Here is a 113929-nt window from a genome sequence, read left to right on the forward strand (position 1 = left end):
GTCGAGGCCGACGCAGACCAGCGAGTCGGCGTCTTGCCAGCGTCGCTTAAGGGCAGAAATGAAGCTCATCGATGACCTGGCCTTTGCCCTTGCTCGTCATTCCCGCGTAGGCGGGAACCCAAGGACGTTTGTCTGTTCGTGTGGGCGTCGTGCCCGTGACCGCGAAGGGCGACGTCCATGGATCCCCGCTTTCGCGGGGATGACGACGTTACGACAACAGTGACAGCAGCAACAGCTGGATTCCCGCCTTCGCGGGAATGACGAGCAACAACAACAGTCGTACAACCAAGCAATTGCCAAAGTCCATGGATCCCCGCCAGGAGCGCGCGGGGATGACGCAGTGGCAAAGGCCTTCGCGCTATGCGCGAAGGCGCCACTGCGTCACTTCAGTGCCTTGAAGCGCAGGCGGTGCGGCTGCGCGCCCTCGGCGCCGAGGCGACGCTTCTTGTCTTCCTCGTACTCGCGGTAGTTGCCCTGGAAGAACTCCACGTGCGAGTCGCCCTCGAAGGCGAGGATGTGCGTGGCGATGCGGTCCAGGAACCAGCGGTCGTGCGAGATCACGAAAGCGTTGCCGGGGAACTCGAGCAGCGCGTCTTCGAGCGCGCGCAGGGTTTCGATGTCGAGGTCGTTGGACGGTTCGTCGAGCAGCAGCACGTTGCCGCCCTGCAGCAGGGTCTTGGCCATGTGCAGACGGCCACGCTCGCCGCCGGACAGCGCGCCGACCATCTTCTGCTGGTCCTGGCCCTTGAAGTTGAAGCGACCGATGTAGGCGCGCGACTGGATCTCGATGCCGTTGATGTTGAGGATGTCGAGGCCGCCGGACACTTCCTGGAACACGTTGTGGTTGCCGGTCAGCGCGTCGCGGCTCTGGTCGACGTAGGCCAGCTTCACGGTCGGGCCGGTCTCGATCGTGCCCGAGTCCGGCGCTTCCTTGCCGATGATCATCTTGAACAGCGTCGACTTGCCGGCGCCGTTGGGGCCGATGATGCCGACGATCGCGCCGGGGGGCACGCTGAAGCTGAGGTCGTCGATCAGCAGGCGGTCGCCGAACTTCTTGCTGACGTTCTTGAATTCGATGACCTTGTTGCCCAGGCGCTCACCCGGCGGGATGAAGATCTCGTTCGTCTCCTGGCGCTTCTGGTAGTCGACCGACTGCAGCTCGTCGATGCGCGCCAGACGGGCCTTGCCCTTGCTGCGGCCGCCCTTGGCGTTGCTGCGGGCCCACTCGAGCTCCTTCTGGATGGCCTTCTGGCGCGACTTTTCCTGGTTCTCTTCCTGCTTCAGGCGTTCGTCCTTCTGCACCAGCCAGTCGGTGTAGTTGCCCTTCCACGGGATGCCGCGGCCGCGGTCGAGTTCGAGGATCCACTCGGCGGCGTTGTCGAGGAAGTAGCGGTCGTGGGTGACCGCGACCACAGTGCCGGTGTAGCGGGCGAGGAACTGCTCCAGCCACTCGACCGATTCGGCGTCGAGGTGGTTGGTCGGTTCGTCGAGCAGCAGCATGTCGGGCTTCTGCAGCAGCAGCTGGCACAGCGCGACGCGGCGCTTCTCGCCACCGGACAGGTTGCCGACCACCGCCTCCCACGGCGGCAGGCGCAGCGCGTCGGCGGCGACTTCGAGCTGGTTCTCCAGCGTGTGCGCGTCGCCGGCGGCGAGGATCGACTCCAGGCGCTGCTGTTCGGCGGCGAGCTTGTCGAAGTCGGCGCCGTCCTCGGCGTATGCGGCATACACCGCGTCCAGCGCCGCCTGCGCGTTGATGATCTCGCCCACGCCCACTTCCACGGCCTGGCGCACGGTGTGGGTCGGGTCGAGCTGCGGTTCCTGCGCCAGGTAGCCGACCTTGATGCCGGTGGCAGGGCGTGCCTCGCCGGTGAAGTCGGTGTCCACGCCGGCCATGATCTTCAGCACCGTCGACTTGCCCGCGCCGTTGAGGCCGAGCAGGCCGATCTTGGCGCCCGGGAAGAACGACAGCGAGATGTCCTTGATGATCTGGCGCTTCGGCGGCACGACCTTGCTGACGCCGTTCATGGTGTAGATGTATTGCATGCGGACTCCGAAACCGGGGCGCGCCGAGCCCGGCCGGATGGCCTGGGTCTGGGCGGATAAGCCGGCGATTATCCCGTACGGGGGCGGCCGGTGCCAGCGCGCAGGTTGAATGGCGCGCCCCTTGGCTGCGAGCCGTCGCCGGATGGGTTGCGGGAGCCGGCCAGTGCGTAGCCCGGGTGAGCGGAGCGCACCTGGGCGGTGGGTGCTGCCTTACCCGGCCTACGCGCTCAGATCCAGATGATGAACGCGACCACCAGCGCCACCAGCAGGTACTTGAGGGCGTAGTAGAGGGACTGGCTGCGCTCGCGCAGCGCCTTGGCCTTCAGGCGCAGGACATAGAAGTACTTGAACAGGTGGTTGATGCCGCCGGTCTTGTCGCCCTCCATGTTGGGCGAGGCGCCGGCGGCGATCAGGTGGCGGGCGATCAAGCGGTTCAGCGCCTGCGCCCAGCGGTAGCGCATCGGCCGCTCGACATCGCAGAACAGGATGATGCGGTTGTCGGCCGAGTCGTTGCGCGCCCAGTGGATATAGGTTTCGTCGAACATGGTCCACTGGCCGTCGCGCCAGCTGTAGCGGGTGCCGTCGACGTCGATGAAGCAGGCGTCGTCGTTGGGGGTGTCCAGGCCCAGGTGCAGGCGCAGCGAGCCGGCGAAGGGGTCGCGGTGCGGGCGCAACTCGCCGCCGGGCGGCAACTCGGTGAACATCGCCGCCTTGACGCTGGGGATGGCGCGCAGCAGCGCCGTGGTGCGTGGGCACAGCTCGGCCGCGGACGGGTGGGCCTCGTCGTACCACTTCAGGTAGAAGCGCTTCCAGCCGCGGCGGAAGAACGAGTTGAAGCCGACGTCGTTGTAGCCGTCGGCGGCCTTGATGTGCTGCAGCTCGCGCAGGCGCCGGGCCTCGTCGCGGATATCCGGCCAATGGGCGCGCAGCGGCTCCAGCTCGGGGAAGTGCTGGCCCGGCTCGGCGATGAAGGCCGTGGTTGGCACGCGCGAGAACGCGTACATCAGCACATTGACCGGGGCCATGAAGGTGGAGTGGTCAAGCAGCTGCCGGCCGAGGCGGTGGCGCACCTTGCCGCGGTAGTGCACGTAGACCGCGCTGGCGAGGAACGCAAAAACGATGACCCATTTCACGGTCGGGGTTCCCTGTGGGGTGGGGAAGGCGGGGTCGCTGCCGGTGCAAGGCGTGACGGCAGCGGGTTGCTCGCCGCATTTTAAGCCCTGGGCTACCATTGCAGGCCTGACTGCGCCTGTTCGTGGCTGCCGGTCCCCTTCTCATCCTCCCCGAGGTTCCGCGAATGTTCCCCAGCTCTGCCCGTATCGCCGGCTACGACGACGAACTCGCCCAGGCCATCGCCCACGAGGCGCGCCGCCAGGAAGACCACGTCGAACTGATCGCCTCGGAGAACTACGCCAGCCCGCGCGTGATGGAGGCCCAGGGCAGCGTGCTGACCAACAAGTACGCCGAAGGCTACCCGGGCAAGCGCTATTACGGCGGCTGCGAGTACGTCGACATCGCCGAGCAGCTGGCGATCGACCGCCTCAAGCAACTCTTCGGTGCCGACTACGCGAATGTGCAGCCGCATTCGGGCTCGCAGGCCAACCAGGCCGTGTACCTGGCGCTGCTGCAGCCGGGCGACACCATCCTGGGCATGTCGCTCGCGCACGGCGGCCACCTGACCCACGGCGCCAAGGTGAATGTCTCCGGCAAGCTGTTCAACGCCGTCCAGTACGGCGTCAACGACCAGGGCCTGATCGACTATGACGAAGTCGAGAGGCTGGCGCTGGAGCACAAGCCGAAGATGGTTGTCGCCGGTTTCAGCGCCTATTCGCAGCAGATCGACTGGGCGCGCTTCCGCGCGATTGCTGACAAGGTCAATGCGGTCCTGTTCGTCGACATGGCCCACGTCGCCGGCCTGGTCGCCGCCGGCGTCTACCCGAACCCGCTGCCGCACGCACACGTGGTCACCTCGACGACCCACAAGACCCTGCGCGGCCCGCGCGGCGGCTTCATCGTCGCCCAGGGCGCCTCCGAAGATATGGTCAAGAAGCTGCAAAGCATCGTCTTCCCGGGTATCCAGGGCGGACCGCTGATGCACGTGATCGCCGCCAAGGCCGTCGCCTTCAAGGAGGCGCTGGAGCCGGAGTTCACCACCTACCAGCAACAGGTCGTCAAGAACGCGCAGGCAATGGCCGAGACCATCATCAAGCGCGGCTACAAGATCGTTTCCGGCGGCACCCAGAACCACCTGATGCTGATCGACATGATCGGCAAGGGCGTCACCGGCAAGGCCGCCGAGGAGGCGCTGGGCAAGGCACACATCACCGTCAACAAGAACGCCGTGCCCAACGACCCGCAAAAGCCGTTCGTGACCTCGGGCCTGCGCATCGGCACCCCGGCGGTGACCACGCGCGGCTACCAGGAAGCCGACTGCGTCGAGCTGGCCAACTGGATCTGCGACGTGCTCGACGCGCCGAATGACGACAAGGTCATCGCCGGCGTGCGCGAGAACGTGACCCAGCAGTGCCGGAAGTTCCCGGTCTACGGCTGAGCTGGACCCATGACGTACGTCATCGCATTGATCGGAGACCGCGACGATGCGGTGACAGCTCATCGCGCGATACCCCGGGCGCTGGAATTGGCGGCCGCGGCGTCGGGCATCCAGCTCGTCGCGAAGTGGCTGCCTACCGACAGCATTCGCACGGATGGTGATCTCGCCGGGTACGACGGCTACTGGTGTGTTCCTGCCAGTCCGTACCGGAGCATGGACGGCGCGTTGCGCGCGATCGGTTACGCGCGCGTGCAGCGCAGGCCGTTCCTGGGCACCTGCGGTGGTTTCCAGCATGCGGTCGTCGAGTACGCGCGTTCGGTGCTTGGCTGGTCCGATGCTGATCACGCCGAGACCGCGCCCGGGGCGGCGCGCGCCGTGATCGTGCCATTGGCGTGCTCCCTGGTCGAAGTCGCCGAACCCGTGATCTTGCGTCCGCAGACGCGCATTGCCGACGCCTACGGAGTGGCGAGGATCGAAGAGGGCTATCACTGCCGTTTCGGCCTGGGTGCGACGTTCCGTGAAGCCGCATTCGCCGACGGCTCGCTGCGCGTGGGCGCCGAGGACGACCACGGCGATGTGCGAGCGATCGAACTGCGCGACCACCCGTTCTTCGTGGCCACGCTGTTCCAGCCCGAGCGCGCTGCATTGCGCGGTGAAGTGCCTGCGCTGGTGCGTGCGTTCGTTGGTGAGGTGGTGCGTCGCGCCGAGGTGCTCGACAACACCGTAGCTGCGGTGACCTGATGCATTGCCCCTTCTGCCAGCACACCGACACCCGCGTGATCGACTCGCGCGTGTCCGACGACGGTGCCACCATTCGCCGTCGCCGCGTCTGCGAGGCCTGCGGCGAGCGCTTTTCCACGCTTGAAACGATCGAGCTCAAGCTGCCGCTGATCATCAAGAGCGATGGCCGCCGTGAGGCGTTCGACGCACGCAAGCTGCGCGTCGGCTTCGACCGTGCGCTGCAGAAGCGGCCGGTCTCGGAAGAGCAGATCGAGGCAGCGGTGCGCGCGGTGGTGCACCAGCTGCGCATGACCGCCGAGCGCGAACTGGCGGCGCGCCGGGTCGGCGAGTTCGTGATGGCCGAGCTGCGCAAGCTCGACCATGTCGCCTACGTGCGCTTCGCCTCGGTCTACCGCGCGTTCCAGGACGTGGCCGATTTCCGCGAGGAGCTCGATCGCCTGGAAAGCGACAACGCCGGCGAGGGCCAGCTGCCGTTGCTGGAAGGCGAGCCAGAGCCGAGCGTCCGGGCGAGGAAACGCTGATGGCCTTTTCCGCGACCGACCACGCAATGATGGCGCGCGCCCTGCGCTTGGCCGAGCGCGGCGCCTACACCACCAAACCCAATCCGATGGTCGGTTGCGTGCTCGCGCACGCGGATGAGGTCGTCGGCGAAGGTTGGCACCAGCGCGCCGGCGAGCCGCATGCCGAGGTCTTCGCGCTGCAGGCGGCCGGCGACCGCGCGCGCGGTGCGACCGCGTACGTGTCGCTGGAGCCGTGCGCGCACACCGGCAAGACCGGCCCCTGCGCGGATGCATTGATCGCCGCCGGCGTGGCGCGGGTGGTTGCGGCGATGCGCGACCCGTTTCCGCAGGTGGACGGCGCCGGCTTCGACAGGCTGCGCGCGGCCGGCATCGCGGTCGAATCCGGGCTGATGGAAACGCAGGCGCGCGCGATCAACCGCGGCTTTCTCTCGCGCATCGAGCGCGGCCGGCCGTGGCTGCGGGTCAAGCTGGCGACCAGTCTCGACGGCCGCAGCGCGCTGGCCAACGGCGAATCGAAATGGATCAGCGGCGAGGCCTCGCGCCAGGACGTGCAGAAGTGGCGCGCGCGAGCCGGCGCCATCGTCACCGGCGCCGGTACCGTGCTCGCCGACGACCCGTCGCTGACCGTGCGCCTGGGCGATGGCACCGCGGCCTCACAAGGGGATTTCGTCGCGCCGCTGCGCGTGGTGCTCGACCCGGGGCTGGCCACGGTCGCGCGCGGACGGGTGCGCGAGGGCGATGCGCCGACGCTCTACATCCACGCGCCCGACGCCAAACCGCCGCGCGGGATCAGCGCGCAACTGGCTGCGGTGACGGTGCGCGAAGGCCGCTTCGATCTGGACGCCGTGCTGCGGCTGCTGGCCGAGCGTGGCGTCAACGAGATCCAGCTCGAGGCCGGCGCGACCCTGGCCGGCGCGTTCCTCGGCGCCGGGCTGGTCGACGAGGTGCTGCTGTACGTCGCGCCGGTGCTGCTGGGCGAGCGTGCACGGCCGATGTTCGACGGTCTGGGCATCGACACGATGGCGCAGAAGCTGAAGATGGCCATCGTCGAGTCGCGCTACATCGGCTCCGACGTGCGCCTGCTGCTGCGCCCGGAAACCGAATGAGCGGCGCCGGCTTGAAGGATTCGGGGTCGGGCGCGGTGTTCAAGGATCATTTCTCCGGCATCGCCGATGCCTACGCGGCGGCGCGGCCGGAATACCCGGACGCGCTGTTCGACGCCATCGCGGCCGTCGTGCCCGCCTCGGCGCGGGTGTGGGAGCCCGGTTGCGGCAGCGGCCAGGCCACGCGCGGCCTCGCCGCGCGCTTCGCCCACGTGCATGCGACCGATCCGAGCGCGCAGCAGCTCGGGCCGCATTGGGCCCACGCCGGCGGTGGCAATGTCAGCCTGGCGGTCGAGCCGGCCGAGCGCACCGACCTGGCCGATGCCAGCGTGCAACTGGTCGCCGTGGCGCAGGCATTGCACTGGTTCGATCGGGACCGGTTCTTCGCGCAGTGCGAGCGAGTGCTGACGCCGGGCGGCGTGCTGGCGGCGTGGGGTTATCCCGATTTCCTGGCGCCGGAGGGCATGGCCGGGCCGGTGGCGGCCTTCCGCGCCCAGATCGAACCGCATTGGCCGCCCGAACGCGCCCAGGTCGACGCCCGCTACGCCGGTTACGCCTGGCTGTTCCCGGCCCTGCCGGCACCGGCGTTGTGGCTGGAGGCGGACTGGACGTTGCCGCATTTCCTGCGCTACCTGGCCAGCATCTCCGCCAGCGCGCGCTGCCTGACGCAGACCGGCGACGACCCGGTCGCACGCCACGCCCCGGCACTGGCCGCGGCCTGGGGCGATGCCGACGACGCCCGGCGGATCCAGTGGCCGTTGTTCCTGCGCCTGCGGCGCAAGCCTGGGTAGGCCTCGCCTGCGCGGCGCCGCCGCTGACGGGGGTAAGGCCAGCCTGGCCTGTGCAACACAGCGTCCGCCCAGTGCCCGGGCCGTTGCCGACCCCAGTGCTAGAATTCGCGGGCCGGCTTGTCCGGCATTCCAACGCAACGTCTTCAGGGCGGGGTGCAACTCCCCACCGGCGGTAGGTGCAGGCCTTGGCCTTCACGAGCCCGCGAGCGCCTCCGGCTCCGCCGGAGGGTCAGCAGATCCGGTCCGATGCCGGAGCCGACGGTCACAGTCCGGATGAAAGAAGACGGCTTCGCATGGCTGCGATCTCGCAGTCGGCCCGGTGACGGGCCGTGCCATGCGCTGGCCTCGTGCCTTGAGGCGTTTTTCGCTCATCCAATGCGGGAAACGTTTCATATGCAGGTTCCTCTGCCAAACACCGCACATCCCTGTGCGGGGATTCAAACACAGGCCGCGCTTGGTGCGGAACTCCGCTGCATCCGAAATGCGGAGGCGTGCTGATGTTCACCGGCATCATCGAAGGCGTCGGCCGCCTGGCCATCATCGAAAACCGCGGCGGCGACGCGCGCCTGACGGTCGAGGTCGGCTCGCTGCCGTTCGAATCCGTCCAGCTCGGCGAGAGCATCGCCGTCAACGGCGTGTGCCTCACCGTGGTCGCGTTCGATGCGGTCTCGTTCGAGGCGGACGCGTCCAACGAGACGCTGTCGCTGACCACGCTGGGCGGCCTGCGTGCTGGCGCACTGGTCAATCTGGAGCGCGCGATGCGCCCGAACGACCGCCTCGGCGGGCATCTGGTCAGCGGCCACGTCGACGGTGTCGGCCGGGTGCTGGGCGTCCACGACGACGCCCGTGCGCAGCGCTGGCGTTTCCAGGCGCCGGCGCCGCTGCTGCGCTACATCGCCAAGAAGGGCTCGATCTGCGTCGACGGCGTCAGCCTGACCGTCAACGAAGTGGACGACGAGGGCTTCGAGGTCGCGTTGATCCCGCACACCGTGTCGCACACCGCGTTCGCGCAGACCCAGGTCGGCGATGCGGTCAATCTGGAAATCGATCTGGTCGCGCGTTACGTCGAGCGGCTGCTGGCAGGAGAACCCCGCGCATGAGTTTCGCCACCATTCCCGAGCTGCTCCAGGAAATCCGCGCCGGGCGCATGGTCGTGATCGTCGACGACGAGGACCGCGAGAACGAGGGCGACCTGATCATGGCCGCCGAGTTGGTCAAGCCGTCGGACATCAACTTCATGGTCACCCACGGCCGTGGCCTGGTGTGCCTGCCGCTGACCCGCGAGCGCTGCGGCCAGCTCGGCCTGGGGCCGATGGTCCGCGACAACACCGCCCAGTACAAAACCAATTTCACCGTCTCGATCGAGGCGGCCGAGGGCGTCACCACCGGCATCTCCGCCTACGACCGCGCCCACACCATCCGCACCGCGGTGCGCCCGGACTCCAAACCCGCCGACCTGGCCCAGCCCGGCCACATCTTCCCGCTGGCGGCGCAGCCCGGCGGCGTGCTCAACCGCGCTGGCCACACCGAGGCGGCGGTCGATCTGGCCTTGCTGGCCGGCTTGGAGCCAGCCGGCGTGCTGGTCGAGATCCTCAACGCCGACGGCTCGATGGCGCGACGCCCGGAGCTGGAGGCGTTCGCCACCGAGCACGGCCTCAAGATGGGCTCGATCGAGGCACTGATCCGCTACCGCCTGGAAACCGAGCATACGGTCGAGCGCGTCGATGCGCGACAGATCGAGACCGAGCATGGGAATTTTCAGCTCGTCAGCTACCGTGACCGTCTCAGCCATGCGCTGCATTTCGCCCTGGTCCGCGGCGATGCCGATGCGGCGGTGCCGACGCTGGTGCGCGTGCAGGTGCTCAATCCGCTGGCCGATGCGCTGCATTGGCGGCGCCCGGACTTCGGCCCGGCGGTGGGCGATGTGCTCGCGGCGATCGCCGGCGAAGGCCGTGGCGCGCTGGTGCTGCTGGCCGACCACGCCGATGCCGAGGCCCTGCTGGCGCGCGTGCGCGCCCCGGTGCCGGCCGATGCGGACGCCGCGTCGGCGCCGGGCCACGCCCTGGCCGAGTGGCGTCGCAACGGTGCCGGCGGCCAGATCCTCGCCGACCTTGGTCTGGGCAAGTTGCGCGTGCTGGGCACGCCACGCAAGCAGATCGGCCTGGCCGGCTTCGGCCTGGAAGTGGTCGAGTACGTAGAACTGCCGCACTGAAACTTCCCCCCGAACCCCCTCAGCCCCTTTGGTCAGGGGGCGATTCGCGCGAAGCGCGAATGGGGTATGGAAGCGCATGGGCGGACCCAAAGTTTTCGCAGCCAACTTTGTGGGGAACCCCCGGCGCAGCCGGGAGGCTCCCCCGGGTTAAAATGCCCAACCTTTCCGAAGAACACCCCATGCCCCACTACGAAGGCGACCTGCGCAGCCCCGATGGCGCACGTTTCGCGATCATCGCCAGCCGCTGGAACCCGCGCATCACCGATACGCTGGTGGCTGGCGCGCGCAAGACCTTCGCCGACAACGGCGTCACCGAAGCGGCGATAGACGTGATCCGCGTGCCCGGCGCGTGGGAGCTGCCGGTGCTGGCCGCGCGCCTGGCCGCCGGCGGCCAGCACGCCGCGGTGGTCGCGCTGGGCTGCGTGGTGCGGGGCGACACCCGCCATTACGAGCACGTTGCCGACTACTGCGCCGAAGGCCTGATGCGGGTGTCGCTGGATTATGGCCTGCCGGTCGCCAACGGCGTGCTCGCGGTCGAGCGCCACGAGGATGCCGAGGCCCGCGCCGGTGGCAGCCACGGCAACAAGGGCGAGGACGCGGCACTGGCTGCGCTCGAAATGAGTCATCTGCTGGAACAACTGCCATGAACCGTCGTCGTCAGGATGGAATCGACCCCGTGGCCCGCTCGCGTGCGCGCCGCCGTGCATTGCAGGCGGTGTATGCCTGGCAGCTGTCGGGTAGCAACGTGCGCGACGTGATCGCGCAGTTCGCCCACGAGCAGGCGCACGAAGTCGCCGACCTCGAGTACTTCGAGGACCTGGTGCGCGGCGTCGACCAGCATTACCGCGAACTCGACGAAGCGCTGCAGCCGTTCCTCGACCGCGACATCGACCAGGTCGACCCGGTCGAGCGCGCCGCGCTGCGCATCGCCGCCTACGAGCTGCGCCTGCGCCCGGACGTGCCGTACCGCGTCGTCATCAACGAGGCGATCGAAACGGTGAAGCGCTTCGGCGCCGAGCACGGCCACACCTACGTCAACGGCGTGCTCGACCACGCGGCCGCGGCATGGCGGTCGGTGGAAGTGCAGGCGCCTCGCGGCAAGTGAGCTTTGCTGCTTCTCCCGCAGGCGGGAGAGGGGAGAGGGATGAGGGGTGAGGGGTGAGGGCAAGGCAGAGGGCAGCGAATTGTCGGAATTCGACCTCATCGAGCGCATCCGCGCACGCGTCGCCAGCCGCGAGGACGTGATCCTCGGCATCGGCGACGATGCCGCGTTGCTGCAGGTGCCGGCCGGCCGCCAACTCGTCGTCGCCACCGACACGCTCAACGTCGGCGTGCATTTCCCGGCCGGCACCGCTGCGGCCGACATCGGCTGGAAGGCGTTGGCGGTGAATCTTTCCGACCTCGCCGCGATGGCCGCGGAACCGGCCTGGTGCACGCTGTCGCTGTCGTTGCCGGACGGTGATCCGGCCTGGCTGGAGGCGTTCCTGGACGGGTTCCTGGCCCTCGCCGCCGAGCACCGCGTCGCCCTCGTCGGCGGCGACACCACGCGCGGGCCGCTGTCGATCGGCGTGACCGTGCATGGCTTCGTCGCGCCCGGCCGTGCGCTGCGCCGCGACGGCGCGCGCGTCGGCGACGACATCTGGGTCACCGGCACGCTGGGCGATGCCGCGGCGGCGCTGCAGCAGTGGCGCGCGGGCGAAGGCGGCGATGCCGCACTGCGTCTCCGCCTGGATCGTCCGGTGCCGCGCTTGGCCGCCGGGCAGGCGCTGGCGGCGGTGGCGCATGCCGGCATCGACATTTCCGACGGCTTGATCGCCGACCTGGGGCACCTCGCCCGCAGCAGCGGCGTGCGCGCCGAAGTAGACCTCGAGGCGCTGCCGGCGTCGAGCGCGTTGACCGCGGCGTTTGAGGCGCCGTCGCGGCATGGCCTGCAGGCCACCGGCGGCGACGACTACGAGCTGTGTTTCATCGCGCCGACCGCCGCCTTGGAGGCCATCGAGCGCATCGCACGGGCCACCGCCACGCCGATCACCTGGATCGGCCGCATCGTCGCGGGCGAAGGCGTGCGCGTGTTCGATGCCGACGGCGCCGAATGGCAGCCACCACGCCACGGCTACGAGCATTTCGCCTAGCGCGCACTGCGTGCATCAAGAATGCCTGCGCGCGACATCGCGCGCGCGGCGGATCAGTCCGGCAGCAGTTTGCCGGGGTTTAGGATGCCGTCCGGATCGAACGCCGACTTCACTGCCCGCATCAACGCCAGCGTCGGCGCATCGATCGCCTGTGGCATGAACTCGCGCTTGGCCAGGCCGATGCCGTGCTCGCCCGAGAGCGTGCCGCCCAGTGACAACGTCAGCGCGAACACGCGCGCCATCGCCGCATGCGCGCGCGCGTCCTGCGCGGCATCGGCCGGGTCGTAGAGCAGGTTGACGTGCAGGTTGCCGTTGCCGGCGTGGCCGAAGCAGACGATCGGCAGGGCGAACTCGCGCGACAGCGCCTGCACGCCGTCGACCAGGTGCGGGATGCGCGACACCGGCACCACCACGTCCTCGTTGATCTTGCCCGGCGCCAGCGTGCGCAGCGACGGCGACAGCGCCTTGCGCGCGGCCCAGAGTTTCTCACGTGCGGTTTCGTCGGCGGCATCGTCGAGCGAAATCAGGCCATGAGCCTGTCCTGAGCCTGTCGAAGGGCCGTCTGCGGCGCGCATCAGTGCTTCGATCGCCGACGGCAGGGTGGCGACATCGCCGTCGGCCTCGATCATCAGCAGCGCGCCGGCCTCAAGCGGCAGGTCGGCGCCGCCGACATCGCGCGCCAGCCGCACCGCGGCGGCGTCCATGAACTCCAGCATCGACGGCGTCACCGGTTGCGCCATCAGCCGCGCCACCGCCTGCGCGGCGCTGGCGACGTCGCGGTAGATCGCGCGCAGTGCGCGCCGGGCCTGCGGTGCCGGCGTCAGGCGCAGGCTGGCCTCGACGATCAGCGCCAGCGTGCCTTCACTGCCGACCAGCAGCCGCTGCAGGTCGTAACCGGTCGCGCCCTTGGTGGTGGCGGTGCCGCAGTGGATCAGCTCGCCGGTGCCGGTGACCGCGGTCAGTGCCAGCACGTTGTCGCGGCTGGCGCCGTACTTGACCGCGCGCGGGCCGCCGGCGTTGCAGGCGAGGTTGCCGCCGACCGTGCTGTAACCGGCGCTGGTCGGGTCCGGTGGCCAGAACAGTCCGTGCGGTTTCAGCGCCGCCTGCAGTTCGCCATTGAGCACGCCGGGCTCGACCACCGCGCAGCGGTCGCCGGGGCGGATGGCGAGGATGCGGTTCATGCGCTCGAACGACACCACCACGCCACCGTGGACCGGCACCGCAGCGCCGGTGGTGTTGGTGCCACGGCCACGCGCGATCACCGGCGCGCGTTGTGCGCGGCAGGCGCGCACCAGCGCGATGACCTGCTCGCGCGTTTGCGGCAGGGCGACACCGTCGGGCAACGCCTCGCGCCGTGAGTTGTCGTAGGCGTAGGCCAGGCGTTCGCTGGGATCGGTGCGCCAGCCGTCGCCAAGCAGGGCGGCCAGTTCGGCGTGCAGCGAGGACGACAGCGTGCTCATCGCGATGAGGATAACGCGTGATTGCAGCGATGCATGCAGCGTGTGCCGAGTGCTGCACCGCTGGTGAGCGGCCCCGCGGCGTGGGTGACGAGCATGGACATGCGCTCAGACGTCGTCGGCGCGGAACGCGTCACGCAGCCAGTGCAGCCGCGGTGCCTGCGGATCACCGTCGGCTTCGATCACATCGAAGCGGCACGCGGCCTGCGCGTACTGGCGATGGCTGGCCAGGAAGGCGAGGGCGGCCTGCACCAGTTTGCGTCGTTTGTGCACGTCGACCGAGCCGGCGCCGCCACCGAAGCGGGCGTCGCGCCGGTAGCGCACTTCGACGAATACCAGTGCGGCACCGTCGAGCATGACCAGGTCGAGCTCGCCGAAACGGTAGCTGGCGTTGGCGGCGACCTCGCGCAGGCCTGCTTGCAGCAGGTGCTGGCGTGCGGCGGCTTCCACCGCCGCGCCCCGGTTGCGGCGATCAGCGACGAGCGGCATCCGGCAGCGGCACGGCGACGCCGGCGCTGAAGGTCGACCACGCCGGCGTGCGTTGCACGTAACCGAAGCCGTCGATGCGCAGCGTGCCGGTGGCGCCGGCGACCTGGCCATTGGTCGAGGTCGCCAGGTGCTGGAGGTAGGCGGTCAGCAGCCAGGCGTCGTAACCGAACGCGAACAGACGCGCCGCCGCGCCCTTGGCGGTCGACAGCTGCGTGCCGGCGCTGGCCGCCGACGGCAGTCCGCGCACGCCGCGCGTGGTCCAGACTTCGCTCGGGAAGGCGATGCCGTCGAGCACGCGATCCTCTTCGGGCTTGCCCGTGCCCGACAGCAGTTGCGCAGTGGCCACGCGCGGCTTGCCGGCCAGGCCGGCCAGGGCCAGCTTCGGCATCAGCGTGCGCGCGACGCCGCCCCGCACCGCCAGGAACACGGCATCGACGCCGCCGTCCTTCTGCGCGAACGGCGCCAGGTCGGCGGTGCCTTCGCCGACCACGTCGGTGACGCTGGCGCCGCGGTCGGCCAGGCGCTCGCGCAGGCTGGCGACCGCGCGACGCTGGCTGTCGTCGTCGCCGGCGATCGCCAGCACGCGACGGGCGTTGAGGCCGAGCAGGTACTCGGCGGCGGCGATGCCTTCGTCCTCGGGCGACAGCGAGAAGCTGGCGTTGCCCGACGGCGGCGCGGCGTCGTCGCGGTTGAGGGCGAGCACCGGCACCGGCAGCGCGCCCTTGCCGAACAAGGCGCCAACCTCGTCGCGGCCGAGCGGGCCGACCACGAAGTCGTTGCCTTCGATGGCGGCCTTGTCATAGGCGGCGAGGGTGCCGCCGGCCGTGCCGGCGGTGTCGTAGAAGCTGACGTCGGGGCGGCGGCGCTGCTCGCCGTAATAGCCGGCGAGGAAGCCGTCGCGCACCGGCGCGGCCGCAACTGCCAGCGTGCCGGACAGCGGCAGCAGCACCGCCAGCTTGACCGGCGGGCGGTAGCCGTCGCTGTCGGCGGGTGGGCGATTGGCAGCGTCGAACTTCCAGGCGCTGCGGTCGAACGGACGCGGTAGCGGCAGGCCGCGGCGCAGCAGGGCCTGGCCGATGTAGTTGTAGAGCGGATCGCCGGCGGCCATGGCGCCGGCCTCGCGCGTGAGCGTGGCATTGTCGAGCTGCGCCAGCAGGCGCTCGATCTGGCGATCGTTCTCGCTGCGTGCGGCGCCGGTCAGGGCGACACCGTTGCGGGCGAGGGTGCCGGCCTGCGCGACCGCCGGATTGTGGCTGGCCGCGGAGGTGGCGGTGCCGGGCCTGGTCGTGATCGCACTGCAGCCGCCGAGCAACGCGGCCGTCAGCGCCGCGCTGAAGATCCATTTCATCGCGAACCGGTTGGTGGCAAAGCTCATCGGCATGCATCCGCCGCAGCGCGGCGTTCCTTGGGGACCGGTTAGGATTCTACCCGGCCACCACGCGGAAGCACGATGCACACCAGGACGCCCCCAGCCGTCACGTCTCCCACTGCGGGCACCCTGCACATCGTGGCGACGCCGATCGGCAACCTCGGTGACCTGTCGCCGCGCGCGCTGGAGACACTGAAGACGGTGTCGGCGATCTGCGCCGAGGACACCCGCCACACGCGTCAGTTGCTGTCGCACTTCGGTCTCGAGCGGCCGTTGCTGGCCCTGCATCAGCACAACGAGGAGGCGCAAGCGGCGCAGTTGGTTGCGCGGTTGCAGGGCGGGGAGTCACTGGCATTGGTGTCTGACGCCGGCACGCCGCTGGTCAGTGACCCGGGCTTCCGCCTGGTGCGCGCCGCCCGCGCCGCCGGCCTGCGCGTCTCGCCGGTGCCCGGGGCCTGCGCCGTGATCGCGGCGCTGAGCGTGGCCGGGTTGCCGTCGGACCGGTTCGTGTTCGAGGGCTTCCTGCCGGCCAAGGCCTCGGCGCGGCGCGAGCGCCTGGCACGGCTGGCGACAGAGTCGCGCACGCTGATGTTTTACGAGTCGGCGCACCGCATCGAGGAGTCGCTGGCTGATCTGGCGACCGCGTTCGGCGACGAGCGTCCCGCCGTGCTCGCCCGCGAGCTGACCAAATTGTTCGAGACCGTGCTTGACGGCCCTCTCGGCGAACTGCGCGCACGCGTCGCCGCCGACGCCAACCAACGCAAGGGTGAGTTCGTGATGATCGTCGAGGGTGCCGGTGACGACGCCGACGCCAAGGTCGTCGAAGGCAGGCGCCTGTACGCCAAGCTCAGCGAGCACCTGCCGCCGTCGACCGCGGCCAAATTGGCCGCCGAGCTGAGCGGGGCGCCGCGCAAGGCGCTGTACGGTTCGGATTGAATCTGCCGTGCAGGTCGTCTGCAGCCACAGGTCGGCAGCCAGGTCAGCAGAGGCACTCGACGAAGCGATAGCCCCCTTTAGTAAAGGGGCGCCGCGACAGCGGCGGGGAATTGGAGAGAGCTGAGCGGGGCCCGAAGTTTGCGTAGCAAACTTTGGGGTTTATTCAACGCGAAGCGGTAGAATAAACACGGCGGAGTCGGCCAGGCAGTCGCGTCATTCGCATTCATTTCGGTGGATGCGGGTGCCGAGGAAAGTCCGGGCTCCACAGGGCACGGTGCCAGGTAACGCCTGGGCGGCGCAAGCCGACGGAAAGTGCAACAGAAAGATACCGCCGAACGATCCTTCGGGATGCGTGGCAAGGGTGAAATGGTGCGGTAAGAGCGCACCGCGAGCCTGGCAACAGGCCGGCACGGCAAACCCCACCGGGAGCAAGACCAAATAGGGAGACAATGCCGCGGCCCGCGGTGTCTCCGGGTAGGTTGCTTGAACGTATCGGTGACGATGCGTCTAGAGGAATGACTGTCCACGACAGAACCCGGCTTATCGGCCGGCTCCGCCGCTTCATTTGGCGCATTGGCGCCAAATGAAGCCCCAGGATGCGTTCCGCATCCCGGGCCCCGGGCTGCTCGCCCCAAATCCCCACCACTGTCGCGGCGCCCCTTTACTAAAGGAGGCTGTCCTCTTCTGAGAGCGCTCTTTGTGGTTCAGCCGATGGCCGTGCCGGCGGCCGATCCGCTCCTGCCTGCACAACTGGCCGCTGGTGGAGGTGGATTCGTCCGCGGTGTGCCGGTAACCGTTAAGCCTAGGGCGCCATTTTTTGTGACGGATTTGTGAAAATCACGCAGTGTTGGTGGCGCGACATGCCGCGGCGGCGTTTTGGTGGAAGTTGTCTGAGCGGCGTGTGTCGGGTCAAAAATCTCAAAATATGAGACGAAACAAAGGCTAGTGGATAAGTCTTGAATAAGACTGTGAAGTTTGCTGCAAGCCATTGATGCAACAAGTGAAATTCATCCGGAAAACTTGTTGACAACCTTGTGGGGCGTGCCTAAGGTGGGTATCTGAGGGAAAACCGGGTTTTTTGTGGTTTTCCCGTGGCGAAGCCATCCGCTTAGAGATGGCCAGACACAGGTGCACGATGTTCCAAGGCGAGACCGCCATCACGATCGACGACAAGGGACGGCTGGCGGTGCCCACCGCCTACCGCGATGTCGTCGCGCGCGAGTGCGGCAACCGCCTGGTCATCACCTACAACCCGTTCGAGTCCGGCTCGCTCTACCTCTACCCGCTGGCGGCCTGGGAGCGTCTGCGCGACCAGGTCAACGCGCTGCCCAAGGCCAAGGCGGTCAACCGCAGCATGCAGCTCAAGCTGGTCGGCGCGGCGGCGTTCGTGGAGCTCGACGGCAACGGCCGCATCAGCATCCCCGCCAGCCATCGCGCCGCGGTCGGGATCGAGAAAAAGGCCGTCCTGCTGGGCATGGGCGACAAATTCGAATTGTGGAGCGAGCAAGCGCATCACGCGCAGATCCGTCAGACGATCTCTGACGACGATCTGAGCGACGAGCTGCTCGACCTGCAGCTGTGACGGTGGGTGGCATGGAGCGCGGAGCGCTCTCCGGCCACCTTCCCGTGATGTACGCACAGGTGCTGGACGGCCTGCGCATTGTCGGGAATGGAACGTACCTGGATGGCACGTTCGGGCGTGGCGGTCATGCGCGCGGCGTGCTCGCGCAACTCGGCGCCGGAGGCCGGCTGCTGGTGATGGACAAGGATCCCGAAGCGATTGCCGTGGCCGAACGCGAGTTCGGTGCGGACGCGCGCGTGGCGATCTTCCGCGGCAGCTTCGCGCAGCTGGCGCAGTGGCAGGCGACCGCCGCCGGCCTCGACGGCGTGCTGCTCGACCTCGGCGTGTCCTCGCCGCAGCTCGATGTCGCCGAGCGCGGTTTCAGCTTCGGCAAGGACGGTCCGCTCGACATGCGCATGGACCCCGACAGCGGGCTCAGTGCGGCGCAGTGGCTGGCCACGGCCGATGAGCGCGAGATCGCCGACGTGCTGTGGACCTACGGCGAGGAGCGGATGAGTCGCAAGATCGCCCGCACCATCGTCGCCCGCCGCGGCGAGCAGCCGCTGCTGCGCACCGCGCAACTGGCCGAGCTGATCGCGCAGGTGATGCCGCGCGGCGACAGCAAGATCCATCCGGCCACGCGCAGCTTCCAGGCGATCCGCATCTTCATCAACCGCGAGCTGGCCGATCTCGAGATTGGGCTCGACGCCGCCCTTGCGTGCCTGAAGCCGGGTGGGCGGCTGGCGGTGATCAGCTTCCATTCGCTGGAAGACCGCATCGTCAAGCAGTTCATCGCACGCCACAGCAAGGCGCCGCCGGCCAACCGCCGCATGCCGGTCGAGCAGGCATTCACGCCGACGCTGCTCGCGCTGGGCGGCGCGCAAAAGGCGCAGGCCGACGAGACCGCGCGCAATCCGCGTGCGCGCAGCGCGGTGCTGCGTGTCGCCGAGAGGTTGCCGGTATCCGGGCAGGAGGTGGCCGCATGAGCCTGCGCCTGCTGCTGACCATGCTGGTGGTGGCGAACGTGGTCTCGGCGCTGGCGGTGGTGCACGCGCGTCACCAGCATCGCCAGTTCTTCGTGCAGCTCAGTCGCCTGGAGCGTGCGCGCGACGAGCTCAATATCGAATTCGGCCGCCTGCAACTGGAGCAGGCGACCTGGGCCGAGAGCAACCGCATCGACCAGGTCGCGCGCGACCGCCTCGGCATGAAGTTTCCGGAAGGCGCCGAAACCGTGGTGATCCGGCCATGAGCGGTCGTCCGCATTCCGGTCGCGGCGCCAAGGCGGGCACCCGCAGCGGTCCGCTCGACCGCGTCTTGGCCTTGCGCGAGCGTTTTGGCGGGTCCACGAACGGTTCGCGCGCGGCCGGCAAGTCGCGCGGCCACGCCTTCAACCTGCGCAATCGCTTGCTGCTGGTTGGCGGCGCACTCGGATTGTGTTCGCTGGCGCTGGTCGGCCGCGCCTTCGATCTGCAGGTGATCAGCAACGACTTCTACCGCCAGCAGGGCGATGCGCGTGCGCTGCGTGAGATTCCGATCGCGACCTCGCGCGGCATGATCACCGACCGCAATGGCGAGCCGCTGGCGGTGTCGACCCCGGTCGAGTCGGTCTGGGGCAACCCGCAGGAACTGCTGAAGAACCCGGCGCGCATCCCGCAGCTGGCCCGCGCCCTGGGCGTGTCGAGCGAGGACCTGACGCGCAAGCTGACGCAGCGCTCGGGCAAGGAATTCTTGTACCTCAAGCGCCGCATCAACCCGGACCAGGCGCGCAAGATCCTTGCCCTCAAGATCCCCGGCGTGTTCGCGCAGCGCGAGTTCCGTCGCTTCTACCCGCAGGGTGAGGCGATGGCGCACATCCTGGGTTTCACCAACATCGACGATCGCGGCCAGGAAGGCCTGGAGCTCGCTTTTGACGACTGGCTGCGCGGCCAGCCCGGCGCCAAACGCGTGATCCGCGACGGCGCCGGCCGCATCATCGAGAGCGTCGACCTGGTCAAGGCGGCCGAGCCCGGCCACGACCTGACCCTGACCATCGACCGCCGCATCCAGTACCTGACCTTCCGCGAGCTGCGCGCGACGCTGCAACGCACCGGCGCAAGCAGCGGCTCGGCGGTGGTGCTCGATGTCGCCACCGGCGAAGTGCTGGCGATGGCCAACCTGCCGGCCTACAACCCCAATGCGGTCGGCCTGGGCAACCCCGACACGCACCGCAACCGCGCGGTCACCGACGTGATCGAGCCGGGTTCGACGATGAAGCCGCTGACCGTGGCGGCAGCGCTGGCGGCCGGTGTGATCACGCCACGCACCACGATCGACACCAACCCGGGCTGGATGCCGAACGGCCGCTATCGCACGTCCGACTTCCGCAATTACGGTGTGCTCGATACCACCGGCGTGATCACCCACAGCTCCAACGTCGGTGCCGCCAAGATCGTCGCCAAGCTGCCGAGCCAGGGCTATTACGACTTTCTGCACCAGTTCGGTTACGGCCAGAGCACGCGCAGCGGCTTCCCCGGCGAGTCCTCGGGCGTGCTGATGCCGCCCAGCCGCTGGAGCGGAACCACCAAGCAGGGCATGTCCTACGGCTACGGCCTGTCGGCAACGCCGCTGCAGATCGCGCAGGCCTACGCCGCGCTCGGCAACGGCGGTCGCCTGATCACGCCGACCTTTGTCAAGGGTGAGCGTCACGAGCCACGCCAGGTGCTCGATCCTGCGATCGCCGGCGAGGTCATGCGCATGATGCAGACCGTGACCGAGACCGGTGGCACCGCCACGCAGGCGGCGATCCTGGGTTACCACGTCGCCGGCAAGAGCGGCACCGCGCGCAAGTTCAACAACACCGGCGGCTATTCGCGCCGCTACGTGTCGTTCTTTGCCGGCGTGGTGCCGGTGCAGAACCCGCGCTTCTCGATGGTGGTGGTGGTGAACGACCCGGACCCGGGCACGGGCTACTACGGCGGCCTGGTCTCCGCGCCGGTGTTCAAGAACGTCATGGAAGGCGCGCTGCGGCTGATGGACGTGGCGCCCGACGACATCGACACCTGGCTGGCGGCGCAGGCCGCCGCCGAGGCCAAGCGCGCCAAGGCCAACGGCGGCAAGCCGTCCGGCGCGGTGCTGCCGGCGGCGGCGCACGCGGTGGCGCCAGCGCCGGTGTCGGTCGGCGTGGTGGCGACACCGGGAGTGCCGCAATGAGCCGCCTGATGCAGCTCGCCGAGCTGCTGCCCGACGTGGCCGGCATACCGCCGGAACTCACTATCACCGGCCTCGTGCTCGACAGTCGCGCCGTGCGTCCCGGCAATGCCTTCGTCGCCATCGCCGGCTTCGGTGCGCACGGGCTGAAGTTCGTCGACCAGGCGCAGGCCGCCGGTGCAGTAGCCATCCTGTTCGAGCCGCCCGCCCCGCAGGACCTGCCGGCACCGACAGGCGCCATCGCCGTGCCGGGCCTGCGCGCGCGCCTGGGGGCCATGGGCGACCAGTTCCACGGCCGCGCCACCGCGGCGATGACCGTGGTCGGTGTCACCGGCACCAACGGCAAGACCTCGACCGTGCAATTGCTGACCCAGGCCTGGCATCTGCGCGGCATCGTCAGTGGCAGCGTCGGCACGCTCGGCGCAGGGCTGTACGGGCAGGTCGAGCCGACCGGCTTCACCACGCCGCTGGTGCTGCAGACGCACGAACTGCTCGCGCGGATGCGCGACGACGGCGCGCAGGCCATCGCGATGGAAGCCAGTTCGCACGCACTCGACCAGGGCCGGGTGGACGGCGTGCATTTCGATGTAGCGGTGTTCACCAACCTCACCCGCGATCACCTCGACTACCACGGCGACATGGCCACCTACGGCGCCGCCAAGGCGCGGCTGTTCGCATGGCCGGGGCTGAAGGCGGCGGTGATCAATGTCGACGACGCGTTCGGTCACCGGCTGATCGGATCGCTCGGCCACGGCATCCGCGCGTTCGGCCTCAGCTCGCGTGGCGCTGCAGCCGCTAGCCTGCGCGCCGAAAACCTGCGCCTCGACAACGCCGGCATCGGTTTCGACCTGATCACCGACGACCAGGCACACGCGGTGACATCGCCTTTGCTGGGTCGCTTCAACGTCGACAACCTGCTGGCGGTCGCCGGCGTGTTGTACGCGCTGGGCGACGCGCCCGGGCAGATCGCGCAGACGTTGTCACAGCTGCAGCCGATCCACGGACGCATGAATCGGCTCGGCGGCGACGGCGACATGTCCGGTAAGCGCCGGCCGCTGGTGGTGATCGATTACGCCCACACGCCCGATGCGCTCGAGCAGGCGCTGACCTCGTTGCGCGATCACTTGTCCGTGCCTGCCTCCACGAAGGTGGGCGCGCGCTTGATCTGCGTGTTCGGCTGCGGCGGCGACCGTGATCGCGGCAAGCGCCCGCAGATGGCGGCGATTGCCGAACGCCATGCCGATGTGGTGATCGTTACCGACGACAACCCGCGTTTCGAGGACGGCGATGCCATCGTCGCCGACATCCTGACCGGATTCGCCACGCCGGAACGGGTGACCGTGCAGCGCGATCGCGCCGCGGCCATTGCCCGCGCGGTCGGCATGGCTGGTCCCGACGACATCGTGCTGGTGGCCGGCAAGGGCCACGAGCCCTACCAGGACGTCCGCGGCGTGCAATACCCCTTCGATGACACCGACGTCGCACGCGCGGCGCTGGAGGCGCAACCATGAAACCGCTGCGCGTGGCCGAGATCGCACGCATGACCGGCGGCCGCCTGCATGGCGAGGACCGCATGGTGGACGCCATCACCACCGACACCCGGGCGTTGCCGCGCGACGGGGCCGTGCTGTTCGTGGCTCTCAAGGGCGAACGCTTCGACGGCCACGACCATGTCGCCCAGGCCGCCGCGGCGGGCGTGGCGGCGGCACTGGTCTCGCGCGAGGTCGACGTCCCGGTGCCGCAGGTCGTGGTCGCCGACACCGAGCGTGCGCTGGCCGATTTTGCCGCGGCCGTGCAGCGCGAGCGCACGGCCCGTGCGGACAGGGCCAAGGTCATCGCAATCACCGGCAGCAGCGGCAAGACCAGCGTCAAGTCGCTGCTGCTGTCAATTCTGCAGCGTGCCGGCCGCGCCTATGCCACGCCGGGCAACCGCAACAACGAGATCGGCATGCCACTGGCCGTGCTCGACGCGCCCGAAGACGCGCAGTTTGCGATCTACGAGATGGGCACCGGCAAGCCGGGCGACATCGCCTACCTCACCGCGATCGCGCGCCCGGATGTGGCCTTGGTCAACAACGTCGCGCCGGCGCACCTGGAACGCATGGGCAGCCTGCTGGCCATCGCCGATACCAAGGCCGCGGTCTACGACGCGTTGCCGCCGCAGGGCGTGGCGGTGATCAATGCCGACGACGCCTTCGCCCCGTACTTTGGCGAGCGCGCACACGGCCGCCAACTGATCCGCTTCGGCCTCGACAGCAGCGCCGAAGTGAGTGCGCGCGACATCCGCGGCGACAGCGACGGCTCGCAGTTCGTGCTCACCACGCCGCAGGGCGAGGCCGCGGTCTCGCTGGCCATGCCGGGCCGTCACAACGTGCGCAATGCGCTGGCCGCCGCGTCGCTGGCGCTGGGCGCCGGCGTGTCGCTGGACGTGATCGTGGCCGGTCTCGACGCCGCGCAGGCTGTCGCCGGGCGCCTGGTCACGCACCGCCTCGACAGCGGCGCGGTGTTGATCGACGACAGTTACAACGCCAACCCCGGTTCGCTGGCGGCGGCGATCGACACGCTTGCCGAGTCGATCGGACGCGACGGCACACGCGAGGCCTGGCTGGTGCTCGGCGACATGCGCGAGCTCGGCGCCGACGCCGAAGCGATGCACGCCGAAGCCGGGCGCCGAGCCCAGGGCGCCGGCATCCGCCGCCTGTATGCGCTCGGTGCGCTCAGCGCGGCCACGGCGCAGGCGTTCGGCGCGGGCGCCACGCATTACGACAGCCACGCCGCGTTGATCGAGGCACTGCGCCGCGATCTGGGCGACGGCGTGCGCGTGCTGGTGAAGGGGTCGCGTGGCAGCGCGATGGATCGGATCGTGACCGCGCTGGTGCCGGAAGGATCGGGCACTGCGGAAAAGGGGAACCCCCATGTTGCTTGAACTCGCGCGCTGGTTGCAGGGGCTCGAAAACTTCTTCGGGCTGTTTGCCTACCTGACCTTCCGGGGCATCCTCGCGGCGCTGACCGCGCTGGGGCTGTCGCTGTGGTGGGGGCCGGCGGTGATCCGCCGCCTCGGCCAGCTCAAGGGCGGCCAGCCGATCCGCAAGGACGGCCCGCAGTCGCACTTCTCCAAGGCCGGCACGCCGACCATGGGCGGTGCGCTGATCCTGTTCACCGTGATGGCCTCGGTGCTGCTGTGGGGCGACCTGCGCAACAAGTACGTGTGGGTGGTGCTGCTGGTGATGCTCGCCTTTGGCGCGATCGGCTGGTACGACGACTGGATCAAGATCGTCCGCCGCGACCCGAACGGGCTGAAGTCGCGCTGGAAGTACCTGCTGCAGTCGATCTTCGGCCTGGGCGCCGGCCTGTACTTGTGGTTCTTCGCCGACGTGCCGACGGCCACGACCTTCTACGTGCCGTTCTTCAAGTCGATCGCGCTGCCGCTGGCGGGGATTGGTTTTGTCGCCATTGCCTACTTCTGGATCGTCGGCTTCTCCAACGCGGTCAACCTGACCGATGGTCTGGACGGCCTGGCGATCATGCCGACCGTGCTGGTCGCCTGCGCGCTGGGCATCTTCGCCTACGCCTCCGGCCACGCCGAATTCTCCAAGTACCTGCAGATCCCGGCGGTGCCGGGCGCGGGTGAGCTGGTCGTCATCTGCGCGGCGATCGCGGGTGCGGGCCTGGGCTTCCTGTGGTTCAACACCTACCCGGCGATGGTATTCATGGGTGACATCGGCGCGCTGGCGCTCGGTGCGGTGCTCGGCACCATCGCCGTGATCGTGCGCCAGGAACTGGTGCTGGTGATCATGGGCGGCATCTTCGTCATCGAGACGCTGTCGGTGATGATCCAGGTGGCCTCGTTCAAGCTCACCGGCAAGCGCGTGTTCCGGATGGCGCCGATCCACCACCACTTCGAGCTCAAGGGCTGGCCGGAGCCGCGCGTGATCGTGCGCTTCTGGATCATTTCGGTGGTCCTCGTCCTCGTCGGCCTGGCGACCTTGAAGATCCGCTGATGACAGACTCCGCGCGCCAGGCAACGCGACTCGACGCGATCGGCGGCCACTTTGATCCGTGGCTGCTCGGCATCTCGTGCGCGTTGGCGTGCCTGGGCGTGGTGATGGTGGGCTCGGCCTCGATCGGCGTCGCCGATGGCCATGACGTCGGCCCGTTCTATTTCCTGACCCGCCACGTCGTGTTCCTCGCCGTCGGTGTGGCGATGGCGGCCTGGGTGATGCGCACCGAGCTCAAGACCGTCGAGCAGCACAACCAGTGGCTGCTGCTGGTCTGCTTCGTGCTGCTGATCGCGGTATTCATCCCGGGGATCGGCAAGAGCGTCAACGGCGCGCGGCGCTGGCTCAACCTGGGCGTATCCAACTTCCAGGCGGTCGAAGCGGTCAAGCTGCTCTACATCGTCTGGCTGGCCAGCTACCTCAAGCGCTACAGCGAGGAGGTCACTGCCACCTGGGGCGCGATGCTCAAGCCGATCGGCGTCGCCGTCGGTCTGGTCGGGTTGCTGCTGTTGCAACCCGACTTCGGTTCGTCCTCGCTGATCCTCGCGGTCACCGCGGGCATGCTGGTGCTCGGCGGCGTCAACATGCCGCGCATGTTCGGCCCGGTCCTGGTGGGCCTGCCGGTGCTGGCGATCATCGCGATCGCCGAGCCCTACCGCATGATCCGCCTGACCTCGTTCCTGGATCCGTGGAAGGACCCGTTCAACAGCGGCTACCAGCTGACCAACGCCTTGATGGCGGTCGGTCGCGGCGAATGGCTCGGCGTCGGCCTCGGCGCCTCGGTGCAGAAGCTGTCGTACCTGCCGGAAGCGCACACCGACTTCATCCTGGCGGTGATCGCCGAGGAGTTCGGTTTCCTCGGCGTGTGCACGGTGGTCGCGCTGTACGCCGGGCTGGCCGGGCGTGCGTTCTGGTTGGGGCTGAAGTGCGTGGAAATGCGCCGCCACTTCGCCGGCTACTGCGCGTTCGGCATCGCCCTGTGGATGAGTTTGCAGAGCTTCGTCTCGATCGGCGTCAACCTCGGCCTGCTGCCGACCAAGGGTCTGACCCTGCCGATGGTGTCCTACGGCGGCTCCAGCGTGATCATGACCTGCGCCGCACTCGGCCTGCTGCTGCGCGTGTCCTACGAACTCGATCGCGCCCAGCGCCAGGTCGCGCGCGTGCGCAACGAGTCGACGCCGTCGACCGGCGCGGCGCCGACCAGTCCGCCGCTGCCGCCGAGTGCGTCGTCGGGCCGCGCCAACGACGGCGTGCGTGGCACCAGCCGCCTGCGCCAACGCGCCGAGCCTTCTCTGGGGAGGCTCGCATGAGCATGTCGCCTTCTCTCGGGAGGACCGCATGAAGGTCGACCTGGCCCAGACCGATTCCGACCTGCATCCGGTGATGATCCTCGCCGGTGGCACCGGCGGGCACATCTTCCCCGGCCTGGCGGTCGCGCATGCGCTCGGCGCGCGTGGCGTGCCGGTGTTGTGGCTCGGGGCCGAGGGCGGCATGGAGACACGGCTGGTGCCGCAGCACGGCATCGCCATCGACACGATCGCGGTGCGTGGCGTGCGCGGCAAAGGCATCGCCGCGCTGCTGGCGGCACCGTTCCAGTTGATCGGCGCGGTGCGCGCCGCGCGGCAGACGCTGCGCCAGCGCCAGCCGCGCGCGGTGATCAGCTTCGGCGGCTATGCGGCGGGGCCGGGCGGCCTGGCCGCACGGCTGGCTGGCATTCCACTGTTCGTGCACGAGCAGAACCGCGCGCCGGGCATGACCAACCGCGTGCTCGCGCGCCTGGCGCGGCACGTGCTGACCGGATTTCCGGACACGTTTCCGGGCGCGCGCGAAGAGGTCGTCGGCAACCCGGTGCGTGCGCAGATCGCCGCCGTGGCGCCGCCGGCCGAACGCTTCGCCGGCCGCAGCGGGCCACTGCGGGTGCTGGTGCTCGGCGGCAGCCAGGGCGCGCGCGCCTTGAATGCGGCCGTGCCCAAGGCGATCGCCGGCCTGCGTGGTCGCATCGATTGCGAAGTGCGCCACCAGTGCGGCGAGAAGCTGCGCGAAGACGCCGAGCGTGCCTACGCGCAGGCTGGCGTGACCGCATCGGTCGAGCCGTTCATCGCCGACATGGCCGCCGCCTACGCCTGGGCCGACCTGGTGGTCTGTCGCGCCGGCGCACTGACCTTGGCCGAGCTGTGCGCGGTCGGCGTCGGCAGCGTGCTGGTGCCGTTCCCGCAGGCGGTCGACGACCACCAGACCAAGAACGCGCAGTTCCTGGTCGACCGCGGCGCGGCACAGCTGTTGCCGCAGGGCGTCGGCGCCGACGGCCGTGATCTGGCCGAACGCCTGTCGGCCACCATCGAAATCCTCGGCGAACGCGCCGGCCTGCTGCAGATGGCGCAGGCCGCGCGTGCGCTCGCCAAGCCCGACGCGGCCGAGCGCGTCGCCACCATCGTTCTGGAGCAAGTTGAATGAGCACGGCCCTGCGTCGCCGCCTGCAGCATACCGGCGACCTCGCCAAAGCGTTCCCGCGCGTGCACTTCGTCGGTATCGGCGGCGTCGGCATGAGCGGCATTGCCGAAGTGATGTGCACGCTTGGCTACCAGGTGTCGGGGTCGGACAACGCCGACAACGCGGTCACCCGTCGCCTGGCCTCGCTAGGCGTCACGGTCAACCGCGGCCACGCCGCCGCCAACGTACTCGGCACCGACTGCGTGGTGGTGTCCAGCGCGATCAAGCCCGACAACCCGGAGCTGATGGAAGCGCGTGCGCAGCGCATCCCGGTGGTGCCGCGCGCGGAGATGCTGGCCGAGCTGATGCGCTTCAAGCGCGGCATCGCGGTCGCCGGCACCCATGGAAAAACCACGACGACGTCGCTGACCGCCAGCGTGTTGGCCGAGGGCGGCATCGACCCGACCTTCGTGATCGGCGGCCAATTGCTCGCCGCCGGCGCCAACGCGCGCCTGGGCACCGGTGACTGGCTGGTCGGCGAGGCTGACGAGAGCGATGGCAGCTTCCTGCGCCTGAACCCGCAGATCGCCATCGTCACCAACATCGACGCCGACCACCTGGAGAACTACGGCGGCGACTTCGCCAAGGTCCAGGCCGCGTTCGAGGAATTCATGCACCGCCTGCCGTTCTACGGCCTGGCGGTGCTGTGCATCGACGATGCCGAGGTCGCCGCGCTGGCACAGAAGACGCCGCGCCACGTGATGACCTACGGCCTCGATGCCATCGCCGACGTGCGTGCCGAGGACGTGGTGCAGCACGGGCCGAACATGTGCTTCACCCTGTGCCTGCCGGACGCGACGCGCACGCCGGTGACACTGGCACTGCCGGGACGCCACAACGTGCTCAACGCGCTGGCCGCGGCCGCGGTCGGCTGGCAACTCGGTGTCAGCGCCGAGGCGATCGCGCGCGCGCTGCAGGCCTTCGCCGGCATCGGTCGCCGCTTCAACCTGTTGGCGCAATTGCAGACGGCCAAGGGCGCGAGCGTGCAATTGGTCGACGACTATGGCCACCACCCCAAGGAGCTCGAGGCGGTGTTCGCCGCGGCCCGCGGCGGCTGGCCGGACAAGCGCCTGGTGGTCGCGTTCCAGCCGCACCGCTACAGCCGCACGCGCGACCTGTTCGACGAGTTTGCCGCGGTGCTGTCGAGCGTCGATGCGCTGGTGCTGACCGAGGTCTATCCGGCCGGTGAAGCGCCGATCGCCGGCGCCGACGCCAAATCACTGGCGCGTGCGATCCGTGCGCGCGGCCGTATCGATCCGGTCGTGGTGGCCTCGGCCGCGGAATTGTCCGCGGTGCTGCCGGACGTGCTCAACGACGGTGACCTGCTGCTGATGATGGGCGCCGGTGACATCGGCTACGCCGCGCAGCAGATCGCCAGCAACGGTTTCCCGGGAGAGTCCAGGTGAGTGTGCAGTTTGCTCCGCTCCGCGTCACCGATCCGGCCGTGTTCGGCCGGGTCGCCGTGCTCATGGGTGGCACAAGCGCCGAGCGCGAGGTGTCGCTCGATTCCGGCCGCGGTGTGCTCGAGGCACTGCGCTCGCGCGGCGTCGACGCATTCGCAGTCGACGGCATCGCGGCACTGATCGAAGCCATTCGCGCCGGCAGTGTCGATCGCGTCTTCAACATCCTGCACGGCAACAAGGGCGGCGGCGAAGACGGCGTGTTGCAGGGCGTGCTCGAGGCACTTGGCGTGCCCTACACCGGTTCGGACGTGCTCGGTTCGGCGCTGACCATGGACAAGATCCGCACCAAGCAGGTGTGGATGGCATCAAACCTGCCGACGCCGCGCTACAAGCGCATTGCCCCGGGCGAGGACGTGCACGCGGCGGCGCGCGAACTCGGCCTGCCGGTGATCATCAAGCCGTCCAGCGAAGGGTCGAGCGTGGGTATCTCGCGCGTGCTCGAGGACGCCGGCATCGACGAGGCCGTGGCTCTGGCCGCGCGCTACCCCGGCGAGATGCTGATGGAGCAGATGATCATCGGCGACGAGCTGACCGTGGCCGTGCTGGTCAACGGCAGCGGCCACACCGCGCTGCCGTCGATCCGCATCGTGCCCAAGGGCGAGTGGTACGACTACCACGCCAAGTACATCGCCGACGACACCCAGTACTTGTGCCCGGGCCTGGACGGTGCGGCCGAGGACGAGATCCGCCGCCTGGCGATCGCGGCCTTCGTCGCGGCGGGCTGCAAGGGCTGGGGCCGCGTCGACGTGATGCACGACCGCAGCAGCGGCCAGTTCTACCTGATCGAGGTCAACACCGCGCCGGGCATGACCAGCCACTCGCTGGTGCCCAAGGCGGCGCGTCAGGTCGGGATCGAGTACGACGAGCTGTGCTGGCGCGTGCTGGAAGCGACCGTGGCAGGAGGTGCTCTGGGGTGAACGCCATGCTGCGCCTCGTCGGGTGGATCCTCGCGCTGGCCCTGGTCGCGTTGCCGGTCGTGGCCGTGCTCAACGGCTGGGTCGGTGCGAACCAGTGGCCGCTGCAGAAGCTGCGCGTGACCGGACAGTTCGAGCGCGTGGATGCGGCGTTGCTGCAGAAGACCTTGCTGCCGTATGCGCGGAGCGGCTTCTTCGCGGTCGACCTGGCGGCGGCGCAGGACGCGGTGGCGCGGTTGCCGTGGGTCGAAACCGCGCAGGTGCGCAAGCGTTGGCCGGACGTGCTCGAGGTGAGCGTGGTCGAGCACCGGCCGTTCGCGCGCTGGGGCAAGGACCGGCTGCTGTCGCAGCAGGGCCGGCTGTTCCCGTCGAAGGGCATCGAGGTGCCCAAGGGCTTGCCGCAGCTGGGTGGCCCCGACACCCGCGTGGCCGAAGTGGTGGCGCTCTACAACGAGTCGCGCGCGCTGTTCACGCCGATCGGGCTGGACGTGCGCGCGGTCGAGCTGGACCCGCGTGGCAGCTGGACGCTCGGCCTGGGCAACGGCGATGCCGCCGAACGCATGCAGGTCGTGGTCGGGCGCAGCGAATCGCGCGCACGGTTGGGCCGTTTCGTGCGGTTGATGCCGCAGTTGTTGGCGCAGCGCGTGCAGATGCTGGTGCGCGCCGACCTGCGCTACACCAATGGTTTTGCACTGACGTGGGCGCCGATGCCGGCACCGGCGGCGGTGCCGCAACAGCAGCAAGGACAGTCATGAGCGTATCCGTATGAACCGCAAGGGTGACAAGTCGCTGATCGTCGGTCTCGACATCGGCACCTCGAAGGTGGTGGCGCTGGTCGGCGAGTACTCGCCGGATAACGGCCGGCCGGGCACCCCGATCGAGGTGATCGGCATCGGTTCGCACGAATCGCGCGGCCTCAAACGCGGCGTGGTCGTCGACATCGAGTCGACGGTGCAGTCGATCCAGCGCGCGATCGAGGAGGCCGAGCTGATGGCCGGCTGCGAGATCCGTTCGGTCTACGCCTCGATCTCGGGCAACCACGTGCAGTGCCGCAACTCGCAGGGCATCGCCCCGATCCGTGACGGCGAGGTCACCTACGGCGACCTCGATCGCGTGCTGGAAGCGGCCAAGGCGGTGGCCATTCCGGCCGACCAGAAGATCCTGCATGCGATCCCGCGTGACTACGTGCTCGACGACTCGCAGGAAGGCATCCGCAACCCGGTCGGCATGACCGGCGTGCGCCTGGAGGTGCATGCGCACCTGGTGGTGTGCGCGCAGTCGGCCGCGGCCAACATCAGCAAGTGCGTGCAGCGCTGCGGCTTGCAGGTCGACGACCTGATCCTCAGCGTGCTCGCTTCCAGCAATGCGGTGCTGACCAGCGACGAGCGCGAGCTCGGCGTGGTGCTGGTCGACATCGGTGCCGGTACCACCGACATCGCGGTGTTCGTCGGCGGCGCCATCGCGCACAGCGCGAGCCTGCCGATCGCCGGCGACAAGGTCACCGAGGACATCGCGCACATGCTGCGCACGCCGACGCCGGAGGCCGAGCAGATCAAGGTCCGCTACGCCTGCGCGCTGGCGCAGATGGCCACCGCCGAGGAAAGCATCCAGGTGCCGTCGGTCGGCGACCGCCCGCCGCGGCGGATGCCGCGCCACTCGCTGGCGCAGGCGGTGCAGGCGCGCTACGAGGAAATCTTCGAAATGATCCAGGCCGAGCTGCGCCGCAGCGGCTTCGAGCAGCACGTGCGCGCTGGCATGGTCCTGACCGGCGGCGCCGCGAAGATGGAAGGCGTGGTCGAACTGGCCGAGGAAATGCTGCAGATGCCGGTGCGTGTCGGCATCCCGCAGCACGTCACGGGACTGGGCGAGGTGGTCGGCAATCCGGTGCACGCCACCGGCGTCGGCCTGTTGCTGATGGGCAGCCAGATCGAACACCCGCGCCGGCCGGTGATCTCCACCGGTCGTGCCGGCAGCTTCTTCAACAAGCTCAAGAACTGGTATCGCGGCGAGTTCTGACCGTGCACACGGTGCGAACCGCCACGAGGTGTACGGAATCGACGCGGCGGATGCCGACGCCGGTTTCCGGTCCGGACAGGGAGTTCGGGCCATGCGGGCAGGCGAGGCGACGACGAAGGGTTCCAGACGTTTTTTTGGCAACACCAGCACTTCGGAAGACACAGCACATAACTAGCAACACATAACGAGGGCGACGACATGGCACATTTCGAACTGGTTGAAAACATGGCCCCGAACGCGATCATCAAGGTCGTGGGCGTGGGCGGCGGTGGCGGCAACGCCGTGGCGCACATGGTCAGCGGCAGCGTCGACGGCGTGGAGTTCATCACCGCCAACACCGACTCGCAGGCGATCAAGAACTGCGGCGCCAAGCTGCAGCTGCAGCTCGGCAGCAACGTCACCAAGGGCCTGGGCGCCGGCGCCAACCCGGAAGTTGGTCGTCAAGCCGCCTTGGAAGACCGCGAGCGCATCATGGACGCGCTGACCGGCGCCGACATGGTCTTCATCACCGCCGGCATGGGCGGCGGCACCGGCACCGGCGCCGCGCCGGTGGTGGCGCAACTGGCCAAGGAGATGGGCATCCTGACCGTGGCCGTGGTCACCAAGCCGTTCCCGTTCGAGGGCCGCCGCCGCATGCAGGTCGCGCTCAAGGGCATCGAGGAACTGAGCCATCACTGCGACTCGCTGATCACCATCCCCAACGAGAAGCTGATCACCGTGCTTGGCCGCAACGCCACGATGATCCAGGCGTTCCGCGCCGCGAATGATGTGCTGCTCGGCGCGGTGCAGGGCATCGCCGACCTGATCGTGCGCCCGGGCCTGATCAACGTCGACTTTGCCGACGTGCGCACCGTCATGTCCGAGATGGGCCTGGCAATGATGGGCACCGGCTCGGCGCGCGGCGACGACCGTGCCCAGGCCGCGGCCGAGTCGGCGATCCAGAATCCGCTGCTCGACGACGTCAACCTGTCCGGCGCCAACGGCATCCTGGTCAACATCACCGCCGGTCCGGATTTCACCATGGCCGAGTTCGACGAGGTCGGCCGCACCATCGAGAACTTTGCCTCGGAAGACGCGACCGTGGTCATCGGCACCGTGCTTGACCCGGACATGCAGGACGAGGTCAAGGTCACCGTGGTCGCCACCGGCCTCAATCGCGTGGCCTCCAAGCAGTCGCTGCGTGGCCATGACCGCGACAGCGGCTTCGAAAGCCAGCGCCGCCCGCAGGTGCAGCTGGTCAACACCCAGGTCAAGCGCGACGGCACCACCGGCCTGCCGATCGACGACGGCTTCGGCGGCCCGGTGATCCCGAGCTTCGGTGGCAGCCTGCGGGCCCCGTCGCGCGGCAGCGAACCGGCGGTCCCGGCCGTGGCCGACTTCGGCAGCGACAGCAGCTACCTCGACATACCGGCGTTCCTGCGCCGTCAGGCCGACTGACCGGTCCGTTCGTCCGTCCTCATCGCCCCGGGCTCCGGCCCGGGGCGCTTGGGTCGGCCGGTCCCGCCACGCGGGCCGGCCGACCGGTTTATTGGCCCGTGGCCGTCGGCGGGACAGTGACCGGTTTCCGTTAAGGTTCAGCGATCCCGGTGGTATTCTTCCCACCCGTTCAGGCGAGAACGATTTGCATCCGCCTGTCCACGCACCCACATAACCACCGAATAATCAGGTCGCCCGATTTCGATGTTGCGCCAGCGCACTCTCAAGAACGTGATCCGCGCCACCGGCGTGGGCCTGCACAGCGGCGAGAAGGTCTTTCTCACCCTGCGTCCGGCCGCGGCCGATACCGGCATCGTGTTCCGCCGCGTCGACCTCGACCCGGTGGTGGAAGTGCCTGCCCGCGCCGATCTGGTCACCGAGACCACCCTGTGCACCGGCCTGAGCTGCGGCCCGGCCAAGATCCAGACCGTCGAGCACCTGATGTCGGCGCTGGCCGGCCTGGGCATCGACAACGTCATCGTCGAGCTGTCGGCGCCGGAAGTGCCGATCATGGACGGCTCGGCCGGCCCGTTCGTGTTCCTGCTGCAGTCGGCGGGCATCGCCGAGCAGGAGGCGCCCAAGCGCTTCATCCGCATCAAGCGTCCGGTCGAGGTTCGTGATGGCGACAAGGTCGCCCGCTTCGAGCCGTACGACGGCTTCCGCCTCGGCTTCACCGTGCAGTTCGATCATCCGGCGATCCCGACCGCGCAGTCGCGCGCGCAGGTCGAGTTCTCGACCGCCAATTACATCCAGGAAGTCAGCCGCGCGCGCACCTTCGGCTTCATGCGCGACCTGGAATACATGCGCGAGCGCAACCTCGGCCTGGGCGGCTCGATGGACAACGCGATCGTGCTCGACGAGTTCCGCGTGCTCAACGACGACGGCCTGCGCTACGCCGATGAATTCGTCCGCCACAAGATCCTCGACGCGATCGGCGATCTGTACCTGGCCGGACACCCGATCCTCGGCGCCTACGAGGGCTTCAAGTCCGGCCACGCGCTCAACAACAAGCTGGTGCGTGCCCTGCTGGCCGAACGCTCGGCCTGGGACGAGGTGACGTTTACCGAACCCGACGCCGCCGAGCCGGTCGTCTACGGTGCTCCCGCCACGGCCTGAGCCGGGCCGCGGATTCAGGTCCGCAGCAAGCGTTTACACGAAATGGGCCCTCGTCACAGACGTGAATGCTGCGTGACGTCTTAACGTTTTAATAACGTTTAATTTCTGAAATATTTCTAACCCTTTAACAATTTCAAGAGGTTAGGCCTTTAGCATGCCCCGACCCCGGCCTTCCGGCGGCTCACGGCATCGACCATGCCAGTGACCCGACGCAGGTCAGGAGGCGTCTTCCGGTCCGGAGTGATCGGGGTCTTTCAGGGACGCCAAAGCGGCTTGCAGGGCTTGTTGGGCAACCGCTGACATGGGTTTGGCTTTCCGGTGGGATTGCGCGGGGGCAGTCGCCGGTGCTGTCGTTTTGACGATGAGTTCAGCCGCATCCAGCCCGACGGAACGGGCCGCGTCGAGCAGTTCCGGAGCGACGAGCCGCAGTTTGGCTCGCCACACCGGAGCGTCGACGACAAACACGAGCCTGCCGCACTCGTAGTTGGCCAGCCGCGCATGCGCGGCCAACGGGGACGGCAGGTGAGGACGTAACCGTCGGTCCAGTTCGTCGAGCCAGAGTGCGCGGCGGATCGGGCCCCCCGCCGGTTCCGCGAGCAGCGCATCGAGCGCGGCCCGTGGGGTCGAAGAGTGGGGTCGGGGCAACCTGGGCTTGGAATCAGACATCGGACATATGACCTATCCATCCATCGTAAACAAAACCCGTGCCCAGCTGGCGACTTGGTTGCAGCAGGCCGGGTATTGGGGCGGGCAGCGGCCCGCTCTGGCCATCGCGCTGTTGCTGGGCACCGGGCTCGCGGTCGGCGCCGGTGCAGGCATCGCCGACAACGCGCTGTTGCGCGGTAAGGGCGAGCGCCAGCAGGCCCTGATCGACGCGACCCGCCGTGACGCCCAGCGCGAGATCAACGCGCTGGCGGCACGCATGGGCGAGTTGCAGGCCGAAGCCAACCGGCTCAACGCGCTCGGCGAGCGCCTGACCCGCATCGGCCAACTGCAGGACGGCGAATTCGACTTCGACAAGCCGGTCGGTATCGGCGGTGCCGGCCCGGTGCGCGACATGGCCAAGACCGAGCTCGACGCGGGCATGGCCGTCCTGGGCCAGCAGTTCAAGGCCTCCGGCGAGCAGCTCTCGGTGCTCGAGGCGCTGCTGTTCAACCGTCAGCTGGACATGAATGCGGTGCCCGGGCGCGAGCCGATCGCAGGCAGCTACATCACCTCTGGCTTCGGTGGCCGTGCCGATCCGTTCAACGGCGGCCATGCCAACCACAAGGGCATCGATTTCAAGGCCAATGTCGGCGACCCGGTGCTGGCAGTGGCCGACGGCGTGGTCAGCTACTCGGGCGGGCGCTCGGGTTACGGCAACGTGGTCGAGGTCGACCACGGCAACGGCTACGTGACCCGCTACGCCCACAACTCGCGCCTGACCCGCAAGGTCGGCGAGCTGGTCCGCGCCGGCCAGGAGATCGCCAAAGCCGGCTCGACCGGTCGTTCGACCGGCGCCCACGTCCATTTCGAGGTCTGGGAAAACGGCCGCGTGGTCAACCCGCGCAACTTCCTGAGCCAGCAGTCGCCGCTCAAGCTCGAGATCAAGGGCTGATCCAACGCAGCGGTTGAGCGCTGCGTCGCACTCTGGGCCAGCGCAGGGCGCAAGCCGCGCGCCCGTGGCTTGCAAGCACCTGGCCTCGCCCCCACGCTACAATCGGCGCGGCCAAAGACCAGGCTCGACATGATCGGGGCGCACGGCGCCCCGATCTCGTTTCTGGATTCCCCGTTTTCTATGGATTGCTCGGGGAACTTGCCGGCGGTCGCGCGTTCTTAACGCGCCTGCCCGGCGTTTTCCCGATCCGCTTCACGGACCCGTACCCGCTCATGCTCAACAGCCTGCTTACCCGCGTTTTCGGCAGCCGCAACGACCGCCTGCTGCGTCAACTGCAACGCTCCGTCATCAAGATCAACGCGCTCGAGCCGGAGATGGAGAAACTCTCCGACAGCGAGCTGCAGGCCAAGACCCCCGAGTTCCAGAAGCGCATCGCCGACGGTGAAGCGCTCGACAAGCTGCTGCCGGAGGCATTCGCGGTCTGCCGCGAGGCGTCCAGGCGCGTGCTCGGCATGCGCCATTACGACGTGCAGCTGATCGGCGGCATGGTCCTGCACCTGGGCAAGATCGCCGAGATGCGCACCGGCGAGGGCAAGACCCTGGTCGGCACGTTGCCGACCTACCTCAATGCGCTCGAGGGCAAGGGCGTGCACGTGGTCACCGTCAACGACTACCTGGCGCGGCGTGACTCGGCCTGGATGGGCAAGCTCTACAACTGGCTGGGCCTGTCGGTCGGCGTGGTCTACCCGGGCATGCCGCATAGCGACAAGCACGCCGCCTACGCCAGCGACATCACCTACGGCACCAATAACGAGTTCGGCTTCGACTACCTGCGCGACAACATGGCGCTGTCGAAGGAGGACCGTTTCCAGCGCGGGCTGCATTACGCGATCGTCGACGAGGTCGACTCGATCCTGATCGACGAGGCGCGCACCCCGCTGATCATCTCCGGCCCGGCCGACGAGTCGCCGGAGCTGTACATCAAGGTCAACCGCATCGTGCCGCAGCTGACGCGGCAGGAAGTCGAGGACGGCATCGGCGACTACTGGGTCGACGAGAAGGGCAAGCAGGTGCATCTGTCCGAGTCCGGCCAGGAGCATGCCGAGGAGCTGCTGCGCAAGGCCGGCATCCTGCAGGGCGAGGACGACAGCCTGTACGGCGCCAACAACCTCAGCGTCGTCCACCATCTCAACGCGGCGATGCGCGCGCACGCGATCTACCAGCGCGACGTCGACTACATCGTGCGCGACGGCGAGGTGGTGATCGTCGACGAGTTCACCGGTCGCACCCTGGCCGGGCGCCGCTGGTCCGACGGCCTGCACCAGGCGGTCGAGGCCAAGGAAGGCGTGCCGGTCCAGCGCGAGAACCAGACGCTGGCCAGCATCACCTTCCAGAACCTGTTCCGCATGTACAAGAAGCTGTCCGGCATGACCGGCACGGCCGATACCGAGGCCTACGAGTTCCAGAGCATCTACGGCCTGGAAGTGGTGGTGATCCCGACCCACCGGCCGATGGTGCGCAAGGACAGCGCCGACCACGTGTTCCTCAACCGCGCCGGCAAGTACCGCGCGGTGCTCAACGAGATCAAGGACGCCAACGAACGCAAGCAGCCGGTGCTGGTCGGTACGACCTCGATCGAAGTGTCGGAGATGCTCAGCCAGCAGTTGCGCGAGGCCGGCGTGGCGCACGAGGTGCTCAACGCCAAGCAGCACGAGCGCGAGGCGACCATCGTCGCCCAGGCCGGCCGCCCCGGCGCGGTCACCATCGCCACCAACATGGCCGGCCGCGGCACCGACATCGTGCTTGGCGGTTCGCTCGAGAACGAACTGGCCGAACTGGAAGCCGCCAACGGCGACCAGCCGGTCGACGAGGTCACCCGCGCGCGTCTGAAAGCCGAGTGGCAGGCACGCCACGAGGCGGTCAAGACCGCCGGCGGCCTGCACATCGTCGGCACCGAGCGCCACGAGTCGCGCCGCATCGACAACCAGCTGCGCGGTCGCGCCGGCCGCCAGGGCGACCCGGGCTCGTCGCGCTTCTACCTGTCGCTGGAAGACAACCTGATGCGCATCTTCGCCGCCGACTGGGTGCAGCGGATCATGGCGCGCATGGGCCTGAAGGAAGACGACATCATCGAAAGCCCGCTGGTGACCAAGCAGATCGCCAACGCGCAGCGCAAGGTCGAGGCGCACAACTTCGACATCCGCAAGAACCTGCTCGACTTCGACGACGTCAACAACGACCAGCGCAAGGTGATCTACGGCCAGCGCGACGAGTTGCTCGAGGCCGAGACCGTGCAGGACAACGTCGAGGGCCTTCGCGAAGACGTGGTCGCCGACACCGTCGCCCGCTTCGTGCCGGCGAACTCGATCGACGAGCAGTGGGACCTGCCGGGCCTGGAGGCGACGCTGGTGGAGGAGTTCGGCGTGCAGTTGCCGCTGGTGCAGATGGCCAAGGACAGCGACGAGCTCGACGCCGAGACCATCGAACAGCGCGTACAGGACGCGGTGCGCAATCACTTCGCCGAGCGCGAGACGCAGCTTGGTGCCGAGACGATGCGCCTGCTCGAGAAGCACATCATGCTCAACGTGCTCGACCAGAGCTGGAAGGAGCACCTGGCGCGCATGGACTACCTGCGCCAGGGCATCCATCTGCGCGGGTACGCGCAGAAGCAGCCCAAGCAGGAGTACAAGAAGGAAGCCTTCGAGCTGTTCAGCGACATGCTCGACAAGGTCAAGCGCGAAGTAGTGACGCTGCTGGCGCGCGTGCGCATCCGTAGCGAGGACGAGATCGTGGCGATGGAGGCGGCCGAGCGCGCCCAGGCCGAGGCGCAGGCGCGGCAGCTGCAGTTCCAGCACGCCGACGCCGGCGGTTTCGGCGCCGACGAGGAGGCCACGCAGGTGTCCGAGGCAGCCTTTGCCAACGTCGGCCGCAACGATCCCTGTCCCTGCGGCAGCGGCAAGAAGTACAAGCACTGCCATGGGCAGCTGGCCTGAAAGCCGTGATTCGTGATTCGTGATTCGTGAAGAGTGACTCGTGAACAGCAAAGGCTGCCATTCCGAGCGCAGCGAGGAACCTGCTTCATCATCGCCAGGTGAAAGGCAGCGCGAGGCCCGGGATGGCGCCGCGAACGAATCACGAATCACCCATCACGAATCACGCTCCGTCGAAGTCGTCGCCGGCGTCATCCGCGACCTGCGCGGCCGCATCCTGCTGGCGCGGCGTACCGAAGGCCGCGACCTGGCCGGGCTCTGGGAGTTTCCGGGCGGCAAGCGCGAGCCGGGCGAATCGCCCGAGGCCGCCTTGATGCGCGAGCTGCACGAGGAGCTCGGCATCGATGTCGAAGTGGGCGCGTCATTGATCACCGTGCCGCAGGCCTACCCGGACAAGCGGTTGCGCCTGGACGTGCGTCAGATCGCGGCCTGGCGTGGCAGCGCGCGCGGCCGTGAAGGCCAGGCGCTGGCCTGGGTGCCGCCGGCCAAACTCGACCGCTATGCGATGCCGCCGGCGGACCGCCCGGTGGTGGCGGCCCTGCGCCAGGCGCCGTATTACCTGGTCACGCCGGAGCCCGGCGATGACGACGCGCGGTGGCTGCAGCAACTCGAACGCACCTTGGCCACGGGCATCGACCGGGTGCAGCTGCGCGCGCCGTCGTTGCCGCGTGACCGCTGGCGGGCGCTGGCCGGCCGTGCCGTCGCGCTGTGCCGCAAGGCGGGCGTCGAGGTGCTGGTGAACGGCGATGCCGATCTCGCCGATGAGTTGGGAGCGGGCCTGCATCTGCGTGCGCTGCAGTTGGTTGAGTACGCGCAGCGTCCCGTGCCGGCCAGCCGGCCGCTGGCAGCCTCCTGCCATGACGCCGACGAGCTGCGTGCTGCGCAGGCGTTGGGCTGCGATTTCGCCGTGGTCGGCGCGCTCAAGCCGACGGCCAGCCATCCGGGCGCCGTCGGCATCGGCTGGGACGGATTCGCCGCCTTGCGCGAAACGGTGTCGCTGCCGCTCTACGCGATTGGTGGCTTGCTTCCGGGTGATCTCGACGAGGCGCGCCGCCATGGCGCCCAGGGCATCGCCGCGATTCGCGGCCTGTGGCCGACGGATTATTGATCCGGCCGAACTTTGCTTCATGTAGGAGCGGCTTCTGACGCGAATTTTTCGCGTGTGTACGGGGTGCCAAAGCTCGCGGCTGAAGCCGCTCCTACAACGATTGATTTGAAGGTCGGATCAATAGGCGGCGTCAGCGGCCAGGGCGCGGTAGCGACGGTCGAGGGCGACCACGTGCGCCTCCAGTGCCGCCAAGGGGCCGTCGTTGACGATGACGTCGTCGGCGATCGCCAGCCGCGTCGTGCGCGTGGCCTGGGCGGCGATCATGCGTTCGGCCAATCCGGCATCGACGCCGTCGCGCTGCATCACGCGCGCGCGCTGCACCGCGGCGGGGACGTCGACGACCAGGATCCGTGCCAGCCACGGGTAGGCCTCGCGGCCGCCGCCTTCAGCCAGCAGCGGGATTGCCGCGATCGCGTAGGGGCCAGGCGCGGCCCGGCAGGCTTCGCGCAGGACGAGCCGCACGCGCGGGTGGACGATGGCCTCGAGCCGCCGCCGCGCGGCCTCGTCGCCGAACACATGTCGACGCATCGCCGCGCGGTCGAGGCTGCCATCGGCGGCCAGCACGTCGACACCGAACGCCGCGACGACTTCGGCCAGGCCGTCCGAGCCCGCGGCCACCGCCTCGCGCGCGGCCACATCGGCATCGGCCACGACCACGCCGAGCGCCTCGAAGCGGCGCGTGACTTCGCTTTTGCCGGACGCCACGCCGCCGGTCACGCCGATGATGAAGGCACTCATGTCCGGTACGCTCGCAGTCGGGTTCGTCCGCTGCGTAGCGTAACGAAGTCGGAGCGCACCGGAGCGCTCAGGTCACGCCCGGTGCGGGTGTTATTCCAGACCGGAGAAGCGCAGGTAGGCGCCGACCATCTGCTCACCCCAGAAGAACGCGATCCAGCCGGCGATGGCCAGGTAGGGGCCGAACGGAATCGGCGTGGCACGGTCGCGGCCCTTCATCGCCAGCCAGATCGAGCCGACGATGGCGCCGACCAGCGACGACAGCAGGATCGTCGGCAGGATGCCCTTGAGCCCGGTCCACGCGCCGATCGCGGCCAGCAGCTTGAAGTCGCCGTGGCCCATGCCCTCCTTGCCGGTGATCTGCTTGAACAGCCACCACACTGCCCACAGGCTCATGTAGCCGGCGACGGCACCGAGCAAGGCCGGCTTGGCGCCGAAGTAGAGGTTGTCAGAGGCCGCGATCAGGCCCAGCCACATCAGCGGCAAAGTCAGCTGATCGGGCAGGAGTTGAGTGCGCAGGTCAATGCCGGACAGTGCGATCAGGAAACAGGTGAACACGATCGCGCCGAAGCCCTGCCAGCCGAAGCCGAAGCGCCAGACGCAGGCCATCACCAGCAGCATCGTCAGCAACTCGACCAGCGGGTACTGCGGCGAGATCGGCGTCTTGCAGTTGCGGCAGCGCCCGCGCAGCGCCAGGTAGCTGAACACCGGGATGTTCTCGTACCACGACAGCTGGTGCTTGCAGTGCGGGCAATGCGAGCGCTCGACCACGATCCCGGGCGGCGGCGGGTCGTAGGCCTCGGGCTCGCCGAGCACCTCACGGCTGTCACGCTGCCACTGCCATTCCAAGCGCTTGGGCAGGCGCAGGATGACCACGTTGAGAAAACTGCCGACCAGCAGGCCGAGTCCGGCCGCCAGCGGGTAGCCGATGGCGGGGTTTTGATCGAGGAATGCCATGTGCGGGATTGTCGCTTATATGCGCTTGCCGATCAGCCAACCGTGGCAGCAAGCTTGAAGATCGGCAGGTACATGGCGATCACCATGCCGCCGACGATCACGCCCAGGAACACCATGATCAGTGGTTCCAACAGGCTGGCCAGTGCGTCGACGGCGTTGTTGACCTCCTGCTCGTAGAACTCGGCGACCTTGAACAGCATGGCATCGAGCGCACCGGCTTCTTCGCCGATCGCGGTCATCTGCGTCACCATGTGCGGGAACAGGTTGACCTGCTTCATCGCCATGTTGACCGGGTAGCCGACTGCAACGTCGTCGCGGATACGGCGCACCGCGTCCTCGTAGACCACGTTGCCGGTGGCGCCGGCGACCGTGTCCAGCGCTTCCACCAGCGGCACGCCGGCCTTGAAGGTGACGCCGAGCGTGCGCGCGAAGCGGGCAATCGCCGAGTTGTGCATGATCTGGCCGATCACCGGAATCTTGAGCGTGATGCGGTCGAGGAAACGGGCGAAGTTGACTGAGCGGTTCTTGGCCATGATGAAGGCCACCACCATGCCGACTGCGCCGAGCAGGATCACCCACCACCAGCTGACCATGAAGCGGCTCAGTGCCACGATGAGTTTGGTGAAGGCTGGCAGGTCGGCGCCGAAGCCCTTGAAGACCTCCTCGAATTGCGGCACCACGAACACCAGCAGGATCGAACTGACGATCAGCGCCACCGCGATCACCATCGCCGGATAGAACATCGCCTTCTTGATCTTGCCCTTCAGGGCTTCGATGTTTTCCTTGTAGGTGGCGACCGTGTCGAGCACGGTTTCGAGCACGCCGGCCGATTCGCCGGCCTTGACCAGGTTGCGATAGAGCTCATCGAACTGCACCGGGTGCTTGCACAGTGCCTCGTACAGCGATGAACCGCTCTCGACATCGGCACGTACGGAGTTGACCAAGGTCGACATGCGCGGGTTCTTGTTGCCGTTGGCGATGATCTCCATCGAGCCCACGATCGGCACGCCTGATTTCATCATGGTCGCGATCTGACGGCTGAACACGGCGATGTCGAGCGGGGTAATGCGCTTGCCTGCGGCGCCAAACAACGGCTTGCCCTTGGGCTTGACCACCTTGGGTGTGATGCCGAGACGGCGCAGTTCGGCGCGCAGCATGTTGGCGCTCTTGGCCTGCTGCTCGCCCTTCATGACCTTGCCGCGCTTGTCGGTGCCCTCCCAGACAAACATGTCCTGTGGGTTGGGGCGACGGACGGTGGTGGATTTGGTGGCGGTGCGGGTCGCGGACATGGCTTAGTCCTTGGTTACGCGGTTGATTTCGGCAAGACTGGTAACGCCGTTCTTGACTTTCACCAGCGCCGACTGGCGCAGGTCGCGGACACTGGAGCGTTGCGCGGCTTCGGCGATCTGCATCGCATTGCCGCCGGCCAGCACGATCGCTTGGATCTCATCGCTCATCGGCATCACCTGGTAGATGCCTGTGCGGCCCTTGTAGCCCTCGGTGCAATCGCTGCAGCCGACCGCCTCATAGATATTCAGTCCGTTGGCGATCTCCTCGTGGGAGAAGCCTTCGGCCAGCAGGGCATGCTCGGGCAGATGCACCTCACGCTTGCAGTCGTGCAAGCGACGGGCCAGGCGCTGGGCGATGACCAGGGTCACGCTAGACGTGATGTTGAACGGCGCCACGCCCATGTTCATCAAACGCGCGATGGTCTGCGGCGCGTCGTTGGTGTGCAGGGTCGACAGCACCATGTGGCCGGTCTGGGCGGCCTTGATGGCTATCTCGGCTGTTTCCAGGTCGCGGATTTCGCCGACCATGATCACGTCCGGGTCCTGGCGTAGGAAGCTGCGCAGCGCAGCGGCAAAGGTCATGCCGCGCTTGACGTTCATCTGCACCTGGTTGATGCCAGGCACGCGGATTTCGACTGGATCCTCGACCGTGGAGATGTTGCGCTGTTCGTCGTTGAGGATATTCAGGCCGGTGTACAGCGACACCGTCTTGCCTGAGCCGGTCGGGCCGGTCACCAGCACCATGCCGTAGGGCTTGGCCAGCGCCTGTTCGTACAAGGCGCGCTGGTCATCCTCATAGCCGAGCTTGTCGATGCCAAGCTTGGCGGCGCTGCCGTCGAGGATACGCAGCACCACCTTCTCACCGAACAGCGTGGGCAGGGTGCTGACACGGAAGTCGATCTGCTTGGTCTTGGAAATATTGAGCTTGATGCGGCCGTCCTGCGGCACGCGCTTCTCGGCGATGTCGAGCTGCGCCATCACCTTAAGGCGGGCGGCGATGCGCGCCTGCAGGTTGGGCGGTACCTTGGTGATCTGCTTGAGCAGGCCGTCGATGCGCAAGCGCACCCGGTATTCGGTCTCGTAAGGCTCGAAGTGAATGTCGGAGGCGCCGCGACGGATCGCATCGACCAGTACCTTGTTGACGAACTTGACCACTGGCGTGTCGTCGGTCTTGACGTCGACGCCGCTGTCACCGGACAGATCGGCATCGCCACCGGAAGCGTCGAGCGTGTCTAGGCCTTCGTCACCGCCGACGGTATCGGCCAGTGCGTCACTGGCCTCAAGCCACAGTTCGATGCTGCGCTGCAGGCGGTCCTCGTCCAGGAGGATCGGCTCGATCACCAGATTGGTCTGGAACTTGACCTCGTCCAGTGCCAGCGAATTGGTCGGGTCGGCGATGCCGATGAACAGGCGGTTGCCACGCTTGAACAGCGGCAGCACCTGATGCTTGCGCACCAAGGCCTCACTGAGCAGCTTGATGGCCGACTGCTTGGGGTCGAAGGCGGTCACGTCCAGCAGCGGCACGCCAAACTCGATCGAGTTGGCGGCAGCCATCTGGGACGAGCTTACCAGTCGTTTTTCCGCCAGGTAGGTCGCGATCGGTTGCCGTTGGCTGCTGGCCGCCGCGAGCGCCTCGCGCGCGGCGGTGTCTTCCAGGGCGCCGTCCAGCACCAAGCGCCGGGCAATGCCGGTGATCCCCACCAAATTGGCAGTGGCGATGGCGCTCATGAAGCCCCCTGAATTTCCCCGCCCCGACTGTACCGCAAACCCTCATCCGCGCGTATGGACGGGGCGCACGTTTGCGCGCCGCGGGGCTGGTTCGAGCCTGGCAGGGACGACGGGGGCTTGCGCTCAGCCCGATCCGCCGGCGCAGAAAAGCGACCCGTGCACCTTACCGAGTACCCGCCTATGACCTACCCTGTCGCAAAAGGGGGGTGAATGCGTATTTCAGTGGTGTTGCCGGCCAAGAACGAGGCCGAGGGACTGGCGGGGACGCTCCCGGCGCTGCGGGCGAGGTGGCCGCAGGCGGAGGTCGTGGTCGTCGACGACGGCTCGACCGATGCCACGGCGGCTGTTGCCACAGAGCATGGCGCTCGCGTGCTGTCGTCCCCCTACTCGATGGGCAATGGCGCTGCGATCAAGCGCGGCGCACGGGAGGCCACGGGGGACGTGATCGTATTCATGGACGCTGACGGTCAGCACGATCCAGCCCATATCGAACTCTTGTTGAGCAAGCTGGACGAAGGCTACGACATGGTCGTGGGCGCCCGGGATGACTCCGGCCAGGCCAATCTGCACAGAGGATTGGCCAATCGTCTGTACAACCGGCTGGCCAGTTGGATGACCGGCCATGCCATTCTTGACCTGACCTCCGGGTTCCGTGCGGTGCGCGCGGACAAGTTCCGTGAGTTCCTGCATCTGCTACCCAACGGCTTCAGCTACCCGACCACCAGCACCATGGCGTTTTTCCGCAGTGCCTACCCGGTGGCTTATGTGCCGATCCCGGTGGCCAAGCGCGTCGGCAACAACAGCCACATCCGCCCCATCAAGGACGGCATCCGCTTCCTGCTGATCATCTTCAAGATCGCGACGTTGTATTCGCCGTTGAAGCTGTTTGCGCCTGCTGCTGGTGCATTCTTCCTGCTGGGCATGGGCTATTACGGATACACCTTCTTGGTGCAGCATCGACTCACCAACATGAGCGTGCTGCTCTTCAGTGCCGCGGTCATCGTGTTCCTGATCGGGCTGATCTCGGAGCAGATCACATCCTTGACGTTCTTGTCCGTCAGGTCCGGCGCGCAAACAACCAAGGGCGATTGAATGTCGGCGCAGCACGGCCCTCCTTCAGTTCATGGTAGAGGCATCGATCCGCTGCTTGGATGGTTGCCAGTGGATCATTCATGGGTGCCATCCGTAAGGTACCTGCTGCGCCGCGCCCGTGTTCTTGATAAGACACGTGCTTTGTCACCCGGCCGTTTGCTTGAGGTGGGCTGTGGCGCGGGCTCGTTGCTTGCAGAGCTGGTTGCCGAAGGGCATCAGGGCACCGGGCTGGAGACCTCCGAAGCAGCGCGGCGACTTGCTTTCCACTCGCTGTGCGAGTTCGCCGGTGGTGAGATTGCAATCGAATCAGAGGAGAGCGATGACTGGGAGGCCGGCTTCGCGACCATTCTTGCGTTGGATGTGCTCGAGCACATCGAGGATGACGTGGTAACACTGAAACGCTGGTTTTCCTGGCTGGCGCCGGGAGGGCATATATTGCTTTCGGTCCCGGCTCATTCACGTCGCTGGGGGAGTGGTGATATCTGGGCAGGTCATTTTCGCCGATATGATCGTGGCGCGTTAGTGGATGTGGTGCGCGCAGCGGGGATGGAGATAACACACATCGAGTGTTACGGATTCCCGGTGGCGAATCTGACCGAGTGGCTAGGTGAGCGCCACTATCGCAAGGCGCTGCAGGAGCGGGAGCGGAACGGCGCCTTGGAGCGCGAATACGGCAACTCACGTAGCGGGATCGAGCGTACCGTGTATCAGCGTGTCTTCGCTGGCCTCTCGTCACCGCTAGGGCGCGCTTTGCTGCACATCGCCTTGTTCCTGCAACGGATGACGATCGGGACGAACTGGGGCAGCGGTTACATCGTAGTCGCGAGGAAGGCATGAGGCTTGGAATTCGCGCGCTGGGCTTCGCCATCGGTGGTGGCCTGCTGCTCTATTTCCTCTATTTCTGTATCGTTTCGTTTGATTGGGATTCCCTGCGCCACTTCGCCTCATGGACGACATGCCTCGCCTTGGGTGGCGCAACGCTCCTGTACTGCGCAGTGGTCCCTCTTTCGGCGATGGCCTGGGGGCGCTTGCTTCCCTTTGGGCGGCGGCGGTCCTTCATTGAGTTGTGTGGAGTCATGGGGGCTACGCAGCTGGCCAAGTATGTGCCGGGGAATGTCGCGCAATTCGCGAGCCGGTCAGCTCTGTCGATTGGCCGAGGCATGTCAATGCCTGACTTCATCGCGTCGGTGGCGGTGGAGACGCTGCTCGCTGTTCTGGCTGGAATGATCATCGCAGTTTGCGGGGTGGTCTTCGGCATCAGGCTACTCATGGTGCCACCTTGGCTTGAATTCTGGCTGCCTTGGGTCGTGGCGGGATCGGCTTTGGTCATTCTTGCGATGCCAAAACTGCTCGCCGCTTTCGACGGTCCAATGAGGTCTTGCCGGGTGTTCTCGCCCTTGGTCCACTTGAAGGCCTCGCTGCCGGGCTTCACGGTGCAGGTATTCGCACTGGCCACATACTGTCTCAACTATCTGTTGATCGGGTTCGGGCTGCTCCTGATTTCTAGGAGTACGGGCCTGCAATTCGGGTACGCGGAGCTGACGGTTGCCTTCACGGTTTCCTGGCTTATCGGGTTTCTTTCGCCAGGCATGCCGGCGGGCATCGGCGCCCGCGAGGGTGCGATGGCGTTGGCGCTCGGCTCGTCCACCTCGGGGGGCGGTGGGCTTGCAGGCATCGTGCTTGCGATGCGGTTGGCCACGGTAGTTGGCGATCTGATCTGGTTTGCAGTGGGCGGCTGGCTACTTTCAAAGCATGGGGGGAGGCATGAGTAATTTGCCGCTAAGTGGCGAGCGCGTGATCGAGGCATCGTATCGTGATGATCCGGGGCGTTATGCCATCTACCTCTTGCACGTTGCCAGCTACCGTTTCGCCGAGGCATACGCGAAGGGAAAGCGTGTGCTCGACCTTGGATGTGGAAGTGGATACGGTGCCGCGATGATGGCTGAAGTTGCGACCAGCGTTGTCGCTGTTGATATATCTGAAGACGCAATCCGGTTTGCGTCAGAGCAGCACGCCAAGCCGAATCTCGTGCATCGTGTGATACGGCCCGACGTGCCACTTCCATTCGAGGATGGGGCTTTTGATACCGTTCTTTCATTTCAGGTGATCGAGCATGTACGTGATGATGTTGGATACCTCGCCGAGGCGCGGCGTGTTCTGCGTCCAGGAGGGGCTCTGATTGTCATCACGCCCAACCGTGCGGTTCGTCTGCTTCCATCGCAGCGCCCATGGAACCGTTGGCACCTGCGTGAGTACAACGCGGCGGGCCTGGCAAGGTTATTCCCGACGGGCGGATGCACACTGGACATGCGATTCATGAGGGCGGAGGGAGAAATCGCTCGTGTCGAACTCGCGCGCTACCGGAAGCTCAAATGGCTCACATTGCCGGCTACGCTGCCTGTTATCCCCAATGTGGTTAGAGTTTCGGCGCTCAATGCCATGCATGCGGTTTCCGCGGCCAAGCCCGTTGCTGCCAAGTCCACTGTGGAAGGTGGCTTCGGGATGGACGTTGACACGATCAGTATTGGCCACGACGAGTGCGACGCGCTCAATCTGGTCGCTATTGCGCACGCTCTACTTTGACGCTGATGGAATACTCAAGTCCCATCCGCGTACTTCGGGTGGCCGGCCTGCGGGCGCAGGGGGGCGGTTACCCGAATGCCAGCAGGACTCTGTCGATCTTGGATGCAGCAGGGGTGGATCTGGTCGATTGCGGCATGCCGCTTCCAAGGGGGTTGCATCTGTGGCGGCTGCGAACCCTCAGCCCCCTCGGACAGCTACGGCAGATGATCGGTATTGCCCTGGGTAATGCGGTCTGTTTGCTACGGATGATGCTGTCCTGGCGGGGGCGTGGAACTGCGGTGTATGTGCCATACCCTGCCATCTTCGTGCTTTGGATGCTCTCATGGCTGCCGCGTTCAATCCGGCCGCGCTGTATCGCAGATGCGTACATATCCATGTGGGATGCCAGCTTCCGCGACCGATCCGCCGGGGAAGGTGGCATTGTTGCGCGCATCGTTCGGGCGTTCGAGGCGCGTGCGCTGAGGGCCGCATCAGTCGTGCTCGTCGACACGGTGGCGAACAAACGTCATTTCGTCGAGGACTTTGAGGTCGACCCGGCGCGGGTCCATGCGTTCCCCCTGGCGATCGACGAGGCCAGGTTCCTCGCGATTCCAGCGGCAACGGACGATGGTGGGCGTGAGGTGCGTGTGCTGTTCGTCGGCACACTGATCCCACTCCACGGCGTTGACAAGATTCTCGCGGCAGCAAAAGAGTTGGCCGGCACACATCCTCGTGTGCGATTCCGCATTATCGGTGATGGGCAACTGGGCACGATGATCGAGCGATTCATTGCCGATCATCCGCGGGCCAAACTTGAGTGGATTCGTGAATGGTGCGACTTGGGGCGCATCGCCGAGGAGATTGCGCAGGCCGACATCTGCCTGGGGGTGTTCGGGGGGGGGGGCAAGGCCGCGCGAGTGCTTCCGTTCAAGCTCTACATGTATTTCGCCGGCGGGAGGCCGGTCATCAGCCAGGAGAAATTGTCGGTACCCGATGGTGCCCCCTTGCCTCCGGTCATTGCCGTCGACCCTTCAGTGTGTGGGAGCATTGGAGACGCGATTGTTCGACTCATCGAACAGGGAGCTCCCGCGCGTCATGAAATGGGTCGGCAGGCGCGCGAGTACTACAAAGCCTGGTTGAGCAATACAGAGGTGCTTCATCGTTGGGAGAGTCTGCAAGCTGATCGCACCAGCTAGGGAGAAGTGGGAGCTTGCATCAGCCCCAATTGCTGCGCGCGCGCATGCACCGCCTCTGCTTCTCGGTGTCGTCCGTCCATCACCAATGCTGCCACGAGCGCGGCCGCGTACTGTGCATCAGCGTGGTCCACTGCCCTGACGAACATGATATCCGCGAGTTCCTGGTCACCCAGGTGGGTGAGGGCGTAGTTGGCATACTGCACATAGAACTGCGGAGGCATCTCGCGACGCCTCAGCATGGTCGAGTAAGCTTCTGAGAGGCGTTGATCGTCCAGCTCAATGCCTTCGTATCGCTGTTTCATCAAGCCGGCGACGGCACTGATCTCCTGCGAGCCGATGGGGCGGGTGGCGAGCTTGTGGATCAGTTGCTGCCACCAGCGATCCTCGACCGGCTCACCAGTGGTGGCAGCCATGATGATCAGCCCTTGCTCGAGGAGCGGCGATGCGTTTGGTAACTTGGCGCCGCGCTCGAACTCATCGCGCGCAAGCAAGAAGAAGCGGGATTTGGGATCGCCTTCGGAAAGATTCAGGTACTCCGTTCCCAAGTCGCTACTTGCGCGTGGAGATTCGGGCGAGCGAGCCACGAAATCCAGCGCAAGATGCAAGGGGTTACCCCAGGCCGCGGAGCGGATTACGGTCAAGCCAATGGATGCAACCAGGACCGCGCCGATAGCCACATGCTTGATGGTCGGGCCATCGCGGGAGGGGATGCGTCGAATGACATCCGCGCACGCCAAGAGTACGCCCAGGAGAGCGAAGTAGTTGCGGTGCTCGAACGCGAGTTCCAGGTTGAAGACATTGCTGGTAATGAGGTGCGCGCCAAGGAACCAAAGTATTCCGAGAGAGAAGAGTGGTGCGCGCTTGCGCATGACCCATGCGCCCAAGCTCAGTGCTAGCAGGAGCATCGCGCCGAACAGCGTGCTAAGCGGGCTGATGAGGCTGTGCGAGGGGACAAGCGTATCGTAGTAGAACTTCAGGCTCGAGGGCAGTGGCAGAAGAATCTGACCCATATACATGGGCAGGATGCGGAACTGGGTCAGTACGCGCTCGTAGGTATTGAAGTCGCGGTTGATGAAGGCATCAGCCGATGAAAAATGTGGAATGACGACAAAAAGGAAGAGCAGCACGGCAGCCGTCGCACCGGTGCCGTATCCCAACTGGAGTACACGGGTCATGCGTTTTGAGGCTGCGCCGAAGTGCAGGATTGTCAGTTCGAGAGCCAATGTGTATGCCGGCAGGAGTGCGGCTGTTTCCTTGCTGGACAGGCCCGCCAGCATAAGCACGCCAGTAGCTGCGATCCATGGCCACCCGTTGAGGCCCGCAATTTGACGCTCGCGTCCATGCAGATAGCAGATCAGGCCCAGAACCACGAAGGTCAGCGAGAGGGTTTCCATGCGCTGCACGATGTACAGCGCGGAGGACACCTGCATGGGGTGAACCGACCACAACAGGGCCACACAGAACGCCCCGATCAGATTCCTCCTGGACCGCCCCCATGCCATGGAGAGTAGGCGTGTAGTTAGCCAGAAGACCAGCAGTGCGTTAAATGCATGCACCAGCAGCCCGGAGAGCTTGAAACCCCATGGGTCCTTGCCATGCATAGCGTGGTCGAGCGCGAAGGAAATCGTGGCCAGCGGCCGGCCGTATCCGCCGGCGTCATAGGACTTGGCCGCTGTCCGGATCGCAGCAAGGTCGAGCCGTTCCGGTTGCACGCGCGGATTGGTGACGATGTTCGGGTAGTCGTCCAGCAGGAACCCGCCGCTCAGGCCGGGCCAGTAGGCCAGCAGCGTGATAATCAGCAACGCCAAGGAAAGCAGCAGTTCGTTACGGTACTTCGGCATGACGATGAAAATCGACTCCCCGGGCCCGGGTGCCCGGGCCGCTACAAAATACGTGTGTTTCAGCTGCAGCCATCCGGCCGGTATTTGGTCGGAATCGAGGCATCCATCCTGCAGCCCCAGGCGCCACTGCCGTTACGCGCGATTTCAATCGTCTTTCCGGATATCCTCGGATTGCCCTTGAGCGCGCAGCGGATGTAACCGGTAGCACCCGGCGTCATCTTGATCTCGCATCGTGGCGTGGACTTTTGCAGGCCAATTTCTTCGACGTTGAAAGTCGTCCGGCTGTTGGCCACGACCTGGGTCTCGAACGTCGAGCGCCCGCCGCTGATCTCCGACAGGCCTGCCGTGACCTGGCTGCGAATGGCGTAGTCCTGGTAAGCCGGCAGAGCGATCGCGGCCAGGATGCTGATGATCGCCACCACGATCATCAGTTCGATGAGAGTAAAGCCCTTATTGTCGCGCATGTCTGCCCCCTGCAGAGTCCTTAGCATTTAGCAAGCACTTTTCATGCCAACGCGTGCCGTGACAGACGCATAAAAAAAGAGGAGCGGTTGCCCGCTCCTCTCTTCATGCGACATTTTGCCGGCTATTACTTCGTGCAGCCGTTCGGCAGGTACTTGTCTTCGAGGCCCGGCACCGAGCACTTCCACTCGCCACTGTTGTTGCGGGTCAAGGTGACAACCTTGCCCACGACCTTCGGGTTGCCCAGCAGGGTGCACTTGATGGTGCCGGTCGCGTTTCCGGCCACTTCGACACCCGGGGTCGGGTTGCATCGAGTGGTGCTGGCCTGCAGGCCAACCGAGGCAGGGCCGGAGAACTGGGTCGAGCCGCGGTTGATCTTCTCTTCAAACGCCGTCACGCCGCCACGGACGTCGGCCAGGCCGGCGGTGACCTGCGAGCGGGCCACGTAGTCCTGGTAAGCCGGCAGCGCGATGGCGGCCAGGATGGCGATGATCGCGACGACGATCATCAGTTCGATCAGGGTGAAGCCTTGCTGGTTGTTCTTCATGGTGTTTCCCCTAGGAGTGTTGAACTTCACGTGCCTGCGGGCCGGCTTTCCGGTCCTCGGGCTGCCGTGCTCGCTGCACGTGCAGGAAAGTACACGCATAAGGCGTGCCAAGCGTGCTTTCCGTGAATACGTTTTCTGAACTGGCGAGCCGATCACGCTAAGTGTCAATTCCGGACGGGGTCGCAGTGACGCTTTGGGTCATGTTTAAAAAGTTGATGTGACGCTGTTCGTCACCATTGGGCGGGCGCAGTGATCAAGGCAATCAACCATGCCTGGGGCTGATTGGCGAGCTTCTCACGCTGCGGCCTCAAGGGGTTCCCGATCGGAACGATCGGCCCAGGTGACAATCAAGTGGCCGCCTGAGCTTTGTTACTTCCGGAGTCTTTGGAGCAGGCTCGAAACAACGGCTCGGTTGTATGTCGCTATCGCGTGGATAGGGGCGGGAGCCGCGTCTTTGCTTTCAAGGGATCAATTCGCTGGATCTTCGATCCCCAGCCATCGGGCATAGCCCGATGGCGCTCAACGCCGCGCGAGCCAATGGTCTGCAGGCAGCGACGCATCGCTCCCGCCTTCGCGGGCATGACGAGCAAAACCCAGCGAAGGCAAAAGCTCTCATCGTTACCCGCCACCCTGGATACCCGTTGGGCGTCGCGAGCGAGAAGAAGTGAAGCCTCAATCGATGCCGAGCTTCTTCAGCTTGTACCGCAGCGCGCGGAAGGTGATGCCCAGCGCCGCCGCGGTGCGGGTCTTGTTGTAGCGGTTTTCCTGCAGGGCCTGCTGGATGGCGGCGCGCTCGATCTCCTCGATGTACGAGGGCAGCGGGCTGCTGGCGGTGTCGCGCGGGTTGAGGGTGCGCGGGTCGATGGTGGCCGGGTTGGTGGCGGCTTGGGCGGCCGGGGCAATAGGCTGTGCCGCGCTGGCGAGCCGCGGCAGGCGCAGGTCGCTGGCGCTGAGGCGGTCGTCCTCGGCCATGGCCAGGGCGCGTTCGAGGATGTTCTCGAGCTCGCGCACGTTGCCGGGGAAGGCGTAGCCGCGCAGCGCTTCGACTGCGTCCTCGCCCAAGCGCGGCACGGCGCGGCCCTGGTGGCCGGCGAGGCGTTCGAGGATCTTGGCCGACAGGCCGGGCAGGTCGTCGAGGCGCTCGCGCAGCGGTGGCACGCGCAGCTCGATGACGTTGATGCGGTAGTACAAGTCCTGGCGGAAGCGTCCTTCGGCGACCAGCGCGGCCAGATCCTTGTGGGTGGCCGAGAGGATGCGCACGTCGACCGTGACCTCGGCGTTGGCGCCGACCGGGCGGATCGATTTTTCCTGGATCGCGCGCAGCAGCTTGACCTGCATCGCCAGCGGCAGCTCGGCGATCTCGTCGAGGAACAAGGTGCCGCCATCGGCGGTCTGGAACAGGCCGGGCTTGTCGACGTGGGCGCCGGTGAAGCTGCCCTTCTTGTGGCCGAAGAACTCGCTTTCCATCAGCTCGGCCGGGATCGCGCCGCAGTTGACCGGCACGAACGGGCCGCCGGCGCGACCGCCTTCGGCGTGGATGGTGCGGGCGACCAGCTCCTTGCCGACGCCGGATTCGCCGGCGATGTAGACCGGCGCCTGGCTGCGTGCGACCTTGGCGATGGTCTGGCGCAACTGCGTCATCGCCGGCGATTGCCCGTACAGGCGCGAGGCGACGGTGTCGGTCGGGGCTGGGCCGTTGCTGCGGCGGCCCTCGTTCAATTCCAGGGCGTGGCGCACCAGGTCGCGCAGCACGGCCAGGTCGACGGGCTTGGCGACAAAGTCGAACGCCCCGGCCTTGAGTGCATCCACCGCGGCCTCGACGTTGCCGAAGGCGGTGATCATCGCGACCGGGGTGTTGGGATGCTTCTGGCTGATCTCGGCGACCAGGTCCATGCCCGAGCCATCCGGCAGGCGCATGTCGGTGAGGCAAAGGTCATAGCGATTGCGGACGAGCTGGCTGCGCGCTTCCGCCACCGTGGAGGCGGTGTCGCAACGCAGGCCCATCCGTCCCAAGGTCATGACGAGCAGTTCGCGAATGTCGCGTTCGTCGTCGACCACCAATGCACTGCGTGTTTCGGCCATGCTTCCCTCCGGCCTTCACGATAACTTAAGGTTGCATCACGCGCCAAGCGCGCTGCGCGCGCGTGCACGCATTCAGGCAGGCCGCAACGTGCTGCCACCGGCGATGCGGATGCGGAAACAACCGCCGCCGCCGGGCATCGGCACGTAGTCCAGGGTGGCCTGGTTGGCGCGGCAGAGCTCGCGCGCGATGTACAGGCCCAGGCCGGTGCCGTGGCTGGAGGTGGTGAAGAACGGCCGGAACAACCGCGAGGCCACCGACTCGGGGATGCCCGGGCCGCGGTCGAGCACGTCGATCGTCGGCAGGCCGACCTCGTCCGCGTACGCGTGCACGCTCACCCGGGCCGGTTCGCCGGGCATGCGGCCGTAGGTCAGGGCGTTGTGCACCAGCACGGTCAGCACCTGGTGCAGCTGGCGCGGGTCGATCAGAGCGGGCAGGCGCGAGACCTTGCCGGTCGCGCGCAGGGTGTCGTGGTCGAGCGGGTGGCTGGCCAGGTACTCCTCGACGAACAGGCGGGCAAACCCGATCAACTCGACGTGCTCGGGCTTGGCCGGCTCGCGTCGGGCCATGCCCAGCACGTTCTCGACGATGCCGTTCATGCGCACGCCCTGCTGACGGATGATCTCAAGCAGGCGCCGCTCGGCGGTGGGGACGTCGTCGGACTCCTCGAGCAGCTGTACCGCGTAGTTGATCGCGGCGAGCGGGTTACGGATCTCGTGGGCGAGGCTGGCCGAGAAGCGGCCGAGCGTGGCCAGGGTCATCGATTCGGCGTGGCGCGACACCAGCGAGGTGTCGTCGAGGAAGATCAGCACCTGGTCGCTGCCGGCGAGCAGGCGGGTGAAGCGCGGCACCACCTCGGGCAGGTCCGGTGCCAGCTGCACCGGGCTCTCGTCGCTGCGGCCGCCGGTGCGCCAGATCGCCAGTCGCCGCGCCAGCTCGGGGGCGGCCAGGGCCAGGCTGCGCCGGCCGATCGGGGGCGCCTCGTCGCCTTCGGCGGCGTCGCCGAGCAGCAGCATCGCCGCTTCGTTGGCGAGGCGGACCAGGCCTTGGCGATCCACTAGCAGCACCCCGGTGCGCAGCCGGCGGATGATCAGTTCGTTGACCTCGCCCAGGTGCGCGGCCTCGGCGCCACGGCGTTCGGCGAGGTCGTAGCTGGCGCGCATCTGCCGGCCGAGGATGCTGGTCAGGGTGGCGATGGCGACGTAGCCGATCGCGAACATGATCGGCTCGGCCAGGGTGCGGCCCTCGCTCTCCGAGGCCAGCGAGGCCCACAGGAACTCGGCGATCAGCCCGGCCACGGCTACGGCGGCCGCGCTGAGGCCGTAGCGCGCGGGCAGCAGCAAGGCGGCGGCGCCGACGTTGAACATCAACATCAGGGCGATGCCGGTACCGGCGCCGGGCATGGCGTGGATGGCGAGGATGCCGAAGAACAGGTCGGCGGCGATGCCGGTCAGCGCCTGGCTGCGCAACTCGCCACGGCGGCCGAAGGCGAACAGCAGCGCGGCGATGAACAGATAGGACAGGGCGACCGAGCGCGCGAACAGGTCGTGGCGGGGCGGATCGATCAGGCCGGTGGTCGGGCCGAACAGGAAGAACACCAGCAGCGCCGCCTCGAGCAGGCGGTACAGGGTGAAGAAATAGAGTTCACGGCGCAGAGCGCGGTCGGCATCGGCGGCATCGAGCGGGGCGAAACCTGGCGACAAGCGGCGGTCCTGGGCGGGCGGGGTGCCGGCGAGTATAGGGCGCCGGCCCGCACGGCCAATCGGCCGCCTGCATGCGGCGGCGACAGGAAAGGCAAAGCCGCGCCCGACCCGGGTCGGTTTTGCCGGGGGCGCGTCGATCGGCGACAATACGGCCCCCTCGCGCTCGGCCGGATGTTCGGCGCTGGACCGCGGGGATTCTTTTCACTCCCCTCGGTGACGCATGAATTTTCACGAATATCAGGCAAAGCAGCTGTTTGCCGACTACGGCATCGCGGTGCCGGCCGGGCGCGTTGCGCGCACTCCGGATGAGGCCGTCGCAGCGGCCAAGGCCATCCCCGGCGACCTGTGGGTGGTCAAGGCGCAGATCCACGCCGGTGGCCGCGGCAAGGCCGGCGGCGTCAAGCTGGCCAAGTCGTTTGACGAAGTGAAGCAGTACACGGCGGCCATGCTCGGCACCAAGATGGCGACCTACCAGACGGCCGGCGTCGAACTGCCGATCGACTCGGTGCTGGTGTGCGAAGGCACCGACATCGCCAAGGAGCTGTACCTGTCGGTGCTGGTCGACCGCTCGACCAAGTCGATCACCTTCATCGCCTCGGCCGAAGGCGGCATGGACATCGAGCAGGTGGCCGCCGAGAAGCCGGAGGCGATCAAGACGCTGCACGTCAACTACGTGCAGGGCCTGCAGCCGTTCGAATGCCGCAACCTCGGCTTCGGCCTGGGCCTGAACGCCAAGCAGGTCGGCCAGCTGACCAAGATCATGCTGGGCCTGTACAAGCTGTTCAACGAGAAGGACCTGGCGCTGGTCGAGCTGAACCCGCTGGCGATCCTCACCAACGGCGACCTGGCCGTGCTCGACGGCAAGATCGATTCCGACGACAACGCCTCGTTCCGCCACCCGGAACTGGTGGCGATGCGCGACATCCGCCAGGAAGACGAGACCGAGGTGCTGGCCAGCCAGCACGACCTCAACTACGTCACCATGGACGGCAACATCGGCTGCATGGTCAACGGCGCCGGCCTGGCGATGGCGACGATGGACGTGATCTCGCTCAACGGCGGCTCGCCGGCCAACTTCCTCGACGTCGGCGGCGGCGCCACCAAGGCACGCGTGACCGAGGCGTTCAAGCTGATCCTGTCGAGCGACAAGGTCAAGGCGATCTTCGTCAACATCTTCGGCGGCATCGTCCGCTGCGACATGATCGCCGAGGGCATCATCGCCGCGGTCAAGGAAGTCGACGTCAAGGTGCCGGTGATCGTGCGTCTTGAAGGCACGAACGTCGAGGCTGGCAAGGAGCTGCTGAAGAACTCCGGCCTGGCCATCACGCCTGCCGACGACATCAACGACGGTGCCAAGAAGGCGGTTGCTGCCGTCGCCGGGGCCTGAGGAACGCAAGCGCGATTGCAATCCGACGCCCAGCCCCTTGAGTCAAGGGGCGACCTCGGCGCGAAGCGCCGAGGTGGGGTTGTGGAGGCATGCCGCGCGGACATTGGCCTAGCCAATGTCCGGTGTATCCGAAGCCAGCCAACTCAAGATTTGTAGGGACTTAAACAATGTCCGTTTTGATCAACAAGAACACCAAGGTGATCGTCCAGGGCTTCACCGGCTCGCAGGGCACCTTCCACGCCGAGCAGATGCTCGAGTACGGCACCCAGGTCGTCGGTGGCGTGACCCCGGGCAAGGGCGGCACCGTCCACCTCGGCCTGCCGGTCTTCAACACCGTCGCCGATGCGGTCAACGAGACCGGCGCCGACGCTTCGGTCATCTACGTGCCGCCGCCGTTCGCGGCCGACGCGATCCTGGAAGCGGCTGACGCCGGCATCAAGGTCATCGTCTGCATCACCGAGGGCATCCCGGTGCTGGACATGCTGCGCGTGAAGAACGTGCTCAACGGCTTCGATGACGTCGTGCTGGTCGGTCCGAACTGCCCGGGCGTGATCACGCCGGGCGAGTGCAAGATCGGCATCATGCCGGGCCACATCCACCTGCCGGGCAAGATCGGCATCGTCTCGCGCTCGGGCACGCTGACCTATGAAGCGGTCAAGCAGACCACCGACGTCGGCCTGGGCCAGTCGACCTGTATTGGTATTGGCGGCGACCCGATCAACGGCACCAACTTCATCGACGCGCTGAAGTGGTTCCAGGACGATCCGCAGACCGAAGGCATCATCATGGTCGGCGAGATCGGCGGTTCGGCCGAGGAAGAAGCCGCCGAGTTCATCAGCCAGTACGTGACCAAGCCGGTGGTCGGCTTCATCGCCGGCGCCTCGGCGCCGAAGGGCAAGCGCATGGGCCACGCCGGTGCGATCGCCTCGGGCGGTTCGGGCACGGCCGAGGGCAAGTTCGCGGCGATGGAAGCGGCTGGCGTCACCACGGTGAAGTCGCCAGGCGACCTCGGCGCGGCGATTGCCAAGCGCCTGGCGAAGTAAACTTCGCCTGCACGCAACACCCGGAAGGGCCGCCTCGTGCGGCCCTTCTTTGTTTCAGCCCTGCGAACAAAGAGAAACCGCATGACGCTACGTCTCGCCCTTGCGCAGTTCGACTTCCCGGTCGGTGCCGTGCACCACAACGCCGAACGCATCGCCGAGATGATCGTGCAGGCGCGCGACGAGTACGGCGCCGACGTGGTGCTGTTCCCCGAATTGGCGCTGTGCGGTTACCCGCCCGAGGACCTGCTGCTGCGGCCGAGTTTCCTCGCCGATTGCGAGCAGGCGATCACGCGCATTGCCGCGGCCACCCAGGGCATCGTCGCCGTGGTCGGTTGGCCGCAGGCGGCCGGCAGCGTGGTCTACAACGCCGCCAGCGTGCTGCGCGACGGCCATGTCGCGCACACCTACCGCAAGCGCGAGCTGCCCAACTACGCGGTGTTCGACGAGCGCCGCTACTTTGATGTCGATCCCGACCGTGAGGACTGCGTGTTCGATGTCGACGGCGTGCAGGTCGGCCTGATCATCTGCGAGGACCTGTGGTTCACCGAACCGCTGGCTTCCACCGTGGCCAAGGGGGCCGAGCTGGTGCTGGTGCCCAACGCTTCGCCGTTCGAGCGTGACAAGCACGCGCAACGCGATGCGCTGCTGGCGCAGCGCGTGCACGAAACCGGCGTCGCCGTCGCCTACCTCAACGTGGTCGGTGGGCAGGACGCGCTGGTGTTCGACGGCGCCTCGGTCGTTGCCGACGGCGACGGCACCGTGCACCCGGCTGCGGCCGCGTTCACCGATCAATGGCTGGTGGTCGAGTTCGATCCGGATTCGCGCCGGTTCTCGTCGCTGGAGTGGGTCGAGGACGGCGATGAAAGCCGCGACGCACTGGCCTGGCGCGCGGTGGTGCGCGGCACCCGCGACTATTGCCGCAAGAACGGTTTCGACAAGATATGGCTGGGCCTGTCCGGCGGCATCGACTCGTCGCTGGTGCTGGCGATCGCGGTCGACGCGCTCGGTGCCGACAACGTCACCGCGGTACGCATGCCGTCGCGCTACACCGCCGACCTGTCCAACGACCTGGCCGCCGAGCAATGCGCGATGCAGGGCGTGAAGCTGCTGACATTGCCGATCGAGAAGCCGTTCCAGGGCTACCTGGACGCACTGGCCGAGCACTTCGGCGACCGCCCGGTCGACACCGCCGAGGAAAACCTGCAGTCGCGCACGCGCGGCGCGCTGCTGATGGCGATGAGCAACAAGTTCGGCGGTCTACTGCTGACCACCGGCAACAAGAGTGAGTACGCGGTCGGTTACGCCACCATCTACGGCGACATGTGCGGCGGCTATGCGCCGCTCAAGGACCTCTACAAGACCGAGGTGTTCGCGCTGGCACGCTGGCGCAACACCGTTGGCGATCGTGTGATTCCGCAGGGTGTGATCGACCGGCCGCCGTCGGCCGAGCTGCGCGAGAACCAGAAGGATCAGGATTCGCTGCCGCCGTATGACGTGCTCGACGCGATCCTGCTGCGCCATGTCGACCAGGAGCAGTCGCGCGAGGAGATCGTCGCGGCCGGGTTCGACGCGGCCACGGTCGACAAGGTGCTGCGGCTGGTGCGGATCAGCGAGTGGAAGCGCCATCAGGCCGCGCCGGGGCCGAAGGTGTCGCGGCGCGCGTTCGGGCGGGAGCGGCGGTATCCGATCAGTAATGGGTATCGGGGCTGACGCGTAGCCGCCTTTTATTCCGGTGAAAACCGGAGTTATCGGTTGCCGTTTGCCGCACCACAGTCGCACCGAGCCCGACCAAGCACCTAGACCCGAAGGACGGCGTGCATGGATGCACGCCGTTTCCCGTCGAGGCAGGATGCCGAGTCGGGAAATCACCCGTAGTGCCTGAGCCATAGGTTTGCCCTGTCGAGGAGCTGCCCTTCTCTTTGGTTACTTTCTCTTGGGCAAGCAAGAGAAAGTAACTCGCGCGTCAGCGCGAAAGCCTTTGACTTGGCCTGTCTTTGATTTGCTTGGGCTTGAAAGCAAAGGCTTCCGTCCGCTGCCGCGGCCGGGTCACTTTTCTTTGCTGGCCCAAAGATCCGAAGAGGACTCCCTTCGGTCGAAAGTAACCAAAAGAAACGGCCTTCCTCGACAAGTCAGCCCCATGTCGGAATGGCTATGGGGATTTTCCGACTCGCCATCCATGGCTCGGTCGGAAAACGACCGAAGGAAGTCCCCTTTTGCGGGACGGCGCACTTCCATGTGCGCTGCCCTCCGGGTCTGGAAGCCATCCTGGCGATCAACGAATTGCGAAAAGGCTAAGAGGCCAAGAGCCCAATAGGCCGAAGCCGAAGCCAGAAAGCAAAACGCCACCCGGAGGCGGCGTTTTGTCAGAGCCTGCTTGCGGCGCTCAGTCGTTGTCCAGCGCCGACTTCTCGCCCGCAAACGGGTTGAGCTTGCGCCAGTTGCTCGGGTAGTCGGGCCACTTGCCCGTCAGGTAAGGATGCTCCGGCTGGTTCTGCTGCAGCACGCGCTTGGCGTCCGTGGCCAAGGTCTCGTTGCCCAGGCCGGTGTAGGCCACGGCCAGGACGGCGACGGCGTCGTTCTGGTACTGGCTCTGCGGGTAGGTCTCGAGCAGGAACTTGGCGCGGTCGGCGGCGGCCACAAAGGCGGTGCGGCGCAGGTAGTAGATGGCCGTGTCGAGCTCGTGGCGGGCGAACATGTCGCGCAGGCCGCGCATGCGCTTGCGCGCGTCCTGCGCGTAGCGGCTGTTCGGGTAGCGGTCGGCGACGATCGAGAAGTCGTTGAAGGCCTGCAGTGGCGTGGCCAGGTCGCGACGGCTGGCGTCCAGGCTCCAGACCTGCTGCAGGAATACCGTGTCGCGGCTGGAGTTGGTCAGGCCACGCAGGTAGTACATATAAGAGGTATTGCGGTGGGTCGGGTAGGTGCGGATGAAGCGGTCGATGCTGCTGATCGCGTCGTCGTGCTTGCCCGACTTGTACTGGGCGTAGGCGGTCTCGACCAGCGCCTGCTCGGTGTAGGGGCCGTACGGGTACTGCGCGACCAGGCGCTTGAAGGTGGCCTCGGCCGCCGACCAGTTGCCGTTGGTCATCGAGGTGTGGGCCTTCTCGTAGAGCTGCTCGACCGGCTGGCCCTCGTCCGCGTCCTTGTCCTTGAAGAATTTGCCACAGCCGCTGGCGAAGGCGACGATCAACAGCAGGGTCAGCAGACGCAGCGGGGCGGAACGTAGGGTCATGGCAGGTTCGACGGGCGCCGGAGGCACGAAGACCGGATAATAGCAGTCCCCACGCCGTGCCCCTGAATCCTGCCCCTCTGATGAACGAAACCACCGTCCCCCAGCAAGCCATGGTCCCGGACAGCAGCGCCGGTCGCCGCTTCGACGCGGTACTGGCCGAACTGTTTCCGGATTATTCGCGCTCCAAGCTGGCGGCGTGGATCAAGTCCGGCGACGCCCTCCTCGACGGTCGCCAGGTACGTCCGCGCGATCCGGTGCGCGGCGGCGAGACGGTCACGCTGAACGCCGCACTCGAGGTGCAGACCCATTCCGAGCCGGAGGACATCGCCCTCGACGTGCTGTACGAGGACGAGCATGTCATCGTCATCAACAAGCCCGCCGGGTTGGTGGTGCATCCCGGCGCCGGCAATCCGGCCGGCACCCTGGTCAACGCGCTGCTGCACCGCGATCCGTCGTTGAGCCTGCTGCCGCGCGCCGGCATCGTGCACCGGCTCGACAAGGACACCTCCGGCGTGATGGTGGTGGCGCGCACGCTGCCGGCGCACACCGCGCTGGTTACTCAATTGTCGTCGCGCGAGGTGCACCGCCAGTACCTGGCGGTCGTGGTCGGTGCGCTGGTCTCCGGCGGCACCGCCAACGCGCCGATCGACCGCCACCCGCGCGACCGCATCCGCATGGCGGTGCGCGAAGACGGTCGCGATGCGGTCACCCACTTCCGCCTGCGCGAGCGCTTCCGCGCGCACACCCTGCTGGAGTGCCGCCTGGAAACCGGTCGCACCCACCAGATCCGCGTGCACATGGCGCACCTCAAGCACCCGATCATTGGCGACCCGCTCTACGGCGGTCCGCTCAAGCTGCCCAAGGGCGCGACCGAGGAACTGATCGCGGGGCTGCGCGGCTTCAAGCGCCAAGCCCTGCACGCGGAGACCCTGGAGTTCGCGCACCCGGTCACCGGCGAGCCGGTGCGTTGCAGCGCACCGATGCCGGCCGACATGCAGCAGCTGGTGCAGGTGCTGCACGACGACAGCCGCATCGCCGCCGAGAAGGCGCGCTGAGCATGGCGGCGGCGTGGCTGACGGCGGACTGGCCGGCGCCGCCGTCGGTGCGCGCGTTCACCACGCTGCGTCACGGCCTGGGCGTGTCCGAGCCTCCGTTCGACCACTTCAATCTCGGCACGCTGCATGGCGAGTCGCGCGATTCGGTCGAGGCGGTGCTGCGCAACCGCGCGTTGCTGGCCGAATACGCGCGGTTGCCGTCACCGCCGCACTGGCTGCGCCAGGTGCACGGCCGCGGAGTCGTGCGCTTCGATGCGCCGGGGTTGCCCGATGCACCGGAGCCGGAGGCCGATGCCGCGGTCACGGCGAGCGCCGGCGTGGTGCTGTCCATCCTCACCGCCGACTGCATGCCGGTGCTGTTCTGCGCCGTCGACGGCAACGAGGTCGCCGCCGCACACGCGGGCTGGCGCGGGCTCGCCGGCGGCGTGCTCGAGGCCACGCTGGCGGCGATGCGCACGCCAGCCGAACAGGTCCTCGCCTGGCTGGGGCCAGCGGCCGGACCGCAGCAGTACGAGGTCGGCGAAGAGGTGTACGACGCCTTCGTCTCGCAGGACTGGGGCAATGGCAGCGCCTTCACCAGCACGCGCCCGCACCATTGGCGCGTCGATCTGTACGCGTTGGCGCGGCGGCGCCTGGCCGGAGCCGGTGTCGCCGGCGAGCGTGTCCACGGCGGCGGGTTGTGCACGATTTCCGACCGGCAACGCTTCTACTCGCACCGTCGCGACCAGCGCACCGGCCGCATGGCCTCGCTGATCTGGTTGCAGCCCGGCGAGCCCGCGCGCTGAGCATGGCCGCCGCGCCGCCGCCCACGCTGTATCGGCAGCTGCTCGGCGCAGCATTCGAGCGCCTGCCGCCCAGCGTGCAGCGGCTGCACGCGCGCGATGGGCAATGGCGCTATCACGGCAAGGTCGAGGTCGAACGCGGTACCGGCCTGCTCGCGCGTCTGTGTGCATGGGCGACGCGGTTGCCGCGCGCTGGGCGTGGCCCGATCAAGGTCGAGATCGCCGCCGACCGCGGCCGCGAACGTTGGGCGCGCGTGTTTGCCGGCCGCGCGATGCGCTCGCGGTTGTGGGGACGCGAGGGTTTGCTGTGCGAACGCCTGGGCCCGGTGCTATTTGGCTTCCATCTAGACGTGGAGACACGCCCCGGTGAAGGCCATGCCGTCGTCTGGCGCTTGGCGCAGGTGCGCGTGCTCGGTGTGCCGTTGCCGGCGGCCTGGTTCGAGCAGGTGCAGGCGCACGAGTACGCGCGCGATCACCGCTACCGGTTCGATGTCACCGCAGCACTGCCGTGGGTGGGCCTGCTGGTGCACTACCGGGGCTGGCTCGATGTCGACTGACCCCTTGCCCGCGCTAGTCGATGAGGCCGTCATCGTGTTCGACGGCGTCTGCGTGCTGTGCAACGGCTGGGTGCACTTCCTGCTGCGGCACGACCGCCGGCAACGCTACCGCTTCGCGGCGATGCAATCCGACAGCGGACGCGCGCTGCTGGCGGCGCATGGCCTGGACCCCGACGACCCGGTGTCGTTCCTGCTGTTCGAGCGATCCGAGCCATGACCGGCTGGATCGGGCGCCGCCGCGCACTGGGCCTGATCGCGGCGCTCGCATGGCTGACCGCGACCGGCATGACCGGTTGCGCGACCGCACCGGCTAACGTCCCCGGCGCCGCGATGCACGGTGATGCGGCGCGGCCTGCACAGGGGGCGGGCTGGGTGCGCAGCGAGCTGTACTTCGCGGTCGGCAACGAGGACGGCAGCGATACGGTGGACGAGGCGCAGTGGCGTGCTTTTCTCGATAGCGAAATCACGCCGCGTTTCCCGGACGGACTCACGGTGTTGGACGGTTACGGCCAGTGGCTGTTTCGTGAGCAGGGCCGACTGGTGCGCCAGCGCAGCAAGATCCTGGTCGTGCTGCACGAGGGCAGTGCTCAGCGCAGCGCCGACATCGAGGCGATCCGGCTGGCGTGGAAGCGCGCGACCGGCCACGAGTCGGTGCTATGGACGCGACAGGCGGTCGACGTGTCGTTCTGAGCTTATCGGCGTGCCGGGTTGCTGACACCGTTCGCTCTGAGCGAGCGAAGTCGAAGGGCGGATGGAGCGGATGCGCTTCAGTTCGCTCATCCTTCAACCCTTCGACATGCTCAGGGCAGGCTTTCGGCCCGCGGCCTACGCTCAGGATGAACGGTGATGGAGGCGGTGTTGCTTGCGTTTGGCCGCGTATTGCCTCTCCACTCGGCTACGATGCCCGCAGTCTTCCTGAGCCGCCGGCCATGCCCAACGCACCCTCCCGCCGCTGGTTCGTCGCTGGCGACATCAACGGCTTCTTCGGCCTGGTCGTCGACAACCTGTCGATCCTCGGCTTCATTTCCGTCGCGCTGATCGGCATCTTCCAGTTCCCGGCCGAGGTCGTGTTCGCGCGGATGTTCCCCGGCACCGCGCTCGGCGTGCTGGTCGGCAACCTGATCTACACCTGGATGGCGCGGCGCCTCGCACAGAAAACCGGCCGCGACGACGTCACCGCGATGCCGCTTGGCCTGGATGCGCCAACCAGCATCGGCATGGCACTGCTGGTGCTGGGGCCGTCGTTTGTGGCGTTCAAGCAGCAGGGCCTGGACGAACAGGCGGCCGCGCTGGCGACCTGGCAACTCGGCATGGCATCGCTGGTGGTGATGGGCGTGCTGAAGCTGGCGCTGTCGTTCTTCGGCGACGCGATCACCCGCGCGGTGCCGCGCGCGGCGCTGCTCGGTTCAATCGGCGGCGCGGCGCTCGCGCTGCTGGGCTTCCTGCCGCTGATCGAAACCTTGCGCTCGCCGGTGGTCGGTTTCGTCACCTTCGGCCTGCTGCTGTACGTGCTGGTGGCGAAGGGCAAACTGCCGGTGCGCATCCCCGGCGTACTGCTGGCCTTCATCGTCGGCACCGCGCTGTATTACGGCCTCGGCCTGGCCGGCCTGGGCACGCCCGGCTTCAAGCTGCCCGACGCGGTGCCGCTGCGTTTTACCTTGCCGCTGCCGACGCTGGGCTTTGTCGATGGTTTGGCGTACACCGTGCCCTACCTGCCGCTGCTGCTGCCGTTCGGCCTGCTGATGGTGGTTGGTGGCATCAACGTCAGCGAGAGCGCGCGTGCCGCCGGCGACGACTACCGCACCCGCGACGTGCTGTTGGCTGAAGCCGTATCGACGCTGGTCGCTGGCTTCTGCGGCGGCGTTGCCCAGACCACGCCGTACATCGGCCAGCCCGCGTACAAGCACATGGGCGCGCGCATGGGCTACACGCTGCTGACCGGCTTGTTCATCGGCCTCGGTGGCATGCTCGGCTACGTGTCCGGGCTGGTGCAGTGGCTGCCGATCGCGGTGTTGGCGCCGATCATCGTCTACGTCGGCATGGACATCACCGTGCAGGCCTTCCACGACAGCCCGCGCAAGCATGCGCCGGCGGTGGCGCTGGCGTTCCTGCCGTCGATCGCCTATCTGCTGGTGATCAAGCTCGGCAATTCGGCGTGGATCGAGCCGGCACGTTACGCCGCGCTGTACAACGGCGTTGACGGCCACGGCCTGCCGGACCTGGCGACGATCGTCACCCTCGGCAACGGCTTCATCATCACCGCGATGATCTGGTCGACCGCGCTGGTGGCGATGATCGAGCAACGTTATCGCCGCGCCGCGCTGGTGCTGCTGATTGGCGCAGTGCTGACGCTGTTCGGCTTCATCCATTCGGTCGACCCGCGCGGCAGCGTCTATTGGCCGTGGATGGTGCAGGGGCTGGCGAAGAACATTTTGTGGCAGTTCGCAGGTGCTTATGTTGCGCTGGCGGTGCTGCTGGGCGGGCTGTCGCTGCAGCGTCATGCAGCGCCGCAAAGTGGCAATGCTGCTTGATTACGGCAAGGTCGGCCGCATCTTGTGGTAGCGAATCAGTAGTTTGACTCGTCATTCCCGCAAAGGCGGGAACCCATGGACTTTGCTTTCAACGGCTTGACGTCCATGGATCCCCGCCTTCGCGGGGATGACGAAAACTGAGGCATCTCATCCCCCCGTCACGAAAATCCCACCATGTCCCTGCAAAGCGAACTCAACGCCATCCCCGGTGTCACCGCCGACCGCGACGCTGCCACCCACCAGTTCGTGTTCAACCACACCATGCTGCGCGTCAAGGACGCTGCGAAGGCGCTGGATTTCTACACCCGTGTGCTCGGCTTCACCCTGGTGCGCCAGCGCGTGTTCGACGAGGCCAAGTTCAGCCTGTACTTCCTGGTGCTGGTCGACGACCCGGCGCGGATACCGGCCGAAGAGCCCGCCCGCGGCGAGTGGCTGCTGAGCCAGCCGGGCGTGCTCGAGCTGACCCACAACCACGGCACGCAGAACGACCCCGGCTTTGCCTACCACGACGGCAACGGCGAGCCGCGCGGCTTTGGCCACATCTGCGTGTCGGTGCCCGACGTCGAGGCGGCGTGTGCGCGTTTCGAGCAACTCGGCGTGCCGTTCCAGAAGCGCCTCACCGATGGCCGCATGAAGGACATCGCCTTCATCAAGGACCCGGACGGTTACTGGGTCGAGATTCTGCAGCCGACTTCGCGGCTGTGAGTATTCCTATAGGGGCGGTATCGGATCACCGTCCGTCCTGAGTGTCGCGTAGCGAAATCGAAGGGCGGACGGAGTGGCGTTGCCATGCTCGTCACTCCTCCCGCAGCGCCGCCAGGAAGCTCCGCCGCCAAGCGGTGATGTCGTGCGTGCGCAGCCACGTCATCATCGTCTGCCATCGCTCGCGACGTTCGGCCAGCGGCATCTCCATCGCCAGGGCGATGGCATCGGCGACACCGTCGATGTCGTAGGGGTTCACCAGCAGCGCGCTGTCGAGCTCGCGCGCGGCGCCGGCGAAGGTCGACAGCACCAGTACGCCGGGGTTGTCCGGGTCCTGTGCGGCGATGAACTCCTTGGCCACCAGGTTCATGCCGTCACGCAGCGGCGTGACCAGGCCGACGCGGGCCAAGCGGTAGAAGCCGGTCAGTGATGCATGTGGGTAGTTGCGGTTGACGTAACGCACCGGCGTCCAGTCCGGCTCGGCATGGCCGCCGTTGATGTGGCCGGCCAATTGCTCGAGTTCGTTGCGCAAGTGCTGGTACTCGACCACCTCACCGCGCGATACCGGTGCGATCTGCAGGTAGGTCAGCTTGCCCAGGTGCTGTGGATGGCGCTTGAGGAAATGCGCGAACGCGCGAAAGCGTTCGGGCAAGCCTTTCGAGTAATCGAGGCGGTCGACGCCGATCGCCAGTGCGCGGCCGGACAGGCTCGCGGCGAGCCGCTTGACGCTGGCCTTGCCGACCGCGGCTGCGGCTTGCGCGGCGATGTGCCCGGTATCAATGCTGATCGGGAACGCGCCGGCGCGCAGGCGTTTGCCTTTGGCCGTCTCCAGCACACCGTGTTCGATCACGCGACCGCGTCCGAACAGGCGCACGTAATCCTGGAAACGTTCGAGGTCGCGCTCGGTCTGGAAGCCGACCAGATCGTACGACGACAGCCCTTCGAACAGACGCTCGTGATGCGGCAACGCTGCCAGCAGGTCGCACGACGGCATCGGTACGTGCAGGAAGAAGCCAAGCCGGCAACGCACGCCCAGCTCGCGCAGCAGCTTGGCCATCGGGATCAGGTGGTAGTCGTGCACCCAGACGATGTCGTCCTCGCGCAGCAAGGGCGCCAGCTTCTCGGCGAACAGCGCGTTGACGCGGCGATAGGCGGTGTAGGTGACGCGGCTGTAGTCGGCCAGGTCGACGCGGAAGTGCAGCAGTGGCCACAGCGTGCGGTTGGCGAAGCCGTTGTAGTAGTCGGCGTGGTCGCGCTTGGACAAATCGACGGTGGCGTAGCGGATGCCACCGTGGTCGAGTTCGTGGAGCTGGCCGGATGCGCCAGGGACGATCTTGCCGCTCCAACCGAACCACAACCCGCCGGTTTCCTCCAGCGCGGCCTGCAAGGCCACGGCAAGCCCGCCAGCGCTGGCCACGCCGGGCAGGGCGACGCGGTTGGAGACGATGACGAGGCGGCTCATGAAAGAGCCTCCTTCTGTACTAAGCAGTCGATTATCTCAACAGACCCGGAGGGCGGCGCACATGGATGTGCGCCGTTTTCCGACCAAGCCAGGATGGCGAGTCGGAAAATCCCCTTAGCGCTTCCAATCGTGGGGCTGATTTGTCGAGGAAAGCCTTTCTCTTTGGTTACGTTCTCTTGGGCCAGCAAGAGAAAGTGACCCGGCCGCGCAGCGGACGGAAGCTTTGGTTGTTGCTTCAAGTCACATAGCAAAGAGCAACGTCGCTGGGTTCCCGCTTCCGCGGGAACGACGGTGGGTGCGGGCCGATCTAAGTGGCCGTCTGCCTCCATTGAGTGGGCTGCGAACGTCAACCTGCTCACGCCGCATCCTGCCAAGGCCGCGACAACCGCATCGCCGCAATGATCAGGCCGACGTGCGAATAGGTCTGCGGAAAATTGCCCCAGGCCTCGCCACCGTCGAACTCGAGGTCTTCCGACAGCAGGCCGAGTGGATTGCGGCGCGCAAGAATGCGCTCGAACAGCGTCCGTGCCTCCTCGTAGCGTCCGATCGTGGCGAGGGCATCGATGTACCAGAACGTGCAGATGGTGAAGCTGGTCTCCGGCGAGCCGAAATCGTCCGGCGAGACGTAGCGGAACAGCGCGTCGCCGCGCTTGAGGCCGTGGCCGATCGCCTCGACCGTGCGGATGAAACGCGGGTCGTCGGGCTTGACGAAACCCAGGTCGGCGAGCAGCAGCAGTGACGCGTCGAGACGGTTGCCGTCGAGGGCCTCGACGAAATGGCCGAGTTCCTCGTTGTAGGCGTGCTCGATGATGCGGGCGTGGATGGCATCGGCGCGCTCGCGCCAGAGCTTCACCCGTTCCGGCAGCTTCACGTGCACGGCGATCTTGGCCAGGCGGTCACAGGCGGCCCAGCACATCACGCTGGAATAGGTGTGGACCTCGGTGCGGCCACGGAACTCCCAGAGGCCGGCGTCGGGCTGGTTGTGCAGGGCGAAGGCGCGCTCGCCGAGCGGTTCGATGCGCTCGAAGATCGCCGCATCGCCCATGCGCGTCAGCCGCTGGTCGAAGAACAGTTGCGTCGAGGCCAGCACCACGCTGCCGTAGACGTCGTGCTGCTGCTGCAGCCAGGCCAGGTTGCCGCGCCGTACCGGGCCCATGCCGCGATAGCCGGCCAACGATGGCACTTCCTCCTCGGTCAGCGCCTTTTCGAAGCCGATGCCGTACAGCGGTTGCAGCAGACCGTCGTCGGTGGCGACGTTGGCGACGTAACGCAGGTAGTCCTCCATGCTGCGGGTGGCGCCGAGGCGGTTGAGCGCGCGCACCACGAACGCGGCATCGCGCAGCCAGCAGTAGCGGTAGTCCCAGTTGCGCACGGTGTGCGCGGCCTCCGGGATCGACGTGGTCATCGCGGCGACTATCGCGCCGGTTTCCTCGTACTGGCACAGCTTCAGGGTGATCGCGCTGCGGATCACCGCCTCCTGCCACTCCAGTGGAATCGACAGATAGCGCACCCAGTCGCGCCAATAGGCGATGGTCTTCTCCTCGGCCTGGCGCACGAAGGCGGCCACCGGCTGGGTCAGCGTCTCGTCGGGGCCGAGTACCAGGTGCAGCTCGCGATCGAGCGCAAACGGCAGTGCGTCGCGCACCAGTCGCACCGGCACGTCGCTGGTCAGGCGCAGGGTGAAGCCTGGCACCAGGTAGCGGATGTGGTTGCTGCCCCAGGTGGTCTCGGGCTTGCTGGCGCCGTAATCGGCGAGCGGACGCAGGCGCACGCGCACGCGCGGCAGTCCGGCCAGCGGTCGCACCCGGCGCAGCAACGTCACCGGCCGGTAGAAGCGATCGTTCTGGTGCCAGCGCGGGGCGAAGTCGGTGATCTCGACCGCGCCGCCGCGGGTGTCGCGCAGGATCGTGCGCAATACCGCGGTGTTGGCCAGGTAATGCTGCTCGGACGAGGCGAAGTCCTCGATCTCGATCGCGTAGTCGCCGCCCTCGTGGTCGCGTGGCGACAGCAGCGCGCAGAAGGTCGGGTCACCGTCGAAGGCCGGCACGCAACCCCAGACGATGCGGCCGCGCGCGTCGACCAGCGCCGCCATGCTGCCGTTGCCGACGAGGCCGAGGTCGAGGCTGGGGTGTGCGTCGGGTATGGGGGTCATCCAGGTTCCTGTGTCTGGGAAAGGATCACGGCCTGCTCCAGCCATTCGCGCACCGCGGCCGGGTCGTGCAGGCCGTAACGCGCGGCGCTGGGGCTGCGCGCGCCGACCAGCACCCCGAAGCCGCCGTGGCAGTCGACGGCGGCGAAGCCGTGCTCGTCGGTCAGGTCGTCACCGACGAACACCGGGCGGCGCCCGTGGAACGGTGGCGTGGCCAGCAAGGCGAGCACCGCTTCGCCCTTGTGCGCACCGTCGGGGCGCAGTTCGAGCACGCGGTTGCCCGGTTGCAGGTGGTAGCCGGGCAACTCGATCAGTGCCGAGGTGGCGAACTCGTGCAGCGGCTCCTCGGCGGCCGGCGCGCCGCGCCAGTGCAGGGCCAGCGTGGTGCCCTTGTCTTCGACCAGTGCGCCGGGGTATTTGGCGGCCAGGGCCCGTGCCGCCGTGAGCACGTCGTCAAGCGCGACCGGTCGCGCATGGGCGATGGCGTGGCCGTTGTCGCGCAATTCCAGGCCATGCAGGCCGGCGGCGGGCAGGAGCAGCGGTGCGAACAGGGCATCGAGCTGCGCCAGGGTGCGGCCGCTGACCAGTGCCAGCGCACCGTCGAGCTGGTCGCGCAACGCGTCCAGCGTGGCGATCAGCGCCGGCGCGGCATGCACCTCGTCCGGTAGATCGGCGAAGTCCAGCAAGGTGCCGTCGACGTCGAGGAACAGTGCCCAGTCGGGCGAGAACGCCGGCGGCGGCGGACGATGGGGGATCTGCGCAGCCATACACGCATTGTGAACATGTGCATGTAAGCATTAGGTGGACGCGCTTGAATCGCCGCGCGACGGGCCGCATCTGAGAGGCATTGCGGCTGGGCCGCCACATCTTTTGAGAGGGATCACTCCATGCGAATGGACAAGCTCACCTCGCGCTTCCAGCAGGCGATCGCCGATGCGCAATCGCTCGCGGTAGGGCGCGACCACAGCGTCATCGAACCGTCGCACCTGCTGGTCGCCTTGCTCGACCAGAGCGGCGGCAGCACGCGGCCGCTGCTGGCGCAGGCCGGCGTCAACGTGCCGCTGCTGCGCGAGCGCCTGGGCGAAGCGCTGGAAAAACTGCCGAAGGTGTCGGGCCAGGCCGGCAATGTCAGCGTCGGCAACGACCTGGCGCGCCTGCTCAACGTCACCGACAAGCTGGCGCAGCAACGCAACGACGCGTTCATCGCCAGCGAGCTGTTCCTGCTTGCCGCGCTCGACGACAGCGGCGAAGTCGGTCGTGCACTCAAGGCCGCCGGCGCCAACAAACCCAAACTGGAAGCAGCCATCGACAAGCTGCGCGGAGGCGAGAGCGTGCAATCGGAAAATGCCGAGGACCAGCGTCAGGCGCTGGAGAAGTACACCATCGACCTGACCGCGCGCGCCGAGAGCGGCAAGCTTGACCCGGTGATCGGCCGTGACGAGGAAATCCGTCGCACCATCCAGGTGTTGCAGCGCCGCACCAAGAACAACCCGGTGCTGATCGGCGAGCCGGGCGTCGGCAAGACCGCGATCGTCGAAGGCCTGGCCCAGCGCATCATCAACAGCGAAGTGCCCGAAGGCCTGCGCGGCAAGCGCGTGCTGTCGCTGGACATGGGCGCGCTGATCGCCGGCGCCAAGTTCCGCGGCGAGTTCGAGGAGCGCCTGAAGGCCGTACTGAATGATCTGTCCAAGAACGAGGGCCAGATCATCCTGTTCATCGACGAACTGCACACCATGGTCGGTGCCGGCAAGGCCGAGGGTGCGATGGACGCCGGCAACATGCTCAAGCCGGCGCTGGCACGCGGCGAGCTGCACTGCATCGGCGCGACCACGCTCGACGAGTACCGCCAGTACATCGAGAAGGACGCCGCGCTCGAGCGTCGCTTCCAGAAAGTATTCGTCGGCGAGCCGTCGGTGGAGGACACCATCGCCATCCTGCGTGGCCTCAAGGAGCGCTATGCCGTGCACCACGGCGTGGAGATCACCGATCCGGCGATCGTCGCCGCGGCGACGTTGTCCAACCGCTACATCAGCGACCGCCAGCTGCCGGACAAGGCCATCGACCTGATGGACGAGGCCGCCTCGCGCATCCGCATGGAGATCGATTCCAAGCCGGAGGAGCTCGATCGCAAGGAGCGCCGCCTGATCCAGCTGAAGATCCAGCGCGAGGCGCTGAAGAAGGAGAAGGACGCCGAGTCGAAACAGCGCCTGGCCGACCTGGAGGCCGAGATCGCCACGCTGGGGCGCGAATTCAACGACCTGGAAGAAGTCTGGAAGGCCGAGAAGGCGACCTTGCAGGGCGCGACCCGCATCAAGGAGCAGATCGAGGCCGCCAAGCTCGAGCTGGAGGCCGCGCAGCGCAAGCAGGACTTCGCCCGCATGAGCGAGATCCAGTACGGCGCGCTGCCGGAGCTGGAGAAGCAGCTCAAGGCCGCGCAGGAGGCCGAGACCAAGGGTTTCACTCTGCTGCAGGACAAGGTCACCGCCGAAGAAATCGCGCAGGTGGTCGCGCGCTGGACCGGCATCCCGGTCAGCAAGATGCTGGAAGGCGAGCGCGAAAAGCTGCTGAAGATGGAAGACCAGCTGCACACGCGCGTGGTCGGCCAGGAGGAGGCGATCAAGGTCGTGTCCGATGCGGTGCGGCGTTCGCGCGCTGGTCTGTCCGATCCGAACCGGCCGTCGGGATCGTTCCTGTTTCTCGGCCCGACCGGCGTCGGCAAGACCGAGCTGACCAAGGCGTTGGCCGAGTTCCTGTTCGACAGCAGCGACGCGATGGTGCGCATCGACATGAGCGAGTTCATGGAGAAGCACAGCGTCGCGCGCCTGATCGGTGCGCCTCCTGGCTATGTCGGCTACGAGGAAGGCGGTTACCTGACCGAAGCCGTGCGCCGGCGCCCGTACAGCGTGATCCTGCTCGACGAGGTCGAGAAGGCGCACCCGGATGTGTTCAACATCCTGCTGCAGGTGCTCGACGACGGCCGCCTGACCGACGGCCAGGGCCGCACGGTCGATTTCCGCAACACCGTGATCGTGATGACCTCCAACCTCGGCTCGCACCAGATCCAGGACATGTTCGATAAGAACGGGTCCGGCGACGATTCGCCGCAGGCTTACCTGCAGATGAAGGCCGCGGTGATGGGCGTGGTGCAGGCGCACTTCCGCCCGGAGTTCATCAACCGCCTCGACGACATCGTGGTGTTCCATCCGCTCGACAAGGCGCAGATCCGGCAGATCGCGCGTATCCAGATCCGTGGTCTCGACAAGCGCATGGTGGAGCGCGGCCTGAAGCTGTCGTTGTCCGATGATGCGCTCGCCTTGCTCGGCAACGTCGGCTTCGACCCAGTGTACGGCGCCCGCCCGCTCAAGCGCGCGATCCAGCAGCAACTGGAGAACCCGCTGGCCTCGAAGATCCTGTCGGGCGAGTTCGTCAGCGGTGACACCGTGCAGGTCGATGTCGAAGGTGGGCAGCTGGTGTTCCGCAAGGGCTGAAGCCGACTCACCTGACCGGCGTCGAGCAGGCACCCGAAAGGCGGCCACCGCGTTCCGCGCAGTCGGCGGGTGTTGTGCGGATCGTCTGCTCGCCGCCGCCCGAGAAGGGCACGCAACAGGTCGGCAGTTGCAGTTCCAGTGCGTGCTGGCGCTGCAACCGTGATGCCGCGGGAGCGGAGGCAGGCGATCTTGTCGTCGATGCGGGCGTGGGTGGGGGCGTGGGCGCTGCGTCGTCCATCGGGGTCGGGTAGTCCGTCCCCCCGGCCGGCGGAGGCGGAGGCGCCGGGGGATCACGACGATCGTCGTCATCGTCCTTGCTCGCGTCGTAAGCAGCGGCACCGACAGCGATGACGCCGAGTCCGATAAGCGCCTTCTGCCAGCCCTTCAGCGCCTTCTTCGGCGGCGCCGTGAAGTAGTTGCGCGTCCAGTCGGCCGTGCGCTCGGCGGCTGTGGCATCGAGCAAGGTGGTCTTGTGCTCGCCGTTGGGCCACACGACCAGCTGTTCAGACGTGGTCACGCGCATCGAGGCCAGCTTTCCGTCCAGATCGGCGGCACCCTGGATCACGGTCATGACCGTGCCGCGCTCGTCCACCTTGAGGTTGATCCGGCTGCGGCTGATGCCGCTGACGGCGCCGACGTTGGTCAAAAAGCAGATGTTCGAGCCGTTGATGAAGAGCTCGCCTGCGATCAGGCGTACCGCCAGGCAGCGGGTGCCCTTGAAGAACGAGGTGCTGATCAACTTGGCACTGTTCTCGTTGAGCAGCACGATGCCCTGCGGCGCGAGTTCCACCCGGGCACTGGTGCGTGGGCCCGTGCGAACCATGCTGCCGTCACGGATGGGTACATCCACGGCCGATGGACGCTGGCGGGCGTCATCGACAAATGCGTTGGTGCCGTCGATGTCCATCTGGGCGATCTCCTGGGCGTGGACAGGCGACATTGCGACGGTCAAGGCCAGCCATAGCAGCGCCGGGACGGGTACGCGAGGTTGTGGAAACGTGCGGATGTTCATGTAGCTACCTCCGTCCGATCAACGCCCCGCGGGCGCCTCGAACAGTTCACGGATGCCGACGGTTTCCATGCGGGCGACGTCATCGGACGGAATCCACAGCACGCGTCGCGTCGGTGGGTCCCAGACGGTGAGGCCGCGTTCGTTCCGGTCGATTAGGAACTGGCCCGTGGCGATGGGCGGGGCGCGCGCGTCCTTGGTTTCGATGCGCACCACCGGGTAACGGCTCGGCTTGAGCAGCGCGCCGAACTCCATCGGCAGCATGAGCACCAGCAGCGCCGTGACAAACAACAGTGGACCGATCAGCCAGGCTCGCCAGTGCCAGCGCGACACCACGTGCCAGCCGATGCAGCACATGACGACGAGCTGCACGGCAGACCAGAGCTGCGCATTGAAAACCGAGCGCAGCACGTCGAAGCGCCCGCAAAGGAAGGCTTCACGCAAGGCTATGAGGTCTGCTTGGCAATGCAGGGTGCCCGGATTGCTGTAGAGCAACCCGGATATCTGCAGATGGAACGAGATGGCGCGCAGGCTGTCGAAAGCGATCATGGCACTGGCGACCAGAAGCACGCAGTACAGCGACAGGCGCGCCACGATAGCCCAGGTCGTCGTGGCGTGGGCCTCGTACATGTCCCGCAGGCGCTGACCGTGTTGCAACAGCTTGCGCCGCGTCAACACCGCGATCAGTGCGAACGGAATGGCCGCGGCAGTGACCAGGATGACCAGGGGGCTGACCGCTACCTGGGCAATGCCGATCACGATGGAGAGGAAGAACTTCGCCCCTTCGAGCAGGAAGTAGTCCTTGCTGAAGTCCACCAGCCCGTACAACCCCAGTGCATAGATATGCGCGGTGGTGATCAGGTAGCCGCACACGTACAGGATCGCCGTCATTCCGGCCAGCGATCCGCCAATCCACAGGACGAAGCCCTTGATCCCGGAGGCGATGCTGATCGCTTCCGGGAGGCCTTGCATCGCATTGGCACTGGATCGTTCCACCATGTCCGAAGGTCCGTACTCGGCCAGTTCGTCGGGTCAGCGCGTGCGGATGAACGACACCACCGCCCGTTGCAGGGCGTCGTCCTCGTCCATGCCGCCGTGGGTGATCGCGCGCGTGGCGGCGTTGCCCTCGGCGATGATGCGGCCGGGGCTGGGCAACTGGCGCACCATCGGCCCCCAGGCGTGGGTCGCCATGGCCGGCACGAGGTGTTTCTCCATGCCCAGCAGCGGTGTTTCTTCGTGTTCCTCGAACGAGCGCGCCACCAGGTACAGCAACGAGTGGCCGTACGGCGAGCAGGTGCCGTCGGCGCGTTCGGCGGCGTCGGTGAGGTTGGCGATCAGCATCCGGATGCCACGCGACGCGATGGCCGTGCCGAGGTTCTTGTCAAAGGTATCGATGCGTACCGCCGGTGCCAGCAGGCTGATCGTGCGCAGGTCGAAGCCCTGCTTGAGTGCGCGCGGCGCCAACCAGCTGTGGACGATGCCACCGGCGGAATGGCCGATCAGGTGCAGGCGGATGGCCGGAAGCTTCCCGCGCGGAATCTTGCGGAACTGCTCGAACAGCTGGATCACGCCGGAGCCGCGTGCGCCAGACAAGGCGTTGGCGTTCTGTTTCATCTCGCCCCAGATCTTCTTGCCAAGCGGTCGCGCCAAGCCTTCCAGGCGCTCGTCCTTCCACTCTTCGAAGCGTTGCTTGAAGCGGTCCCAGCGCGGTCCGCCGGTGAGCTCGGCCTCGCCGCGGGTCACGTCCTCGAACAGGTTGGTGATGGTCTTCCACGCGCCGGTTTCCCACATCAGGAACACCGGGAAGATCCGGTTCGAGTACAGGTGCGGGATCCAGGTGCGCGCGGTTTTCGATGCGGCGTTCTCGTCGGTGAGGCCGCCATGTGCGTACACGGCGACATCGACGCTGTCCTGCGTGCCCAGGCCCCAGACCCGGCAGGCTTCGGGCAGGTGATGGTCGACCAGCAGGCGCAGGTCGTCGGCGCCGGTGCGGAAGCGGCCGCGCTCGCTCAGCTTGCCCTCGTTCTCCATGTTGACGACGAACGGCGAGATCTCGTGGTCGCCCAGGGTGGGGTCGCTCGACACCAGCGCGCGCCCGGTCTGCGCCTCCACGCGCAGCGACGGCGAGCGCGCGACGGCGTCGTGCTCGGCGGTGACCACGCCCAGCTGCACCACCCAGCAATCCATCGCGTTGTCGAGCCAGTCGGCGTAGGGCAACACGGCAAAACCGCCGCGGCCCCAACTGGGGCCCCAGGAGTTCTGGATGATGAAACCCTCGCGCGTGTAGCCGACGATGGCGAAGGCGTGGCCCTGGTCGCGCGCACCGGGCGAGGCGGTGATGATCGGCAGCTCGCTGATCGTGGTCGGCGGCGGGCTGGCGCGATTGTTGAGCAGCAGGTCCCAGCGCGCGTGGGTGAACGCACTGGCGACCAGCGCGCCGGCCTCGGCCAGGGCGATGTGCATGTCGCGGATGTTCTCCGGCGAAATGCGGTAGTACGCGCCCATCGGCCGCTTGACCGCGTCCAGCCACCAGTCCTCGCCTGGCGTGTTGGTGGCAGCGGGCATGTCCAGATCGGCCCACAGCCGGCCGGCGCTGGCGCCATGGCGTGACCAGCCCTTCAGTGCGCCACGCAACGACGAGCCACTGTCGACGTCGTCGTCCTCGGCCCATTCGTCGTAGCGGCGCGCCATGCTGTAAAGCATGTAGCCCGAGATCGGCTCGACCGCACGCTGGCCGCGATCGAGCAGGTATTCGATGGTAGTCGCCAATGCGAAGCCGGTGCAGGCGTTGGTCTCGCGCTGGTGCTTGGTCTGGCGCGGGTCGTTGGGCATCATCCAGTCGCGCGGAGCGACGGCGATGCTGGGTTGGTACATCCAGTCGCGCAGGTCGACCGGATCGGGCCGCACGTTGCGCCGACGCGGGTTGCGCCGGCGCGTGGTCTGCACCGCCGCGAACGATTCGCGCCCGGGCGGCAGTGATGGTTCGGCGGCAGCCGATTTCCTGGCCTTGCCGCGCGCACGGCGACCGGCGATTGCCTCGGCGGCCTCCAGTTCCTCGCGCGACACCGCCTTGTCATCCTGGCCGTGGTAACGCGCGTACGCCGCGGCCATCTTCTGGTCGTAGCGGTTCTTGGCGTAACCCGGGCCATTGTAGGCTGCGGCGAAGCGCGCCCAATTGCGTCGTCGCAGCGCGACCAGGAACGGTGGCCGCGAGATGAAGCGTGCGAACGCACCGACCTGCTCTTCGGCGCCGGCATGGTGGGCGGCGACGAACGCATCGACATCGCGGAAGCCGGCATAGGAATAGTTGAAGCCCATGATCTGGAACATGCCCCAGCTGGCCGACTGCAGCGCCGAGGCGCGATCAAGCTGGCACGCCGCCTCCAACCGCCGCCACTCACCGGTGAGCGAGCCGGAGTACTTGCTGCGGTCCCAGCGCGGGTAGCTCAGGCCGGAATGCTCGGCGTCGAAGCGCCCGCCGGTGAGGCGGTGGAAAGCGTGGCCTTCGAACAGGATCTTCGGCTTGTCCGACGGCGGAGGCAGGAAGCCGCTGCCGTTGGACTCGACCTCGGCCACGGCGCGCAATGCGGCCGGTTCGACCTCCAGCACCTCGGCCAGCCGAATCCAGTATTCCCGTGAGATTTGCCGTTCCATGGTTCACCTGCAAGCGTTGGCGTTTTCGTGCCCTCCTATAGGGAAACGCTGCAAATTCTGGTTTCCGGACGCGTGGCGCGGGATATTGACGCAACGGCCCGCTTCGCAATGGCAATTCACTTGGTGGGAGGTAAGCATGAGGATTCGCTCGGTTGGCCTCGCAACGTTTCGCTTTGTGGCGATGCCGCTGGGCGAGTGACGGAATTCTCCAATCGTCTGAATATGAAAACGACAGGCGGCGATTAAACGAACGCCTCACAAGGTCTTCAAGTACTCCAGTAACGCAGATTTCTCGTTCCCGGGAAGGTCGGTTCCGAATGCATGCCCTTGGTTGCCGTTGGCGCGTTGACGGGTGTCGTGTCGCGTGCCGACGCGTTCGGCTTCGGCACCCTGCGTGACGAAGCCGACATTGACCGGGTCGTACAGGTCGTAGCCGCGCCAGAACACGACCGGGCGTTGCGCTGGCGGGGTGAGCATGTCGCGCAGAGTCGGTACGGCGCCGTTGTGCAGGTACGGTGCGCGCAACCACAGGCCGTCGAGGAAGGGCGGGTTGTAGCCGATCAAATCCTCCTCGACTAGCCCTTTGCGCTGGATTCCGAAGCCGCTGACGACGCGGTTGGCGGCGATGGCGTTCTGTGCGTTCCAGGCGTCGATGCGTTCGCGGTCGGTGTCGATACCGGCCAGTGGCTGGCGCGTGCCGGTCCTGTCGCTGGCATGGCAGGAGGCGCAGTGTGCGGCGAACACCGGTTGGCCGGACGCAGCGAGCGTGGCGTCAATCGGGAACGGGTATTTCGGCGGTGGTAGCGCGGACAGGTACTCCTGAAGCCAGCGCACGTGACCGAGGAACTCGTTGTTGGACTTCGGCGCCGCGTTCATCAGGCCCAGCGCCGAGTCGATGATGACCGATTGCGCGTCGTGGCTGTCGCCAGCGAAGTTCATCGTGGTGCCGGGACGCGCGTATTTCTTCAGGTTCCAGATCGGCGGCATGTCGGTCGGGCCGAGGCTGTTGTCCATCGGCAGTTCCAGCATGAAGTACTTGGTGAGGTTCATGCCGTCGTCGCGGCCGCGGCCCCAGTCGGGGAAGTCCTTGCGGTAGATCCAGGCGAACTGGGCCTCGCGTTCGAGCAGGCGCTGCTTGGTGATCGGGATCAGTGCGTAGCGGTAGATCAGTCGGTCCAGCCACGACAGTTCCGTCACCAGCCGGATCTCGTGCAGCAGGTTGTCGGCGTTGAAGCGCGGGTCCTTGGCGCAGTCGACCAGGAAGCGGAAGAACGCGCCGAGGTTGAGGGTGTGGCCGGGGCCGGCGGCGACAAAGGTCGGGTTCTCGTCGGGCGTCTTGCGGTAGCTGGCCATGTGGCAGGTGGCACAGGTATTGGCCACGCGCGGAAAGCCGATGGTCTTCTTGGTGAATCCGATTGGTAGTTCCTGTCCTTCTTCCCAGGCGACGCCGAACGATGCGTAGCCGCCGGGCCCGGGCAGCTTTTCCGGGAACATGCGCGGCAGCACATAGAAGATCCAATAGGGGATGCCGGCGTCGTTCTCGGCGCCGATCGAGCCGTACTTGAAGCGCATCTCGGGCGTGGCGGTGACCCAGTCCGGCTGCGGCTCCTCGCGGAACAGCTTGTACCAGGCGATGCCGCCGAGCATCGCGCCAAGCAGCAGCAATACCAGCAGTGCCCACAGCCACCAACGTTTCGGCCTGTTCGTTGCAGCGGTGTGGACAGTCTCGGCCATTACCTTCTCCTGATGATCAGAACGTCTTGAGGAACGCGACCAGCGCGTCCTTGTCGGCTGCCGGCAGCTGCGTGCCGTAGACCGCGCCGTCGTGACCGGCATTGGAGTTGCCAGGCACCGCGGTGTCGTAACGGAAGAATGCGACGCCGTCGCGCACGGCAACGTCCGACACGAAGCCGACCTTGCCGGTGTCGTAGACGTCGTCGCCGCGGTAGAACAGCTTTGGACGGGCAGCGGCGGGTTCGAGCAGATCGCGCAACGTCGGCACCGAGCCGTTGTGCAGGTACGGTGCGCGCAGCCACAGCCCGTCGAGTGGCATGTTGGCGTAGCCGTAGGTCTTGCGGAAATGGCGGAAGCGCCATGGGTAGCCGGCGTACAGCGTCGCCTGGTTGAGTGCGAGGTCGCGGGTGTAGCTGTCGAGGCGGCGGCGGTCGCTGCCGACCTGTGCCAGTGGCGTGACCTTGCCTACATACTTGCCACTGAAGTCGCGACCGCTGGTGCCATGGCAGGCCGCACAGTAGTCATCATAGACGACCTTGCCGCGCGCGGATTGTGTTGCGTCGATCGCATACGGGTACTTCGGCGGCGGCAGGGTCAGCAGCCAGTCCTCGATGCGCTTGATCGCTTTGAGGTCGATCGTGGGTGGCGTGGTTCCAGTGCCGAACGCGGCGCTCTTGTTGCGTTCCTCGACCGCGGTGTTGTTGCCATCCCAGTGCAGCTGCATGCCCTGACGCGGCTGTTGCAGCCAGATCGAGGGGAAGTCGGAGGGCGCGTTCTTCTCATCCTCCGGCAGCGCAGCGATCGGGAAGTTGAAGATCACCTTGGCGGCATTGAAGGTGTCGACGCGGCCCGGGCCCCATGCGGGGTATTGCAGCAGCGGCTCAAAGCGCCCGGCCAGCATCAGCAACCGGTCGCGCATCAACGCGATGGCGACCGGATAGATCACGTAGCGATCGAGCAGACCGAGCTTGTCGCCGCGTGCACGCATGGCACGGTCGATCTCGGGCACCACGAAGTCGCTGGTGAACTTCGGGTCGCGGGCGCAGCCGAACAGGAACTTCTGTAGCCCCCACACGTTGAAGCGATTGCCCGGCATGCCCAGGACGATGCGCGGGGTCGCGTTGGGCGCATCGCGCACGGTGCTGGTGTGGCACACCGCGCAGTTGAGGAAGGTGCGCTCGACGCCCTGGTAGTTGCGTTTCGACATGCCGACCGGCAAGTCCTTGCCGTCTTCATAGATCAGTCCGAGCGAGGCATAGCCGCGCGCTGGGTCGGGCAGGTGCTGCCCGCACACGCGCGGCAACACCTGCCAGATCCAGTACGGCAGCCCCGATTCCATCTCGCCGCGGGTCGAGCCGTACTTGAAGTGCTCGGCGGCGTCGGCGTAGGTCACTGCCGAGTTGCGGTTCAGCAGGTACAGGCCATACACGCCGAATGCGGCCAGCAGCAGCGTTGGCAGCGTGAGTGCGAGTGCCAGCCAGCGCACCCAGCGGCGGTTGAACAGGCGTGCCAGTGCGGCGTTGGCGCGGGCCAGTGCGGTATGGAGCCGGGTCGCCATGCGGATCCTTCCTGTCTCAGCCTGCTACGGCAGGCACGGCCGCAGCGCTTCGTAGTCATTGACCAGTAACGCGTCCAGTTGCGGGGATCGGCCGGTCTCGATGCGCAGCAGCTCTGCGGCGGTGCGCTCCAGGGACGCGGCCTCCGCCGGTGGCAAGGACGTATGCGGGTAGGGCAGTGCCAGCGGCGGCGGCATCGGGGTCTTTTCGCGCAGCGCCGGCTCGCGCCGCCACATCGCCAGGCGTGCGTACAGGCGCGGCGCGCAGTGCGCCATGTTGGCCGCGACCTGGGCGCCGGTACCGGCCAGGAAATTCGGAGGCGAGCGCTCGCCGGTAGCGTGGCAACCGGCGCATGGCGGGTAGAACGCGGCGAACGGCCGCGCCGGGCCACGGCTTGGCGTGGGCGGTGCCGCGGCTTCGACCCGCGGCGGCGGTAGACGAACGGCGGGGTCGCAACAGTCGTCGGATCCGCTCATGCCCAGATGCGAAAACAACGCTGCGACCAGGCGTGGGCGGTCGAACGGCTGCGCCGCGAATGGCGATGCCGGGCCGGTGTCGTCCGACAGAGCTGCGATCGCGGCGCGCAGTGGTGCGAGATCGTCGATCACGGTGATGGTGGCGTCGGCGACCGTGCCGCCCGTGCCGTCGGGCCAGCGCAGCGTGATGCGGTCGATCACGGCGCCGTCGGCAAGGCGCGCGCGCAGGTCGCGATGCTGCAGACGCAACACCGTGCCTTCCGCGGCAAGCCCCGTGCCCGGCGCCACCGTGAGCTGGTGCAGCGGTGGATGGCCGACCACGGCAAGCCCATCGACCGTGCCGGCTTCGATGCGAGCGCCGCGTAGCAGGAGCCGGCCGCGCAGTTGCGCCGTGGCTGGCGTCTGTGCCTGATCGCAATCGAAGCGCAACGATGCCGTGGTCCGCTCAAGTGTGCAGCGCGCCACGTACTGCCGCTGCTGGCCGCCGCCGCGGTCGTGCAGGTGCCGGTCGAGCGCGATGATTTCCGCAGCCGAGAAGAAGCCGCCGAGCCCGGCGATAGTGCGCCGCGCCACGCTCGCTGCTTGTTGCTGAGGAGGCGATGCCACTGGCGGCGGCAGCGAAGCCGATGCATCCAGTCGCCAGACTTCCAGCGGCGGTCGCGGCAGCAGCGGCTCGAACCGCGCCGGCACGCCTGCCAGCACCGCGCCGGTCGGCTCGGTCGCCGTGCCCGGTGGCAGCGGATCGCGGTTGGCCAGGTCGGGATTCGGAATCGCCAGGCCGGCGGGCCAGCGCGCGCGCCATGCGCGCAGGAAGGCCGGAAGGAAGTCCACGCGCCAACGGGCGGCGCGCTCGTCGAAGCCACGTTCACCGCTAAGACGGTATTGCAGCGCGGCCAGCAGCGCCGCGCCACGGCAGCGTCGGCCTGCGGCATCGTTACCGCCGCAGCCGTCGCGCCACAACCGCTGCCAGACGCCGAACAGGTTGGCGCGATCGGTGGACGCGTCGATCGCGCCGGGGATATCGACGCCGCGCCGCACCGGCACGCCAAAGAAGGCGTCGCCATGGCGTTGCAAGGCGGCGGCGACGCGCGGGTTGGCATTGGTTTCGGCCCACACAGGCCGCGAGAAGATCGGCGCGAGGTTCTGGTGGCAGGCGGCGCAGACATCGCGGCGCGCGTAGCTGACCCGCGGGGTCGTCCCGGCGCGGTAATCGTGCACCAACTGGAATTCGAAGCGCCCCGCCGCCTCGTTGTAGCTGATCACCTCGATCAGCCCGGCCTGTTCCTGGTAGCCGAGGTACAGCCGATCCTTGAGCAGCGCATGCGCGGTGGTCGCGCGCGCGCCCTCGCCATCGACCGCGGCCACCACGCGCGGGTGCGCGAAGAAATCCGGCGATGCGGTCAAGCGCTGCAGCGAGCGGCCGAGCGGGATCAGCACCGCGCGCGAGCACGGCGCTGCCGCATCGCAACCGGCGCGCTCGTCGATTCGTCGCAGCAGCGCATCGAACGGGAACGGGATGTCCTGGACGTACCGCCCGTCCTGCTCATGGCGGGAGATGCTGTCGAACAGCGAGTGGCCAAGCGGCGGACGGTCGGGTCCGGTGCGCGCGGGATTCACTGCCCAGCGCGGCTGTGGCGGCTGCGGCGTTTCAGCCGTTGGCCGGCAGGCGGCGACGAGCAGCGCGAGCGCGGTGCCGACCAGTGCAGCCGTCATCGGCAACGGAACGTGGCGTCGCATCCTGGGCATCCGTACCGTCGGTCGTCATGCCACGTCCTGCGCCCTACTGCACTGACGCCAGCACCCGCTGCTGCGTGCCCGGCCAGCAGTCCTCGGCGACCTGTCCGGTCTTCGCGAACGCGGCCCCGTCGCGCTCGGCGATCGCCTTGTTGTAGAGAGTGAAGTCGAGCAGGAACACGCGGCCGAGGTAGGCGCGGCCGAGATAGAAACCCGGGCGTACCATGCGGATCTCGTCGCGTACCTGCAGGCCGTTGCGGCCGGCGAGGAAATCGGGCTTCTCGCGGTAGCCGGGGAGGGTGTCGGTGAAGGCGTAGTCGATGATGATCGACTCGCGGCGGCTGTCGAGCAGACTCTGCCCGCAGTACAGCCTGGCCGGGAACAGCAGCCATTGATCGCGGCCTTCGACGCTCGCCTTGGGAATGTCGCCGAGGTCGCTGCCGACCAGCGGCTGCAGCAGCCGCGTGTCCTCGATGCGGTTACGCAGCAGGCGCTGGTCGCGGTAGAACACCTTGCCCTTCCACAACGCGCGGCCCAGTTGCTCGAGCTTGATCGTCTTCCATTCGACGGCGAGCCCGGGCAGGCCGCCGACGATCTCCGCCAGGCGGCGGTCGCCGCTTTGGCCCTTCGGAAACAGCAGGTCGCCGTCGAACGCGCCATCGGGAATCGGGCCGGCACTGAGGCGTGCGTAGATCTGGTCGATCTGTTCCTGGTCAAAGCGCTGGATGTTGTCCGGCGTCAGCTTCTGCAGGTCGGCGACCGACAGCGGATGGCGGTGTTCGACCTCGGCGAAGTCCGGCTTGCTGGCATGGCTCTCGTCGTACTTCAGGAAGCCGATGTCGGGCTTGCGCTCGCAGCCGGCCAGCAGGATCAGGATGGCCAGCAGGGCGGGTTGCGAGACGCGGATGACAGAGCCAGGGTCCATGGTGTCCTCCTACAGCGTCGCCAGAAACGCGATCAATGCCTGCTTGTCGGCGTCCGGCAGGTCCTCGCCGAAGCGGTGGCCGTCGTTCTCGATGGCGTCGGTGCAGGTGCTGTAGACCTCGAACAGCTTCGGATGCCGACGCAGCGTCGGCACCAGCTGGCCCGGATCCTTCAGCAGCTGATCGGCGACCGTGCGCAGTTCGGCAAAGGCCGCGTCGCCTTCCTGGGGCCCCAGGCTCGTACGCAGTTTCTTCTGCAGCACCTGCGGGTGCAGGCGCAGGCTGACCAGGTCGCCGAGGAACTGCTTGTGCTGGAAATTGCCCAGCCGTCCCGCGCTGCTGCCCTTGGGCACGACGATGGTGAGCCCGGCGATCTGTTTCTCCTGGCCGTCCTCGACCAGGCGCAGGCCCGCCACCAGCGGCACGTCGAGGTCGAAGCGGGTGATCTTCGGCTCGCGCCGCGCCGGGTTCAGCATGGCCTGCATCGAGGCGACGTACAGCTTGAAGCGGCCGTCGACGCTGGGGTCGTAGGCCCAGCACACTGGCGCCTTGTCATCAGGCACCGGCTGCCCACGCGCGTCGACGTAGGCGTTGCGGTAGAAGAAGTTCTCGCGGTGCCTGGGCTGGCCGCACAGTTCCGGCCCCAGCGCGTTGTTGTGCATGAGCGGTGCGTGCGCCCACAGCGACAGCAACGAGATGTTGCGGTAGTAGCCGCGGCCGCCGTCGTGCGGCTCGCTGAGGCTCGGGTCCGGCGGTCGTGCGCGCAGTGTTTCCGAGCCGTATTCCTGCCAGATGTGGCCGGCCATGTGGTTGGAATGCAGCCCGCGGCAACGGTTGCTGCCGACTTCGGAGACGAAGGTCGTCATGTCGTTGCCGAGCCAGTCGGCGCGCAGGCCGGTCTTGGCATCGATCGCGCGGAAGTCGCGGTTGCGGAACGCGCCGCCGGCCGACTCCGGCACGCTTGAATGGCAGCGCGCGCAGTTGGCCGCGAACACCTCGTGGCCGCGCGTGACCGCACCGGTGCCGAAGTCCTTTTCGAGGTCGGTTACCAGGTCGTCGTGGCGGTAGCGCGCGCCCGGGTTGGCGGCCTTGCGCGCGGTCTCGCGCGCCGTGGCCAGGTCGGTGGCGTGTGTTTCGGACGAATGCAGGAAGGCGGCGATGTCGCCAAGCCGGTCCTCGATCGCGCGGAACGCCGGGCAGTCGCGGCGGCACTGGCCGATGTCGAATGGCGTCTGGCCGAAGTTGCGGCCCTGCGGATCGAGCTGGCGCAGGTCGGTGAGGTGGTTGAGCCAGCACTGCTCGGCGCAGGAGCCGATGTTGAAGTACACGCGCTGGATCGCCTCGTTGGCACCGATCGAATCTTCGCCGCCCTTGAGGATGTGGTGCACGGTTTCCTGCTGCGTGCCCTTGCGCCAGCACTTGCTGTCACGCCCCGGCTCGCACCAGCACGCGGCTTCGCCGTCCTTGCAACTGGCGACTTTGCGCCACTTGTCGACGACTTCGCCGGAGAAGGTCGGGCGCTGGTGCAGGTTGATGATCGCGTTGATCGTGCCCGGGTTGTTGATCTGGTCGTTGGGAATGGCCGAGGTGTCACTGGTGCCGGGCCGCGCATGCGCGAACATCTGGTACTCCAGCGAGTCGTGCGGCATGCCCGAGGCCAGCATCTCGGAGATGCGCAGGTACTGGTTGCCGATCGCGCCCTTGATGTTGGCCCAGGTCGGATTGGCCGGGTCCTTGGGCGGGTTGAGCGGGTCGAAGGCGATATGGCACGAGCCGCAGCTGGTGCCGATCAGGAACGGCGGCTCGATCGAGCCGTCGGCGAGGCGCCGCACGCGCGCATCGGCGGACTGGGGAGTGCTCGAGAGCGTGCGGCTGTAGCCCTCCCAACTGGCGAGCCGGCCATTGATCGCCAGCCAGCGCGCCTTGTCGAAGCGCGGGTTCGGGAATTTGCGGAACCCCAATGCGCCCGTCGAGGTGCCGAAGGCGAGGTCGCAGGCCGATTGGCGCGGGTCCTGGTCGCGGCGGTGCGGGTCGTCCGCTGCCATCGGCGCGTCGACGAAGTCGCAGGCCGGATCGCGGTAGCCCGGCTTGCCGACATGCGCGAGCAGTTGCGCATCGCCAGGACACCACTGGAACCCGTAGGTTTCGTCCAGGCTCCGGGCCGGGCAGCCGTTGCTGCCGGGCAGGCAGCAACCGGGGTCGTTGATCAGGCCCCAGGCGGCGAAGCGGTCGTCGCGGCGGTCGGCGCGCAGCACGCGGAACCAGTCGATCAGGATGCCGACGCGCTGCTGGAACACGTAGGTGTGGAAGCGCGAATTGCCGCCGGTGGCCTTGTACCAGATCTCGCGGCCGGCGCGTTCGGAGGCGGACAGGCCGGCTTCACCGGTGTAGAAGCCCGGCGCATCGCGTACTGGTGCGGTGCTGGCGACGGGCATTGCCGCGGTCGGCGCGGCGCTGGCGGTCGTGGCGGGAAGAGCTGTCGCCACCGTCGCGGTGTGTCGTGCGGAAACAACAGCTAGTACCCCCACGACAATCAGGACGCCCGCGGCGGCGATCCATGCGGTCCGTTTCATCGTTTCTCCTCCACACAGCCGAATGCATGCCGCACGCGGCCCGTTGGGCGTCACTGTGCAAACCAACGCCGTGGCAGAGGCCGAACGGCCATCGCCGCGGAAGAGCGCGCCGTGATGAAGCTGCTAAGATGCGCGAGCCTGAGGTGACCGCTGGCCTGGCCAGCGGTTGAAACGGGAATCCGGTGCGCTTTGGTCGTGCATGCACGGCCGGCAATTCCGGAGCTGCCCCCGCAACGGTAGGCGAGACAACGATCCGCATCACCGCCACTGTGCACACGCATGGGAAGGCGCGGACCGGAAGGCTGCAAGCCCTTTCACGGCTTGACCTTCACTCGCGAGCCCGGAGACCGGCCTTTGTGCGACCCGACACGCGGTGGGCGATGTCATGGGGCGCATGCCTGGCGCGTGTCGCATCCAGACCTCCTTCCGCCTGTCCTTAGCCATCGATTCCGCGCGGGCAGGCGCGGCCAAGGAGTGTTGTTCGTGAATTCGTACCGTTTGTCTTTCCGCCAATCCGCATTGGCGGCCGCGCTGTCGTTCGTCATCACCGCCCCGGCCTTGGCCGAAGGCGCCGCCACCGACCTCGACCAGGTTGTCGTCACCGCCACGCGCACCGCGCAGACCCAGGACCAGACCCTGGCCGCGATCACCGTGATCGATCGCAGCGAAATCGAACGCCTGCAGCCGAACTCGCTGCCCGACCTGCTGCGCGGCCGCGCCGGTATTTCGCTGGCCAACAACGGCGGTCCTGGCAAGGCGACCTCGCTGTTCCTGCGCGGCACCGAGTCCGACCACGTGCTGGTGCTGGTCGACGGCATCAAGATCGGCTCGGCCACCAGCGGCGGCGCGTCGCTGCAGGACATCCCGGTCGAGCAGATCGAACGCGTCGAGATCGTGCGCGGGCCGTTCTCCAGCCTGTACGGCTCCGAAGCGCTCGGCGGCGTGATCCAGATCTTCACCCGACAGCCGCAGGGTGCGTTCGCACCGACGCTCAGCGCCGGTATCGGCAGCTATGCCAGCCAGCGCCTGGCCGCCGGCGTCGCCGGTCGCGGCAATGGCAGCGTTGACGAGCGCGGGGGCTGGTACTCGGTCAATCTTGCCCACGAGAACATCGACGGCATCAACGCTTACCGCGGCACGCGCAATTTCGATCCGGACAAGGACGGCTACCGCAACAACTCGGCGACCGTGCAGGGCGGCTACCGCTTCAGCCCGCAATGGGACGCCGAAGCGCGCCTGTTCCGAGCCGAGGGCTACAACGAATACGACGGCAGCCTCAACAACGAGGCCGACACCGTGCAGCAGGTGCTCGGTGGCCGCGTGCGCTACACGCCGAGCGAACGCCTCAAGCTGACCGCCAGCCTGGGCAGCAGCGCCGACCTCAGCGAGAACTATCTCAACGGCGTGTACTCGTCCAACTTCGATACGCGCCGCGAGCTGGGTTCGCTGCAGGCCGACATCGGTGCCGGCACCGGTCTGCTCAGCTTCGGCTACGACTGGCAGCGCGACGAGGTCGACAGCAACACCCGCTATGCACGCGACCAGCGCATCAACCGCGGCCTGTTCGGCCAGTGGCAGCAGAGCTTCGGCGCGCAGTCGTTGCAGGCCAGCCTGCGTCGCGACGACGACAGCCAGTTCGGCGGCCAGACCACTGGCAGCGTGTTGTGGGGCTGGGACTTCACCGACGCACTGCGCCTGGGCGCCAGCTACGGCAGTGCGTTCAAGGCGCCGACCTTCAACGAGCTGTATTTCCCCGGTTACGGCAATCCCGAACTGCAGCCGGAGACCTCGAAGAGCTTCGAGCTGAGCCTGCGCGGCGAGCACGGCTGGTCGCTCAACGCGTTCGATACCAGGATCGACGACATGATTGCCTACGACGTGACCCTCGGCGATTTCGGCGGCCCCAACAACATCGACCGTGCCCGCATCCAGGGCTTCGAGGCGGCCGCCGATACCACGCTCGTCGGTTGGGACCTGCGCGCCAGCGCCACCTGGCTGGACCCGCGCAACGACGGCAACGACCGCAACCGCGACAACATCCTGCCGCGGCGCGCGCGCCAGAGCGGCCGTGTCGATGCCGACCGTCGTTTTGGCGATTTCAGCATCGGTGCCAGCGTGACCGGCGCCGGCGAGCGTTACGACAACCTGTCCAATACCACGCGCCTGGGCGGCTACGGCCTCACCGATCTGCGCGTGGGCTATGCGTTCAATACGGACTGGAACCTGCAGCTGGCCGCCAACAACGTGTTCGACAAGCAGTATGAAACCGCTGCGCTCTACAACCAGCCCGGCCGCAACTACCTGCTGACCCTGCGTTACCGACCCGCTCGCTGAGCGGGCGTCCATTCGCCACCACCACCACGAGGCCACCGATGAAGCCGTTGACCCGACCCGCCAACCTCGGTCTGTTCGTCGCGTTCGCGACGCTGATGATCGCCACGCGTTTCCACCATTTCGGTACCGTGATCCATCTGCCGGATGCGTCGATGGCGTTGTTCTTCCTCGGCGGGTTGTACCTGCGCAAGCACTGGCAGTTCGCGGCCTACCTGGGGTTGGCGGTGGTGATCGACTGGATCGCGATCGACTACGCCGGCGTCAGCGATTTCTGCGTGACCCCGGCGTACTCGTTCCTGCTGCCGGCCTATGCGGTGCTGTGGTACGGCGGCCGGCTGTATGCCGATCGCCTGCAAGTCGGTTGGGCCCCCATGCTGGGCGCGGCCGGTGTTGGCCTGGTCAGCGCGTCGCTGTCGTTCGCGATCTCCAACGGTGCGTTCTACTGGCTCGGCGGGCGTTACGCCGAGCCGCACTTTGCCGAGTACCTCGCGCGTGCCTGGCAGTGGGGCCCGTTGTTCGTGCGCACGACGATGGCCTACATCGTCGTGGCGCTGGCGGTGCATGCGCTGGTGGCGTGGGCGCTGCGCGGGCGCATCGGCCAGTGGCCGGCCGGCGTTTGATCCACTTCCGGGAGCAGGTCATGTCGCGTATCAAGTCCATGCCAGCGACCTCGTCGTTGCCGTTGCAATCGGCGCGCAGCCAGATACTGGTCGGCCTGGCGCTGGCCGCATTGATGATCTGCACGCGTGGCCAGCATTTCGCCAGCGTCAACGCGTTGCCGAGCGCCTCGTGGGCGGTGTTCTTCCTCGCCGGCGCGCTGCTGCGGCCGATGTGGGCGCTGCCTGCGTTGTTCGTGCTGTCGTCGCTGATCGACTTCGGCAGCCTGGCGGCGGGCACGATCAGCGACTGGTGCCTGTCACCGGCATACTGGGCGCTGGCGTTCGCCTACGCCGCACTGTGGCTGGGCGGCCACGTCTACGCGCGCCGCGTCCACGTCGACCGCTGGGCCACGGTGCCACGGCTGGCGGTTGCGCTGGTGATGACCGCAACCGTGGCGTACCTGTTGTCCAAGGGCGGCTTCTACTTCTTCTCGGGACGTTACCCGGACGCGGACCTTGCTGGCTTCGTCGCGCGCATCCCGCAGTACTACCCGCGCGCGTTGGGTACGCTGGCCGGTTATGTCGGTGCCGCGTTCGCGTTGTATGCGCTGCTGCGTGCACTGAACGCGCGCAGCAGCGCGCAGACAGGCGCACGCGCATGAGCCGCGGCTCCGAGTGCCTCGGCCTGAGCGAGGATGAGCATTACCGCGAGCGCGCCCAGCGCAAGAAGGAACTGGTCGATCGCCGCATCGCCCGCGCCACCATCGATCGCGGCGTGGTGGTGGTCAACACCGGCAACGGCAAGGGCAAGAGTTCCTCGGGCTTCGGCATGCTCGCCCGTTCGCTCGGCCACGGCTTCCGCTGCGGCGTGGTGCAGTTCATCAAGGGTAGTTTCTCGACCGGCGAAGAGGCGTTCTTCCGCCGCTTCGAAGACGAACTCGACTACCACGTGATGGGCGAGGGCTTCACCTGGGAAACCCAGGACCGCGCGCGCGACATCGCCGCGGCCCAGGCCGCCTGGGACGTGGCCGCGCGGATGCTGGCCGACCCCGGTTACGACTTCGTGTTGCTCGACGAGCTCAACATCGCCCTGACCAAGGAATACGTGGTACTCGACCAGGTGTTGGTCGCGCTGGCGGCACGGCCCGAGCGCCAGCACGTGGTGATCACCGGTCGTGGCGCGCCCGACACGTTGATCGAAGCGGCGGATACGGTCACCGACATGCGCGTGGTCAAACACGCGTTCAAGGCCGGCATCAAGGCCCAGAACGGTATCGAGTTGTAGGGATTGGCAAGCAGATGAATACGTCGCGCCACTGTCCTGCGTTGCTGGTTTCGGCGCCTGCCTCGGGGCAGGGCAAGACCAGCGTCACCGCCGCGCTGGCGCGCTGGCACACGCGTCAGGGCCGGTGCGTGCGCGTGTTCAAGACCGGCCCGGACTTCCTCGACCCGATGGTGCTGGAGCGCGCCAGCGGCGCGCCGGTCTATCAGTTGGACCTGTGGATGACCGGCGAGGCCGACGTGCGCGCGCGCCTGTATGAAGCCGCGGGCGAGGCCGACCTGATCCTGGTCGAAGGCGTGATGGGGCTGTTCGATGGCGCGCCGTCGAGCGCCGACCTAGCGCAGGCGCTGGGCCTGCCGGTGTTGGCGGTGATCGACGGTTCGGCGATGGCACAGACCTTCGGCGCGCTCGCGACCGGACTAGCGCGCTATCGCGACGGCCTGGCCGTGCACGGCATCGCCGCCAACCGCATCGGCAGCGCGCACCACGCCAAGCTGCTGCGTGAGAGCCTGCCGGCCGATCTGCACTGGCTCGGCGCCTTGCCGCGCGATCCCGCGCTGGCCTTGCCCGAGCGTCACCTCGGCTTGGTCTCGGCGAGTGAGTTGGGCGACATCGATACACGCCTGGACGCGCTGGCCGATGCCTGGGCGCAGCACGCGGCCACCGCGTTGCCGCCGCCCGTAGCGTTTTCCGCCCCGGCCGAGGCGGCGTCGATCGCACGCAATCTCGACGGCGTGCGCATCGCGGTCGCGCGCGACGCCGCGTTCTGTTTCCTGTATCCGGCCAACCTTGACCTGCTGCGCGCGGCCGGCGCGCAGCTGCGCTTCTTCTCACCACTGGCCGGGGAGGCGCTGCCCGAATGCGATGCGGTGTGGTTGCCCGGCGGTTATCCGGAACTGCACCTGCAGGCGCTGTCGCAGCGCACCGACCTGCGCGCCGCGTTGCACGCCCACCGCGACGCCGGCAAGCCGCTGCTGGCCGAATGCGGCGGCCTGCTCTATGCGCTGGACGCGCTGGCCGATCGCGACGGCCACGAAGCGCCGATGGCTGGTCTGCTGGCCGGGCGCGCGGCGTTGCAACCGCGGCTGGCGGCGCTCGGCCTGCAGGGCATCGAATTGCCCGAAGGCGTCCTGCGTGGCCACACCTTCCATTACGCCCGCGCCGAAATCCCGGCGGCGCCGCTGGCGAAGGCCAGCAACCCCAACGGCGGCCCCAGCGCCGAGGCGGTCTACCGTGATCGGCGCATGACCGCGAGCTTCGTGCATTTCTATTTCCCGTCGAACCCGGACGCGGCGACGCGCCTGTTCCTGCCGTGAGTGAAGCGGTCGTCAGCGCAGCGCTCGCCGGCGGCGCACTGGTCGCGCTGGCGGCGGTGGCGCTCGACACCACGTTGGGCGAGCCGCGACGCGCGCACCCGCTGGTCGCGTTCGGTCGCATGGCGCGCGCGATCGAAGCGCGCGGGTACGCCGATCGGCGGATCGCCGGCGTGCTGGCGTGGTCGTGCGCGGTGCTGCCGGTGGTGGCGATCACGTGGTGGGCAATGTACGAGGCGCGGTCTGCCTCGCCCTGGCTCGCGGCTGCGCTGGGGGCAGGCGTGCTGTACCTGGCGATCGGCCACCGCAGCCTCGGTGAGCACGCCCGGCCGGTCGCGCAGGCCTTGCAGGCGGGCGATCTCGGCGCGGCGCGTGAAGCGGTCGGGCGCATGGTCAGCCGTGACACCGCGGTACTGGACGAGTCGCAAGTCGCCGCGGCGGCGACCGAGTCGGTGCTCGAGAACGGTTGCGATGCGGTGTTCGGTGCGTTGTTCTGGTTCGCCGTGCTCGGCGCGCCGGGTGTGGTGCTGTACCGGCTGGCGAACACGCTCGATGCGATGTGGGGTTACCGCACTCCGCGCTACGAAAACTTCGGCTGGGCTGCGGCGCGTATCGACGATGCACTCAACTACATCCCGGCGCGATTGACCGCGCTGACCTATGCCTTGCTCGGGGACACGACACGCGCATGGTGCTGCTGGCGCATGCAGGCACCGGCCTGGGACAGCCCGAACGCAGGCCCGGTGATGGCCGCGGGCGCGGGGGCATTGCGCGTGCAGCTGGGCGGCGCGGCGCCGTATCACGGTGTCTGGGAATTGCGTCCACTGCTGGGCGCAGGCGCGGCGCCGGGCGCCGATTCGATCACGCGAGCCTTGAAACTGGTGCGCGACGGCGTGCTGCTGTGGCTGGGCGTGTGGTGCGCGTTGGTGCTGGTCGCTCACCGGTGGCTGCATGCTTGAGCACGGCGGCCGCCTGCTGCGTGCGGCGCAACGCTACGGCATCGCGCCACGGGATTGGCTCGACCTGTCGACTGGCGTCAGCCCGTTCGCCTGGCCGGTACCGGCGATTCCGGCTTCGACCTGGCATCGCCTGCCCGAGGATGACGACGGCCTGATCGAGGCCGCGCGCGATTACTACCGTGCGCCACGGTTGCTGCCGGTCGCCGGTTCGCAGGCGGCGATCCAGGCCTTGCCCACGCTGCGCGCCCCTTCGCGTGTCGGCGTGCTGGCCCCCGGTTATGCCGAGCATGCGCAGGCCTGGCGCCGCGCCGGGCATGCGGTCGAGTTGCTGGCGGCGGCAGAACTGATCGCGCAAGCCGAGCGCTTCGACGTGATCGTTCTGATCCATCCGAACAACCCGGGCGGCGACATTTTCGAGCGCGACGCGCTGCTGCGCCTGCATGCGACGCTGGCCGCTCGCGGCGGCTGGCTGGTCGTCGACGAGGCCTTCATCGATGCCACCCCGCAGCACAGCCTGTGCGCCGACAGCGAACGCGAAGGCCTGGTCGTGCTGCGCTCGGTCGGCAAGTTCTTCGGCCTGGCCGGTGCGCGCGCGGGTTTCGCCTGTGCCGGCGAGGCTTTGCTCACGGCGCTGTGCGAGCAGCTGGGGCCGTGGACGCTGACCGGCCCGTCGCGCTTCGTGCTGAAGCAGGCCTTGGCCGATCGCGATTGGCAGTTGCAGGCATCCGGGCGTCTGCACGCGGCCAGCGCGCGCCTGCGAGACGTGCTGACCGGGCACGGACTGAGGCCGACCGCCAGCACGGCGTTCTTCCACTGGTGCCGTCGCGACGATGCCGTCGCGCTGCACGAAGCGTTGGCCACGCGCGCTATCTTTACCCGGTTGTTCGAGGAGCCGCCCAGCCTGCGCTTCGGGTTGCCGGCCGACGAAACGGAATTGGCGCGGCTCGACGCGGCCCTGGCCGAGGTGTTGCGATGAGCGCGCGCGTGCTGATGGTGCAGGGCTGCACCTCCGATGCCGGCAAGAGTGCGCTGGTCACCGCGTTGTGCCGCTGGCTGCAACGTCGCGGTGTCGCGGTGGCGCCGTTCAAACCGCAGAACATGGCACTGAACTCGGCCGTCACCGTCGATGGCGGCGAGATCGGCCGCGCCCAAGCGGTGCAGGCACAGGCCGCCGGCTTGCCGCCGCACACCGACTTCAACCCGGTGCTGCTCAAGCCCAACAGCGACATCGGCGCGCAGGTGATCGTGCACGGCCACGCGATCGGCAACATGGACGCGGTGTGTTATCACGACTACAAACGCATCGCCTTTGACGCGGTGCTGGCCTCGCACGCGAGGCTGACGGCGCAGTACGACGCGGTGGTCGTCGAAGGCGCCGGCAGCCCGGCCGAGATCAACCTGCGCGACCGCGACATCGCCAACATGGGCTACGCCGAAGCGGTCGATTGCCCGGTCGTGCTGATCGCCGACATCGACCGCGGTGGCGTGTTCGCGCACCTGGTCGGCACCCTGGCGCTGTTGTCCGAAAGCGAGCGTGCGCGCGTGGCCGGCTTCGTCATCAACCGCTTTCGCGGCGACATCGCCGTGCTGCAATCGGGCCTGGACTGGCTCGAACGCGAAACCGGCAAGCCGGTGCTCGGCGTGCTGCCGTACCTGCATGGCCTGCACCTGGAGGCCGAAGACGCACTCCCGCGTGGCGTGGAAGCCAAGCCGCAGGCGCGGCTGCGGGTGGCGGTGCCAGCGCTGCCGCGAATCAGCAACCACACCGACCTCGATGCCTTGCGCGTGCACCCGCAGGTCGAGTTGCAGTTCGTCGGTCCGAACGAGGCGCCGCCGGCCTGCGACCTGATCGTGCTGCCGGGCAGCAAGTCGACCCGCGCCGATCTGGCCTGGTTGCGTGCACACGGCTGGGAGGCGGCGATTGCCCGGCACCTGCGTTATGGCGGCAAGGTCATCGGCATCTGCGGTGGGCTGCAGATGCTCGGGCGCGCGGTGCACGATCCGCTCGGTATCGAGGGCGAAGCGGGATCGAGCGACGGCCTGGGCTGGCTCGATCTGGAAACAACGCTGGAGGCCGGCAAGCAACTGCGCAACGTACGCGGCCAGCTTGCGTTTGCAGAGGCTGAAGTGCGCGGCTACGAAATCCACTGCGGCGTCAGCCATGGGCCGGCGATGGCGACGCCCTCGACCCGGCTCGACGAGGGTCGCCCTGATGGCGCGTTGTCGGCCGACGGCCAGGTGCTCGGCAGCTATCTGCACGGCCTGTTCGATGCGCCGCAGGCGTTGTCCGAGGTGTTGGCCTGGGCCGGATTGCGCGAGGCCGCTGCCGTCGACATGCACGCGCTGCGCGAGGCCAGCATCGAGCGCCTGGCGGATGCGGTCGAGGCGCATCTTGATACGGTCGCGTTGTCGCGATTGATGGGAGTGGAGGCAACATGCGCAGCCTGATCCTCGGTGGCGCGCGCTCGGGCAAGAGCGCGTTGGCCGAACGCCTCGCCGCCCAATCCGGGCGTGAGGTCGTCTACATCGCCACCGCCGAGCGTCGCGACGGCGAGATGGCGGCGCGGATCGCGCACCATCGCGCGCGGCGTCCCGCGCACTGGGGCTGCGTCGAGGAGCCGCTGGCATTGGCCGACGCGTTGCGCGCGCATGCGGGCGTCGGCCGCTGCCTGCTGGTCGACTGCCTGACGCTGTGGCTCAGCAACCTGCTCGGCGCTGACGACGCCACTGTCTTCGAACGCGAACGCGAGGCGTTGCTTACGACCTTGCCGCAACTGCCCGGCGAGATCGTGCTGGTCAGCAACGAGGTCGGCCTGGGCATCGTGCCGATGGGCGAACTCAGCCGCCGCTTCGTCGACGAGACCGGTCGCCTGCATCAGGCGCTGGCCACGCAGTGCGAGCGCGTGATCTTCACCGCGGCCGGATTGCCGCTGGCCCTCAAGGGAACCCTGCCATGAACCACGACTGGTTGTTCGATGCCTGCGCATCGATCGATCCCCACCACGAGGCGCAGGCGTTGGCGCGCCAGTCGCAGCTCACCAAGCCGCCGGGTTCGCTGGGCCTGCTCGAAGCGGCCGCGGTGCGGCTGGCGGCTTTGCAGCGCAATCCGCGGCCGGCGCTCGACCGCGTCTGGATCAGCGTGTTCGCCGCCGATCACGGTGTCGCCGCCGAAGGCGTGTCGGCGTTCCCGCAGGCGGTGACCGGCGAGATGGTGCGCAATTTCGCCGGCGGCGGCGCCGCGATCAGCGTGCTCGCGCGTGCGCTGGGGGCGACGCTGGAGGTGGTCAATCTCGGCACGGTGAATGATCCGGGCGAAATCCCGTCGGTGCGGCGCGCGATCATCGCTCCGGCGACGGCGAATATCTGCGAGCGCGCGGCGATGAGCGAGGTGCAGCTGCAGCAGGCACTCGCCGCCGGCGCGGCCAGTGTCGCGGCCGCCTGCACCGCCGATGCGCAGTTGTTCATCGGTGGCGAGATGGGCATTGCCAACACCACCGCGGCCACGGCGCTGGCCTGTGCCTTGCTCGATCAGCCCGCCATCGCCCTGGCCGGCGCCGGCACCGGCCTGGATGCGAGCGGCATCGGTCACAAGGCCGCGGTGATCGAGCGTGCGCTTGCGCGCCACGCGGCCGTGGCGACGCCCCTGGAACAGTTGCGTTGCCTCGGCGGCTTCGAGATCGCCGCGCTCACCGGTGCCTTCATCGCCGCCGCGCAGGCGGAATTGCCGGTGCTGGTCGACGGTTTCATCACCACCGCTGCGGCGCTGGCGGCGGTACGGATCAACCCGGGCGTGCGTGACTGGCTGCTGTTCGCGCACCGTTCGCACGAGCAGGGTCACGCCAGCCTGTTGCGCGCGCTGCAGGCCGAGCCGCTGCTCGACCTCGGCCTGCGCCTGGGCGAAGCCAGCGGCGCGGCAGCGGCGGTACCGCTGTTACGGGTGGCCTGCGCGTTGCACAACGAGATGGCGACGTTCGCGCAGGCTGGGGTTTCGACGGCATGAATGTCAACGGCATGAATGCCGATGGCATAGGCCGAGGTCCGACCATCGACCTGCTGCGCCACGGCGACACCGGCCAGCGCAGCTACCGCGGTCAGCTCGACGATGCCCTGACCGATGACGGCTGGGCGCAGTTGCGTGCCGCCGTGGTCGGCCACGAGTGGGACGCGATCGTGTCGTCGCCATTGCAGCGCTGTGCCGCGTTCGCGCGCGAGCTGGCCGCCGCGCGCGGCCTGCCATTGCGTTTGGATGCGCGCCTGGCCGAATACCACTTCGGGGACTGGCAGGGCGTGCCGATCGAGCGCCTGGCCGAACGCGATGGCGATGCGCTGGGCCGCTTCTGGGCCGATCCGGTGGTGAACCCGCCACCGGGCGCGGAAACCTTCGCCGCGTTCCGCATCCGCCTGTGTGCTGCGCTCGACAGCATTGCCCACGATCGCAGCACCCACGCCGCCCCCGGGCCGCGCACGCTGGTGATCACCCACGGTGGCGCGATTCGCCTGCTGCGTTGTATCGAGGCCGGACGCGGGTTCGGCGACATGGCCGGGATCGACGTGGCGCACGCCTCGCTGCATCGCCTGTCGTGGCCGCGACGTGGCCACGACGAAACTGCATCGCCGGTCGAGGCAGTGAGCGTGCAGGCCTCGGCATGATCGACGGGCTGCTCGCCGCGATCGGTTTCCTCACCCGGGTGCCGGTGCCGCCGCGGGTGTTCGCCGTCGCCGGCGTGCAGTCGCGTTCGCTGGCCTGGTATCCGCTGGTGGGCGCATTGCTCGGCGGCGTGCTGTGCGCGCTGGCCTGGGGGGTGCAGGGCTGGCCGCCGCTGCTGGGCGCGGCGGTGGTGCTGGTGGCGTGGGTGCTGCTGACCGGCGCGCTGCACCTGGACGGCCTGGCCGACAGCGCCGATGCCTGGGTCGGCGGGCTCGGCGGCAACCCGGTTGAAAGCCGCGAGCGCACCCTGACGATCATGAAGGACCCGCGCAGCGGCCCGGTCGGCGTGGTCGCGGTGGTGCTGGTGTTGCTGCTCAAGTTCGCCGCGCTGGCGAGTATTCCCGCGTCGTCATGGTGGGCGTTGCTGCTGGCGCCGACCCTGGCCCGCGCGGCCCTGGTCACGGCGTTCCTCGGCACGCCCTATGTGCGCAGCGGTGGGCTCGGCAGTGGCCTGGTCGCGGCGCCGCGCGTGGCGTGTTGGGCCGCGTTGGTCGCTACGCTGGTGCTGTGCGGCGCATTCGGCTGGCGCGGTGGCATCGCGCTGGCGGTTGCGCTGCTGGTGTTCGCGTGGTGGCGCCGGGCGTGCCTGCGCCGGCTGGCCGGGATGACCGGCGATACCTGCGGCGCGCTCACCGAGCTGGTCGAGGCCGCGGTGCTGGTGGCCGTCATCGCGGTCGCGTAACGCGCCCGCGGGCGGGTTCAGTCGCCGACGGGTTCAGGGCCGACCGGTTCCAACCCGTCGAGCCGGGCTTCGAGTTCGGCGATGCGCGCTTCCAATGCCGCGACGCGCTCGTTCAAGCTGGTGGAACCGGCCGCCACCGATGCGGCGATCTGCGGTGCCACCGGCGCGCCGCTGAGCAGGTGCGCGTAGCGGTCCTCGCGCTGGCCGCCCTGGCGCGGCAACACGCTCACCAGCGCCGGCTCGCGTTGTGCCAGACGCTCCAGCGCGTACTGGACATCGCCGGCCGAATCGAACTTGGCCATGCGCTCGCTGCGGGCCAGCAGCTCGTGCGCGGTCTGCGGCCCGCGCAGCATCAACAGCGCGATCAGGGCGGTCTGGTTGCGGGTCAGGTTGAGCTTGGCTTCGATCTTGTGCGCGTAGCGATCGGCGCGGCCGCCGTGCTGCGATTTCAGCCAACCGCGGCCTTCGAGCTGGCGCAGGGCGTGGCCGACTTCGCCCGGTTCCAACTGCATGAACGGTTCGCGCGCAGTCTTCTGGTTGCAGGCCAGCACGATCGCGTTGAGCGTCAGCGGGTAGACGTCGGGCGTGGTCGCTTCCTTCTCGGCCAGGCTGCCGAGGATGCGCGCTTCGGTTGTGTTGAGCTGCGCGGCGTCAGCGGGCGGGTTGGAACCGTGTTGGTTGGATTGGTGTTGGTCGGATTCGTGTTGATCGGGTTGCATCGTCATTCCAGTACGTCAGGCCGTCGCCGGCGGCAGGTGGCGGCTGCCACGGTACGGCGGCGTCGCCATCACCATCTCGGCCAGACTGTGGGCCAGCTCGCGCTCGGCCATGACCGCGCCGTCGGCGCCGTGCTCGAGCAGGTGCTTGACCTCGGCGTCGCTGTGCGCGCGCGCGACGATGCTCAGTGACGGTTTGAGCTGACGCAGCTTGGCGATGATCTCGCCGGCTTCCAGCGCGTTGGGGATGGCGATCATCACGGTGTGGGCCTTCTCCGGCAACGCCTCCTGCAGCACGCGCTCATTGGCGGCGTGGCCGTTGACGGTTGGCAGGCCGGCCGCGCGGGCGCGGTCGACGCGGTCGTCCTCCGACTCGATCACCACCAGCGGCACGCCTTGAGCGGTGAGCAGCCGTCCCAGCTCGCTGCCGACGCGGCCGTAGCCGATCAGGATGGTGTGGTCGTGCAAGCCCTCGGGAATCGGCGGCAACACGTGCTCTTCCGGCACCGGGATGCGCGCGGCCGCCTCGCGCGCCTCGCGGCGGTCGAGCCAGGTGAACAGCAGCGGGTTGATGATGATCGACAGCAGCGCGCCGGCAAGGATCAGGTCCTGGCCCTCCTTGGGCAGGACCTTCAGCTCCAGGCCGAGGCCGGCGAGGATGAAAGAGAACTCGCCGATCTGCGCCAGGCTGGCCGAGATCAGCAGGGAGGTCGAATTGGGCTTGCCGAACGCGCGCACGATCGCGTACGCGGCCACCGACTTGCCGAACACGATGATCAGGAAGGTCGCCAGCACCTGCAGCGGCTGCTCGATCAGGATCATCGGGTTGAACAGCATGCCGACCGAGACGAAGAACAGCACCGCGAACGCATCGCGCAGCGGCAGGGTCTCGGTGGCGGCCTGGTGGCTGAATTCCGATTCGTTGAGCAGCATGCCGGCGAAGAACGCCCCCAGCGCGAACGACACGCCGAACATCGCCGCCGAGCCGAACGCGACGCCGAGCGCGATCGCCAGGATGCACAACGTGAACAGCTCGCGCGAACCGGTGCCGGCGACGCGTTCGAGGATCCACGGGATCACCCGGCGGCCGACGATCAGCATCACCGCGACGAACGCGCCGAGCTTGGCGAAGGTCTTGAACAGCGCCGACCACACGTTGACGCTGTCGCCGGCGTCGCCGCGCAGCACGTCGGCGAAGGCCGGCAGCAGCACCAGCGCCAGCACCATCGCCAGGTCCTCGACGATCAGCCAGCCGACCGCGATGCGGCCGCGATTGGTTTCCACCAGGCGCCGTTCTTCCAGGGCGCGCAGCAGCACCACGGTGCTGGCCACCGACAGCGCCAGGCCGAACACGAGGCCGGCGCCGAGTGACCAGCCCAGGAAATGCGCCAGGCCCATGCCTAGCAAGGTCGCCACCGTGATCTGCACGATCGCACCGGGCAGGGCGATGGCCTTCACCTCGAGCAGATCGCGCATCGAGAAATGCAGGCCGACGCCGAACATCAGCAGGATCACGCCGATCTCGGCCAATTGCGGTGCCAGCGTCTGATCGCCGACGAAGCCCGGGGTGAACGGTCCGGCGACAATGCCGGCCAGCAGGTAGCCGACCAGCGGCGACAGCCGCAGGCGCTGTGCCAGCGCGCCGAAGATGAAGGCGAGGACGAAACCGGCCACCAGGATCGCGATGAGGGAGGTGTGGTGCATCGGCGCTCCTGTGCGATGAGCTTTTTAGAATGTGGGCCAGCCTGCGCAGATGCAACCGTTGAAGTGTGGCCAATCGGCGGTTTCCCGCGGATTTGACGGTGGTTCGTCGGCATTTGCGGCCCGTGCCCGTACAATGGCGGCATGATTGCTTTCCGTGATTTCGCCCTTCGGCGCGGCGAACGCCTGCTCCTGTCCAAAGTCGACCTGACCCTGCAAGCGGGCTGGCGCATTGGTGTCATCGGCCGCAACGGCACCGGCAAATCGTCGCTGTTCGCGGCGATCCAGGGCGAACTCGAGTCCGATCTGGGCAACCTCGACATGCCCAGCCGCGTGCGCATGGCCGCCGTCGCCCAGGAAACCCCGGCGCTGGACGACCCCGCGCTGGAGTTCGTGCTGTCCGGCGACGCCCAGGTGCACGCCGTGCTGATGGCCGAACGGGCCGCGGTCGAGCGCGAGGACTGGGAGGCCGTGGCCGAGGCCCACCACCGGCTCGAGGAGCTCAACGGCTACGACGCCACCGCGCGGGCCGGCAAGCTGCTGCACGGCCTGGGCTTCTCCCCCGACACCCACGAGCGCGCGGTCAAGGAGTTCTCCGGCGGCTGGCGCGTGCGCCTGAATCTGGCGCGCGCGCTGATGACGCCGTCCGACCTGCTGCTGCTCGACGAGCCGACCAACCACCTCGACCTCGACGCGGTGCTGTGGCTGGAGCAGTGGCTGCTCAAGTACCCGGGCACCTTGATGCTGATCTCGCACGACCGCGAGTTCCTCGACGAGGTCACCACCCACACCCTGCACCTGCACGACGGCAAGGCCAAGCTCTACAGCGGCGATTACACGGCCTTTGAACGCCAGCGCGCCGAGCACCTGCGCCTGCAGCAGATCACCCACGAGAAGGCCCAGGCCGAGCGCGCCCACCTGCAGAGCTTCATCGACCGCTTCAGCGCCAGCGCCGCCAAGGCCAAACAGGCGCAGTCGCGGGTCAAGCGCCTGGCCAAGATGGCCGGCACCGAGGCGGTGCGCGCCGAGCGCGCGCTGCGGATCGAGTTCCCGGCCGCGGCCAAGATCCCCAACGCGCTGCTGCGACTGATGCACGCCGATTGCGGCTACGGCGAACACACCGTACTCAACCAGGTCGGCTTCATTCTGGAGGCCGGCGACCGCGTTGCGCTGCTCGGCCCGAACGGCGCCGGCAAGTCGACCCTGGTGAAGTCGCTGGTCGGCGAGCTCGATCTGCTGACCGGCGAACGCGGCGGCCACCCCGACCTGCGCATCGGCTATTTCGCCCAGCACACGGTGGAATCGCTGCGTGAGGGTGCCAGCCCGATCGATCACCTGATGGACATCGCCCCGGGCGTGGCCACGCAGCAGCTGCGCGACTTTCTGGGCAAGTGGAGCTTCCCCGGTGACCGCGCGTTCGAGTCGGTCGACGGTTTCTCCGGCGGCGAGCGCGCGCGCCTGGCGCTGGCGATGATCGCCTGGCGCAAGCCCAACGTGCTGCTGCTCGACGAGCCCACCAACCACCTCGACCTCGACATGCGCGAGGCCCTGGCCGAGGCCTTGGCCGAGTTCGAAGGTGCGATCGTGCTGGTCTCGCACGATCGCCACCTCATCGGCCTGGTCTGCGAGACGTTCTGGCGCGTCGCCGATGGCGTCGCCCAGCCGTTCGACGGCGACCTCGACGCTTACGCCGTCTGGCTGCGCACCCGCGACAATTCCAACGACGGCAAGGGCGCGGCCAAGGCCGTGGTCGCCGCCGCCTCGGCCGCGGTGCCAGCGGTCGCGCCGAGCAAGGCACGCAAGGCCAACCCGCACAAGCTGGCCCAGGCCGAGGCCCGCGTCGCCGAGTTGGAGTCGAAGCTGCATACGCTGGACATGGACCTGGCCGACCCGGACCGCTACGCCGGTGGCGGCACCGACGCGGCCGAACTCGCACGCCAGCGTGACGCCGTCGCCGCTGAGCTGGCCGTTGCCGAAGCCGAGTTCCTGGTCCTGTACGACGCGGCCTGATACACGCCGCGACGGTCCGGCTCGATGATTGCTTTCACCTTGGCGTGACCAGGGCGATGAGTGGCCTGCAGCGTGATCTCGACCGCCGCGATTAGTCCCGCGGCAGGTCCAGGCATTCGTCGAGCACCGCCTGGCCTTCGATCGCGACCGCGACCGGTGCGCCGTCCTCGACCCGCACGCTGACATCGACGTAGCCGCCACGGCCGTTGCCGGCCTGCTGGCGCGCACGGAACCGTGCCATGCCGTCGGCATCGGCGGCGAGCAGGCCGTGCTGCACCAGGTAGGCGCCGAGCGGGCCGTTGGCGTTGCCGGTGACCGGGTCCTCGTCGACACCGATCGCCGGGGCGAACATGCGGCCGTGGCTGCGGGCGTCGTCGTTGGCATCGAGGGTGAACACGAAATAGCCGTTGCTGCCGACGCGAGCACTGAGCTGCGCCAGGCGGGCCATGTCGGGCTGCAACGCACGCAGGCGGTCGCGGCGCTCCAGGCCGATCAGCAAACTTGCCGTGACCGGTGCTGACGCACTGCGGCGGGCAGCGGAAGTCGAGGTCGGCGCCGTCCAGGCCCAATGCCGCGACGACCTCCCACACCAGCTCGGGCGCGAGCGGTGCATCGAACACCGGCGGGTTCTGGGTGATGCGCACCGCGATGGCGTCGCCGTGGCGCAGCGTTTCCACCGATTGCACGCCGGCGCCGGTGAGTTGCCGGCGCAAGCCCGGTGCCGCGCCTTCCAGTACCAGCGCGTAGTGCGCGGCGACCGTGGCATGGCCACAGACCGGCACCTCGGTGGTCGGGGTGAAGTAGCGGATGTGCAGGTCGTGATCGTCGCCACGCGCCGGCAACACGAAGGCGGTTTCGGAATGGCCGAGCCGATGGGCGATGGCCTGCATGCGCGCTTCGCTCAAGCCGGCCGCGTCGGTGACGACGCCGGCGGAATTGCCTTGGCCGCGCTCAGTGGTGAAGGCATCGATCCGGTAGACGCGCAACGGGCTCATCGTCATGGAGGCTGGCGGAAAGGCATCAGTGTAGGGCGCGACCGCGGCGCGGCCCTGCGCGGGCGCTTGTGGCGGTCATCGGCGGCGTTGATGATCGGCGGCAGTGCCCAGCCACGGAGAAGGCCGTGTGAGTCACGACCTGATCTACCTGTTGTTGATCTGCGCGCTGTTGATCGTGCCGCGCGCCTTGCAGCGTTTCCGCCTGCCGTCGCAGCTGACCTGCTTCGGGTTCGGCATCGTGCTGATCCTGGCCTGGCCCACCGTGCAGCACAACGACGCGGTGCACCTGTTGGCGACGTTCGGCATCGCCTCGCTGTTTCTCTACGCCGGCCTGGAGGTCGACCTGCGCCAGTTGCAGCAGGGCCTCCGGCCGCTGTTGACCTACATCGGCGTGCGCGTGTTCACCCTGGTGCTGGTCGCCGGGCTGGCCTGGCAGTTCCTCGGCCTGGCCTGGCAGCCGGCGGCATTGCTCGCGCTGGCGCTGCTGACGTCGTCCACCGGGTTCATCGTCGACTCGCTGGACCGTTTCGACATGAGCGCCGACGAGCGCTTCTGGGTGACCAACCAGTCCATCGCCGGCGAGCTGCTGGCCCTGGCGGCGATGTTCGTGGTGCTGCAGGCCGCCGACCCGCTGCAACTGGCCGGCTCGACCACGGTGCTGCTGGCGATGGTGGTGGCCATTCCGCTGCTGTACCTGGCGCTGGGTCGCTGGATCACACCGCACGCGCCGGGTTCGGAATTTTCGTTGCTGGTGATGGTCGGCCTGGGCGCGGCCTACGTCACCGACAAGCTTGGCGTCGAATACCTGCTCGGTGCGTTCATCGCCGGCCTGATCGCGCGGCTGCTGCGGCCGCGGCTGCCGGCGCTGGCGTCCGAGCACAACCTGCATGCGGTCAAGCTGTTTTCCTCGTTCTTCGTGCCGTTCTATTTCTTCGCCAACGGCGCCAAGGTGCCGACCGGCGCGTTGACCTGGGAAGCGCTGCTGATTGGCCTGGGATTGACCGCGGTGCTGCTGCCGGCGCGGCTGGGCGTGGTCTGGGCGCAGCGGCGCTGGCTGTGCGGCGACAGCGCGCACAGCAGCCTGCGCATCGCGGTCTCGCTGATGCCGACCCTGATCTTCACCCTGGTGCTGGCGACGATCCTGCGCGAGCGCTTTGCCCTCTCCGATGCCCTGTTCGGCGGGCTGCTGCTGTATGCCGCCCTCAACACGCTGCTGCCGTCACTGGTGCTGCGCACGGCCTTCGACATCGCGCCGATGCCGCTGGAGGAGGCGCCTGCGGCCCCTGTGCCGCCCGCCGAAGCCGGGGTGCGACCCCCGCTATGAGGCCGTCGGGGCACGCAACGGCTTGAATTGGCCGGCATTGCCTCCAGAATGCCGGTCAGCCTTTCGCTAAAGTGGCCGTTCCATGCCGATCTACGCCTTCGAGTGCGCCGCCTGCGGCCACCGCTTCGACCGCCTGCAGAAACTCTCCGAAGCCGATCCGGCGGTCTGTCCTGAATGCGGCGAGCCGCAGGTGCGTCGTCAGCTGACCGCGCCACAGTTCCGCCTGGCCGGCGGCGGCTGGTACGAAACCGACTTCAAGAAGGACGGCGACAAGAAGCGCAACCTGGCCGACGCGGGCGCCAGCGGGGGCACCGAGGCCAAACCGGCCGAAAGCAAGCCGGCGGAGAAGAAGGCCGAGCCGGCGGCGGTCGCGCCTGCGGCCAAACCGGCCACTTGAGCCGGCATTCTTATTGATCGAGCCCGAATCTTGTTTCACGTAGGAGCGGCTTCAGCCGCGAGTTTTCGCGTGCCTACAGGGCATCCATCAAGAGCTCGCGGCTGAAGCCGCTCCTACGACGCGCCCTGGCCGGAGGTTGACGGGCGTGCGTGGCACGCCCGTCTCCGTCGGTTGCGCGGGGCTCAGTAGCCGAAGCGGCCGCGGCAGTTGTGGCTGACCCAGATCGCGGTACCGGTGAAACCCCAGGTGCGGTTCTGGATGCACGGCTGGCTCGACAGCTGCTGCAGCAGGCGCGGTGCGCCCGTGCCGGCCGGCCATGGGCAGCCCGCCGGCTGGTTGTTGGTGCTGGCGCACACCACCGATGGGCCGCCCGAGCCGCCGCCCACCGGCGGTTGCACCGCGGCGGCAGAGACGAATTCCGCGCGGCAGCCGCCGCCGACATAGACCTGGCCGCGCTGCGACTGCCAGGTGACCCCTTCCCGGCAGGCGGTGCCGGACAGTTGTCGCGACAGCCGCGACGGCCCGGACCAGGGCACCCGGCAGGTCTGCGCCTGGTTGTTGACACTCTCGCAGCGGACCACGCCGGTGGCCGGCGGCGGTACCACCGGCGGACTGATCGGTGGCCGGGTGGCGGCGGCGAACTCGCCGCGGCAGCCCTTCCACACCATGATCAGGCCGTCCTGCGAGTTCCAGGTGCGGTTCTCGACGCAAGGGTTCTTGGACACCTGCCGCACCAGCCGCGACGGGCCACGCCACGGCGGCGTGCAGCGCTTGGTGTCGCCGTCGTTGCTGTCGCAGCGCAGGGTCTGGCCGGGGTTCGGGTACGGCGGCTGCACGCCGCCGTTGCCGCCGCCGTTGCCCAGGGATTGGGCAATGTCGGACTTGATCCGGCTGAAGCCCCAGCTGGAGCGGTTGACCTGGTCGAGGTAGAAGCGCAACTGGTCGTCGGGGATGCGGCGGCCGCGGGACTGCTCCTGGTATTCCAGGCTGATGACCCGGACCTGGTCGCTGTGGGACAGGGTGCGCAGGTTTTCCGGCGCGTAGGCCCGTTGCTGGGCGGCGACGGGTGTGGCGAGGCCTGCCAGGCAGGCGGCGAGCAGCAACGGCTTGAGCAGCTGTTGGAACATGAGTTTTCCCCAGGACGATGAAAGTCGCGCGCCTTCACGGCCGCGCCCGGCGTGGTACATGGGCGGCCTTCCGGGCCAGTAACCCGCCCGAGCCGTTAATATGGCGTGTTTTCCGGCCTGCCGGCCGGGTCCGTCGTAATCCCCGGAGTCCCCCATGCGTACCCACTTCTGCGGCCTCGTCGATGAGGCGCTGATCGGCCAGACCGTCACCCTGTGCGGCTGGGCCGATGTCGCCCGAAACCTCGGTGGCCTGTGCTTCATCGACCTGCGCGACCACGAGGGCATCGTCCAGATCGTCGCCGAACCGTCCGATGCCGACGGCAATGCGCAGGTGATCGCCGCCGCGGCGCAGGTCGGTTACGAGGACTGCCTGCGCATCACCGGCACGGTACGCAAGCGCCAGTCGGTCAACGACAAGCTCAAGACCGGCCAGGTCGAGGTGGTCGCGACCAGGATCGAGCTGCTCAACAAGGCCGAGCCGCTGCCGTTCCACGCCCACGAGAACGCCGGCGAGGACATCCGCCTCAAGTACCGTTACCTCGACCTGCGCACCCCGGAGATGCAGCGCAAGATGCGCACCCGCATCAAGCTGGTGCAGGCATTGCGCCGCTGGCTGGACGCACGCGATTTCCAGGACATCGAGACACCGATCCTGACCAAGGCCACGCCCGAGGGCGCGCGCGACTTCCTGGTGCCGGCGCGCCTGCACCCGGGCGAGTTCTACGCGCTGCCGCAATCGCCGCAGCTGTTCAAGCAGATCCTGATGGTGGCCGGCTTCGATCGTTACTACCAGATCGCGCGATGCTTCCGCGATGAGGCGCTGCGTGCCGACCGCCAGCTCGAGTTCACCCAGCTCGACATGGAGTTCGCCTGGGTGTCCGAGCGCGACGTGCAGGACACCACGGAGGAAATGATCCGCAGCGTGTTCCGTGAGGTGATGGGCGTCGAGCTGGCCAGCGAATTCCCGCGCATGACCTACGCCGAAGCGATGCGCCGCTACGGTTCGGACAAGCCCGACCTGCGCATCGCGATGGAGTTCACCGACATCGCGGAGCTGGTCAAGAACTGCGAGTTCAAGGTCTTCACCGACTGGGCCAATCACGACGACGGTCGCGTGGTGGCGCTGCGTGCGCCGGGCGCCGCGACCCTGAGCCGCAAGCAGATCGACGACTACGCCGCCCACGCCGCCAAGTTCGGCGCCAAGGGCCTGGCGTGGATGAAGATCGAGGACGCCGGCAAGGGGCGCGACGGTGTCAATTCGCCGATCGCCAAGTTCCTCGACGACGCCACCCTGGCCGCGATCGTGCAGGCGACCGGTGCGCAGAGCGGCGACCTGATCTTCTTCGGCGCCGCCACTTACAAGTCGGCCAGCGACTTCATGGGCGCGCTGCGCCTGAAGCTCGGCAAGGACCTGGGCCTGGTCGCCGACACCTGGGCGCCGCTGTGGGTCACCGACTTCCCGATGTTCGAATGGGACGACGAGGAGCACCGCTACGTCGCGCTGCATCACCCGTTCACCGCGCCGGCCGTGGACGATGCCGCTGACCTGCGCGCGAACGCGAAGATCGCGGTGTCGCGCGGCTACGACATGGTGCTCAACGGCAACGAGATCGGCGGCGGTTCGATCCGCATCCACAATTCGCAGATGCAGTCGACGGTGTTCGAGCTGCTCGGCATCGGCGCGGAGGAGGCGGAAGGCAAGTTCGGCTTCCTGCTCGACGCACTGCGCTTCGGCGCACCGCCGCACGGTGGCATCGCCTTCGGCATCGACCGCATCGCCGCGCTGATGGCCGGCACCGAGTCGATCCGCGACGTGATCGCCTTCCCCAAGACCACCACCGCGCAGTGCCTGATGACCGGCGCGCCGTCGCCGGTGCCGGACAAGCAGCTGGCCGAGGTGCATGTGTCGGTGCGGCCGAAGGTGGCCGTGAGCGCGCCGGCGAAGGAGTAAGCCGCGCATGGGCCTGGTCATCCGCCGCGCCACGCCGGCCGATGCGCAGGTGCTGTCGCAGCTGGCTGCACGCACTTTCGTCGAGACGTTCGGGCACCTGTACCCGGACGCCGACCTGCAGCACTTCCTGCGCGACAGCTATGCCGTCGACAAGCAGGCGCTGATCCTCGCCCACCCGGATTACGCGGTGTGGCTGCTGGAGTGCGACGGGGTGGCGGTTGGTCATGCCGCCGCCGGCCCGTGCGGCTTGCCGCACCCGCAGGTGCGCCCCGGCGACGGCGAGCTCAAGCGCCTGTACGTGTTGCGCGAGCACCAGAGCGGCGGCTGGGGCGGGCGCCTGTTCCAGGCCGCGCTCGACTGGCTCGAACGCGATGGCCCGCGCACGCTGTGGATCGGTGTGTGGTCGCAGAACCTGGGCGCGCAGCGCTTCTACGCGCGGCACGGTTTCGAGCACGTCGGCGACTACGAGTTCGTCGTCGGTACAACGCGCGACCACGAATTCATCCTGCGCCGACCACCGCACGCCGCCTGAGACATGGCCGGGGTGCGCTGTGCCGCGTCGGCCGGCGCTACTCGTGCACGCCGTGCTCGCGCAGCAGGGCCGAGATATCGAAGCGCCAGACATTGCGCGAGCCGTTGAGCGGGCTGTCGAGTCGTTGGCCCAGGTCGGCGAGGTCCTGCGCCGGCTTCGGAAACGTGACCGGTTGCGGGCGCATGCTGGTTACCAGCAGCTCGCCAAAGTCGCGGCCCAGTGACGGGGCGTTCTCCAGATACAGGCTGTTGACCGGGTCGGGCAGGCGCAGCGGTTTGCCCCAGCCGCCGTCGGCGTTGCGGAAGGCGATGTAGATGTCGGCCGAGCCGGCCGAATCGCCTTCGTCACCGGCGAACAGGACGAAGCGTTCCTGCGGGTCGATCGCCGGGTCCATGTGGTTGCCCTTGACGCCAGTCCCCAACTCGATGCGCTGCGGGGCGCCGTAGGTGCGGCCGTCCCACTGCGCCCGGTAGACCTGGTAGGCCGCGCCGGAGTCCTCGCGGTGCGCGGAGAAGTACAGGTTGCCGTTGGCGGCGACCGACGGGTTGTAGACCGTCGGCACGCGATTGACCTCGCCGTCGATGTGGACCGGGCGGCCCCAGCCCGACGCGGTGCGCTCGACATACCAGAGGTTGGCGCCCGGGAAGCGCTGCTTGCCGCGCGTGGCGACCAGGCTGCTGCCACCGTCGATAACCGGGCGGTTGGAGACGAAGAACAGGCGCTTGCCGTCGGGCGAGACGTGCGGCTCGGAGTCTTTCCAGACGCCGGAGAACGGCGCGATGCGGACGTTGCCGTAGCCATCGCCGATGCGGTCCGCCACCAGGATCGCGGTGTCGCCGGACACCAGGTCGCCGCGCATGAAGTACACGCTGCGCCGGTCCGGAGTGAAGCTGGCGCTGGTCTCGTTGTGGGCGGTCGACACGACGCCCGGGGCGAGCAGTTCGCCGGCATTCGCGCCGGAACAAAGCAGGGCCACGGCCAGTTGCGATGCGATGACACGACTCGTAGAAGTCAGATGCATGCTCCACCCGATGCGGTTGGGTCACGGCAGTGTGCGCGACTGTCGGCCCGGCGCACGGTGCTGGAAGTCACGCCGGAGTCCGTCCGTTCAAGGCGGGGGCGCGGCGATTACGCGGCGCCGTGGCGTGGCGTGGTTCATGGCGTGGGCAGGGATGCAGGGGCGGGCGCGTACCCGCCAGCGGGCTGCGCTCGAGTCGGCCATGCCCGACGAACAGCAGCTGACCGAACGGCCCTCCTGAGGCCACTGTGCGCTTTGGTCTACGCTGATGCGGTGACCGCAACCGATCCCGTGCCCCGACGCGTGCTGCTGCTGCATGGCCTGTGGATGCCGCGCCTGTCAATGCACTGGCTGGGCAGGCGCCTGCGCGAGGCCGGCTTCGCGCCGGAGTCGTTCGGCTACGCTACCGTGGCAGGCGGTCCCGACGCGGCGTTTCCGCGCCTGGTGCGTTCCCTGCAGGCCGCGCCGGCGCATGTGCTGGCCCACAGCCTGGGCGGGCTGGTCGCCCTGAGTACCCTGCAACGGCATCCGGACCTGCCGGTAGCGCGCGTGGTCTGCCTGGGCTCGCCGCTGTGCGGCAGCGGCGCGGCCGGCGGCCTGGCGCGCCGGGTCTGGACCGCGGCCACGCTCGGCCGTAGTGCGCAGCTGCTGCGCCAAGGCTGTGCGCCATGGACCGGACCGGCCGCGGTCGGGGTGATCGCCGGGCGCACGCCACTCGGGCTGGGCCGCTACTTCGGCCACTTTGATGGCGACCACGACGGCACCGTCGCCGTCGCCGAAACCCGCCTGCCGGGATTGGCCGACCACGCCGTGATCGCCGCCAGCCACAGCGGCCTGCTGGTCTCGGCCGAGGCGGCGCGGCTGACGGTCGCGTTCCTGCGCAGCGGACGCTTCGCCGGTTGAGTGCGGTCGTTCCGGTTGCCGCCAGCGCCGGGCACAAGACGCCCAATCGAGTAAAATCGCCGCCCCCGTCACAGCAGCGCTCGGAACTCCCATGGGTCGTGGACCGTCGATCGAAGCCCGCAAGAACGCCGTGGACGCCCAGCGCGGCAAGATCTTCACCAAGATCATCCGCGAGATAGGTGTAGCCGCGCGCGCCGGCGGTGGTGATCCGGCCGGCAACCCGCGCCTGCGCGTGGCGATCGACAAGGGCCTGGCCGTCAACATGTCCAAGGACGTGATCGAGCGCGCCATCAAGAAGGCCACCGGCGAGCTGGAAGGCGTCGAGTACGAGGAAATCCGCTACGAGGGCTACGCCCCCGGCGGCGTCGCGGTGATCGTCGACTGCCTGACCGACAACCGTGTCCGTACCGTCGCCGACGTGCGCCATGCTTTCGGCAAGTTCGGCGGCAACCTCGGCACCGAGGGCTCGGTGGCCTTCATGTTCAAGAAGCTCGGCGTGCTCTCGTTCGCCGCCGGTGTCGACGAAGAAAAAATCACCGAGGTCGCGATCGAGGCCGGCGCCGACGACGTGGTGGTCTACCCCGAGGACGGTGCGATCGACGTGATCACCGCGCCCGACGCGTTCGAGGTGGTCAAGGCCGCAATGGAGGGCACCGGACTGAAGCCCGACATCGCCGAGGTCATCCTGCGCGCCGACAACGATATCGCCGTGACCGGCGAGGCTGCACAGCAGGTAGTCAAGCTGCTGCGCTGGCTCGAGGACATGGACGACGTGCAGAACGTCTACTCCAACGCCGACCTCGGCGAGGGTGCCTACGCCTGAGGGCGTAAGCTGTCGACGTGATCAGATTCCTCGGGATCCCCTTCGCCCCCACGCGCGCT

General features: G+C 67.7%; 96 protein-coding genes, 1 other RNA gene, 2 pseudogenes and 2 riboswitches (1 of these 101 running past the window's edge). Of the genes and pseudogenes, 65 read left to right on the forward strand and 34 right to left on the reverse strand.

Annotated features, from left to right (window positions below):
* The 3 genes from pyrF to lpxO form a co-directional block, all read right to left on the reverse strand.
* Positions 1–69, reverse strand: partial view of an orotidine-5'-phosphate decarboxylase gene (gene pyrF, locus ACFOLC_RS10960; protein ID WP_386759287.1) — the 5' portion only. 762 nt of this gene lie to the left of the window's left edge; only the first 69 of its 831 coding nucleotides appear in the window; it begins with the start codon at positions 67–69; its stop codon lies off the left edge, out of view.
* Positions 70–381: 312 nt separating this feature from the next.
* Complete coding sequence (ettA, locus tag ACFOLC_RS10965) at positions 382–2043, reverse strand: energy-dependent translational throttle protein EttA (protein WP_386759288.1); 1662 nt, start codon at positions 2041–2043, stop codon at positions 382–384.
* Positions 2044–2270: 227 nt separating this feature from the next.
* Positions 2271–3176 (reverse strand): lipid A hydroxylase LpxO, encoded by a 906-nt coding sequence (lpxO, locus tag ACFOLC_RS10970; protein ID WP_386759289.1) that lies wholly within the window; start codon positions 3174–3176, stop codon positions 2271–2273.
* A gap of 164 nt (positions 3177–3340) precedes the next feature.
* Between lpxO and glyA the strand changes: the two genes are divergently transcribed.
* The 10 genes from glyA (at position 3341) to thiL (ending at position 12094) form a co-directional block, all read left to right on the forward strand.
* Positions 3341–4594 (forward strand): serine hydroxymethyltransferase, encoded by a 1254-nt coding sequence (gene glyA, locus ACFOLC_RS10975; RefSeq protein WP_386759290.1) that lies wholly within the window; start codon positions 3341–3343, stop codon positions 4592–4594.
* A 9-nt stretch (positions 4595–4603) separates the two neighbouring features.
* On the forward strand, positions 4604–5335 hold the full coding sequence (locus ACFOLC_RS10980; RefSeq protein ID WP_386759291.1) for a CTP synthase C-terminal region-related (seleno)protein: 732 nt from the start codon (positions 4604–4606) through the stop codon (positions 5333–5335).
* Positions 5335–5856: a transcriptional regulator NrdR gene (nrdR, locus tag ACFOLC_RS10985; RefSeq protein ID WP_386759292.1), complete on the forward strand. Its 522-nt coding sequence runs from the start codon at positions 5335–5337 to the stop codon at positions 5854–5856. Before ACFOLC_RS10980 ends, nrdR begins: the two co-directional genes overlap by 1 nt.
* Complete coding sequence (ribD, locus tag ACFOLC_RS10990; protein WP_386759293.1) at positions 5856–6962, forward strand: bifunctional diaminohydroxyphosphoribosylaminopyrimidine deaminase/5-amino-6-(5-phosphoribosylamino)uracil reductase RibD; 1107 nt, start codon at positions 5856–5858, stop codon at positions 6960–6962. The genes nrdR and ribD overlap by 1 nt, the downstream gene beginning before the upstream one ends.
* Positions 6959–7750, forward strand: a complete 792-nt coding sequence (locus ACFOLC_RS10995) for a class I SAM-dependent methyltransferase (RefSeq protein ID WP_386759294.1) — start codon at positions 6959–6961, stop codon at positions 7748–7750. Before ribD ends, ACFOLC_RS10995 begins: the two co-directional genes overlap by 4 nt.
* A gap of 135 nt (positions 7751–7885) precedes the next feature.
* Positions 7886–8039: riboswitch (FMN riboswitch) on the forward strand.
* Positions 8040–8247: 208 nt separating this feature from the next.
* Positions 8248–8850: a riboflavin synthase gene (locus ACFOLC_RS11000; protein ID WP_386759295.1), complete on the forward strand. Its 603-nt coding sequence runs from the start codon at positions 8248–8250 to the stop codon at positions 8848–8850.
* On the forward strand, positions 8847–9962 hold the full coding sequence (gene ribB, locus ACFOLC_RS11005; RefSeq protein ID WP_386759296.1) for a 3,4-dihydroxy-2-butanone-4-phosphate synthase: 1116 nt from the start codon (positions 8847–8849) through the stop codon (positions 9960–9962). Before ACFOLC_RS11000 ends, ribB begins: the two co-directional genes overlap by 4 nt.
* 179 nt (positions 9963–10141) lie before the next feature.
* The gene (gene ribH, locus ACFOLC_RS11010; protein WP_386759297.1) at positions 10142–10609 is read left to right on the forward strand and encodes a 6,7-dimethyl-8-ribityllumazine synthase; all 468 of its coding nucleotides are present in this window, start codon (positions 10142–10144) and stop codon (positions 10607–10609) included.
* Positions 10606–11067, forward strand: a complete 462-nt coding sequence (gene nusB, locus ACFOLC_RS11015) for a transcription antitermination factor NusB (protein WP_386759298.1) — start codon at positions 10606–10608, stop codon at positions 11065–11067. The genes ribH and nusB overlap by 4 nt, the downstream gene beginning before the upstream one ends.
* Positions 11068–11146: 79 nt before the next feature.
* Positions 11147–12094, forward strand: a complete 948-nt coding sequence (gene thiL / locus ACFOLC_RS11020) for a thiamine-phosphate kinase (protein ID WP_386759299.1) — start codon at positions 11147–11149, stop codon at positions 12092–12094.
* A 53-nt stretch (positions 12095–12147) separates the two neighbouring features.
* Here thiL and ACFOLC_RS11025 read toward each other — a convergent pair whose 3' ends face one another.
* The 3 genes from ACFOLC_RS11025 to ACFOLC_RS11035 all read right to left on the reverse strand — a co-directional run bounded on the left by ACFOLC_RS11025 (position 12148) and on the right by ACFOLC_RS11035 (position 15415).
* Complete coding sequence (locus tag ACFOLC_RS11025) at positions 12148–13554, reverse strand: FAD-binding oxidoreductase (RefSeq protein ID WP_386759300.1); 1407 nt, start codon at positions 13552–13554, stop codon at positions 12148–12150.
* Positions 13555–13659: 105 nt separating this feature from the next.
* Complete coding sequence (locus ACFOLC_RS11030; protein WP_386759301.1) at positions 13660–14040, reverse strand: YraN family protein; 381 nt, start codon at positions 14038–14040, stop codon at positions 13660–13662.
* Positions 14024–15415: a penicillin-binding protein activator gene (locus ACFOLC_RS11035; RefSeq protein WP_386759302.1), complete on the reverse strand. Its 1392-nt coding sequence runs from the start codon at positions 15413–15415 to the stop codon at positions 14024–14026. Before ACFOLC_RS11035 ends, ACFOLC_RS11030 begins: the two co-directional genes overlap by 17 nt.
* A gap of 75 nt (positions 15416–15490) precedes the next feature.
* Between ACFOLC_RS11035 and rsmI the strand changes: the two genes are divergently transcribed.
* The 17 genes from rsmI (at position 15491) to lpxC (ending at position 34565) form a co-directional block, all read left to right on the forward strand.
* Entirely contained in the window at positions 15491–16345 is an 855-nt protein-coding gene (rsmI, locus tag ACFOLC_RS11040; RefSeq protein WP_386759303.1) for a 16S rRNA (cytidine(1402)-2'-O)-methyltransferase, read from the forward strand.
* A gap of 192 nt (positions 16346–16537) precedes the next feature.
* Positions 16538–16904: RNase P RNA component class A (gene rnpB, locus ACFOLC_RS11045), an RNA gene on the forward strand.
* Between the two features lie 576 nt (positions 16905–17480).
* Positions 17481–17927 carry a division/cell wall cluster transcriptional repressor MraZ gene (gene mraZ, locus ACFOLC_RS11050; protein ID WP_386759304.1) on the forward strand — a complete coding sequence of 149 codons (447 nt, stop codon included), beginning with the start codon at positions 17481–17483 and terminating at the stop codon, positions 17925–17927.
* A gap of 11 nt (positions 17928–17938) precedes the next feature.
* On the forward strand, positions 17939–18892 hold the full coding sequence (rsmH, locus tag ACFOLC_RS11055) for a 16S rRNA (cytosine(1402)-N(4))-methyltransferase RsmH (protein ID WP_386759305.1): 954 nt from the start codon (positions 17939–17941) through the stop codon (positions 18890–18892).
* Positions 18889–19155, forward strand: coding sequence for a cell division protein FtsL (ftsL, locus tag ACFOLC_RS11060; RefSeq protein WP_386759306.1), 267 nt, complete (start codon positions 18889–18891; stop codon positions 19153–19155). Before rsmH ends, ftsL begins: the two co-directional genes overlap by 4 nt.
* Positions 19152–21095, forward strand: coding sequence for a peptidoglycan D,D-transpeptidase FtsI family protein (locus tag ACFOLC_RS11065; RefSeq protein ID WP_386759307.1), 1944 nt, complete (start codon positions 19152–19154; stop codon positions 21093–21095). The genes ftsL and ACFOLC_RS11065 overlap by 4 nt, the downstream gene beginning before the upstream one ends.
* Positions 21092–22603, forward strand: coding sequence for a UDP-N-acetylmuramoyl-L-alanyl-D-glutamate--2,6-diaminopimelate ligase (locus tag ACFOLC_RS11070; protein WP_386759308.1), 1512 nt, complete (start codon positions 21092–21094; stop codon positions 22601–22603). The genes ACFOLC_RS11065 and ACFOLC_RS11070 overlap by 4 nt, the downstream gene beginning before the upstream one ends.
* Positions 22600–24018 carry a UDP-N-acetylmuramoyl-tripeptide--D-alanyl-D-alanine ligase gene (locus tag ACFOLC_RS11075; RefSeq protein ID WP_386759309.1) on the forward strand — a complete coding sequence of 473 codons (1419 nt, stop codon included), beginning with the start codon at positions 22600–22602 and terminating at the stop codon, positions 24016–24018. Before ACFOLC_RS11070 ends, ACFOLC_RS11075 begins: the two co-directional genes overlap by 4 nt.
* On the forward strand, positions 24008–25093 hold the full coding sequence (mraY, locus tag ACFOLC_RS11080) for a phospho-N-acetylmuramoyl-pentapeptide-transferase (RefSeq protein ID WP_386759310.1): 1086 nt from the start codon (positions 24008–24010) through the stop codon (positions 25091–25093). Before ACFOLC_RS11075 ends, mraY begins: the two co-directional genes overlap by 11 nt.
* Complete coding sequence (gene ftsW / locus ACFOLC_RS11085) at positions 25093–26400, forward strand: putative lipid II flippase FtsW (protein WP_386759311.1); 1308 nt, start codon at positions 25093–25095, stop codon at positions 26398–26400. Before mraY ends, ftsW begins: the two co-directional genes overlap by 1 nt.
* Positions 26401–26428: 28 nt before the next feature.
* A complete protein-coding gene (murG, locus tag ACFOLC_RS11090) occupies positions 26429–27544 on the forward strand; it encodes an undecaprenyldiphospho-muramoylpentapeptide beta-N-acetylglucosaminyltransferase (RefSeq protein ID WP_386759312.1) in 1116 nt (371 codons plus the stop codon).
* 8 nt (positions 27545–27552) lie between these two features.
* Complete coding sequence (murC, locus tag ACFOLC_RS11095) at positions 27553–28986, forward strand: UDP-N-acetylmuramate--L-alanine ligase (RefSeq protein WP_386759420.1); 1434 nt, start codon at positions 27553–27555, stop codon at positions 28984–28986.
* On the forward strand, positions 28983–29960 hold the full coding sequence (locus tag ACFOLC_RS11100; RefSeq protein ID WP_386759313.1) for a D-alanine--D-alanine ligase: 978 nt from the start codon (positions 28983–28985) through the stop codon (positions 29958–29960). Before murC ends, ACFOLC_RS11100 begins: the two co-directional genes overlap by 4 nt.
* Positions 29957–30712: a cell division protein FtsQ/DivIB gene (locus ACFOLC_RS11105; protein ID WP_386759314.1), complete on the forward strand. Its 756-nt coding sequence runs from the start codon at positions 29957–29959 to the stop codon at positions 30710–30712. Before ACFOLC_RS11100 ends, ACFOLC_RS11105 begins: the two co-directional genes overlap by 4 nt.
* A 10-nt stretch (positions 30713–30722) precedes the next feature.
* Positions 30723–31973: a cell division protein FtsA gene (gene ftsA, locus ACFOLC_RS11110; RefSeq protein ID WP_386759315.1), complete on the forward strand. Its 1251-nt coding sequence runs from the start codon at positions 30723–30725 to the stop codon at positions 31971–31973.
* Between the two features lie 198 nt (positions 31974–32171).
* Complete coding sequence (gene ftsZ / locus ACFOLC_RS11115) at positions 32172–33410, forward strand: cell division protein FtsZ (RefSeq protein WP_386759316.1); 1239 nt, start codon at positions 32172–32174, stop codon at positions 33408–33410.
* Positions 33411–33653: 243 nt separating this feature from the next.
* Entirely contained in the window at positions 33654–34565 is a 912-nt protein-coding gene (gene lpxC / locus ACFOLC_RS11120) for a UDP-3-O-acyl-N-acetylglucosamine deacetylase (RefSeq protein WP_386759317.1), read from the forward strand.
* 216 nt (positions 34566–34781) lie between these two features.
* Here the strand turns inward: lpxC and ACFOLC_RS11125 are convergent, their stop codons facing one another.
* A complete protein-coding gene (locus ACFOLC_RS11125) occupies positions 34782–35231 on the reverse strand; it encodes a DciA family protein (protein WP_386759318.1) in 450 nt (149 codons plus the stop codon).
* Positions 35232–35238: 7 nt separating this feature from the next.
* On the opposite strand from ACFOLC_RS11125, the gene ACFOLC_RS11130 reads away from it, so the two are divergent.
* From ACFOLC_RS11130 to ACFOLC_RS11140, 3 genes are all read left to right on the forward strand, one after another.
* Positions 35239–36162: a peptidoglycan DD-metalloendopeptidase family protein gene (locus tag ACFOLC_RS11130; protein ID WP_386759319.1), complete on the forward strand. Its 924-nt coding sequence runs from the start codon at positions 35239–35241 to the stop codon at positions 36160–36162.
* Positions 36163–36434: 272 nt separating this feature from the next.
* Positions 36435–39155, forward strand: coding sequence for a preprotein translocase subunit SecA (gene secA, locus ACFOLC_RS11135; RefSeq protein ID WP_386759320.1), 2721 nt, complete (start codon positions 36435–36437; stop codon positions 39153–39155).
* A gap of 145 nt (positions 39156–39300) precedes the next feature.
* Positions 39301–40260, forward strand: coding sequence for a Nudix family hydrolase (locus ACFOLC_RS11140; RefSeq protein WP_386759421.1), 960 nt, complete (start codon positions 39301–39303; stop codon positions 40258–40260).
* A 117-nt stretch (positions 40261–40377) separates the two neighbouring features.
* On the opposite strand, the gene coaE is transcribed toward ACFOLC_RS11140, so the two are convergent.
* From coaE to pilB, 4 genes are all read right to left on the reverse strand, one after another.
* Entirely contained in the window at positions 40378–40998 is a 621-nt protein-coding gene (coaE, locus tag ACFOLC_RS11145) for a dephospho-CoA kinase (RefSeq protein WP_386759321.1), read from the reverse strand.
* A 90-nt stretch (positions 40999–41088) separates the two neighbouring features.
* Entirely contained in the window at positions 41089–41952 is an 864-nt protein-coding gene (locus ACFOLC_RS11150; protein WP_386759322.1) for a prepilin peptidase, read from the reverse strand.
* Positions 41953–41984: 32 nt separating this feature from the next.
* On the reverse strand, positions 41985–43241 hold the full coding sequence (locus tag ACFOLC_RS11155) for a type II secretion system F family protein (protein ID WP_386759323.1): 1257 nt from the start codon (positions 43239–43241) through the stop codon (positions 41985–41987).
* Between the two features lie 3 nt (positions 43242–43244).
* On the reverse strand, positions 43245–44969 hold the full coding sequence (pilB, locus tag ACFOLC_RS11160) for a type IV-A pilus assembly ATPase PilB (protein ID WP_386759324.1): 1725 nt from the start codon (positions 44967–44969) through the stop codon (positions 43245–43247).
* 210 nt (positions 44970–45179) lie between these two features.
* Here pilB and ACFOLC_RS11165 point away from each other — a divergent pair, with 210 nt between their 5' ends.
* From ACFOLC_RS11165 to ACFOLC_RS11185, 5 genes are all read left to right on the forward strand, one after another.
* Entirely contained in the window at positions 45180–46061 is an 882-nt protein-coding gene (locus ACFOLC_RS11165) for a glycosyltransferase family 2 protein (protein WP_386759325.1), read from the forward strand.
* Between the two features lie 69 nt (positions 46062–46130).
* Positions 46131–46898: a class I SAM-dependent methyltransferase gene (locus ACFOLC_RS11170; RefSeq protein ID WP_386759326.1), complete on the forward strand. Its 768-nt coding sequence runs from the start codon at positions 46131–46133 to the stop codon at positions 46896–46898.
* The gene (locus ACFOLC_RS11175; RefSeq protein ID WP_386759327.1) at positions 46895–47833 is read left to right on the forward strand and encodes a lysylphosphatidylglycerol synthase domain-containing protein; all 939 of its coding nucleotides are present in this window, start codon (positions 46895–46897) and stop codon (positions 47831–47833) included. Before ACFOLC_RS11170 ends, ACFOLC_RS11175 begins: the two co-directional genes overlap by 4 nt.
* The gene (locus ACFOLC_RS11180) at positions 47826–48644 is read left to right on the forward strand and encodes a class I SAM-dependent methyltransferase (RefSeq protein WP_386759328.1); all 819 of its coding nucleotides are present in this window, start codon (positions 47826–47828) and stop codon (positions 48642–48644) included. Before ACFOLC_RS11175 ends, ACFOLC_RS11180 begins: the two co-directional genes overlap by 8 nt.
* 113 nt (positions 48645–48757) lie before the next feature.
* Entirely contained in the window at positions 48758–49819 is a 1062-nt protein-coding gene (locus ACFOLC_RS11185) for a hypothetical protein (protein ID WP_386759329.1), read from the forward strand.
* Here the strand turns inward: ACFOLC_RS11185 and ACFOLC_RS11190 are convergent.
* From ACFOLC_RS11190 to ACFOLC_RS11210, 5 genes are all read right to left on the reverse strand, one after another.
* Positions 49816–51660, reverse strand: coding sequence for a hypothetical protein (locus tag ACFOLC_RS11190; protein WP_386759330.1), 1845 nt, complete (start codon positions 51658–51660; stop codon positions 49816–49818). The genes ACFOLC_RS11185 and ACFOLC_RS11190 overlap by 4 nt on opposite strands.
* Positions 51661–51719: 59 nt before the next feature.
* Positions 51720–52124, reverse strand: a complete 405-nt coding sequence (locus tag ACFOLC_RS11195; RefSeq protein WP_386759331.1) for a pilin — start codon at positions 52122–52124, stop codon at positions 51720–51722.
* 125 nt (positions 52125–52249) lie between these two features.
* Entirely contained in the window at positions 52250–52669 is a 420-nt protein-coding gene (locus ACFOLC_RS11200) for a pilin (protein ID WP_386759332.1), read from the reverse strand.
* Positions 52670–53341: 672 nt separating this feature from the next.
* Positions 53342–54751, reverse strand: coding sequence for a sigma-54-dependent transcriptional regulator (locus ACFOLC_RS11205; protein ID WP_386759333.1), 1410 nt, complete (start codon positions 54749–54751; stop codon positions 53342–53344).
* Between the two features lie 72 nt (positions 54752–54823).
* Complete coding sequence (locus tag ACFOLC_RS11210; RefSeq protein ID WP_386759334.1) at positions 54824–56452, reverse strand: sensor histidine kinase; 1629 nt, start codon at positions 56450–56452, stop codon at positions 54824–54826.
* A gap of 220 nt (positions 56453–56672) precedes the next feature.
* Between ACFOLC_RS11210 and sucC the strand changes: the two genes are divergently transcribed.
* The 3 genes from sucC (at position 56673) to ACFOLC_RS11225 (ending at position 60592) form a co-directional block, all read left to right on the forward strand.
* Complete coding sequence (gene sucC / locus ACFOLC_RS11215) at positions 56673–57839, forward strand: ADP-forming succinate--CoA ligase subunit beta (protein ID WP_386759335.1); 1167 nt, start codon at positions 56673–56675, stop codon at positions 57837–57839.
* A 167-nt stretch (positions 57840–58006) separates the two neighbouring features.
* Complete coding sequence (gene sucD, locus ACFOLC_RS11220; protein ID WP_386759336.1) at positions 58007–58882, forward strand: succinate--CoA ligase subunit alpha; 876 nt, start codon at positions 58007–58009, stop codon at positions 58880–58882.
* Positions 58883–58963: 81 nt separating this feature from the next.
* Positions 58964–60592: an NAD+ synthase gene (locus tag ACFOLC_RS11225; protein ID WP_386759337.1), complete on the forward strand. Its 1629-nt coding sequence runs from the start codon at positions 58964–58966 to the stop codon at positions 60590–60592.
* 673 nt (positions 60593–61265) lie between these two features.
* On the opposite strand, the gene ACFOLC_RS11230 is transcribed toward ACFOLC_RS11225, so the two are convergent.
* The gene (locus ACFOLC_RS11230; RefSeq protein ID WP_386759338.1) at positions 61266–62111 is read right to left on the reverse strand and encodes an outer membrane protein assembly factor BamD; all 846 of its coding nucleotides are present in this window, start codon (positions 62109–62111) and stop codon (positions 61266–61268) included.
* An 80-nt stretch (positions 62112–62191) separates the two neighbouring features.
* Between ACFOLC_RS11230 and rluD the strand changes: the two genes are divergently transcribed.
* The 7 genes and pseudogenes from rluD to gloA all read left to right on the forward strand — a co-directional run bounded on the left by rluD (position 62192) and on the right by gloA (position 67741).
* On the forward strand, positions 62192–63166 hold the full coding sequence (rluD, locus tag ACFOLC_RS11235) for a 23S rRNA pseudouridine(1911/1915/1917) synthase RluD (protein ID WP_386759339.1): 975 nt from the start codon (positions 62192–62194) through the stop codon (positions 63164–63166).
* Positions 63163–63951 (forward strand): peptidoglycan editing factor PgeF, encoded by a 789-nt coding sequence (gene pgeF, locus ACFOLC_RS11240; RefSeq protein ID WP_386759422.1) that lies wholly within the window; start codon positions 63163–63165, stop codon positions 63949–63951. Before rluD ends, pgeF begins: the two co-directional genes overlap by 4 nt.
* A gap of 2 nt (positions 63952–63953) precedes the next feature.
* On the forward strand, positions 63954–64505 hold the full coding sequence (locus tag ACFOLC_RS11245; protein ID WP_386759340.1) for a DUF4166 domain-containing protein: 552 nt from the start codon (positions 63954–63956) through the stop codon (positions 64503–64505).
* Positions 64495–64707: pseudogene (locus ACFOLC_RS11250) on the forward strand (thiol-disulfide oxidoreductase DCC family protein); the annotation flags it as partial. The gene ACFOLC_RS11245 and the pseudogene ACFOLC_RS11250, both read left to right, overlap by 11 nt.
* A gap of 11 nt (positions 64708–64718) precedes the next feature.
* Positions 64719–65195 carry a DUF3574 domain-containing protein gene (locus ACFOLC_RS11255; protein ID WP_386759341.1) on the forward strand — a complete coding sequence of 159 codons (477 nt, stop codon included), beginning with the start codon at positions 64719–64721 and terminating at the stop codon, positions 65193–65195.
* A gap of 239 nt (positions 65196–65434) precedes the next feature.
* The gene (locus ACFOLC_RS11260; RefSeq protein ID WP_386759342.1) at positions 65435–67036 is read left to right on the forward strand and encodes a hypothetical protein; all 1602 of its coding nucleotides are present in this window, start codon (positions 65435–65437) and stop codon (positions 67034–67036) included.
* 174 nt (positions 67037–67210) lie between these two features.
* Positions 67211–67741 carry a lactoylglutathione lyase gene (gene gloA, locus ACFOLC_RS11265; RefSeq protein ID WP_386759343.1) on the forward strand — a complete coding sequence of 177 codons (531 nt, stop codon included), beginning with the start codon at positions 67211–67213 and terminating at the stop codon, positions 67739–67741.
* A gap of 91 nt (positions 67742–67832) precedes the next feature.
* On the opposite strand, the gene otsA is transcribed toward gloA, so the two are convergent.
* The 3 genes from otsA to otsB form a co-directional block, all read right to left on the reverse strand.
* The gene (gene otsA / locus ACFOLC_RS11270; RefSeq protein WP_386759344.1) at positions 67833–69200 is read right to left on the reverse strand and encodes an alpha,alpha-trehalose-phosphate synthase (UDP-forming); all 1368 of its coding nucleotides are present in this window, start codon (positions 69198–69200) and stop codon (positions 67833–67835) included.
* Between the two features lie 355 nt (positions 69201–69555).
* The gene (locus ACFOLC_RS11275; RefSeq protein ID WP_386759345.1) at positions 69556–71352 is read right to left on the reverse strand and encodes a glycoside hydrolase family 15 protein; all 1797 of its coding nucleotides are present in this window, start codon (positions 71350–71352) and stop codon (positions 69556–69558) included.
* Positions 71349–72116 (reverse strand): trehalose-phosphatase, encoded by a 768-nt coding sequence (otsB, locus tag ACFOLC_RS11280; RefSeq protein ID WP_386759346.1) that lies wholly within the window; start codon positions 72114–72116, stop codon positions 71349–71351. Before otsB ends, ACFOLC_RS11275 begins: the two co-directional genes overlap by 4 nt.
* Before the next feature lie 120 nt (positions 72117–72236).
* Here otsB and clpB point away from each other — a divergent pair, with 120 nt between their 5' ends.
* Positions 72237–74837 (forward strand): ATP-dependent chaperone ClpB, encoded by a 2601-nt coding sequence (gene clpB / locus ACFOLC_RS11285; protein WP_386759347.1) that lies wholly within the window; start codon positions 72237–72239, stop codon positions 74835–74837.
* A 7-nt stretch (positions 74838–74844) separates the two neighbouring features.
* On the opposite strand, the gene ACFOLC_RS11290 is transcribed toward clpB, so the two are convergent.
* From ACFOLC_RS11290 to ACFOLC_RS11325, 8 genes are all read right to left on the reverse strand, one after another.
* Entirely contained in the window at positions 74845–75849 is a 1005-nt protein-coding gene (locus tag ACFOLC_RS11290) for a hypothetical protein (protein WP_386759348.1), read from the reverse strand.
* An 18-nt stretch (positions 75850–75867) separates the two neighbouring features.
* Complete coding sequence (locus ACFOLC_RS11295) at positions 75868–76845, reverse strand: hypothetical protein (RefSeq protein ID WP_386759349.1); 978 nt, start codon at positions 76843–76845, stop codon at positions 75868–75870.
* 33 nt (positions 76846–76878) lie between these two features.
* Positions 76879–79500, reverse strand: a complete 2622-nt coding sequence (locus ACFOLC_RS11300) for an N-acetylmuramidase domain-containing protein (protein WP_386759350.1) — start codon at positions 79498–79500, stop codon at positions 76879–76881.
* Between the two features lie 255 nt (positions 79501–79755).
* On the reverse strand, positions 79756–81234 hold the full coding sequence (locus ACFOLC_RS11305) for a c-type cytochrome (protein ID WP_386759351.1): 1479 nt from the start codon (positions 81232–81234) through the stop codon (positions 79756–79758).
* Between the two features lie 16 nt (positions 81235–81250).
* On the reverse strand, positions 81251–82792 hold the full coding sequence (locus ACFOLC_RS11310; protein WP_386759352.1) for a c-type cytochrome: 1542 nt from the start codon (positions 82790–82792) through the stop codon (positions 81251–81253).
* A 24-nt stretch (positions 82793–82816) separates the two neighbouring features.
* Positions 82817–85003 carry a hypothetical protein gene (locus ACFOLC_RS11315; protein ID WP_386759353.1) on the reverse strand — a complete coding sequence of 729 codons (2187 nt, stop codon included), beginning with the start codon at positions 85001–85003 and terminating at the stop codon, positions 82817–82819.
* 43 nt (positions 85004–85046) lie between these two features.
* Positions 85047–85925, reverse strand: coding sequence for a hypothetical protein (locus ACFOLC_RS11320; protein WP_386759354.1), 879 nt, complete (start codon positions 85923–85925; stop codon positions 85047–85049).
* Between the two features lie 9 nt (positions 85926–85934).
* Positions 85935–88496: a hypothetical protein gene (locus ACFOLC_RS11325; protein WP_386759355.1), complete on the reverse strand. Its 2562-nt coding sequence runs from the start codon at positions 88494–88496 to the stop codon at positions 85935–85937.
* Positions 88497–88620: 124 nt separating this feature from the next.
* Positions 88621–88866, forward strand: a riboswitch (cobalamin riboswitch).
* 113 nt (positions 88867–88979) lie between these two features.
* On the opposite strand from ACFOLC_RS11325, the gene btuB reads away from it, so the two are divergent.
* From btuB to ACFOLC_RS11385, 12 genes are read left to right on the forward strand one after another with little or no spacing between them, the layout of a single operon-like run.
* Positions 88980–90830, forward strand: a complete 1851-nt coding sequence (btuB, locus tag ACFOLC_RS11330) for a TonB-dependent vitamin B12 receptor (RefSeq protein WP_386759356.1) — start codon at positions 88980–88982, stop codon at positions 90828–90830.
* A gap of 38 nt (positions 90831–90868) precedes the next feature.
* Positions 90869–91450 carry a hypothetical protein gene (locus ACFOLC_RS11335; RefSeq protein ID WP_386759357.1) on the forward strand — a complete coding sequence of 194 codons (582 nt, stop codon included), beginning with the start codon at positions 90869–90871 and terminating at the stop codon, positions 91448–91450.
* A gap of 38 nt (positions 91451–91488) precedes the next feature.
* The gene (locus tag ACFOLC_RS11340; RefSeq protein ID WP_386759423.1) at positions 91489–92091 is read left to right on the forward strand and encodes a hypothetical protein; all 603 of its coding nucleotides are present in this window, start codon (positions 91489–91491) and stop codon (positions 92089–92091) included.
* A complete protein-coding gene (gene cobO, locus ACFOLC_RS11345) occupies positions 92088–92714 on the forward strand; it encodes a cob(I)yrinic acid a,c-diamide adenosyltransferase (protein WP_386759358.1) in 627 nt (208 codons plus the stop codon). Before ACFOLC_RS11340 ends, cobO begins: the two co-directional genes overlap by 4 nt.
* 14 nt (positions 92715–92728) lie before the next feature.
* Positions 92729–94027 carry a cobyrinate a,c-diamide synthase gene (locus tag ACFOLC_RS11350; RefSeq protein WP_386759359.1) on the forward strand — a complete coding sequence of 433 codons (1299 nt, stop codon included), beginning with the start codon at positions 92729–92731 and terminating at the stop codon, positions 94025–94027.
* 38 nt (positions 94028–94065) lie between these two features.
* Complete coding sequence (gene cbiB / locus ACFOLC_RS11355; protein ID WP_386759424.1) at positions 94066–94983, forward strand: adenosylcobinamide-phosphate synthase CbiB; 918 nt, start codon at positions 94066–94068, stop codon at positions 94981–94983.
* Positions 94976–95959 (forward strand): threonine-phosphate decarboxylase CobD, encoded by a 984-nt coding sequence (gene cobD, locus ACFOLC_RS11360; RefSeq protein ID WP_386759360.1) that lies wholly within the window; start codon positions 94976–94978, stop codon positions 95957–95959. The genes cbiB and cobD overlap by 8 nt, the downstream gene beginning before the upstream one ends.
* Positions 95956–97431, forward strand: a complete 1476-nt coding sequence (locus ACFOLC_RS11365; RefSeq protein ID WP_386759361.1) for a cobyric acid synthase — start codon at positions 95956–95958, stop codon at positions 97429–97431. The genes cobD and ACFOLC_RS11365 overlap by 4 nt, the downstream gene beginning before the upstream one ends.
* Positions 97419–97940: a bifunctional adenosylcobinamide kinase/adenosylcobinamide-phosphate guanylyltransferase gene (gene cobU / locus ACFOLC_RS11370; RefSeq protein ID WP_386759362.1), complete on the forward strand. Its 522-nt coding sequence runs from the start codon at positions 97419–97421 to the stop codon at positions 97938–97940. The genes ACFOLC_RS11365 and cobU overlap by 13 nt, the downstream gene beginning before the upstream one ends.
* Complete coding sequence (gene cobT, locus ACFOLC_RS11375; protein WP_386759363.1) at positions 97937–98983, forward strand: nicotinate-nucleotide--dimethylbenzimidazole phosphoribosyltransferase; 1047 nt, start codon at positions 97937–97939, stop codon at positions 98981–98983. The genes cobU and cobT overlap by 4 nt, the downstream gene beginning before the upstream one ends.
* Positions 98980–99633, forward strand: a complete 654-nt coding sequence (locus ACFOLC_RS11380; RefSeq protein WP_386759364.1) for a histidine phosphatase family protein — start codon at positions 98980–98982, stop codon at positions 99631–99633. Before cobT ends, ACFOLC_RS11380 begins: the two co-directional genes overlap by 4 nt.
* Positions 99630–100373: an adenosylcobinamide-GDP ribazoletransferase gene (locus tag ACFOLC_RS11385; protein ID WP_386759365.1), complete on the forward strand. Its 744-nt coding sequence runs from the start codon at positions 99630–99632 to the stop codon at positions 100371–100373. The genes ACFOLC_RS11380 and ACFOLC_RS11385 overlap by 4 nt, the downstream gene beginning before the upstream one ends.
* Positions 100374–100390: 17 nt before the next feature.
* Here ACFOLC_RS11385 and ACFOLC_RS11390 read toward each other — a convergent pair whose 3' ends face one another.
* Positions 100391–101092 (reverse strand): YceH family protein, encoded by a 702-nt coding sequence (locus tag ACFOLC_RS11390; protein ID WP_386759366.1) that lies wholly within the window; start codon positions 101090–101092, stop codon positions 100391–100393.
* Positions 101093–101107: 15 nt separating this feature from the next.
* Positions 101108–102793, reverse strand: coding sequence for a YbaL family putative K(+) efflux transporter (gene ybaL, locus ACFOLC_RS11395; protein ID WP_386759367.1), 1686 nt, complete (start codon positions 102791–102793; stop codon positions 101108–101110).
* A 141-nt stretch (positions 102794–102934) separates the two neighbouring features.
* On the opposite strand from ybaL, the gene ACFOLC_RS11400 reads away from it, so the two are divergent.
* Entirely contained in the window at positions 102935–104800 is a 1866-nt protein-coding gene (locus ACFOLC_RS11400; RefSeq protein ID WP_386759368.1) for an ABC-F family ATP-binding cassette domain-containing protein, read from the forward strand.
* Positions 104801–104891: 91 nt separating this feature from the next.
* Here ACFOLC_RS11400 and ACFOLC_RS11405 read toward each other — a convergent pair whose 3' ends face one another.
* Both ACFOLC_RS11405 and ACFOLC_RS11410 read right to left on the reverse strand, forming a co-directional pair.
* A complete protein-coding gene (locus tag ACFOLC_RS11405) occupies positions 104892–105299 on the reverse strand; it encodes a PhzF family phenazine biosynthesis isomerase (protein ID WP_386759369.1) in 408 nt (135 codons plus the stop codon).
* A 16-nt stretch (positions 105300–105315) separates the two neighbouring features.
* A pseudogene (locus ACFOLC_RS11410) lies at positions 105316–105801 on the reverse strand (PhzF family phenazine biosynthesis isomerase); the annotation flags it as partial.
* A 121-nt stretch (positions 105802–105922) separates the two neighbouring features.
* Between ACFOLC_RS11410 and ACFOLC_RS11415 the strand changes: the two are divergent.
* Positions 105923–107119 carry a cation:proton antiporter gene (locus tag ACFOLC_RS11415; RefSeq protein ID WP_386759370.1) on the forward strand — a complete coding sequence of 399 codons (1197 nt, stop codon included), beginning with the start codon at positions 105923–105925 and terminating at the stop codon, positions 107117–107119.
* 82 nt (positions 107120–107201) lie between these two features.
* Positions 107202–107516 carry an FmdB family zinc ribbon protein gene (locus ACFOLC_RS11420; RefSeq protein WP_386759371.1) on the forward strand — a complete coding sequence of 105 codons (315 nt, stop codon included), beginning with the start codon at positions 107202–107204 and terminating at the stop codon, positions 107514–107516.
* Positions 107517–107698: 182 nt separating this feature from the next.
* On the opposite strand, the gene ACFOLC_RS11425 is transcribed toward ACFOLC_RS11420, so the two are convergent.
* Positions 107699–108643 (reverse strand): DUF3011 domain-containing protein, encoded by a 945-nt coding sequence (locus ACFOLC_RS11425; RefSeq protein ID WP_386759372.1) that lies wholly within the window; start codon positions 108641–108643, stop codon positions 107699–107701.
* A 154-nt stretch (positions 108644–108797) separates the two neighbouring features.
* Here ACFOLC_RS11425 and aspS point away from each other — a divergent pair, with 154 nt between their 5' ends.
* Both aspS and ACFOLC_RS11435 read left to right on the forward strand, forming a co-directional pair.
* A complete protein-coding gene (aspS, locus tag ACFOLC_RS11430; protein WP_386759373.1) occupies positions 108798–110594 on the forward strand; it encodes an aspartate--tRNA ligase in 1797 nt (598 codons plus the stop codon).
* A 7-nt stretch (positions 110595–110601) separates the two neighbouring features.
* Positions 110602–111126 carry a GNAT family N-acetyltransferase gene (locus ACFOLC_RS11435; RefSeq protein WP_386759374.1) on the forward strand — a complete coding sequence of 175 codons (525 nt, stop codon included), beginning with the start codon at positions 110602–110604 and terminating at the stop codon, positions 111124–111126.
* 37 nt (positions 111127–111163) lie between these two features.
* On the opposite strand, the gene ACFOLC_RS11440 is transcribed toward ACFOLC_RS11435, so the two are convergent.
* Complete coding sequence (locus ACFOLC_RS11440) at positions 111164–112147, reverse strand: TolB family protein (RefSeq protein ID WP_386759375.1); 984 nt, start codon at positions 112145–112147, stop codon at positions 111164–111166.
* 300 nt (positions 112148–112447) lie between these two features.
* Between ACFOLC_RS11440 and ACFOLC_RS11445 the strand changes: the two genes are divergently transcribed.
* The gene (locus tag ACFOLC_RS11445; protein WP_386759425.1) at positions 112448–113047 is read left to right on the forward strand and encodes an esterase/lipase family protein; all 600 of its coding nucleotides are present in this window, start codon (positions 112448–112450) and stop codon (positions 113045–113047) included.
* Between the two features lie 91 nt (positions 113048–113138).
* Positions 113139–113870, forward strand: a complete 732-nt coding sequence (locus ACFOLC_RS11450) for a YebC/PmpR family DNA-binding transcriptional regulator (RefSeq protein WP_386759376.1) — start codon at positions 113139–113141, stop codon at positions 113868–113870.
* Positions 113871–113929: the final 59 nt, after the last annotated feature.

Source organism: Lysobacter cavernae (assembly GCF_042648505.1).
Taxonomy (GTDB): domain Bacteria; phylum Pseudomonadota; class Gammaproteobacteria; order Xanthomonadales; family Xanthomonadaceae; genus Lysobacter_L; species Lysobacter_L cavernae.

What these genes read in the sequence shown, in the direction of transcription:
- ACFOLC_RS11335 (WP_386759357.1), top strand. Translation starts at nt 90,869, where the DNA reads ATGAAGCCGTTGACCCGACCCGCCAACCTCGGTCTGTTCGTCGCGTTC.
- rsmH (WP_386759305.1), top strand. Translation starts at nt 17,939, where the DNA reads ATGGAGCGCGGAGCGCTCTCCGGCCACCTTCCCGTGATGTACGCACAG.
- glyA (WP_386759290.1), top strand. Translation starts at nt 3,341, where the DNA reads ATGTTCCCCAGCTCTGCCCGTATCGCCGGCTACGACGACGAACTCGCC.
- ACFOLC_RS11380 (WP_386759364.1), top strand. Translation starts at nt 98,980, where the DNA reads ATGAATGTCAACGGCATGAATGCCGATGGCATAGGCCGAGGTCCGACC.
- ACFOLC_RS11205 (WP_386759333.1), bottom strand. Translation starts at nt 54,751, where the DNA reads ATGGCCGAAACACGCAGTGCATTGGTGGTCGACGACGAACGCGACATT.
- ribB (WP_386759296.1), top strand. Translation starts at nt 8,847, where the DNA reads ATGAGTTTCGCCACCATTCCCGAGCTGCTCCAGGAAATCCGCGCCGGG.
- ACFOLC_RS11340 (WP_386759423.1), top strand. Translation starts at nt 91,489, where the DNA reads ATGCCAGCGACCTCGTCGTTGCCGTTGCAATCGGCGCGCAGCCAGATA.
- pilB (WP_386759324.1), bottom strand. Translation starts at nt 44,969, where the DNA reads ATGAGCGCCATCGCCACTGCCAATTTGGTGGGGATCACCGGCATTGCC.
- ftsA (WP_386759315.1), top strand. Translation starts at nt 30,723, where the DNA reads ATGAACCGCAAGGGTGACAAGTCGCTGATCGTCGGTCTCGACATCGGC.
- ACFOLC_RS11070 (WP_386759308.1), top strand. Translation starts at nt 21,092, where the DNA reads ATGAGCCGCCTGATGCAGCTCGCCGAGCTGCTGCCCGACGTGGCCGGC.
- ACFOLC_RS11420 (WP_386759371.1), top strand. Translation starts at nt 107,202, where the DNA reads ATGCCGATCTACGCCTTCGAGTGCGCCGCCTGCGGCCACCGCTTCGAC.
- ACFOLC_RS11075 (WP_386759309.1), top strand. Translation starts at nt 22,600, where the DNA reads ATGAAACCGCTGCGCGTGGCCGAGATCGCACGCATGACCGGCGGCCGC.
- ftsL (WP_386759306.1), top strand. Translation starts at nt 18,889, where the DNA reads ATGAGCCTGCGCCTGCTGCTGACCATGCTGGTGGTGGCGAACGTGGTC.
- ACFOLC_RS10980 (WP_386759291.1), top strand. Translation starts at nt 4,604, where the DNA reads ATGACGTACGTCATCGCATTGATCGGAGACCGCGACGATGCGGTGACA.
- ACFOLC_RS11260 (WP_386759342.1), top strand. Translation starts at nt 65,435, where the DNA reads ATGCCCAACGCACCCTCCCGCCGCTGGTTCGTCGCTGGCGACATCAAC.
- ribH (WP_386759297.1), top strand. Translation starts at nt 10,142, where the DNA reads ATGCCCCACTACGAAGGCGACCTGCGCAGCCCCGATGGCGCACGTTTC.
- cobO (WP_386759358.1), top strand. Translation starts at nt 92,088, where the DNA reads ATGAGCCGCGGCTCCGAGTGCCTCGGCCTGAGCGAGGATGAGCATTAC.
- sucC (WP_386759335.1), top strand. Translation starts at nt 56,673, where the DNA reads ATGAATTTTCACGAATATCAGGCAAAGCAGCTGTTTGCCGACTACGGC.
- coaE (WP_386759321.1), bottom strand. Translation starts at nt 40,998, where the DNA reads ATGAGTGCCTTCATCATCGGCGTGACCGGCGGCGTGGCGTCCGGCAAA.
- ACFOLC_RS11225 (WP_386759337.1), top strand. Translation starts at nt 58,964, where the DNA reads ATGACGCTACGTCTCGCCCTTGCGCAGTTCGACTTCCCGGTCGGTGCC.
- ACFOLC_RS11200 (WP_386759332.1), bottom strand. Translation starts at nt 52,669, where the DNA reads ATGAAGAACAACCAGCAAGGCTTCACCCTGATCGAACTGATGATCGTC.
- ettA (WP_386759288.1), bottom strand. Translation starts at nt 2,043, where the DNA reads ATGCAATACATCTACACCATGAACGGCGTCAGCAAGGTCGTGCCGCCG.
- ftsW (WP_386759311.1), top strand. Translation starts at nt 25,093, where the DNA reads ATGACAGACTCCGCGCGCCAGGCAACGCGACTCGACGCGATCGGCGGC.
- ACFOLC_RS11195 (WP_386759331.1), bottom strand. Translation starts at nt 52,124, where the DNA reads ATGCGCGACAATAAGGGCTTTACTCTCATCGAACTGATGATCGTGGTG.
- murG (WP_386759312.1), top strand. Translation starts at nt 26,429, where the DNA reads ATGAAGGTCGACCTGGCCCAGACCGATTCCGACCTGCATCCGGTGATG.
- clpB (WP_386759347.1), top strand. Translation starts at nt 72,237, where the DNA reads ATGCGAATGGACAAGCTCACCTCGCGCTTCCAGCAGGCGATCGCCGAT.
- ACFOLC_RS11440 (WP_386759375.1), bottom strand. Translation starts at nt 112,147, where the DNA reads ATGCATCTGACTTCTACGAGTCGTGTCATCGCATCGCAACTGGCCGTG.
- ACFOLC_RS11245 (WP_386759340.1), top strand. Translation starts at nt 63,954, where the DNA reads ATGGCCGCCGCGCCGCCGCCCACGCTGTATCGGCAGCTGCTCGGCGCA.
- ACFOLC_RS11230 (WP_386759338.1), bottom strand. Translation starts at nt 62,111, where the DNA reads ATGACCCTACGTTCCGCCCCGCTGCGTCTGCTGACCCTGCTGTTGATC.
- ACFOLC_RS11310 (WP_386759352.1), bottom strand. Translation starts at nt 82,792, where the DNA reads ATGGCGACCCGGCTCCATACCGCACTGGCCCGCGCCAACGCCGCACTG.
- ACFOLC_RS11450 (WP_386759376.1), top strand. Translation starts at nt 113,139, where the DNA reads ATGGGTCGTGGACCGTCGATCGAAGCCCGCAAGAACGCCGTGGACGCC.
- ACFOLC_RS11300 (WP_386759350.1), bottom strand. Translation starts at nt 79,500, where the DNA reads ATGGAACGGCAAATCTCACGGGAATACTGGATTCGGCTGGCCGAGGTG.
- ACFOLC_RS11315 (WP_386759353.1), bottom strand. Translation starts at nt 85,003, where the DNA reads ATGCGACGCCACGTTCCGTTGCCGATGACGGCTGCACTGGTCGGCACC.
- ACFOLC_RS11175 (WP_386759327.1), top strand. Translation starts at nt 46,895, where the DNA reads ATGAGGCTTGGAATTCGCGCGCTGGGCTTCGCCATCGGTGGTGGCCTG.
- ACFOLC_RS11025 (WP_386759300.1), bottom strand. Translation starts at nt 13,554, where the DNA reads ATGAGCACGCTGTCGTCCTCGCTGCACGCCGAACTGGCCGCCCTGCTT.
- ACFOLC_RS11030 (WP_386759301.1), bottom strand. Translation starts at nt 14,040, where the DNA reads ATGCCGCTCGTCGCTGATCGCCGCAACCGGGGCGCGGCGGTGGAAGCC.
- cobT (WP_386759363.1), top strand. Translation starts at nt 97,937, where the DNA reads ATGAACCACGACTGGTTGTTCGATGCCTGCGCATCGATCGATCCCCAC.
- ACFOLC_RS11000 (WP_386759295.1), top strand. Translation starts at nt 8,248, where the DNA reads ATGTTCACCGGCATCATCGAAGGCGTCGGCCGCCTGGCCATCATCGAA.
- ACFOLC_RS11155 (WP_386759323.1), bottom strand. Translation starts at nt 43,241, where the DNA reads ATGTCCGCGACCCGCACCGCCACCAAATCCACCACCGTCCGTCGCCCC.
- ACFOLC_RS11125 (WP_386759318.1), bottom strand. Translation starts at nt 35,231, where the DNA reads ATGTCTGATTCCAAGCCCAGGTTGCCCCGACCCCACTCTTCGACCCCA.
- ACFOLC_RS11350 (WP_386759359.1), top strand. Translation starts at nt 92,729, where the DNA reads ATGAATACGTCGCGCCACTGTCCTGCGTTGCTGGTTTCGGCGCCTGCC.
- cobD (WP_386759360.1), top strand. Translation starts at nt 94,976, where the DNA reads ATGCTTGAGCACGGCGGCCGCCTGCTGCGTGCGGCGCAACGCTACGGC.
- nrdR (WP_386759292.1), top strand. Translation starts at nt 5,335, where the DNA reads ATGCATTGCCCCTTCTGCCAGCACACCGACACCCGCGTGATCGACTCG.
- ACFOLC_RS11390 (WP_386759366.1), bottom strand. Translation starts at nt 101,092, where the DNA reads ATGCAACCCGATCAACACGAATCCGACCAACACCAATCCAACCAACAC.
- ribD (WP_386759293.1), top strand. Translation starts at nt 5,856, where the DNA reads ATGGCCTTTTCCGCGACCGACCACGCAATGATGGCGCGCGCCCTGCGC.
- nusB (WP_386759298.1), top strand. Translation starts at nt 10,606, where the DNA reads ATGAACCGTCGTCGTCAGGATGGAATCGACCCCGTGGCCCGCTCGCGT.
- rluD (WP_386759339.1), top strand. Translation starts at nt 62,192, where the DNA reads ATGAACGAAACCACCGTCCCCCAGCAAGCCATGGTCCCGGACAGCAGC.
- ACFOLC_RS11165 (WP_386759325.1), top strand. Translation starts at nt 45,180, where the DNA reads ATGCGTATTTCAGTGGTGTTGCCGGCCAAGAACGAGGCCGAGGGACTG.
- ACFOLC_RS11365 (WP_386759361.1), top strand. Translation starts at nt 95,956, where the DNA reads ATGAGCGCGCGCGTGCTGATGGTGCAGGGCTGCACCTCCGATGCCGGC.
- ACFOLC_RS11065 (WP_386759307.1), top strand. Translation starts at nt 19,152, where the DNA reads ATGAGCGGTCGTCCGCATTCCGGTCGCGGCGCCAAGGCGGGCACCCGC.
- mraY (WP_386759310.1), top strand. Translation starts at nt 24,008, where the DNA reads ATGTTGCTTGAACTCGCGCGCTGGTTGCAGGGGCTCGAAAACTTCTTC.
- otsA (WP_386759344.1), bottom strand. Translation starts at nt 69,200, where the DNA reads ATGAGCCGCCTCGTCATCGTCTCCAACCGCGTCGCCCTGCCCGGCGTG.
- mraZ (WP_386759304.1), top strand. Translation starts at nt 17,481, where the DNA reads ATGTTCCAAGGCGAGACCGCCATCACGATCGACGACAAGGGACGGCTG.
- gloA (WP_386759343.1), top strand. Translation starts at nt 67,211, where the DNA reads ATGTCCCTGCAAAGCGAACTCAACGCCATCCCCGGTGTCACCGCCGAC.
- ACFOLC_RS11180 (WP_386759328.1), top strand. Translation starts at nt 47,826, where the DNA reads ATGAGTAATTTGCCGCTAAGTGGCGAGCGCGTGATCGAGGCATCGTAT.
- ACFOLC_RS11275 (WP_386759345.1), bottom strand. Translation starts at nt 71,352, where the DNA reads ATGACCCCCATACCCGACGCACACCCCAGCCTCGACCTCGGCCTCGTC.
- secA (WP_386759320.1), top strand. Translation starts at nt 36,435, where the DNA reads ATGCTCAACAGCCTGCTTACCCGCGTTTTCGGCAGCCGCAACGACCGC.
- ACFOLC_RS11325 (WP_386759355.1), bottom strand. Translation starts at nt 88,496, where the DNA reads ATGAAACGGACCGCATGGATCGCCGCCGCGGGCGTCCTGATTGTCGTG.
- sucD (WP_386759336.1), top strand. Translation starts at nt 58,007, where the DNA reads ATGTCCGTTTTGATCAACAAGAACACCAAGGTGATCGTCCAGGGCTTC.
- ACFOLC_RS11130 (WP_386759319.1), top strand. Translation starts at nt 35,239, where the DNA reads ATGACCTATCCATCCATCGTAAACAAAACCCGTGCCCAGCTGGCGACT.
- ACFOLC_RS11425 (WP_386759372.1), bottom strand. Translation starts at nt 108,643, where the DNA reads ATGTTCCAACAGCTGCTCAAGCCGTTGCTGCTCGCCGCCTGCCTGGCA.
- lpxC (WP_386759317.1), top strand. Translation starts at nt 33,654, where the DNA reads ATGTTGCGCCAGCGCACTCTCAAGAACGTGATCCGCGCCACCGGCGTG.
- ACFOLC_RS11295 (WP_386759349.1), bottom strand. Translation starts at nt 76,845, where the DNA reads ATGGTGGAACGATCCAGTGCCAATGCGATGCAAGGCCTCCCGGAAGCG.
- ACFOLC_RS11385 (WP_386759365.1), top strand. Translation starts at nt 99,630, where the DNA reads ATGATCGACGGGCTGCTCGCCGCGATCGGTTTCCTCACCCGGGTGCCG.
- ACFOLC_RS11400 (WP_386759368.1), top strand. Translation starts at nt 102,935, where the DNA reads ATGATTGCTTTCCGTGATTTCGCCCTTCGGCGCGGCGAACGCCTGCTC.
- ACFOLC_RS11190 (WP_386759330.1), bottom strand. Translation starts at nt 51,660, where the DNA reads ATGCCGAAGTACCGTAACGAACTGCTGCTTTCCTTGGCGTTGCTGATT.
- ftsZ (WP_386759316.1), top strand. Translation starts at nt 32,172, where the DNA reads ATGGCACATTTCGAACTGGTTGAAAACATGGCCCCGAACGCGATCATC.
- ACFOLC_RS11290 (WP_386759348.1), bottom strand. Translation starts at nt 75,849, where the DNA reads ATGAACATCCGCACGTTTCCACAACCTCGCGTACCCGTCCCGGCGCTG.
- ACFOLC_RS11305 (WP_386759351.1), bottom strand. Translation starts at nt 81,234, where the DNA reads ATGGCCGAGACTGTCCACACCGCTGCAACGAACAGGCCGAAACGTTGG.
- aspS (WP_386759373.1), top strand. Translation starts at nt 108,798, where the DNA reads ATGCGTACCCACTTCTGCGGCCTCGTCGATGAGGCGCTGATCGGCCAG.
- otsB (WP_386759346.1), bottom strand. Translation starts at nt 72,116, where the DNA reads ATGGCTGCGCAGATCCCCCATCGTCCGCCGCCGCCGGCGTTCTCGCCC.
- cobU (WP_386759362.1), top strand. Translation starts at nt 97,419, where the DNA reads ATGCGCAGCCTGATCCTCGGTGGCGCGCGCTCGGGCAAGAGCGCGTTG.
- ACFOLC_RS11435 (WP_386759374.1), top strand. Translation starts at nt 110,602, where the DNA reads ATGGGCCTGGTCATCCGCCGCGCCACGCCGGCCGATGCGCAGGTGCTG.
- ybaL (WP_386759367.1), bottom strand. Translation starts at nt 102,793, where the DNA reads ATGCACCACACCTCCCTCATCGCGATCCTGGTGGCCGGTTTCGTCCTC.
- rsmI (WP_386759303.1), top strand. Translation starts at nt 15,491, where the DNA reads ATGCACACCAGGACGCCCCCAGCCGTCACGTCTCCCACTGCGGGCACC.
- ACFOLC_RS11320 (WP_386759354.1), bottom strand. Translation starts at nt 85,925, where the DNA reads ATGGACCCTGGCTCTGTCATCCGCGTCTCGCAACCCGCCCTGCTGGCC.
- ACFOLC_RS10995 (WP_386759294.1), top strand. Translation starts at nt 6,959, where the DNA reads ATGAGCGGCGCCGGCTTGAAGGATTCGGGGTCGGGCGCGGTGTTCAAG.
- ACFOLC_RS11035 (WP_386759302.1), bottom strand. Translation starts at nt 15,415, where the DNA reads ATGAGCTTTGCCACCAACCGGTTCGCGATGAAATGGATCTTCAGCGCG.
- ACFOLC_RS11150 (WP_386759322.1), bottom strand. Translation starts at nt 41,952, where the DNA reads ATGGCATTCCTCGATCAAAACCCCGCCATCGGCTACCCGCTGGCGGCC.
- ACFOLC_RS11255 (WP_386759341.1), top strand. Translation starts at nt 64,719, where the DNA reads ATGACCGGCTGGATCGGGCGCCGCCGCGCACTGGGCCTGATCGCGGCG.